Origin of the sequence: Ancylothrix sp. D3o, from assembly GCF_025370775.1 — a bacterium.
Taxonomy (GTDB): Bacteria; Cyanobacteriota; Cyanobacteriia; order Cyanobacteriales; family Oscillatoriaceae; genus Ancylothrix.
This window is the reverse complement of record NZ_JAMXEX010000006.1, coordinates 1-115,343: the sequence shown is the minus strand read 5'-3', so window position 1 is coordinate 115,343 and position 115,343 is coordinate 1. Positions and strand designations below refer to the sequence as shown.

At 43.3% G+C, this 115,343-nt stretch carries 108 protein-coding genes, 1 other RNA gene and 2 pseudogenes (1 of these 111 running past the window's edge); 53 read left to right on the top strand and 58 right to left on the bottom strand.

The features are described from left to right. Positions 1–1,255, top strand: partial view of a glycosyltransferase gene (locus NG798_RS13425; protein ID WP_261223574.1) — the 3' portion only. It extends 146 nt beyond the left edge of the window; 1,255 of the gene's 1,401 nt are visible here — the last part of the coding sequence; its start codon lies beyond the left edge, outside the window; its stop codon occupies positions 1,253–1,255. Here NG798_RS13425 and NG798_RS13420 read toward each other — a convergent pair. The 4 genes from NG798_RS13420 to trxB are packed head-to-tail and all read right to left on the bottom strand — an operon-like array spanning position 1,252 to position 4,252. Beyond that, positions 1,252–1,413 carry a hypothetical protein gene (locus NG798_RS13420; RefSeq protein WP_261223571.1) on the bottom strand — a complete coding sequence of 54 codons (162 nt, stop codon included), beginning with the start codon at positions 1,411–1,413 and terminating at the stop codon, positions 1,252–1,254. The genes NG798_RS13425 and NG798_RS13420 overlap by 4 nt on opposite strands. A gap of 56 nt (positions 1,414–1,469) precedes the next feature. Beyond that, entirely contained in the window at positions 1,470–1,718 is a 249-nt protein-coding gene (locus tag NG798_RS13415; protein ID WP_261223569.1) for a glycosyltransferase family 2 protein, read from the bottom strand. After that, the gene (locus NG798_RS13410) at positions 1,705–2,844 is read right to left on the bottom strand and encodes a glycosyltransferase family 2 protein (RefSeq protein ID WP_261223567.1); all 1,140 of its coding nucleotides are present in this window, start codon (positions 2,842–2,844) and stop codon (positions 1,705–1,707) included. Before NG798_RS13410 ends, NG798_RS13415 begins: the two co-directional genes overlap by 14 nt. A 43-nt stretch (positions 2,845–2,887) precedes the next feature. Then, complete coding sequence (trxB, locus tag NG798_RS13405; RefSeq protein WP_261223929.1) at positions 2,888–4,252, bottom strand: thioredoxin-disulfide reductase; 1,365 nt, start codon at positions 4,250–4,252, stop codon at positions 2,888–2,890. Between the two features lie 394 nt (positions 4,253–4,646). On the opposite strand from trxB, the gene NG798_RS13400 reads away from it, so the two are divergent. Further along, positions 4,647–5,303, top strand: coding sequence for a class I SAM-dependent methyltransferase (locus NG798_RS13400; protein WP_261223565.1), 657 nt, complete (start codon positions 4,647–4,649; stop codon positions 5,301–5,303). Positions 5,304–5,376: 73 nt separating this feature from the next. On the opposite strand, the gene NG798_RS13395 is transcribed toward NG798_RS13400, so the two are convergent. The 3 genes from NG798_RS13395 to NG798_RS13385 all read right to left on the bottom strand — a co-directional run bounded on the left by NG798_RS13395 (position 5,377) and on the right by NG798_RS13385 (position 9,663). Further along, on the bottom strand, positions 5,377–6,825 hold the full coding sequence (locus NG798_RS13395; protein WP_261223563.1) for a hypothetical protein: 1,449 nt from the start codon (positions 6,823–6,825) through the stop codon (positions 5,377–5,379). Between the two features lie 138 nt (positions 6,826–6,963). Beyond that, positions 6,964–7,743, bottom strand: a complete 780-nt coding sequence (panB, locus tag NG798_RS13390) for a 3-methyl-2-oxobutanoate hydroxymethyltransferase (protein ID WP_261223561.1) — start codon at positions 7,741–7,743, stop codon at positions 6,964–6,966. Positions 7,744–7,929: 186 nt separating this feature from the next. Next, a complete protein-coding gene (locus NG798_RS13385; RefSeq protein WP_261223558.1) occupies positions 7,930–9,663 on the bottom strand; it encodes a protein kinase in 1,734 nt (577 codons plus the stop codon). A gap of 306 nt (positions 9,664–9,969) precedes the next feature. On the opposite strand from NG798_RS13385, the gene NG798_RS13380 reads away from it, so the two are divergent. The 10 genes and pseudogenes from NG798_RS13380 to NG798_RS13335 all read left to right on the top strand — a co-directional run bounded on the left by NG798_RS13380 (position 9,970) and on the right by NG798_RS13335 (position 20,320). Then, on the top strand, positions 9,970–11,400 hold the full coding sequence (locus NG798_RS13380) for a form I ribulose bisphosphate carboxylase large subunit (protein ID WP_261223556.1): 1,431 nt from the start codon (positions 9,970–9,972) through the stop codon (positions 11,398–11,400). 239 nt (positions 11,401–11,639) lie between these two features. Continuing rightward, entirely contained in the window at positions 11,640–12,047 is a 408-nt protein-coding gene (locus NG798_RS13375; RefSeq protein ID WP_261223554.1) for a chaperonin family protein RbcX, read from the top strand. Between the two features lie 63 nt (positions 12,048–12,110). Next, complete coding sequence (locus tag NG798_RS13370) at positions 12,111–12,446, top strand: ribulose bisphosphate carboxylase small subunit (RefSeq protein WP_261223552.1); 336 nt, start codon at positions 12,111–12,113, stop codon at positions 12,444–12,446. Between the two features lie 641 nt (positions 12,447–13,087). Further along, the gene (locus tag NG798_RS28010) at positions 13,088–14,293 is read left to right on the top strand and encodes a restriction endonuclease (protein WP_317619597.1); all 1,206 of its coding nucleotides are present in this window, start codon (positions 13,088–13,090) and stop codon (positions 14,291–14,293) included. Beyond that, positions 14,294–15,910: a hypothetical protein gene (locus NG798_RS13355; RefSeq protein ID WP_261223550.1), complete on the top strand. Its 1,617-nt coding sequence runs from the start codon at positions 14,294–14,296 to the stop codon at positions 15,908–15,910. Beyond that, a complete protein-coding gene (locus NG798_RS13350) occupies positions 15,907–16,944 on the top strand; it encodes a hypothetical protein (protein ID WP_261223545.1) in 1,038 nt (345 codons plus the stop codon). The genes NG798_RS13355 and NG798_RS13350 overlap by 4 nt, the downstream gene beginning before the upstream one ends. 248 nt (positions 16,945–17,192) lie before the next feature. Then, positions 17,193–17,396: pseudogene (locus NG798_RS28170) on the top strand (helix-turn-helix domain-containing protein); the annotation flags it as partial. 94 nt (positions 17,397–17,490) lie between these two features. Next, positions 17,491–17,904, top strand: coding sequence for a hypothetical protein (locus NG798_RS13345; RefSeq protein WP_261223543.1), 414 nt, complete (start codon positions 17,491–17,493; stop codon positions 17,902–17,904). A gap of 265 nt (positions 17,905–18,169) precedes the next feature. Beyond that, positions 18,170–19,435 (top strand): ribulose bisphosphate carboxylase small subunit, encoded by a 1,266-nt coding sequence (locus NG798_RS13340; protein ID WP_261223542.1) that lies wholly within the window; start codon positions 18,170–18,172, stop codon positions 19,433–19,435. Positions 19,436–19,549: 114 nt separating this feature from the next. Then, positions 19,550–20,320: a hypothetical protein gene (locus tag NG798_RS13335; protein WP_261223539.1), complete on the top strand. Its 771-nt coding sequence runs from the start codon at positions 19,550–19,552 to the stop codon at positions 20,318–20,320. Positions 20,321–20,324: 4 nt separating this feature from the next. Here NG798_RS13335 and NG798_RS13330 read toward each other — a convergent pair whose 3' ends face one another. Next, the gene (locus tag NG798_RS13330) at positions 20,325–20,879 is read right to left on the bottom strand and encodes a 2'-5' RNA ligase family protein (protein ID WP_261223537.1); all 555 of its coding nucleotides are present in this window, start codon (positions 20,877–20,879) and stop codon (positions 20,325–20,327) included. A 126-nt stretch (positions 20,880–21,005) separates the two neighbouring features. Between NG798_RS13330 and NG798_RS13325 the strand changes: the two genes are divergently transcribed. The 8 genes from NG798_RS13325 to NG798_RS13290 all read left to right on the top strand — a co-directional run bounded on the left by NG798_RS13325 (position 21,006) and on the right by NG798_RS13290 (position 29,455). Further along, positions 21,006–21,272, top strand: coding sequence for a YciI family protein (locus tag NG798_RS13325; RefSeq protein WP_261223529.1), 267 nt, complete (start codon positions 21,006–21,008; stop codon positions 21,270–21,272). A 23-nt stretch (positions 21,273–21,295) separates the two neighbouring features. Next, an RNA gene (ffs, locus tag NG798_RS13320) (signal recognition particle sRNA small type) lies at positions 21,296–21,392 on the top strand. 103 nt (positions 21,393–21,495) lie between these two features. Further along, positions 21,496–21,867: a phasin family protein gene (locus NG798_RS13315; protein WP_261223527.1), complete on the top strand. Its 372-nt coding sequence runs from the start codon at positions 21,496–21,498 to the stop codon at positions 21,865–21,867. Positions 21,868–22,005: 138 nt separating this feature from the next. Next, complete coding sequence (locus NG798_RS13310; RefSeq protein WP_261223525.1) at positions 22,006–22,416, top strand: hypothetical protein; 411 nt, start codon at positions 22,006–22,008, stop codon at positions 22,414–22,416. Between the two features lie 116 nt (positions 22,417–22,532). Then, entirely contained in the window at positions 22,533–22,994 is a 462-nt protein-coding gene (locus tag NG798_RS13305; protein ID WP_261223523.1) for a hypothetical protein, read from the top strand. Positions 22,995–23,061: 67 nt separating this feature from the next. Then, positions 23,062–25,344 (top strand): Z1 domain-containing protein, encoded by a 2,283-nt coding sequence (locus NG798_RS13300; protein ID WP_261223521.1) that lies wholly within the window; start codon positions 23,062–23,064, stop codon positions 25,342–25,344. Next, on the top strand, positions 25,337–25,678 hold the full coding sequence (locus tag NG798_RS13295; RefSeq protein ID WP_261223519.1) for a type II toxin-antitoxin system PemK/MazF family toxin: 342 nt from the start codon (positions 25,337–25,339) through the stop codon (positions 25,676–25,678). The genes NG798_RS13300 and NG798_RS13295 overlap by 8 nt, the downstream gene beginning before the upstream one ends. A 117-nt stretch (positions 25,679–25,795) precedes the next feature. Continuing rightward, entirely contained in the window at positions 25,796–29,455 is a 3,660-nt protein-coding gene (locus NG798_RS13290; protein ID WP_261223511.1) for a hydantoinase B/oxoprolinase family protein, read from the top strand. A 98-nt stretch (positions 29,456–29,553) separates the two neighbouring features. Here NG798_RS13290 and NG798_RS13285 read toward each other — a convergent pair whose 3' ends face one another. The 7 genes from NG798_RS13285 to NG798_RS13255 form a co-directional block, all read right to left on the bottom strand. Continuing rightward, the gene (locus NG798_RS13285) at positions 29,554–30,543 is read right to left on the bottom strand and encodes a pentapeptide repeat-containing protein (protein WP_261223927.1); all 990 of its coding nucleotides are present in this window, start codon (positions 30,541–30,543) and stop codon (positions 29,554–29,556) included. 353 nt (positions 30,544–30,896) lie between these two features. After that, complete coding sequence (locus NG798_RS13280; protein WP_261223925.1) at positions 30,897–31,901, bottom strand: pentapeptide repeat-containing protein; 1,005 nt, start codon at positions 31,899–31,901, stop codon at positions 30,897–30,899. Between the two features lie 433 nt (positions 31,902–32,334). Then, a complete protein-coding gene (locus NG798_RS13275; RefSeq protein ID WP_261223502.1) occupies positions 32,335–33,600 on the bottom strand; it encodes a glycosyltransferase family 4 protein in 1,266 nt (421 codons plus the stop codon). Between the two features lie 130 nt (positions 33,601–33,730). Then, complete coding sequence (locus NG798_RS13270) at positions 33,731–34,672, bottom strand: polysaccharide pyruvyl transferase family protein (protein ID WP_261223500.1); 942 nt, start codon at positions 34,670–34,672, stop codon at positions 33,731–33,733. A gap of 61 nt (positions 34,673–34,733) precedes the next feature. Beyond that, positions 34,734–35,666: a glycosyltransferase family 2 protein gene (locus tag NG798_RS13265; protein WP_261223498.1), complete on the bottom strand. Its 933-nt coding sequence runs from the start codon at positions 35,664–35,666 to the stop codon at positions 34,734–34,736. A gap of 149 nt (positions 35,667–35,815) precedes the next feature. After that, positions 35,816–37,159 (bottom strand): flippase, encoded by a 1,344-nt coding sequence (locus NG798_RS13260; RefSeq protein ID WP_261223496.1) that lies wholly within the window; start codon positions 37,157–37,159, stop codon positions 35,816–35,818. Positions 37,160–37,329: 170 nt separating this feature from the next. Then, entirely contained in the window at positions 37,330–38,688 is a 1,359-nt protein-coding gene (locus NG798_RS13255) for an O-antigen ligase (RefSeq protein ID WP_261223495.1), read from the bottom strand. 215 nt (positions 38,689–38,903) lie between these two features. On the opposite strand from NG798_RS13255, the gene NG798_RS13250 reads away from it, so the two are divergent. From NG798_RS13250 to NG798_RS13230, 5 genes are all read left to right on the top strand, one after another. Further along, complete coding sequence (locus NG798_RS13250) at positions 38,904–40,517, top strand: SLBB domain-containing protein (protein WP_261223492.1); 1,614 nt, start codon at positions 38,904–38,906, stop codon at positions 40,515–40,517. A 45-nt stretch (positions 40,518–40,562) separates the two neighbouring features. Then, positions 40,563–42,872, top strand: coding sequence for a polysaccharide biosynthesis tyrosine autokinase (locus NG798_RS13245; RefSeq protein ID WP_261223490.1), 2,310 nt, complete (start codon positions 40,563–40,565; stop codon positions 42,870–42,872). 504 nt (positions 42,873–43,376) lie between these two features. Next, positions 43,377–44,030, top strand: a complete 654-nt coding sequence (locus tag NG798_RS13240; protein WP_261223481.1) for a PEP-CTERM sorting domain-containing protein — start codon at positions 43,377–43,379, stop codon at positions 44,028–44,030. A 120-nt stretch (positions 44,031–44,150) separates the two neighbouring features. Then, complete coding sequence (locus tag NG798_RS13235) at positions 44,151–45,719, top strand: glycosyltransferase family 39 protein (protein ID WP_261223479.1); 1,569 nt, start codon at positions 44,151–44,153, stop codon at positions 45,717–45,719. 429 nt (positions 45,720–46,148) lie between these two features. Then, positions 46,149–46,349: a hypothetical protein gene (locus tag NG798_RS13230; protein ID WP_261223477.1), complete on the top strand. Its 201-nt coding sequence runs from the start codon at positions 46,149–46,151 to the stop codon at positions 46,347–46,349. Positions 46,350–46,544: 195 nt separating this feature from the next. Here the strand turns inward: NG798_RS13230 and NG798_RS13225 are convergent, their stop codons facing one another. The 4 genes from NG798_RS13225 to NG798_RS13210 all read right to left on the bottom strand — a co-directional run bounded on the left by NG798_RS13225 (position 46,545) and on the right by NG798_RS13210 (position 51,270). Continuing rightward, entirely contained in the window at positions 46,545–48,641 is a 2,097-nt protein-coding gene (locus tag NG798_RS13225; RefSeq protein ID WP_261223475.1) for a cation:proton antiporter, read from the bottom strand. Between the two features lie 264 nt (positions 48,642–48,905). After that, positions 48,906–49,571 carry an HAS-barrel domain-containing protein gene (locus tag NG798_RS13220; protein WP_261223473.1) on the bottom strand — a complete coding sequence of 222 codons (666 nt, stop codon included), beginning with the start codon at positions 49,569–49,571 and terminating at the stop codon, positions 48,906–48,908. Between the two features lie 170 nt (positions 49,572–49,741). Beyond that, positions 49,742–49,939 carry an NAD(P)H dehydrogenase subunit NdhS gene (locus NG798_RS13215; protein WP_261223471.1) on the bottom strand — a complete coding sequence of 66 codons (198 nt, stop codon included), beginning with the start codon at positions 49,937–49,939 and terminating at the stop codon, positions 49,742–49,744. Between the two features lie 260 nt (positions 49,940–50,199). Next, on the bottom strand, positions 50,200–51,270 hold the full coding sequence (locus NG798_RS13210; protein WP_261223462.1) for an Mrp/NBP35 family ATP-binding protein: 1,071 nt from the start codon (positions 51,268–51,270) through the stop codon (positions 50,200–50,202). 268 nt (positions 51,271–51,538) lie between these two features. On the opposite strand from NG798_RS13210, the gene hemF reads away from it, so the two are divergent. Together hemF and NG798_RS13200 are read left to right on the top strand one after the other, a co-directional pair. Further along, complete coding sequence (gene hemF, locus NG798_RS13205) at positions 51,539–52,579, top strand: oxygen-dependent coproporphyrinogen oxidase (protein WP_261223460.1); 1,041 nt, start codon at positions 51,539–51,541, stop codon at positions 52,577–52,579. 217 nt (positions 52,580–52,796) lie between these two features. Continuing rightward, the gene (locus NG798_RS13200) at positions 52,797–53,159 is read left to right on the top strand and encodes an STAS domain-containing protein (RefSeq protein WP_261223458.1); all 363 of its coding nucleotides are present in this window, start codon (positions 52,797–52,799) and stop codon (positions 53,157–53,159) included. A gap of 76 nt (positions 53,160–53,235) precedes the next feature. On the opposite strand, the gene NG798_RS13195 is transcribed toward NG798_RS13200, so the two are convergent. After that, complete coding sequence (locus NG798_RS13195) at positions 53,236–53,859, bottom strand: chromophore lyase CpcT/CpeT (RefSeq protein ID WP_261223455.1); 624 nt, start codon at positions 53,857–53,859, stop codon at positions 53,236–53,238. Positions 53,860–54,161: 302 nt separating this feature from the next. Here NG798_RS13195 and psb29 point away from each other — a divergent pair, with 302 nt between their 5' ends. Further along, positions 54,162–54,863, top strand: a complete 702-nt coding sequence (gene psb29 / locus NG798_RS13190) for a photosystem II biogenesis protein Psp29 (protein ID WP_261223453.1) — start codon at positions 54,162–54,164, stop codon at positions 54,861–54,863. A gap of 170 nt (positions 54,864–55,033) precedes the next feature. Continuing rightward, complete coding sequence (locus tag NG798_RS13185; protein WP_261223444.1) at positions 55,034–55,411, top strand: VOC family protein; 378 nt, start codon at positions 55,034–55,036, stop codon at positions 55,409–55,411. Positions 55,412–55,426: 15 nt separating this feature from the next. Here the strand turns inward: NG798_RS13185 and NG798_RS13180 are convergent, their stop codons facing one another. Together NG798_RS13180 and NG798_RS13175 are read right to left on the bottom strand one after the other, a co-directional pair. Next, a complete protein-coding gene (locus tag NG798_RS13180) occupies positions 55,427–55,663 on the bottom strand; it encodes a hypothetical protein (protein ID WP_261223441.1) in 237 nt (78 codons plus the stop codon). 220 nt (positions 55,664–55,883) lie between these two features. Continuing rightward, positions 55,884–56,579: a phosphoribosyltransferase gene (locus NG798_RS13175; protein ID WP_261223439.1), complete on the bottom strand. Its 696-nt coding sequence runs from the start codon at positions 56,577–56,579 to the stop codon at positions 55,884–55,886. A 114-nt stretch (positions 56,580–56,693) separates the two neighbouring features. On the opposite strand from NG798_RS13175, the gene NG798_RS13170 reads away from it, so the two are divergent. Further along, a complete protein-coding gene (locus tag NG798_RS13170; RefSeq protein WP_261223438.1) occupies positions 56,694–57,389 on the top strand; it encodes a uracil-DNA glycosylase family protein in 696 nt (231 codons plus the stop codon). 51 nt (positions 57,390–57,440) lie between these two features. On the opposite strand, the gene NG798_RS13165 is transcribed toward NG798_RS13170, so the two are convergent. Continuing rightward, on the bottom strand, positions 57,441–58,232 hold the full coding sequence (locus NG798_RS13165) for a Crp/Fnr family transcriptional regulator (protein WP_261223436.1): 792 nt from the start codon (positions 58,230–58,232) through the stop codon (positions 57,441–57,443). Between the two features lie 346 nt (positions 58,233–58,578). Here NG798_RS13165 and NG798_RS13160 point away from each other — a divergent pair, with 346 nt between their 5' ends. The 6 genes from NG798_RS13160 (at position 58,579) to NG798_RS13135 (ending at position 64,866) form a co-directional block, all read left to right on the top strand. Then, positions 58,579–59,664 carry a sulfate ABC transporter substrate-binding protein gene (locus NG798_RS13160; RefSeq protein WP_261223434.1) on the top strand — a complete coding sequence of 362 codons (1,086 nt, stop codon included), beginning with the start codon at positions 58,579–58,581 and terminating at the stop codon, positions 59,662–59,664. A gap of 34 nt (positions 59,665–59,698) precedes the next feature. Continuing rightward, the gene (locus NG798_RS13155) at positions 59,699–60,025 is read left to right on the top strand and encodes an NIL domain-containing protein (RefSeq protein WP_261223432.1); all 327 of its coding nucleotides are present in this window, start codon (positions 59,699–59,701) and stop codon (positions 60,023–60,025) included. Positions 60,026–60,267: 242 nt separating this feature from the next. Beyond that, a complete protein-coding gene (cysT, locus tag NG798_RS13150; RefSeq protein WP_261223430.1) occupies positions 60,268–61,119 on the top strand; it encodes a sulfate ABC transporter permease subunit CysT in 852 nt (283 codons plus the stop codon). After that, a complete protein-coding gene (gene cysW, locus NG798_RS13145) occupies positions 61,109–61,969 on the top strand; it encodes a sulfate ABC transporter permease subunit CysW (RefSeq protein ID WP_261223429.1) in 861 nt (286 codons plus the stop codon). The genes cysT and cysW overlap by 11 nt, the downstream gene beginning before the upstream one ends. Before the next feature lie 56 nt (positions 61,970–62,025). After that, a complete protein-coding gene (locus NG798_RS13140; protein ID WP_261223427.1) occupies positions 62,026–63,057 on the top strand; it encodes a sulfate/molybdate ABC transporter ATP-binding protein in 1,032 nt (343 codons plus the stop codon). Between the two features lie 228 nt (positions 63,058–63,285). Continuing rightward, positions 63,286–64,866: an SDR family NAD(P)-dependent oxidoreductase gene (locus NG798_RS13135; RefSeq protein ID WP_261223425.1), complete on the top strand. Its 1,581-nt coding sequence runs from the start codon at positions 63,286–63,288 to the stop codon at positions 64,864–64,866. A gap of 55 nt (positions 64,867–64,921) precedes the next feature. Here the strand turns inward: NG798_RS13135 and NG798_RS13130 are convergent, their stop codons facing one another. Then, positions 64,922–65,317, bottom strand: a complete 396-nt coding sequence (locus tag NG798_RS13130; protein WP_261223414.1) for a type II toxin-antitoxin system VapC family toxin — start codon at positions 65,315–65,317, stop codon at positions 64,922–64,924. Next, complete coding sequence (locus tag NG798_RS13125; RefSeq protein WP_261223412.1) at positions 65,314–65,562, bottom strand: hypothetical protein; 249 nt, start codon at positions 65,560–65,562, stop codon at positions 65,314–65,316. Before NG798_RS13125 ends, NG798_RS13130 begins: the two co-directional genes overlap by 4 nt. A gap of 306 nt (positions 65,563–65,868) precedes the next feature. On the opposite strand from NG798_RS13125, the gene NG798_RS13120 reads away from it, so the two are divergent. Then, complete coding sequence (locus NG798_RS13120) at positions 65,869–68,235, top strand: hypothetical protein (RefSeq protein ID WP_261223409.1); 2,367 nt, start codon at positions 65,869–65,871, stop codon at positions 68,233–68,235. Between the two features lie 117 nt (positions 68,236–68,352). Here NG798_RS13120 and NG798_RS13115 read toward each other — a convergent pair whose 3' ends face one another. The 3 genes from NG798_RS13115 to tyrS all read right to left on the bottom strand — a co-directional run bounded on the left by NG798_RS13115 (position 68,353) and on the right by tyrS (position 71,045). After that, on the bottom strand, positions 68,353–68,925 hold the full coding sequence (locus tag NG798_RS13115; RefSeq protein ID WP_261223407.1) for a hypothetical protein: 573 nt from the start codon (positions 68,923–68,925) through the stop codon (positions 68,353–68,355). A gap of 6 nt (positions 68,926–68,931) precedes the next feature. Further along, positions 68,932–69,651 (bottom strand): orotidine-5'-phosphate decarboxylase, encoded by a 720-nt coding sequence (gene pyrF / locus NG798_RS13110; protein WP_261223405.1) that lies wholly within the window; start codon positions 69,649–69,651, stop codon positions 68,932–68,934. 149 nt (positions 69,652–69,800) lie between these two features. Next, positions 69,801–71,045, bottom strand: a complete 1,245-nt coding sequence (gene tyrS / locus NG798_RS13105) for a tyrosine--tRNA ligase (protein ID WP_375338963.1) — start codon at positions 71,043–71,045, stop codon at positions 69,801–69,803. Positions 71,046–71,394: 349 nt separating this feature from the next. Here tyrS and NG798_RS13100 point away from each other — a divergent pair, with 349 nt between their 5' ends. Further along, positions 71,395–73,305 (top strand): transglycosylase domain-containing protein, encoded by a 1,911-nt coding sequence (locus NG798_RS13100; protein WP_261223403.1) that lies wholly within the window; start codon positions 71,395–71,397, stop codon positions 73,303–73,305. A 119-nt stretch (positions 73,306–73,424) separates the two neighbouring features. Here the strand turns inward: NG798_RS13100 and NG798_RS13095 are convergent, their stop codons facing one another. From NG798_RS13095 to rimI, 18 genes and pseudogenes are all read right to left on the bottom strand, one after another. Further along, positions 73,425–73,748: a DUF1825 family protein gene (locus tag NG798_RS13095; protein WP_261223922.1), complete on the bottom strand. Its 324-nt coding sequence runs from the start codon at positions 73,746–73,748 to the stop codon at positions 73,425–73,427. A 116-nt stretch (positions 73,749–73,864) separates the two neighbouring features. Beyond that, a complete protein-coding gene (gene lepB, locus NG798_RS13090; protein WP_261223401.1) occupies positions 73,865–74,443 on the bottom strand; it encodes a signal peptidase I in 579 nt (192 codons plus the stop codon). A gap of 244 nt (positions 74,444–74,687) precedes the next feature. Further along, positions 74,688–77,165 carry an ATP-dependent Clp protease ATP-binding subunit gene (locus NG798_RS13085; RefSeq protein WP_261223399.1) on the bottom strand — a complete coding sequence of 826 codons (2,478 nt, stop codon included), beginning with the start codon at positions 77,163–77,165 and terminating at the stop codon, positions 74,688–74,690. Positions 77,166–77,326: 161 nt separating this feature from the next. Next, entirely contained in the window at positions 77,327–77,710 is a 384-nt protein-coding gene (locus tag NG798_RS13080) for a hypothetical protein (protein ID WP_261223397.1), read from the bottom strand. A 12-nt stretch (positions 77,711–77,722) separates the two neighbouring features. Beyond that, positions 77,723–78,031: a hypothetical protein gene (locus NG798_RS13075; protein ID WP_261223396.1), complete on the bottom strand. Its 309-nt coding sequence runs from the start codon at positions 78,029–78,031 to the stop codon at positions 77,723–77,725. 96 nt (positions 78,032–78,127) lie between these two features. Further along, on the bottom strand, positions 78,128–81,286 hold the full coding sequence (locus tag NG798_RS13070; RefSeq protein WP_261223394.1) for a type I restriction endonuclease subunit R: 3,159 nt from the start codon (positions 81,284–81,286) through the stop codon (positions 78,128–78,130). Next, positions 81,283–82,551, bottom strand: coding sequence for a restriction endonuclease subunit S (locus tag NG798_RS28005; RefSeq protein WP_261223392.1), 1,269 nt, complete (start codon positions 82,549–82,551; stop codon positions 81,283–81,285). Before NG798_RS28005 ends, NG798_RS13070 begins: the two co-directional genes overlap by 4 nt. A gap of 70 nt (positions 82,552–82,621) precedes the next feature. Beyond that, positions 82,622–82,966, bottom strand: a complete 345-nt coding sequence (locus NG798_RS13060; protein WP_261223377.1) for a DUF86 domain-containing protein — start codon at positions 82,964–82,966, stop codon at positions 82,622–82,624. Continuing rightward, entirely contained in the window at positions 82,953–83,270 is a 318-nt protein-coding gene (locus NG798_RS13055; protein WP_261223375.1) for a nucleotidyltransferase family protein, read from the bottom strand. The genes NG798_RS13060 and NG798_RS13055 overlap by 14 nt, the downstream gene beginning before the upstream one ends. A 3-nt stretch (positions 83,271–83,273) precedes the next feature. After that, entirely contained in the window at positions 83,274–83,411 is a 138-nt protein-coding gene (locus NG798_RS13050; protein WP_261223373.1) for a hypothetical protein, read from the bottom strand. A 43-nt stretch (positions 83,412–83,454) separates the two neighbouring features. Continuing rightward, positions 83,455–83,760 (bottom strand): type II toxin-antitoxin system RelE/ParE family toxin, encoded by a 306-nt coding sequence (locus tag NG798_RS13045; protein ID WP_261223371.1) that lies wholly within the window; start codon positions 83,758–83,760, stop codon positions 83,455–83,457. Further along, positions 83,757–84,023, bottom strand: coding sequence for a type II toxin-antitoxin system ParD family antitoxin (locus NG798_RS13040; protein WP_261223369.1), 267 nt, complete (start codon positions 84,021–84,023; stop codon positions 83,757–83,759). Before NG798_RS13040 ends, NG798_RS13045 begins: the two co-directional genes overlap by 4 nt. A gap of 45 nt (positions 84,024–84,068) precedes the next feature. Further along, entirely contained in the window at positions 84,069–84,191 is a 123-nt protein-coding gene (locus NG798_RS13035; protein WP_261223353.1) for a hypothetical protein, read from the bottom strand. Between the two features lie 33 nt (positions 84,192–84,224). Beyond that, positions 84,225–84,638, bottom strand: a complete 414-nt coding sequence (locus NG798_RS13030) for a putative toxin-antitoxin system toxin component, PIN family (RefSeq protein WP_261223351.1) — start codon at positions 84,636–84,638, stop codon at positions 84,225–84,227. Then, entirely contained in the window at positions 84,635–84,874 is a 240-nt protein-coding gene (locus tag NG798_RS13025) for a hypothetical protein (protein WP_261223348.1), read from the bottom strand. The genes NG798_RS13030 and NG798_RS13025 overlap by 4 nt, the downstream gene beginning before the upstream one ends. A 19-nt stretch (positions 84,875–84,893) precedes the next feature. Then, positions 84,894–84,959: pseudogene (locus NG798_RS28165) on the bottom strand (type II toxin-antitoxin system ParD family antitoxin); the annotation flags it as partial. A gap of 243 nt (positions 84,960–85,202) precedes the next feature. Then, the gene (locus NG798_RS13015) at positions 85,203–86,870 is read right to left on the bottom strand and encodes a class I SAM-dependent DNA methyltransferase (protein WP_261223344.1); all 1,668 of its coding nucleotides are present in this window, start codon (positions 86,868–86,870) and stop codon (positions 85,203–85,205) included. A gap of 80 nt (positions 86,871–86,950) precedes the next feature. After that, positions 86,951–87,523: a ribosomal protein S18-alanine N-acetyltransferase gene (gene rimI / locus NG798_RS13010; RefSeq protein ID WP_261223342.1), complete on the bottom strand. Its 573-nt coding sequence runs from the start codon at positions 87,521–87,523 to the stop codon at positions 86,951–86,953. 65 nt (positions 87,524–87,588) lie between these two features. On the opposite strand from rimI, the gene lysA reads away from it, so the two are divergent. From lysA to NG798_RS12995, 3 genes are all read left to right on the top strand, one after another. Beyond that, on the top strand, positions 87,589–88,995 hold the full coding sequence (lysA, locus tag NG798_RS13005) for a diaminopimelate decarboxylase (protein WP_261223332.1): 1,407 nt from the start codon (positions 87,589–87,591) through the stop codon (positions 88,993–88,995). A gap of 140 nt (positions 88,996–89,135) precedes the next feature. Then, positions 89,136–90,080, top strand: coding sequence for a diadenylate cyclase CdaA (gene cdaA / locus NG798_RS13000; protein WP_261223330.1), 945 nt, complete (start codon positions 89,136–89,138; stop codon positions 90,078–90,080). Continuing rightward, positions 90,077–90,826, top strand: coding sequence for an isoprenyl transferase (locus tag NG798_RS12995; protein WP_261223328.1), 750 nt, complete (start codon positions 90,077–90,079; stop codon positions 90,824–90,826). Before cdaA ends, NG798_RS12995 begins: the two co-directional genes overlap by 4 nt. A 115-nt stretch (positions 90,827–90,941) precedes the next feature. Here the strand turns inward: NG798_RS12995 and NG798_RS12990 are convergent, their stop codons facing one another. The 4 genes from NG798_RS12990 to NG798_RS12975 all read right to left on the bottom strand — a co-directional run bounded on the left by NG798_RS12990 (position 90,942) and on the right by NG798_RS12975 (position 94,145). Next, positions 90,942–91,214, bottom strand: a complete 273-nt coding sequence (locus NG798_RS12990) for a DUF3143 domain-containing protein (protein ID WP_261223320.1) — start codon at positions 91,212–91,214, stop codon at positions 90,942–90,944. A gap of 58 nt (positions 91,215–91,272) precedes the next feature. Next, positions 91,273–91,827: a J domain-containing protein gene (locus tag NG798_RS12985; RefSeq protein ID WP_261223318.1), complete on the bottom strand. Its 555-nt coding sequence runs from the start codon at positions 91,825–91,827 to the stop codon at positions 91,273–91,275. 83 nt (positions 91,828–91,910) lie between these two features. Beyond that, positions 91,911–93,269: an O-antigen ligase gene (locus tag NG798_RS12980; protein ID WP_261223316.1), complete on the bottom strand. Its 1,359-nt coding sequence runs from the start codon at positions 93,267–93,269 to the stop codon at positions 91,911–91,913. A gap of 33 nt (positions 93,270–93,302) precedes the next feature. Further along, the gene (locus tag NG798_RS12975) at positions 93,303–94,145 is read right to left on the bottom strand and encodes a YaaW family protein (protein WP_261223314.1); all 843 of its coding nucleotides are present in this window, start codon (positions 94,143–94,145) and stop codon (positions 93,303–93,305) included. A 307-nt stretch (positions 94,146–94,452) separates the two neighbouring features. Between NG798_RS12975 and NG798_RS12970 the strand changes: the two genes are divergently transcribed. Continuing rightward, on the top strand, positions 94,453–95,580 hold the full coding sequence (locus NG798_RS12970; protein WP_261223312.1) for an NAD(P)/FAD-dependent oxidoreductase: 1,128 nt from the start codon (positions 94,453–94,455) through the stop codon (positions 95,578–95,580). A 74-nt stretch (positions 95,581–95,654) separates the two neighbouring features. On the opposite strand, the gene NG798_RS12965 is transcribed toward NG798_RS12970, so the two are convergent. Together NG798_RS12965 and NG798_RS12960 are read right to left on the bottom strand one after the other, a co-directional pair. Further along, entirely contained in the window at positions 95,655–96,044 is a 390-nt protein-coding gene (locus NG798_RS12965) for a KGG domain-containing protein (protein ID WP_261223310.1), read from the bottom strand. Positions 96,045–96,659: 615 nt separating this feature from the next. Next, on the bottom strand, positions 96,660–97,922 hold the full coding sequence (locus NG798_RS12960) for a CCA tRNA nucleotidyltransferase (RefSeq protein ID WP_261223303.1): 1,263 nt from the start codon (positions 97,920–97,922) through the stop codon (positions 96,660–96,662). A gap of 191 nt (positions 97,923–98,113) precedes the next feature. On the opposite strand from NG798_RS12960, the gene NG798_RS12955 reads away from it, so the two are divergent. Both NG798_RS12955 and NG798_RS12950 read left to right on the top strand, forming a co-directional pair. Further along, positions 98,114–98,398, top strand: a complete 285-nt coding sequence (locus tag NG798_RS12955) for a Ycf34 family protein (protein WP_261223301.1) — start codon at positions 98,114–98,116, stop codon at positions 98,396–98,398. 101 nt (positions 98,399–98,499) lie between these two features. Then, entirely contained in the window at positions 98,500–98,994 is a 495-nt protein-coding gene (locus NG798_RS12950; RefSeq protein WP_261223298.1) for a DUF427 domain-containing protein, read from the top strand. 6 nt (positions 98,995–99,000) lie between these two features. On the opposite strand, the gene NG798_RS12945 is transcribed toward NG798_RS12950, so the two are convergent. Together NG798_RS12945 and NG798_RS12940 are read right to left on the bottom strand one after the other, a co-directional pair. Continuing rightward, on the bottom strand, positions 99,001–99,567 hold the full coding sequence (locus tag NG798_RS12945) for an NUDIX hydrolase (protein WP_261223296.1): 567 nt from the start codon (positions 99,565–99,567) through the stop codon (positions 99,001–99,003). Further along, positions 99,564–100,301, bottom strand: a complete 738-nt coding sequence (locus NG798_RS12940; RefSeq protein WP_261223287.1) for a Crp/Fnr family transcriptional regulator — start codon at positions 100,299–100,301, stop codon at positions 99,564–99,566. The genes NG798_RS12945 and NG798_RS12940 overlap by 4 nt, the downstream gene beginning before the upstream one ends. 242 nt (positions 100,302–100,543) lie before the next feature. On the opposite strand from NG798_RS12940, the gene NG798_RS12935 reads away from it, so the two are divergent. Next, on the top strand, positions 100,544–101,359 hold the full coding sequence (locus tag NG798_RS12935; RefSeq protein ID WP_261223285.1) for a DALR anticodon-binding domain-containing protein: 816 nt from the start codon (positions 100,544–100,546) through the stop codon (positions 101,357–101,359). 350 nt (positions 101,360–101,709) lie between these two features. Here NG798_RS12935 and NG798_RS12930 read toward each other — a convergent pair whose 3' ends face one another. Both NG798_RS12930 and NG798_RS12925 read right to left on the bottom strand, forming a co-directional pair. Further along, a complete protein-coding gene (locus NG798_RS12930) occupies positions 101,710–102,576 on the bottom strand; it encodes a Cof-type HAD-IIB family hydrolase (RefSeq protein ID WP_261223283.1) in 867 nt (288 codons plus the stop codon). Between the two features lie 166 nt (positions 102,577–102,742). Continuing rightward, on the bottom strand, positions 102,743–103,306 hold the full coding sequence (locus tag NG798_RS12925; RefSeq protein ID WP_261223281.1) for a PleD family two-component system response regulator: 564 nt from the start codon (positions 103,304–103,306) through the stop codon (positions 102,743–102,745). 113 nt (positions 103,307–103,419) lie between these two features. On the opposite strand from NG798_RS12925, the gene NG798_RS12920 reads away from it, so the two are divergent. Beyond that, positions 103,420–103,551: a hypothetical protein gene (locus tag NG798_RS12920; protein ID WP_261223279.1), complete on the top strand. Its 132-nt coding sequence runs from the start codon at positions 103,420–103,422 to the stop codon at positions 103,549–103,551. 184 nt (positions 103,552–103,735) lie between these two features. Continuing rightward, positions 103,736–104,641 (top strand): lipoyl synthase, encoded by a 906-nt coding sequence (gene lipA / locus NG798_RS12915; protein ID WP_261223277.1) that lies wholly within the window; start codon positions 103,736–103,738, stop codon positions 104,639–104,641. 113 nt (positions 104,642–104,754) lie between these two features. Here the strand turns inward: lipA and NG798_RS12910 are convergent, their stop codons facing one another. Then, positions 104,755–106,260, bottom strand: a complete 1,506-nt coding sequence (locus NG798_RS12910; RefSeq protein ID WP_375338965.1) for an alanine/glycine:cation symporter family protein — start codon at positions 106,258–106,260, stop codon at positions 104,755–104,757. Positions 106,261–106,464: 204 nt separating this feature from the next. On the opposite strand from NG798_RS12910, the gene NG798_RS12905 reads away from it, so the two are divergent. The 6 genes from NG798_RS12905 to NG798_RS12880 all read left to right on the top strand — a co-directional run bounded on the left by NG798_RS12905 (position 106,465) and on the right by NG798_RS12880 (position 114,226). Continuing rightward, entirely contained in the window at positions 106,465–107,538 is a 1,074-nt protein-coding gene (locus tag NG798_RS12905; protein WP_261223273.1) for an amino acid ABC transporter substrate-binding protein, read from the top strand. 166 nt (positions 107,539–107,704) lie between these two features. Then, a complete protein-coding gene (locus NG798_RS12900; RefSeq protein ID WP_261223271.1) occupies positions 107,705–108,658 on the top strand; it encodes an amino acid ABC transporter permease in 954 nt (317 codons plus the stop codon). Between the two features lie 47 nt (positions 108,659–108,705). Beyond that, complete coding sequence (locus tag NG798_RS12895; RefSeq protein ID WP_261223269.1) at positions 108,706–109,722, top strand: amino acid ABC transporter permease; 1,017 nt, start codon at positions 108,706–108,708, stop codon at positions 109,720–109,722. An 18-nt stretch (positions 109,723–109,740) separates the two neighbouring features. Then, on the top strand, positions 109,741–110,496 hold the full coding sequence (locus NG798_RS12890) for an amino acid ABC transporter ATP-binding protein (protein WP_317619596.1): 756 nt from the start codon (positions 109,741–109,743) through the stop codon (positions 110,494–110,496). A 507-nt stretch (positions 110,497–111,003) separates the two neighbouring features. Continuing rightward, positions 111,004–112,818 (top strand): iron uptake porin, encoded by a 1,815-nt coding sequence (locus NG798_RS12885; RefSeq protein WP_261223267.1) that lies wholly within the window; start codon positions 111,004–111,006, stop codon positions 112,816–112,818. Positions 112,819–113,185: 367 nt separating this feature from the next. Further along, positions 113,186–114,226 (top strand): C39 family peptidase, encoded by a 1,041-nt coding sequence (locus NG798_RS12880; protein ID WP_261223265.1) that lies wholly within the window; start codon positions 113,186–113,188, stop codon positions 114,224–114,226. A gap of 63 nt (positions 114,227–114,289) precedes the next feature. Here the strand turns inward: NG798_RS12880 and nadC are convergent, their stop codons facing one another. Further along, positions 114,290–115,144 carry a carboxylating nicotinate-nucleotide diphosphorylase gene (gene nadC / locus NG798_RS12875; protein WP_261223918.1) on the bottom strand — a complete coding sequence of 285 codons (855 nt, stop codon included), beginning with the start codon at positions 115,142–115,144 and terminating at the stop codon, positions 114,290–114,292. Positions 115,145–115,343 lie beyond the last annotated feature (199 nt).

The window sequence follows — 115,343 nt, the reverse complement described above, 5'->3', positions numbered from 1 at the left end:
CATTTCAATGGCGGAAAAATCGCGGGGTGTAATGTGTGTGCCGATTAATATTGTGGCTAATGATTTATTACAAAATCTTGATGTTTTAATTGTTTTAAATATGGCGGTAGCCGGGACGAAAATTAAACCTCTTATTGGTAAAAATACCCGTTTCATTTTGTGGACGCAACACGCATCAGATCAACCGGCAATTTCTGCTTTACAAAACAGAGAGGAAAGAGAAAGTTATGATGCGTTTGCCTTTGTCAGCGAGTGGCAACGCCAGCAATATATAGAACAGTTTAATATCAATTTCAATAAAACTGCTATTCTCCGCAATGCCATTTCTCCCAGTTTTTCTGCCCTTTTTTCTAATGACATTTCCATCGTTTCTCAAAAAACAAAACCGCCGGTTATTGCCTATACCAGTACGCCGTTTAGGGGGTTAGATATCCTTGTAGAAATTTTCCCCAAAATTCGCGAAGCTGTGCCCGGCACCACGCTAAAAGTGTTTTCTAGCATGAAAGTTTACCAGCTTTCAAATGCAGATGAGCAGTATAATGAGCTTTACAAAAAATGCCAAGAAACCGAAGGAATAGAGTATATAGGTTCCGTCCCTCAGCCAGAACTTTCCCGTCAATTAAAGTTAGTTACAGCTTTAGCTTATCCAAATCATTATCCTGAAACTTCCTGTATTGCAGTCATGGAAGCAATGGCAAGTGGATGTTATGTTATTACCAGCAATTTAGGCGCACTACCCGAAACAACTAGCGGTTTTGCCTCGTTACTTTCTTGGAAAAATCCCGAAAATTATCAAACTTCTTTTATTAACGAAACTGTCCGTATTTTAAAAGAATCTCCCAATTTGGAAACTCACTTGAAACAACAAGTGGATTATATTAATAACTGTTGCATTTGGCCGGTGCGAGCACAAGAATGGATAAAATGGTTAAACCAAATTTGTAATTTTCAACAGCAGGCTTATGACGCTTTTTTACAAGGAAATTTCGGCGAAGCCGCAAGACTTTATGAGCAAGCAATTGAGGCTGACTCTACGATTATATCAAACTATTGGTATCTGGGTTTAGCCTATTTTTTAAATGACGAAGAATTGGAAGCACAAACAACGTGGTTATTCAGCCTATCTAACAGCAATTCCGAACAAATTACCGAATTTATTTCATTTTTGCAGAGCGAAATTAATCGGCAAAAAAACCTGGAAAATTATACAATGGCTGAACGTTTAAAACAGTGTATTGCAGAACTTACGAATTAACCACCGGCTTGCAATAAATCTGCAAAAACTCTCAACACCGGCTCACTTTCTGGCGACGCTAACAACGCACCTAAACGTTGCATAACTTCCTGAGACTGACTGCATTTTAGTCCCTCTTTTATCTGAGTAATCGCACCGGCGACATCTCCAGACCGCAATAACTACCCTGCCAAATAAAAAGCAAAAATTGCGTGATGATCGCCCGATTTTTTTGTTAAGGATGCCGGTAAAAAATCACCCGATCTTTTCCAATTTTCCTAACAATTTCTTCCGGGTCATTTTTTGTGGAATTATCATCAATCACCTCAATTTGCATCTCATCCGGGCCCGGATCTTGAGCTAAAATACTTTGCAGCGCTTGTTCTAAAAATTTTGTATTATTATAAGCCGGAATCATTTCCGACCAAAAGGGTCTTTTTTCGCTTGTCATCGGCTCTATTTTTGGATAACTAAACTGTGTCATTTTCTTCTATAATTTGATTAAGTTTTTCTAAAGCATCCCTTGCCGGCCCAAAATTTTCATCAAAACTAAGCGCCAACTCAAAAGCCTTCCGCGCCTCTTCTAATTGCCCCAACTCCCTGAAAACACAAGCCATATCATAAGCCGGATAAATTGTCATATATCCCCCATCAAAAGGCTCGCCGGTATAGTAGCAATTTTCTCTACCTATTTTAATACAATTCTCAAAAAAAGCAATCGCCTCCTCAGTCAAACCTAAGCCCCGATGAGTCACTCCCGCCAAATAATTTAAAGGTGGAAAATTCGGACACCATTCTAAGCCTCTTTGTAACAAAAATTGCGGATCTTCAAAATTATTTTCTTGCAAAAAATGTACCGCCAAATTAACAAGCAACGAAGGCACAAACCTAAAATCTTCCGGCGGGTTTCCCTCCAGCAAATTTAAAAAAAGCCTGTCAAAAGCCTCTTGATAACACTCCATTGCTTTTAGCGGCTGTTGAGTGTCTGCATACATCCCCGCCAAACAATAAAGCAACATCAAACTCAGCCCTTCTTCCGCACGAATACGCTCTAAAATCGGAATATTGCGATTAAGACTTTTCTGAAATCTTACCTCCGCTGTTTCATACCCATAATGCAAAATTCGTAGAGATTCTAAAAAGCCAATTTTATCAGCCCTCAGAAGTTTATTCTCATACCTCAAATCTTCGTGAAAACGCTGTTCAAACCTCAACTCAGGAAGATTACGAAATAATCGCAAAGTATGCAAAGGAGTCATCCCATCAGGTTGAGAAGCTTCCCTTCTTTGCAACGTATATCCCAGCAAATTACAATCAATTAAACTTTCCCTAAAATAATCTTCAAAAACAACCAACTCCTCATCAGCATCCAACACCAAAACCCAATCAAAAGTCACCAAAGAAAGCGCATAATTTCGAGCAGCCGCAAAATCATCACACCACTCAAAATAACCAAGTTTGGCTCCAAATTCTCGCGCTATTTCTACCGTATCATCGGTAGAGCCGGTGTCCACCACAACTAACTCATCCACATAAGGTTTCACACTAGCTAAACACCGGCGTAAATTCGCCCCTTCATTCTTAACAATAGCACAAAACGAAATCTTCATAAGCCTATAATAAAAAAATGCTGGGCAAAGCCCAGCCTACAACTTACAAATGACTCTCAATCACTTGCCGATATTGACTCTTTTGCTTAACACCCTTAAACTCCGTCACTAACTCCTTATCTTTGAAAAATTGCACAGTCGGAGTACCAGTCACCCCAGCATTTTGAGCAATATCTTGATCTTGTTCAATGTCAATTTCCACATAGTGAATTTTGCCATCAAACTCCTCAGCAACCTTACCCAAAATTGGCTTCAAAGTATGACAAGGGCCACAAGTTGGTGACGCATATTTTACCATAATTAAACGGTCACTTTCATGGAACAATTTTCTCAGCGCATAGCCTCCAGCATGGCGGGTTGTTGTAATTTCAAAAGTCTCCGCAGTATCCGCTTTTTGCTCATTCACCGGCTCAGCAGGCTTGTGATCTTCCTCTGCTTGTTTAAATTCCTGAGCTAAATTATTAACCGATAACCAACGTTCTGCTAACATCGCCGCCATACATCCAGTACCCGCCGCAGAAATCGCTTGTCGAAACTCGTGATCTTGCACATCTCCCGCAGCAAAAACACCTTCCACAGACGTTTCCACAGAGCCATGTTTTGTTACCACATAGCCAATTTCATCTAACTCTAATTGACCCTTAAAAAGCTGCGTATTTGGAGTATGACCAATGGCATAAAATAACCCCTTCACCGGCAAATCTTTTTCCTCACCAGTCTGGGTATTTTTTAACTTAACTCCATCCATTCTGCCATTAGCAACATCTCCATAAATATCCACCGCCACCGTATTCCAATGCACAGTAATTTTCGGATTACTTAAAACCCGATCTTGCATTGCTTTAGAAGCTCGCATTTTATCAGTACGCACCAACATATTAACGTGGGAGCCATACTTTGTGAGATAAATTGCCTCTTCCGCCGCCGTATCACCGGCCCCAATCACCGCCAAGTCTACGCCCTTAAAAATCGGTGTCGCACCATCGCAAATCGCACAAGCAGAGATCCCGCGACTCCAGAATGTATGCTCACTTGGTAGCCCTAAGCGTTTGGCAGTAGCGCCAGTAGCAATCACAATACTGTGGGCTTTAACTTCCCGTTCCTCCGACTTTACGGTAAAGGGACGCTGTGTGAGGTCAACAGATATCACATCTTCTGTATATAATTCGGCTCCCCAGCGTTCGGCCTGAGCCTTCATGCGCTGCATTAACGCGGGGCCGGTGATACCTTCAGGAAAACCAGGGAAATTCTCAACCTCAGTCGTAGTCATCAACTGACCGCCTGGGATACCGCCCATTTGGTAGCCCTCAAACACCACCGGCTTGAGGTTGGCCCGACCGGCATAAATCGCTGCTGTATAGCCTGCCGGCCCGGAACCAATAATCACCAAGTTTTCTACGTTTGCCATAGTTTTACTTAAACTCATAACGACTTCGACTTACGTTTATTATAAGGCTTATTGTTGATTATGGGATGTGATTTTCGTCACAGGCGACTTTCTGGACAGGGAGGCAGGCGGGACAGCCGCCCCACCGGCCTAAAAAGCAAGAAACAATGAACAATTATCGGTAGCACAACCAACGCTCACTCTCAGAAACCTCAGAATTTGTTTGCAAATAATCCCCCGCTCAATGACAACCGGCCTCAAACAAATGTAACTTTAAAATACATTTAAAATCCCATAAAATCACACTTTGCTCATCAGAAGCCATCACCATTATATCGCCGCTTAAAAATTTAGATAACTTTATCATCAGGCAATAAAGTTATAAAATATTTACAGCCCTTATTACTAAAGCATTATGCAGCGAATATTAGAACCCGAAGTCATGGACACTTGGCAAGAAGCCATTGAATATGATGCAATGGATTTTACACAAGTCAATCGTGCCTTTGCCGAAAGCGTAATCCAACTTGCACCACCGGCACCAGCAACAATATTAGACGCCGGCACCGGCACCGCCCGCATACCCATCTTTATCGCCCAAATGCGCCCAAATTGGCAAATTACCTGCATAGACTTATCAGAAAATATGCTAAAAATAGGAGCAGAAAACATCGAGAAGGCCGGTTTAGAATCCCAAATTAACCTCCAATTAATCGATGCCAAAAAAATGCCCTATCCCGATGCCCATTTTGACCTAGTAATTTCTAACAGCATCGTCCACCACCTTAGCGATCCCTTACCATTTTTATGCGAAATCAAACGAGTATTAAAACCCGCCGGCGCTATTTTCCTCAGAGACTTATTAAGACCGGCATCTAGCCAAATTGTAGACTCTTTAGTAAAACAATATGCCGGCGACTGTAACGAACATCAAAAACAACTCTTTTGCGACTCACTCCACGCCGCATTTACCCTCGAAGAAGTGCAGCAAATGATAGAAAAAGCCGGTTTAGAAAACATCAAAGTTTATCAATCTTCAGACCGGCACTGGACAGCAGAACGAAAAATTTAAAACAATTTCGACTCAGCGAAGGTAAACAAACAATTTCTACAAAGCTGCTTTGTTTTAGAAACCGGCTTTGTAGCTATGATATCGTCGGTAAAGAATCGGTCTGGTTTTCATCAACTTGTCGCAAAACCTCAGCTTCCGCCAAACTATCCTCCGTGTCACTAACACCCGAATGAACCAAATAATTTAACTTCAACTCCTCCAACCAATCAGAAAGCAAATTTTCAATTTCAGAAAGCGTTTTCGTATCCCGCAACTGCCGGCGCAATTCCGCACTAAAATCTCGCGTTAATTGGTCTAAAATTTGCTTAGCCTGCGTATCAGAATAAGAACTAGCCACCACATCCACCGCCGCACCCGCCAGATAATTTGCAGTTTGTTCGATCACCTCCCTTGGCAAAACACCCAAAGCCGGTATTTTTTGCAAACCTTGATAAAGATTCGACTGTTTAAAAGCACTTTCAATACTGTGGTGCATCAGCGCCTCCAAATTTGGCTGCACCTTTGGCAAAACTTTACTGATAGTAACCTGCATTAGCCGGTCAGTAATCGCCTCCACCTCATCAACATTATTCACCGTCACCAAAGGTTTAGGCTCAAGTAAAAACCGCGCCGCATCACCATTGCGAATCGCATTTTGCAGCTTATTAATAATCCGAATAATCACCAAATCCGTCATTTGATCCGCCAAAGGCGCCGCCGGTTCGTGAGACGCTTGAACCAAAAATCGGTCAAACTTCAACAAACCAGCTTGATGCAAACGAACCCCCACAGAAATCACCCGCAAAGGCCGCAAAAAAGGCAAAACCAAAAACACATCATACCAGCGCCTTATCATCGCATCCAGCCAAGTTTTCACCGAAAGCCTGCGCGAAAGCCAATACGTCCCAATCAAAAACTCCAAGCCAAAAAAACCAATAAAAAAACTATCAATCATCCAAAAATTATCTATCGGATACCCATATTGATTGAGACTCCGAGAATAATTTGGTAAAATCAAAGGCCGAATTTGGGAATTAAAAAAAACCAGTTCCGATTGCAAACCGGCTTGTTTCAAACGTTCCACACTCCAAAACTGCTCAAAAGCTTGTTTTGCCGAAATATTGCCAACATGAGCAGAAATGCGCTGTTGAACCTGAGCAAAAGTTTCTGAACCCAAACCCCCAGAAAAAGGATTTTCATCCATTAAAATTTCGCTTTCCCTTCGCAGAGTTTGCAAAAGTTGTTGAGTTTGGGAATTTTCCAGGCCGGTTTGCGACACCTGCGCCCCCAGTTCATCCACAGTCCTCAGATATTTTTGAGTAACAGGGTGCGGTTTAATACCTTTAAGAGGATCATACACAGCCACCAACTGAGGAAACTGACGCACATAAAAATTACGCAGAGGAATATAGCTTGTATTGAACAAAACTAAAACTAAATTTATCAACGCAACCAATGCACTAAATTTTGCCCACCTAGAAACCGGATGCAAAATTTCAGAAGTTTGAGAATTAGAATGTAGATTTAAAGACAGCCGTTGCATAACTTTTATAGGCCGTAGACCAGATATTTCTCACTTGATCTTGCCTGTTTTTAGCCCAATTTGACCTAATCCTAAAGGATGAAAAATTTAACCCCTAGGCTTTGCCCATCGGCTTATAATGGTGGGCCAAACAACGGCTTAAGATTCAGGAAACTTCCCCTCTCTCACTTCCCTGCAATATTCCTGCAAAGCTTGCCCAATCGTCTCTTGCAAATTTGCATATAACTTAACAAAAGGAGGCTGCCGGTTAGAAAAACCCAACAAATCAGCAGTCACCAAAATTTGCCCATCACAAAAACTTCCCGCCCCAATACCAATAGTAGGAATAACAAGCTGCGCCGTAATTTCCTTCGCCAACTCTGCCGGAATATGCTCTAAAACAATAGCAAAAGCACCCGCCGCTTGCAAAGCCAAAGCCTCCCTTAAAATCCGTTCCCCAGCCTCCTTTGTTTTACCCTGTTGACGATAACCAACCTGATGAACAGATTGCGGCGTTAAACCCAAATGACCCAAAACAGGAATCCCCGCCAAAACCAAACGTTCCACAGTCTCCGCCATCACCGGATAACCCCCCTCCAACTTAACCCCATTTGCCCCCGTTTCCTTCAAAATTCGTCCCGCATTTTGCAAAGCTTGCTGCGGAGATTCCTGATAACTCATAAACGGCAAATCCACCACCAGTAAAGCCTTTTTCACAGCCCGCTTTACCGCCTGTGCATGATGAATTACTGCATCCATAGTTAAAGGCAGCGTCGTTTCCATACCCAACGCCACCATCGCCAAAGAATCCCCCACCAAAATCAAATCTACCCCCGCCTTATCCAACAACTCAGCAAACAAAAAATCCCAAGCAGTCAACGCCACAATAGGACGATTTTGCTGTTTCCACTGCATTAATTGTTGGATAGTAACCACCATATTTCACTGATTATCCTTATTAACTTAAGCAAATATTATTAGCATAAAATGCTCATATTGTCAAGTTATTTTCAAGCCTTGCAAGACAGAGAACCTGCCTCCGTCTTCCTCAGAGTTAGCTTTGCTACCTGCTTTATTTAAAACAAAAGCTTAGCCTCCCAGCCATAAATATTCCCAAGCAAAAAATTACCGAAATCCCAAAAATCTTAAGACAGGAATCAACACATAATAAACCCAACCCAAGCAAAAAGTACCACTACTTCCCAAAAAAGCAAAAAAGATCACGCACGCCGAAAATTCTTGCCACCCCAACTTACCCGCCACAGCATTTGAGTTAAACAAAAAACTTAACTCTAAAGGAAAAACAGCCAGGAAAACAGCTACAAAAACCGCCGTTCCCATAGCAGCCAAAGACCCCAGCAATAAATGATGCTTTGGCAAACCTAAACCCAAGGTCAGCAAAGCAATCCCAATCGCAGAAAATCCCATAAACTGATTTAAAATTTGTGCCGATGACGGTGGAATAGTCTGCGCGAACAACCATCCCACAATATAACCCAAAATACCAAGAAAACCGGCCCGCCAAAATTGTCTTTTTTGAGAAAAACTGCCCGACTCTGTTAAACCTAAAGCTGTGCCAAAACCGGCCAAAGCAAACAGAAAAAGCGCCGGTTCAATTACCATCCCACTTTCAATTAAACCCGATTGTGTTGATAGCCAAGCAGCAAACTTTCTCCCCACCGGCACCCCATAAACCAACCAACACCCCATTCCCGCCCCAATACCTCCTCCCAAACCGGCCATGATCATTCCCAACAACGTATCTAAAAGAGCCTGAAAGCTATAAGTTAAAATTCGCCAAAAGTTTTTAGTTAAACCGGCCAGCAATTTATAAAAAACTTCCGCAACCAAAACAAACGGCTTAAAAATTAACCTCAAAATAGATAAAACTACATCAAAACTGCGAAGTGCTTTAGCAACACGCTTGCGCCGGCGCGAAATTTTTGCCAAACGCCCCAACAATTCCCCAGCAGAAGCCGGTCGGTTTTCCGGGGCCGGTGAAATCATCTCATCCAAAAGATCCGCCAAAGCAGGATTAACCTGTGCATGAGGACGCCACCGACAAACCAGAGTATGGGGATCATCCAAATCCCCCGGATAGCGACCGGTCAGCAAATGAATAAACGTCCGAGCCAGAGCATAAAAATCAGCCGGTGGGCCAACCACACCCCCCGCTATTTGTTCAGGAGGACTATAACCCGGAGAAACCAAACGAGTTGAGATATTAACGCCTTGCTTTGTACCTTTATATAAATGAGTAGCAATTTGTTTGACCCCGCCAAAATCAATCGCCACCAACTGCTGAGTTTCCCGACGTAACATTAAATTGGCCGGTTTGAGGTCGCGGTGGATAATCCCGCGCCGGTGGAGTAGCTGTAAAATATCCACAGCCTGATAAAGCCAACCCACCGCCAAAGCTTCAGGACACCCCTGCGGATAACGCTCTAAAATTTCCTCAAGGGTTTGACCATTAATTTTTTCCATCACCAAACAAGGCAGAACCCTGCGGCTCGGATTAACAACCTGCACCCCAAAATAACTATCAGCCTCAACCCTTGGTATCCCCGCATGGCGCAAACTTGCCAAAACCTGCGCCTCTTGCTCAAACAACCTTAAAGCCTGATCAGAAGACTCAAGCAAAACCTTAAGTACCCGTTCCGTTTGAGACTGGAGATCAAAAACCGTATAAGTCACCGCAAACCCCCCACTTCCCAACTGTTGCAAAGGAACATAGCGATCCTTTAGCTGCAATGACGTACCGCAACTTTGGCAAAACCGATTACCCCAACGTTGAGAAGACGGACGGGGGCACTCAGGATTAATACAGTGAACAGAAGTCAGGGAAAAAGACTGAGGCACAATAACTCAAAAAACGGTGTGCAGTAAGCGCAAGTCTGTATTTTGGCTCATTGTAGCGGCTAAAGGGGACGTGGGTACGGGCGACTGCCGACTTGCAATTGTTTAAACGCACACCACTCTTAACCATGACAAGAGTATTTATGCTCAAGTTTTTAGGTAGTAACAAAATCTTAAGAATTCGCAAAAAAGATAAACAAAAATTATCACCCGATGAAAAAGATTTGAAGAATAACTTATTTGATCCCTGATATAGTGTAATGAGCTTGACCAAAACAAGCTGCTGAATCGACGATTTAGGAAGGGGTTATGACTTACGCTTCAACGCAGACGCAGACAAAAACTGGCTACAAAGCCGGTGTAAAAGACTACCGACTGACATATTACACACCAGATTACACACCCAAAGATACTGATATTCTGGCAGCTTTCCGCGTCACCCCTCAGCCTGGAGTTCCCCCCGAAGAAGCCGGCGCTGCTGTGGCCGCTGAATCTTCCACCGGCACCTGGACAACCGTGTGGACAGACTTGCTGACCGACTTGGATCGATACAAAGGTCGTTGCTACGACATCGAACCCGTCCCCAACGAAGATAACCAGTATATTTGCTACATCGCCTATCCTTTGGATCTGTTTGAAGAAGGCTCCGTTACCAATATGTTAACCTCCATCGTAGGTAACGTATTCGGTTTCAAAGCCCTGCGCGCCCTCCGGTTGGAAGATTTACGGATTCCCGTTGCTTACCTGAAAACATTCCAAGGCCCGCCGCATGGTATCCAAGTAGAACGCGATAAATTAAACAAATACGGTCGTCCCTTGCTGGGTTGCACCATCAAACCGAAACTCGGTTTGTCTGCTAAAAACTATGGACGCGCTGTGTATGAATGCTTGCGCGGTGGTTTGGACTTCACCAAAGACGACGAAAACATTAACTCTCAGCCTTTCCAACGCTGGCGCGACCGTTTCTTGTTCGTAGCAGATGCGATCAAGAAATCTCAAGCTGAAACCGGCGAAATCAAAGGTCACTACCTCAACGTAACCGCTCCTACCTGCGAAGAAATGATGAAACGCGCCGAGTTCGCCAAAGAACTCGAAATGCCGATCATCATGCACGACTACCTGACTGCCGGTTTCACCGCCAACACAACCTTGTCTCGCTGGTGCCGCGATAACGGTGTGTTGCTCCACATCCACCGCGCTATGCACGCCGTGATCGACCGTCAGAAAAATCACGGTATCCACTTCCGCGTATTAGCCAAAACCCTGCGGATGTCTGGTGGCGACCACATCCACACCGGTACCGTTGTGGGTAAACTCGAAGGCGAACGCGGCATTACTATGGGCTTCGTAGACTTGCTCCGTGAAAACTATGTCGAACAAGACAAGTCTCGCGGTATCTACTTCACCCAAGACTGGGCTTCTATGCCTGGTGTTATGGCCGTTGCTTCCGGTGGTATCCACGTTTGGCATATGCCGGCATTGGTGGAAATCTTCGGTGATGACTCCGTGCTGCAATTCGGTGGCGGTACCTTGGGCCACCCCTGGGGTAATGCTCCTGGTGCAACTGCAAACCGCGTTGCTTTGGAAGCTTGTATCCAAGCTCGTAACGAAGGCCGCAACTTGGCCCGTGAAGGCAACGACGTTATCCGCGAAGCTTGCAAGTGGTCTCCTGAATTGGCCGCAGCTTGCGAACTCTGGAAAGAAATCAAGTTTGAATTCGAGGCAATGGATACCGTCTGATGACTGCTCATTAGTCATGGGTCATTAGTCAAGAGTCATGGGACAAAAGACTAATGACTCTTCCAGAGGCCAGTCTTTGGCGAAATCCTACAGGTTGTAGTAAAAAAGTAATTCCCAATGCTGTTTAGCCAAGGGAAAGCGGCTAAGTTGTTGTACCTAAAGCAAGAGGCGTTTCGGCTGTCGCTTGCATAACATTTTGGTAAAAGAACATAACCGCAATATCAAAAATCACAACCAATATGGATATAAAACAAATCGCCAAAGATAGCGCTAAGGTGCTGATGAGTTACCTGACTTATCAAGCGATGCGGACTGTATTAGCTCAACTTGATGAAACGAATCCTCCCTTGGCTTATTGGCTGCAAAGGTTTTCCTCGCAAGCCAAAATTCAAGATGGTGAAGCCTACTTGAAAGAGTTATTTCAGGAAAAGCCAGATTTGGCAATTCGCTTATTGACTGTGAGAGAACATCTCGCACAGGAAGTGATGGACTCCTTACCGGAGATGGTTCGCACCGGCATTCAGGAAGGAAATATGCAGCACCGCCGGCATCATCTGGAACGCATGACGCAGTTAAATTTACCTGAGACGGCATCACACCCCGAACAGGAAGCAAGTCAACCTAATTTGGATAATTTATCCACTTAGGGGCTAATTAAGCATTAGCAATTACCAAAATCGTCGATAGTTCTGCAAGACACTGAGGAAGACATGAAGACCCTACCCAAAGAGCGCCGTTACGAAACTCTTTCCTATTTGCCCCCGCTTACTGATGCTCAAATTGCCAAACAAATCCAGTATGTTTTGGATAATGGCTATTTCCCCGCCGTTGAGTTCAACGAAAATTCTGAACCGACTGTTTACTACTGGACAATGTGGAAGTTGCCTTTGTTTAGCGCCCGCAGCACCAACGAAGTTTTGAACGAAGTTCAACAGTGCCGCAGTGAATACCCCAACTGCTATATCCGCGTTGTTGCTTTTGACAACGTGAAGCAGTGCCAAGTTTTGAGCTTTATCGTTCACAAACCCAATACTCGCGGTTATTAATTTAATCGCCGTTTGTAGCTCCTTGAAATATAGGGCTACAAATATAAGGCCCGCCGGTGCGGGCTTTTTTTTTAGATAAAATTTGATTTTTAATTGCAGGACTTACGCAGAGACGACCAATATAGGGACAACCACCCTTCGGCAGGCTCAGGGGAAACCAGCGCGATTGCGCGTACAAGTAGTGCTGATTGTCATAATTTGCGTAAGTCCTGCCGAATTTAGAGGCACATCCATTGCTGGTTGCAGAACTCAAAAGACGGGGGTTGACGAGTTAAGATTGTACTTTCAATTAATACTAAAAGTGGAATAATACGCCCTTCTAGGGATTCTTGAGTGTTGGCTCGTTGATTATTGCGGCTTGAGGCGAGTGGCTTTTATCGGTGTACCTAAACAACCTACTCTCAGCATTTGCCAACTCACTATATTATTGTATGATGTGGATGTGCTAAATTTAACTTGTAAGATGGCAGTAGTGAGCATTAGAGAATAACCCCAATTTAGAATGACACCCATTGACAAGGCTCACTCTTGTCAATAATTCTGAAGAAATTCAAATTTATTCAGGCTTACAGACAAATAACTTTCTTAACTTGCTCACTTATCGATCACCTTATCGATTTCCCAAAAAACGATTAAACCTTATGTCCAATAGACCCATTCAAAAGATTCTTTTCGGAAGCCCTGGAACCGGAAAAAGTTATAGGGTTAAAAGTAAAATAATTCCTGGGCAGTTAAATATAACTGACCAGTCAAATATTATTACAACTGTCTTTCACCCAGAATACACCTATGGTGATTTCATGGGTAAATTAATGCCACTTACCGATGATAATCAGAAAGTCTCATACAGATTCTATACAGGACATTTTTTGAAAGCCCTTGGAATATCTTATACAAACATCATAAGCGCTCATCGAGATTATGAGTCAGCAAAAAACAAGGTAAAAGATGAATACAGGCTGAAGCTAAGAACTGTTGATGAATTAGCATCAGGTGCTAAATTGAACCCAAGTCAAGAAAAGGAACTAGATAGATTATATGACTTGGTTGAAAAACCAACCCCCAACAATGTTGTATTAGTAATTGATGAATTAAATAGGGGGAATTCCGCAGCTATATTTGGTACGGTATTCCAATTACTTGATAGAGCTAAAAATGGGTGGTCAGAGTATCCGATTACCATTTCTGATATTGAAACTATTGGACTTTTAAAAGAAGCAGGTTTTTCAACCTTCTATACAACGGAGAGTGGATCTTCAGAAAAGAAATACAAATCTCAAGGAAAAGAGTGTAAGCAAGACGAATATAATAAGGCTCTGGAATTGGTTTTTGATGACTTAGAAGAAGATGAAAAAGTTAGTTTGCTAGATAACAAAATAAAACTTCCGCCAAATTTATCTATTTTGGCTACCATGAATACTTCTGACAACTCAATCTATTTTATGGATAGTGCCTTTAAACGTCGTTGGGATTGGGAGTTTGTAAATATTGAGGATGATGGACAAAGAAACGTAGTATCGAGCAGAAGAGTAAAACTTTACAACAATGATACTTGTGCATGGAATGATTTTGTTGATAAGTTAAATGAATTCATCCGCAGTCATTACAAGACAGTTAGAAAAATTGAGGACAAACAGATTGGTTACTTTTTTATTAATGAAGAAACTATAACAGAAGAACACATCAAAAATAAATTGATGTTCTTTATCTGGGATACTGTTTTTAGTAACAATCGTAAGCCTTTGACTGAACTTTTGGGAATGACTGAAAGAGATTTAGTTACATTTGGACAATTTACCCAAAAAGATATCGTTCAAAAATTTGTTAAAAAAATAATGGCTCTGTAAATGTTTGACCTCAGTAATATAGATATCATTAAAACCGATCAACAACGTGGCTACAGTAGCTATTCGTTCGTCGGTCTTCAGAGAAATCAGCAAACTGATCGCTTAGAGTTTTGGCTGCCGTTAGGATTTGATGATTTTGATCATACAGATTTTAACCTAGTCAAAGGTTTCTTCTTCAAGATGTACCGAACCTTCAAAACGTATCTGCAAAGAAAACAGAATTATATGGAGAGCAAAGACATAACCATTAATCGAGACGGAATTATTGAAAATGAAAACGGATTTAGTTTTATCAATGAAAATAATGAACAGGTAGTTTTTTATGGCAAACTCAATTCTTTAGATAAAATACTTGAGGGTTACGATGAATTGCGAATTTCGTCTTTAGAAAAAAGACAAAGGAGAAGCCCCGAAATTGACTACTCAAAGATTCATCGGTATATGCACCAAGCTATCTATCTTGATAAGGATGTGATTTATATTGACGAAATGAATATTGCTAAAAATATCTTAGTCAAAGAAAGTCCGCCAATTTTACAACTTTTTTGTTTTATTTACACCGAAATCAAAACAGAGTTGGAAGAACTAGAACATATTTCCGATAGGGCTGCCGAGCTTGCCGAGGAGTTTAAAGAAAACTATTTGCAACCTGACAGTAGTTTATTTGGCGAAGATACATTTGCCGAAACTTTAGATATTTTGAGGGAAACCCTAGAAGATATTGACACTAAAACAGCCTATAAAGATGATGATTATTGGCATTTTTTTGAAGCAGTAGAGGCGTTTTTATACGGACAGCGACAAGAAGATAATAAAGGTATTTACTGGGGTTTTAGCAGTTTCTATGATATATGGGAGGATATGTGCCAAACTTATGTACTCAATACACCTGAATATAAAGAAAGAGCAATCTTTGCGGATGTTGAAGGAAGGCTTAAACAATTAATCAATGAATATCCTATTAATCCATTTGAATTAAAATTGAATAATTTGCCAAGAGTACGTTCTTTGCGGCCTGATTTAGTATTGAAGGCGAAAGAAAAATACCAAATAGAAAATGTTTATAAAACTGAGCTAATAGATTTACCAGGTAGACAATCGGTTTTTAGAGTTAAGTTACTACCAAACCTTTATAGTTTTAAAATAAACCATCCAAAAATCTATGCTCAGTATCTAAAACTTTCACGACCTGAAGAACATAATTCAACTATAGGTTCTATCCGACCTAGATGTATGTCTAATGAAAATTTAGAATTATTTAAAAATCTTTTAATGCAAGCTTTTCAGGCTTCATCCTCCTCTGTCAAAATTGTTGACTACAAGTATATGAGGATTTTGGATTATGAAAGGTACTCACCAAACTATATTGATAAAAAAGGCGAAAATAAAGTAAAAGATGATATACAGAAACAGTTAATCTATGAATGGACAGTACAGCAGAATTGGAAGGAAAAAACTGAAAGTGAGTTTTGGATACCTTATTTCTCCAATGACCCGTTAGTGTTGGAAGAGTTACACACAGTAAGTAATCTTCACTTCAATCAAAGCAAAATTCAACTGGTAAAAATTAATTTCAAAACAATTCAAGATTTTTATATTAAGCAAGTAATAGTATGATAAAGCATGATTCGGCCCTTAGCGTTATCAGTCGTTTTAATCCTGTTGTTTCACTAGATCCACAAGTTCGGCAAATAGTGAATGAAGAGTTTATTTATCCAATTTTAAAGGATTTTTTTATAGATAAAGGAGGAATTGATTATTATGAAGAGTTAGATCCTGATAAAATTAAAACTGAAATTGAGTTTTCACAAAAGGATACCCAAGAAAGCTATGTAAAATCCTATGTTTACAAAGAAGTGATGAATGTAATAAGTAAAAATGATGATGGGACGATAAATTTCAAGCCCAGATATGTTGTTTCTTTTGACCAAGACTTAACAGACTTTAAAGAAGAAAGGGGTGTCAAATACGGAGAATTGAGGCTAGGAGATGCGCCTATCCTATATTTTATTTATCTGGATTTACAAGAAGTTATACAATTTATCAAAAACATTCCCCAACTAAATCAGACTGAGACAAAAACATTGAAAGTTTCAGAAACAGCGGAAGAAAGAAGGAATAAATTAATTGACGAATTAGTAGGAGCAAAGCATCGAGCATACATCACCGCACCGCAAAATCAAAAAGATAAGATAAAAACAGAATTAGATAGGCTTGTAAGTTTAAGCCAGCAAAAATTACAAGGTAACGCTGGAAAATTTCGTGTCAATCTTTCTTGGAATACAACTGATGACTTGGATTTACAAATTAGTACCGAAGGAGGTAGAATAGATTATCAAAATAAGACAGTTGAGTATCAAGGAATAATTGGAAAATTAGATATTGACGCAAATGCCAATGAAAACTCTGTAAGTAATCCACAAGAAAACGTAACTTGGGAACAAATACCCAAAGGAAAACACACCGTCTTAGTGAATTTTTATAAGGATCGAGAGAAAAAAGAAAAAGTAGCATTCACAGTTTTTATTGATAATGGAGATGATAGCAGAATTTACAATAGTTTCGTACAATTTACAGGCAATAATAAGACAAGGCGAGTTGTGCAATTTGAATTTGTAAATGGTGAGATGCACTTGACGGAGCTATTATAATTTTTGGTCAAGGAACAAGCCTAACTCTTTATAAGACATTGCCAAATTTATTAACAGATTCTGGTTTCCCTGGTAAATAAGACTTACGGAATTTAGTTTTAGCCATATAAATAGCTTCCTTAGTTGTCCATTGTTTATGTGTAAACAAATCCGCAACATTTTTCAACTGAACTAAACTTTTATAGTCATACTAAATCCGGCTGGCAAGAGTATGTTATAATCAAACAAAAATACGCTCCATAGCAGCCATGCCAAGAAAACTTGAGCTAGTCCCCCACCTGAATGAGGCAGAACTAAAAAATCGATACCGAAAAGCTAAAGATATGGTCGAAGCTAGACGTTGGCATCTACTATGGAAAGTGGCTTTAGGATGGACAGTTAAAGAGAGTGCTGCTTCGGTCGGTTTAAATTATGATTATGCCCGTAGGATCATCAAGAAATATAATGAAAGGGGGGTTGATTCGATTGCCTCTGGCGCAGCGGGAATCGCAGGCGGGACGCCTGCGCCACTAGCTTGTTTGAAACAACAAAACAGCAATTTTGTATATGTTAAATATTTTGAAGACAACAATTTGCAAAAAAGCCGGTGTCCTGGGTTTAAATGTAACTATATTACTGAGTTTACAAGCGTTGTTGCCGGTGGGGCCGGTTCAGGCAGCACAAACTTTTACTTGCACCGGCACTATGAGAAATGGCTGGGTTTATACGGCGCAATATGTGAATGGCCGGTTTACGCAAATAAGCTGGAAACGGGCCGGTCAACCGCCGCAAGTTTCTACGTTAAAATACGACAGAGAAAACAGCAAAGGTCAACCGATCTATCGGGGAAATTTCCAGGCGGCGACGGCAGTAACACTGGTGGATCTTTCCAAAGGCAATATTAAGCCTGGGGCACAAATTTCTGTGGGTGTTGAAGAGTGGGGATGGGCTAGAGGAAATTGTGGCATAAATCCAAAATAAACACCAGTTTCGCATCTCTAAAAACCCCTGCTTAAAACTCTAAAATTCGCTTTGATTAATGTTAATAATTGAGGCTGATAATCCCTACCAAAATTAGTTATCCTTAAACAAACTTGAAAAATATATAAATTAGCTAATAGACCTCATAATGACGGCTTCAACTATCAGAAAAACAACGATGTTTAAAAAAATATTCAAAACCAACCCTTTTGTCATAAAATTTTAACTATAAGGGTAAAACAAGCGCTCCTAAACTAGCACAACAATGGCATATTACATTTCCCCCCGTTTTCTCGATAAACTAGCAATCCACATTACCAAAAACTTCCTCGATCTGCCGGGGGTTAGAGTTCCTCTCATTTTGGGTATTCACGGACGCAAAGGAGAGGGTAAATCTTTTCAATGCGAATTAATTTACGAAAAAATGGGCATTGAAGTTGTCCACATGACTGCCGGTGAATTAGAAAGTCCTGATGCCGGCGATCCGGCGCGTCTGATTCGTTTGCGCTACCGTGAAGCTGCCGAACTGATCAAAGTTCGCGGCAAAATGGTGGTGTTGATGATTAATGATTTGGATGCCGGTGCCGGTAGATTTGATTCAACTACTCAATATACTGTTAATACTCAGTTGGTAAACGGTACATTGATGAATATTGCCGACAATCCTACCAACGTACAACTACCGGGTAGTTATGATTCTACACCTTTACATCGCGTGCCGATTATTGTCACCGGCAATGATTTTTCGACACTTTATGAACCCTTAATCCGTGATGGACGGATGGAAAAATTTTATTGGGAACCAAACCGCGAAGATAAAGTAGGAATTGTAGCGGGAATTTTTGAACCCGACGGAATTTCTCGCAGTCAAGTTGAGCAAATGGTCGAGACTTTCCCCACCCAAGCAATTGATTTTTTTGGGGCTGTGCGAGCGCGAATTTATGATGAACAAATCCGCGATTTTCTTTATAAAGTCGGCTTTGAAAAAGTTTCATCACGAGTAGTAAATAGTTCTGATGGGCCGCCGAATTTTCCGAAGCCAGATTTTAGCTTATCTCGTTTAATTGAATTTGGTAATTTGCTGGTGCAAGAGCAAAAACGCATTCAGGATATGGGCCTGGTAAGAGAGTATAATCAGGTGTTAAGAAACCCGAATCAAAACCAAAATGTTAACGCACCGGCACCCACACAAACTATCCCTGTACAGCAGCCAATTGCACAGCAGCCGGTTGTTAATTCCAATACTAGCGGGAATGGAAAAAACGGCGTGAGTGCAGAAGTGATGGAACAGGTGCAGCAGATTTTAAGCCGGGGTTATCGGTTGGGTATAGAATATGTAGATGAGCGCCGGTTTCGGACAAATTCTTGGACAAGTTGTGCTTCTCTTTCGCCAGAGGAACAAGAGTCAGCACTTACGGCAGTTCAACACTGTTTAAAAGACCACAGTAGCGATTATATCCGCTTGGTAGGAATTGAACCGAAGGCAAAACGGCGGGTTGTAGAAACGATTATTCACCGGCCCAATAGTTAGTTTTTTCGTCTGCTGAGTGCTGGGGCTACTGCTTTGTTATAATTGGTAGGGAGTAGCCCCTACTATAGGCGTTATTAGCCCAAAAAAAAAGCAAAGAAATAAGGGAGTTAAACAATGGCAATCACTGAAATAGAATACGCCTTATTTACGAACCTTAAAGAGGCAAAAATATTACCTGAAAAGCCTCATGTTTTAGAATTTGGCGAAAATAACTGGTATGGGGATGTGCCGGTGGCTCAACTTTTGCACGATATTGAAAATTCCAGCAGTAATGATCGGTCAGAATTGGCAGAAAAGTTAATAAAGATTGTAGATCAAAAAGAAAACAATCCTTGGATTAACTTTGATCTTGCTAAAATATTTTGGGAATTTTTTGTAGACTACGAATCTCTGACAGCAATTGATATGGGAGGGCCCAATGCTCATAAGTTTGATTTAAACTATCCGGTGATTATGGATAGGCAGTTTGATATTACAGCAAACTTTGGAACTTCTGAACACATTTTTAATCTGGCTCAGTTTTTTGCAACGGTTCACGATTTAACAGCACCAGGGGGGATAATGTTGCACGCTTTTCCTTTTACCGGCTGGATAGATCACGGTTTTTATAATTTTCAGCCTACGTTTATTTGGGATTTGGCAGCACAAATGAGATACGATATTATCTCGTTTATTTATGGCGAAATGCAACCGTTAAAGATATTGAATATTAGATCAAGAGAAGATGTTGTAAAAATGGCCAAAAATAAGGAATTTGGGAATAATGGGCTGCTGTACACGGCACTAAGAAAAACCCAAGACAATGAGTTTTTACCGATTATACAAGGATATTATGGCAATATTGTGTCTGAGGAAGTTAAGAAAGCTTGGGTGGAGTTGCGTTAACACATTAGCGAAGCAATGGAAACTCACTTTCAATATTCCACCGGCTCCCATCATGTTGTAATAAGGTAAGGTGGGAGGCTGTAAAAGTAAATTGCAGTTTTTTGTCTTTATATTCCGGCCATGCAGCTTGAAAATTTTGTTTGGTTAAGTCTTTAAAAGCAACGGTGAGATGGGGGGAAAAAGAGCGATTTTTGGATTTGATATCGATGATATTAAGGTGGGTTTCGAGATGGGTGGTTAAGTCTGATTGGAGGGATAAGAGGGCCGGTGTTTTAATTACATTAACGTAAATGACGCGGGGGGGAAATGCGCCAAACCCCGAGAGGAGAATGTTAACCGGCTCTCGCATTTCGGCAAATTCTCTCAGGGTTTGGTGGAGTACCGGCACGTTTTCGGGTATCCATTCAAAGGGGGGTTGTAGGGTAATGTGGGGAGGGGAGTTTAGAGCACGGCGAGAGTTGTAGTTTGCGGCGAAGTCTTGCTTAATATGGTTGACATAAGCAAAAATATCGGGGGGTGGAACAAGGGCAATAAAAAAAAGTTTTTTTGACTTATCCATTTTTCAGTTTCTTGCAGTGATTGGAAAATTAACCCGACTTTCTTTTTGAGATGATAGTACCTTTCAGCTTGACTCGTGTACCGTGAAGGAATGTAAAATTAAAAATCAAAAATCTAAAACCCGATCATGCCTTGGTTTGCAAAAATTGAACAGGGAATTGTAGAAAAAACAACGTTTGACCAATATGTGCCGGCGCACAAAGAATATGTGCGAGAGTTGATTGAAAAAGGTCACAAAGCGCGTACCGGCTATTGGGCGCGCAGGGGTGGGGGGATGTTGCTGTTTGAGGCGCCGTCGCGTCAGGAGGCGGAGGAGATCGTGGCGCGAGATCCTTTGGTGGTGAATGGTTGCGTGAAATACGATCTTTTTGAGTGGTGTGTGGTTGTGGAATAAAAAAAGTATGTTATATTGAAATTGACTCGGATTCATGCGATTTCAACGCCCAAATCTTGTCAGGCCCGGAAGGGAGCAGCAACACGGGATGCTTGTGATAGGCGTGTTCTCCGGGTCACTTTTTTTTTCGGCCAAAACCGGCAGATGGCGGTGGGCAATTTTTGGGGTTTGCTCCTATGCTGGAATTATCGCAGCACTATAGGTTTTAGGAGCAAAAGTTAGGATGCCTGGTTTAGGAGATATTGTACAAAAGGCGTTTTATTTGGGCGTTGGGTTGGCTTCTTTTGCCGGTGAGAAGGCCGGTACAACTCTCTCGCAAGTCCGCTCTCAAGCGCAAAAATTGGCGGAGGAGATGGTGGAACGCGGCGAGATGTCAACCGACGAAGCGCGAAAGTTTATTGATGATATGGTGAGTAAGGCTCAGCAGCAACAGGCTGAGGTGCAGGGACAGCAACAAAAGCCGGCTGAGCCTCGCAAAATTGAGATTTTGGATGATGATGAGGAGCCGGTGAAGGCGGAAGGTAAGGAGGCGGATACTTTGCGAAGTCAGGTAGAGGCTTTGCAGGAAGAGTTGCGCCGGTTGCAAAAAGATTGAGTGTGTAAAGATCCGTGATCTTGGATGTCCACCCGGCCTGTTAGGGATCAGAATAGAGAAGGATGCCGGCAATTGTCCTGTTTTGAGGAAGAAATGCCGGCATTTTTAGGTTGTTGTTGCTGAAGCAAAGAGACGGCAATGGAAGATTGGCAAAAAGGTTTTATTGAAGTATGGGAAGTTGCGACGAACGAAGTCGAGCAAATTTTTACGGAAATGGCAGAGGGAGCAATCGAGGTGATTGATTCGTTTCTTCAGTCTTCTGAGGAGATTTTTGAGCAGTTAGAAAATGCAATTCCTGCTGATTTGGAGCAGTTTTTTAATGAGTTAGTTGAGCCGGTGGTTGAGGTTTATTTGGAGTTTGAGAGAGCCGAAGATATTAATCAGGCTGATTTGTTTGTGCATTATGTGGAACCAACGGAGCAAAAAAATCCTGCCTGTCGGGGTTGTCAAAATTATCACGGTCAAGTTTATGGGGGAAATTTGATGGTTTGTGGGATGCACCCTTTTGGTTGGGAGGGCGAAAGTTGTCCTGATTGGCAATCTTATTAATATGAAAATGTCTCCACTTGGAGACATTTTTTTTGTGGCGTGGGGGCCGGTGTTTGTTATGATCAGCCTAGGTCAACTATTGATTTACAGATTTTAAACAGCCTCTCTTTTCCCTAATGATAAACGATCAGGAATTCTTACACGGTGCAGCGTTTTTACGGCTTATTAACTCAGGAGAAAGTATCACTATCTTGCACGCATCGGAGATTCATCCGTCAGTCTACCTAGTAGAAGGTTCTGGTAAAAAATCTGCTATTTTATTTAAAGTGTCGAAAAAACCGACATCTGCATGGTCTTTCACTTTAAGCAACACGGAAGAGTTGACCTTTGATAAGGTGCATTATGAGTATCCAGGGTTTTCTGTATTTCTAGCTTTTGTCTGTCACAAAGACGGTATTTGCTGCATCGCTCTTGAGCGCCTTCGCACTATCTTGGAAAAAGATGCTGTTATGAATGGTCAGCATATATCTGTGTCAAGACGGGCTCATGGAAGCTATCATATAAGTGGCCCTGGGCGGCAACGGTTAGAGCAAACTGTACCACAAAATGACTGGCCTCGTGTAGTTATATCAAAGTAAAAGAGTAGTTATGAGTAAGACTCCAATTAAAACCGATGGGTATTGCATTAATACGCTGATAGGTCGGTTGGAAAAAAAAATAGGGGATAAAGCCGCAGAACAATTAAAGCAAACTGCTGTGGAAATTGTACAAAACTGCGTTGATGTTTACTCCGAAAAATTCGGCGAGGGGGATGTGGGGGCGACAGGTAGCGGTTTTGTCAGTCTTCCTTATAAGGGAACAAAAGAACAAGAAATTCCCTACGGCACAACAGGGTTAATTTATGGCAGAGTTCAAAGTGGTAAAACTAATACTACCATTGCTACATTGGCAATTGCTCAAGAAAATAAATTTCGTTGTTTCATTGTGTTGACTTCAGATAATACTTGGTTGGGGAAACAAACGGCGGATCGTTTCAATAATCAATTAAAAGGAGGGCCGGTGGTTTTTAATTGGGAGGAATGGAAAAAACATCCTGAAGATTTTGTCAAAAATAAATTACTTCACTATATCAAAGACACAGGCGTTGTGTTGGTATCCACAAAAAATGTGCGTCACCTTGACAACTTGCTTAAAGTTCTCAAGTATGCTAAAGCCAATACCGTACCTTGTTTAATATTTGATGATGAAGCGGACAATGCTAGTTTAAACACCAATGAAGCAAAGCAAGCAAAAGATGACAAAGAAACAGTCCCCGATAGTAAAATTTTTGAAAAAATTGGAAAAATTCGTAAAGCAGTAGCTAACCATATTTATTTACAAATTACCGCTACTCCACAAAGCTTGTTACTTCAAAATCTTGACCATCCCTGTAAACCAGCTTTTTGTGCCGCTCTTCCTGAACCAGGGAATAGTTATATGGGAGGAGACTTATTTTTTACAGAGAGCACTGCTTATTGTCGCACGGTTAATGCTGAAGAATTGGAAGCGCTAAAAAAACAGAAAGGAAAAATTAACCCTGGGAGCAACTGGGATATTCCTGAAGGTTTGAGACTTGCTTTGTGCTGTTTCTTTTTGGGAGCAGTGTACAAAATGCAATCTGAGCCTGATGGCATCTATTCTTTTTTAGCTCATATTTGCTACAAGCAAGACAATCAAGAAAATTTAGAAAAAATTATTAGCGGGTTTGTTGTTGAACTTGATAAATCTCTAAGAGGACAATTGTCAGCCACCAAGGAAGAGCAGGCGCGAAAATGGCTAACTGAAGCTTATCAAGAGTTAAGTAAGACAGCACTTTATTTACCATCTTTGGATTACTTAATTGAGGAGTTAAAACATGAATTAAGGCGTGCAATTCCAAAGGTTATCAATGCCAATAATCCTGATAAAAAACCAAACTATACCCCAGGAATGAATATTCTCATAGGTGGTAACAGGCTGGGGCGGGGTGTAACAATTGAAGGTTTGATGGTGACATATTATGGACGTGATGCCAAGCAAAAAGTAATGGATACCGTGCATCAGCACGCAAGAATGTATGGATACCGCGAACAGTTGAAAGATGTTACTCGTTTGTTTTTGCCTCAACATATCTTAGAAGCTTTTCGTGCTATCCATGAGGCTGATGAGGCGATGAGAGAAGCAATTGGAGACGATCCGAACAATATTAAAATTCAGCCGGTGTGGGTTGGGCCAAAACTGAAAGCTACTCGTTCTTGTGTCTTGAATCCAGCAGAAATAGATGCTTTTATACCTGGCTCGCATATTTTTCCACGGGCTCCCCTTTATAAATCCTCGGATGTAAAAGCAGAGACAGAAGAGTTAAATAAACTACTGAACCCCTACACAGAAAATGATAAATACTACGAAGTGGATATTGATTTCTTGATTGAAATAATTTCCCATACACACAGCCACTATGTGAGCGGAAGGAAATGGGAAGACAAGCGGGTTCAAAAAGCACTTCAAGGAATGAAGGCTAACGGTATTGAAAAGGGAAGGCTTAATGTTCGGAGGGGTAAAACGGGTGAAGGACTAGGCTTAACACGCCAAGAGCCGAGTGATTGGGGAGGGTATGGTTTTGCTACCAGTACATGGATCACTAAAGCTAAAAATGAATATCAAAATGTTCCTACAGTTTTGATGATGTATGAAAAAGGAGAAAAATACAAAGGAGAAAAATACAAGCGCTGGGACAATCAACCGCTCTATCTTCCTATGCTGATTCTGCCTAAAAGTAAGTTTGTGTTTATGTTTAATTACGCAGATGAGTCTGAAGAAATAGAGGATGACTTGGAGTGGGATGATTCAGAAGAAATAGACGAACAAGAATGGCTACACGCCGCCGCAAATAATCCAGTATTTGCATTTTTGCACGATGCAGAAGAAGATATTTATACCCTAGCGGACGGAAAGCCATTCAATGATTAAAGGTAAAATTGTTCTCGTAGATTTCCCCTTTGATGATTTATCAGCTACAAAGTTACGTCCTGTTCTTTGTCTAACTAACCCTGTGGGAAAATATGAACACATTTTGTTTGCTATTATTACCAGCAAAATTCCATCAGATTTGATGGAAACTGACATTGTGCTTAATAGCAGCCATCCCGACTTTGCCAGCAGCGGTTTGCACAAAGAATCTACTCTTAGACTAGATCACTTAATAACCCTTCGTAAATCCATGATTAGGCGAGAATTAGGTGTATTATCCCCAGACACACAAACTTTAATTGCTGACAAATTATGCAATTTCCTAAAATCCTAATCACACCAACCGCATAGAAAGTATGCACGGATAAATTTAGATTAATTTGTTCGTGAATTAATTTTAAAACCGCACGCCTCACGCCCTAAAATAAAAAAATCAACCATAAAAAATCCTATGACAAACACTAACAACCGCTGGCAATTTTGGATAGATCGAGGTGGCACATTTACCGATATCGTCGCCAAACGTCCCGACGGCCAATTAATCATCCATAAACTATTATCAGAAAACCCCGAACGCTACACCGATGCACCCATCCAAGGCATTCGGGAAATGATGAATATCCCCACCAATGAACCCATCCCCGCCGATGCCATAGAAGTGATTAAAATGGGGACAACTGTTGCCACAAATGCCTTACTGGAACGCAAAGGCGAACGCACCGTTTTATTGATAACAAAAGGCTTCAAAGATGCCCTACGAATAGGATACCAAAATCGGCCTAATATCTTCGCCCGTCATATTATTTTGCCAGAAATGTTATATGAATTCGTCATCGAAATAGAGGAACGCTACAGCGCAAAAGGTGAAGAATTAATTGCCCTCAACGAATCACAAATTATCCCATCTCTGCAACAAGCATTTAACACCGGCATCCGTTCCTGTGCCATCGTTTTAATGCACGGATACCGCTACCCCGAACACGAAAACCGCATTGCAAAAATTGCCGCAGAAATCGGTTTTACACAAATTTCCGTCTCTCACCAAGTTAGCCCTTTAATCAAACTTGTAAGTCGTGGAGATACAACTGTAGTCGATGCTTATCTCTCACCTATTCTCCGCCGCTATGTAGACCAAGTTAGCAATCAATTGTCCGAAAACAAACCAAGGACAAATGACGAAGGACAAAGGACAAAACTAATGTTTATGCAATCCAACGGCGGACTCGTGGATGCAGAACAATTCCAAGGCAAAGATAGCATCCTATCCGGGCCCGCCGGCGGTATTGTTGGCGCTGTGCAGACAAGTAAAATGGCCGGTTTTGAAAAAATTATCACTTTTGATATGGGTGGCACATCCACCGATGTCGCACATTATAACGGTGAATATGAGAGAGAATTTGAAACTGAGGTGGCCGGTGTGCGGATGCGTACCCCGATGATGGCTATACATACGGTGGCTGCCGGTGGTGGTTCTGTTCTCACTTTTGACGGTTCACGGTATCGCGTTGGCCCAGAATCCGCCGGTGCCAATCCAGGGCCGGCCTCCTACGGTAGAGGTGGGCCGTTGACGGTGACTGATTGCAATGTCATGCTGGGGAAAATTCAACCGGCCTTTTTTCCTAAAGTGTTTGGAATTGAGGGAAATGCAGCCTTAGATTTAGAAATTGTCGGGCAAAAATTTAATCAGTTGGCATCAGAAATTGGCGATGGAAGAACACCGGCAGAAGTTGCTTCGGGGTTCCTTGCCATTGCTGTTGAAAAAATGGCAAATGCGATTAAAAAAATCTCTCTGCAACGCGGTTATGATGTGTCTGAATATACTTTGTGTTGTTTTGGGGGTGCGGGGGGTCAACACGCTTGTTTAATTGCCGATTCTTTGGGGATGAAACAAATTTTTATTCATCCTTATGCGGGGGTTTTGTCTGCTTATGGGATGGGTTTGGCTGATGTGCGGGTGATTAAAGAAAAGTCGGTTGAGGAAGTGTTAAATGAGGGGTTGGTGGGGAGGTTAAAGGGGATTTTTGCGGAGTTGGAAGGGGAGGGGAAAGAGGGTTTATTAACCGCAGATGAACGCAGATTAACGCAGATGGTTTTTTGTAAGGTTCGTTTAAGGTATGAGGGGACGGATTCGGCTTTAATTGTGGATTTTGGGGATGTGGGGGAAATGGTGGGGGATTTTGAGGAGGTACACCGGCAGCGTTATGGGTTTGTGATGGAAAAAAGTTTAATTGTTGAGGCAATTTCGGTGGAGGTTGTGGCGAAAAATGATGTGCCTGATGAGGGGATAATTTCGCGTCAAAATGATGGGTTGCCGGTGCCGGTTTCTAGTGTGCAAATGTATAGCGGTGGAATTTGGCAAGAAGTGCAGGTTTTTCAGAGAAATGAGTTGCAACCAGGAGATAAAATTAGCGGGCCGGCTATTATTATTGAAGCGACCGGCACTAATGTTATAGAAACCGGATGGCAAGCAGAATTAACTGCAAGAAATTATTTAATTTTAAACCACCGAAGCAGGATGAACGCCGATCAATCTATCCGCGTTAATCAGCGTTCATCTGCGGTTAATAAATCTGATGCTGTGATGTTGGAGATTTTTAACAATCTTTTTCGTTCTATTGCCGAACAAATGGGGATTACTCTTCAGAATACCAGTTCATCTGTGAATATCAAAGAACGTCTCGATTTTTCCTGTGCAATTTTTGATCAAAACGGCGAACTTGTTGCTAATGCGCCTCATATTCCCGTACACTTAGGCTCAATGAGTGAAAGTGTGAAAGCTTTAATTTATGCTGACGCAAATAGCATAAAAGCCGGCGATGTTTATGTTTCTAATAACCCCTACAACGGCGGAACTCATTTACCTGATATTACCGTTATAACGCCGGTGTTTTCTCAAGCAGAAAACAAGGAAAAAATCCTGTTTTATGTCGCTTCACGCGGACACCACGCAGATATCGGTGGTATCACTCCCGGATCTATGCCTCCCAACAGCACAACGGTAGAACAAGAAGGCATACTTTTAGATAATTTCTTGCTCGTTAGAAACGGCAATTTCCGCCAAAAAGAATTACTGGAAATCCTCAACTCTGGCAAATATCCAGCGCGAAATACAAGCCAAAATATAGCAGATTTACAAGCACAAATTGCCGCCAATGAAAGGGGAGTTCAAGAACTTCTTAAAATGGTAGAGCACTATGGCATAGAAACTATGCAAGCTTATATGGGTTTTGTGCAAGATAATGCTGAAGAATCAGTCCGCCGTATTATTGAAGTTTTAAACGATGGCGAATTTAGCTATCCAATGGATAACGGCGGGGAAATAAAAGTCAAAATTACGATTGATAAAAACACCCGCAGTGCTAAAGTTGATTTCACCGGCACCTCACCTCAACTTAATAGCAATTTCAACGCACCGGCTGCTGTTTGTAAAGCCGCAGTTTTATATGTTTTCCGCACTTTAGTTGATGATGATATTCCTTTAAATGCCGGTTGTCTTAAACCTCTGGAAATTATTATTCCCCAAGGTTGTATGCTTAACCCCGTTTATCCAGCGGCGGTAGTTGCCGGGAATGTCGAAACTTCGCAAAATATTACCGACGCTTTGTATTGTGCGTTGGGGGTAATGGCGGCGTCTCAAGGCACCATGAATAATTTCACCTTTGGTAATGAACGCTATCAATATTATGAGACAATTTGCGGCGGTTCCGGGGCCGGTTCTGGTTTTAATGGTACCGATGGGGTGCATACCCACATGACAAATTCACGCTTGACTGATCCAGAGGTCTTAGAATGGCGTTTTCCTGTCCTTTTAACTCATTTTGGTATTCGGGAAAATAGCGGTGGCAAGGGGCAATTTTGTGGCGGTAATGGGGTTGTGAGGCGTGTGCAATTTTTGGAAAAAATGACGGCGGGAATATTATCAGGACGCAGAATTATTCCGCCTTTTGGGTTAAATGGTGGGGATGCCGGTTCTCTTGGAAAAAATTATGTTGTGCGGGAAAATGCGGGTGTTGAAGAATTAGGAAGTACCGCCGTTGTTGAAATGAATGCCGGTGATGTTTTTGGAATTGAAACTCCGGGTGGTGGGGGGTTTGGTAGAGTAGAGGAATAATCATACATTTTGGGCTAATCTGCATATTAATTAACTGCACCAGCTATCTCAAACCCTAGCTCAAAAGCGGCCCCTCAACAACAAAAATCCTACCATTTTTACTCGTGAACACTTCCATCCGGCATCGTCGCCCCCGTTAAAATTGCCTCCTTCCAATCAGCCCCATTCAATTTAGCACCCCGCAAAGAAGCCCCTCTCAAATCAGCCCCTCGTACCTGCGCCACATTCAAATTAGCCCCCCATAAATAAGCACCACGCAAAGAAGCCAAACTTAAATCTGCATCCTCTAAATTTGCCTTATTCAAATTCGCCCCCGTTAAATCCGCCCCCGTTAAATCCGCCTCACACAAATCCGCCTTACTCAAATCTACCTCACACAAATCTGCCTTTGCCAAATTCGCCCCCATTAAATTTGCCGCGTGCAAAATTGAGCGAGTCAAAAGCGTAACTCTCAACTGAGAATAACTCAAATTAGTTGCAGATAAATTAGCCCCACTCAAATTAGCCCCACTCAACTTTGTCGCACTTAAATTCACCCCATCCAAATCTAAACCATTTAAATCAACCCCATTTAAAAACGCCCCCGTCAATTTTGCTCCATTCAACAAAGCCCCGCGCAAGCGAGCACCACTCAATCTTGCCCCACTTAAATTTGCCCAATTCAAATTAGCATCCACCAAACAAGCCGAACGCAAATTAATGCCCCGCAAATCTGCCCCACACAAATTAATACCCCGCAAATTCGACAAACTCAAATTCACCCCAGACAAAACAGCCCCGCTTAATTTTGCCCCATTCAAAAGCGACTTAACCACATAAGCACCTTTAAGATTAGCTTTAGTTAAATCCGCATCTGTCAACCTCACCTCATTGAGTTTGGCATAACTCAAATCCGCCCGATGTAAAAACGCACCAGTCAAATTTGCCCCCGTCAAAACCGCCCGACTTAAACAAGCCGCCGACAAATAAGCCCCCGCAAAATTGACTCCCGCTAAATGGGCTCTTTCCAAATTAGCCCCGATCAGATTTATCTCTTGAAAATCTCTTTCCCCGGCTGCATATCTTCTCAATAATTCCGAAACATCCATTTTAGTTTTTCTCCCCCGCAGCATCACAAAAGGTTTGATTTCGTTTAACATGGGAAATTACTCCGCCTTACAAAAGAGACTTAATTAACTTTCTTTCATTTTTATTAACTCAGCATTTCGTTATTAAAAATAAAATTAACAGTTCTCGCCTGCGTGGGGCGAAAAACTACAATATCTATACTAGATAAATTTTACAGTTTAAAGTTGAAAAACAACAATTTAGTTGAAAAACTTAACACTTACCAAAGCCAGCACCGCATCGGTACTCACACCTAAACCCATCCCATACTAACTAGCCTTACTTGACAATATTTATTTGTAGATTGGGTTAAAATACCCAACCTACCCCTAAATTAAGCGCAGAGTTTACCACCAGGCAAAACCGCCCCATCCAAAAGAGCATTCCGCAGATTTGCCCCCGCAATTGCCGCATCCCGCAAAGAAGCACCCCGCAAATCTGCCCCTTCCAAATTCACCCCATCCAAATCAGCCCCCCACAAATAGGCTCCTTGTAAATTTGCTCCTCGTAAATCAGCACCGGCAAGATTAGCCAAATTCAAATTAGCCCCTTTCAAATCAGCATTTCTTAAATCAGCTTCCCGCAAATCTGTTTTCATTAAATTGGCGCCGGTAAAACGAGCGTCGCGCAGATTTCCATTATGCAAATCCGCTTGTTGGAGAATTGCCTCATCAAACGTCACCAAACGCAATTGAGCGCCACTCAGATCCGCGCCCGTAAAATTGGAACCTTGCAATTTTGCCCCATTCATTTTAACTTCTTGCAGTTCCAAACCGCTGAAATTTACCCCTTCCAAACTTAAGCCGTTTAAAAAAGCTCGGTTCAACTTAACATTATTCATTTGCGCTCCTTTTAAGCAAGCACCACTCAATCTCGCGCCGCTTAAATTTGTCCAGTTAAGATTAGCACCGGCCAAATTTGCCGAACGTAAATTAATACCATCAAGATTCGCACCACACAAATTAACACCTGGTAAATTCGCCCGAAAAAGCGTCACCCAATTAAGTTTTGCCCCGCTGAGTTTTGCCCCAGCTAAATCCACATTTGCCAAATGAGCACCTTGTAAATCAGCTTTCGTTAAATCTGCCTCAACTAAACTGCTACCTTTCAGCTTCACAAAACTTAAATCAGCCCCATACAAAAACGCCCCCGATAACTGCGCCTCCAGTAAAAAAGAGCGGCTCAAATTGGCCCGTGCAAAAGAAGCATCCTTCAGGTTCGCTGCCGTCAAGTTAACGTGGTTAAGCGTCACTCCTATTAAATTGGCTGCCTTGAGATTTGCTCCTTTAAAATTTCTTTCGCCGGCGGAATAGCGTTTTAGTAATTCATACTCATTCATAGTTTTTACCTTTGCTGGTTTTGGTTTCATTTTCTATGGTTCCCTAGATGCCGGCGGGAATTCATCAATCGCCAAATAATTAAAAAAACTTAAATAATTCTCAAACAAACTCTTCAAAAATTAGTTACAAAACTTCACGAGTATTGGATTTAGTAGATTTGCAGCGATTTATTATATTATTCAATCGCGCAAATTAGCAAGATTTCATAAAAAGGCAACTTGCTAATGAGCGGCTAATTTAGTTTTTGGTGTTCCCAAATTTTCCCTTAAAAAAAGCACGCCTGAATAATCCGCCACCTTAAACAGCTAGGTTAAGTTGATATTTTCTTGAAAATATTTATAACTAAAACCTTGCCTTATGTAATATTAAGCGAAATTATATCGGCCTTAAAATGGAAATAAACATTCAATCTTTTTATCCTCAACATTATAATCAACTGAACTGAGCCGCTTTTTTATCTTTAGCTACTTCCTCAAACAAAGATAAATAACGATGTGCTTGCAGTTCTACAGTAAACTCTAGTTCTGCTTTTTCACGAGCGCGATAACAAAGTTTTTTGTGCCTCTCTGGATCTTCTAATACCCAGATAATAGCCTCAGCTAAACTATCAATTTCAAAAGGTTTTGCCAGATAACCGTTTTGTTGATGTTCTATTAAATCCGGCATTCCGCCAATTTTAAAAGCTACAGAAGGAGTGCCGCAAGCTAGAGATTCCATTACTGTATTTGGCAAATTATCTTGTGTGGAAGGAGCCACAAATACATCCGCCGCTGCATAGGCTAAAGCCAAAGTTGTATCATCATGTAATCGACCCAAATAGTGAATTTTTAAAGCGTTTTCGGGGGTGTCTCGTTCTGAAGCTCCAAACATCACTAAATCTACCTTATCATCCCATCCTAATTTTCCTAAATTTACTAAGGCTGGTTTCAATAAGTAAAAGCCTTTCCGCTGATCGCCGGTATCCATTGCCCCACACAAAATTAGTTTTTTATCTTGTGGTAAATTCAGGCATTCTCGCGCAAATTGCCGATTAAGAGGTTTATATTTTTGTATATCTAATCCGTTGGGGATCACTTCAATTCGGTAGTCTTTGAGTAGCGAACTCGAAGCCGCACATTGTGCCAGCCAGACGCTCGGTGTCACCACTGTTAAATTAAGATTTTTCCAAGCTCTTTGTTTGCGCTGCCACACCGAACGGGAAAAGTCATTTTCTTTATGGCTTTTTATTTGTGGGCAACTGCCACAGGAATCAATATAGCGCTCACATTCACCGTTGTAGTGGCAACCGCCGGTAAATGCCCACATATCATGTAAAGTCCAAACCACCGGCTGCTTTATTTTGCCCAGCTTTTCAATCGATAAATAACCATGACACGCCCAATGCAAATTAATTACATCGGCATTGCTATTTACCGCTTTAGAAAGCATTTTATGCGGCAACCACTGTAGTGAAAAATCACTCACAGGATGACGGTTATAAAGCTTTAAGGGCAGAGCATCTAAGCGTTCAGTTAATTTTAATTTTCCGCTTAATTTTGCTAAAAAAGTTTCCGGTTCCAAAACTGAGCGGTCTTTATTGGTCTTCAATTCTACGAGCATTTGGGAACTTGCACCAGCTTTTTTTAAGCCTTGATGCAGCCGATAGGCCGCTCGACCGGCCCCACCATCATCCGATTTACTAATTAACAATACTTTCATATTTTGACTAACCTAATAAAAATTTAACCGGAGTGAGATCAGCATGATGCCGATCTCAATTTCTACCAATTCTAAGATCACTTTTCAATTATATCCACATTCTTTTCTTTGTTTTTACACCCAAAAAACCTTAACGAAATTGGCTTTTCCATTTCTTAATTTGGTCAGTGGGGAGTTTTATTTGCGTTTCATATACGGAATTAATACGATCAGCAATTCCCGACACATCATCGCGCGAAATAACCGGCAAATTGGTATCCTTAGAAATCTCCGCTGCCCGATTATCCACCGATAAAATCAAGCTTCGTCTTTTGTATTGCAACGCCCGAACCCCCGCGTGCAATCGAGTCCCCACATAATCAACTCTGCGCGTTTCTAAAATTTCATCCAAAGCTTTTAAATTAGGTTTGAGGTAAATCACACTATCCCCGCCCAGATCCTTCATATACTGATAGTCTTTTGGCTGTTGTGTCCAGTAGTAAATTTCCTCATAATTTTTCTTAAGCAATTTGACCAAAGCTGCATCATATTCTGGATTTTGGTTATATTCCGTAAACGTCACCAGCACCGATGAGGATTTTTCTTTGGGGATCTCCGCACAATGCTCCTCGGTCAAATTCCACATCGTCGGACAAGCCGTATTGATGACATTAGTGATGCCAATCGCCTTTAACTGCTTTTCTGTATAGCTATCTCTGACTGAATGTAAATATTGCTTACTCAGCAGCCTATGGTATAAAGTTTTAGTATAGAAATTAGGCAAGTTTTGATATTGCCACCAACCCACACCCATCAAAATTATGTTTTTGACAAACATAGCATCCCACAAACTCACTCTCCACTGATTGTAAGAATTCATATTAGAAGAGAGCAAATTTGTCCCTCCCACGAAAATAAAATCACTCTTTTTCATAAATTGATAAGATTCTTTAGAAATCACATCGTGAGTGGGCATATGAATAAAAAGAGCATCAAATAAACTGTCCAAATGCTTTTGAACAGAATCCATAATAATTTGATCTCCTAAATTAGAGCTACAAATTGAAGTGTCTAGCAGGCTGATAGTTTGCATTTTTCCTCTGGGTTTTTATTTTATGAGCGGATTTTTTGAAAAAAATAAGATAGGGTTTTTTTTACCTTTTATTAAACTTATTCTTGATTTTTGCCAATAAATCTCTCCTGGGTGAAATTATCGTGTCAAAAAGCTTTTGGTCGTACGTTCTATCCACAGCCGTAAATTCATTGAACATAATTGGAAAATTAAAATCATAAGTTAGCATTTCAGAAACTCCAGATGATGTAGAACTTGTGTGAGTAGAATCTTCTCCAAAACCAATATTAGCAATTAAATTCTTGCAAGGAACCACCGATAAACCAGACTGCAACAAACGGGCAAAACTCCACTGGTAATCCCAAGTATCTATTTTTCCTAAAAAGGTTTCTTCAAACTGTTTTGCCCGAACTTTATACTGAGATTCATTAGCCAGAACATCCCTGATTCTATTCTTGACTTCTTCCGACTCCCAGAGTTGCATCTTAACATCATAATTTTTCCACGCTCTCCGCCAAGAAGCCCAGCCCCATATCCCTCCATAATAAGAAAAATGATAGCTTTGACTGCCAGACTTCCACTCTCCCACATAGTTTGTTCCGCTAATCATCATAATCCGCTCATCATTCCTGTACCTTTCTAGTAACTCTTCACAAAACCGAAAAAAACTGAGATTCGGCAAACAATCATCCTCTAAAATAATAGCTTCTTCCACCGTCTTAAATACCCAATCTAACCCACTAGAAACCCGATTTTTACATCCCAAATTGACATCAGAATAATTCTTGAGAACTTCGCAGTCCCAATCAACCCTATCTATAATAGCCTTAACAGCAGCGCACTTTTGAGCCTCACCCGCTCGGTCTGCCCTTGGGCCATCAGCCACTACCAAAAGTTTCATCGGTTTCGCTTGACGAATTACCTCAAATACCTTCTCAGTGGTGTATGGGCGTTTAAAAATAAAAAAAGCAACCGGCGTTTTCAATTTTCTATTTAAACCTTCTATCTCTGACATTTGTCCTCCTTATTTTTATCGTAATGGTGTTAGCTATTAAAAACCCATCGCCGACATTTTTAGCATTATTTTTTTGTTTTAGTTTTCCACTCCCTTGCTTGATTATCTGCCATCTAATTCTAGCTATAGATAAATAATTTTTGACTGTTTTAATCTTTTTTTAATTTCCTCTGGATAAAATCTATCAAACCTAATCCTAAAAGCGCTCTTGTTTGCTGTATAAATATAGGCCGAGTTTTTGGATAAAATAAATTCGCACCATACGAAGCAAACATCTGAGCAATAACCGTAGCAATCGCCGCCCCTAAACCCCCATACTTGGGAATCAACAAGAAATTAAAAATCATATTAATAACCGCCCCCACCGCTGCCGTACCTGCGGAATACTTCATCAGCCCCTCCGTAATTAACCAAGGCCCTCTTGCTAAGCCCAGAGACACAAACAAGCCAGCCCACACCAACACCGCCAGCGAGGGAGCCGCATCCGCATATTTTGGCCCATAAAGCAACCAAACAATTTGATTAGAAAAAAACGTCATTGGAATCGCAACTGCATAAGAAATCCAAGCCATAAAATTAAACAATTGTTGCAAGCGTTCATAATAAATCTTCTCATCGTTATCCTTAGCTTTTACCACTTTCGGAAAAACTGATTGCACCACCGATCCTGGGATAAAATACCAAAGTTCCGCCACTTTCACCGCCGCCGAATAAACCCCTACCTCCGCCGAATTTCGCATTTGACCCAACATCACCAGATCAATCCGCATATAAATCATAATTACAAAACCAGAAATAATCAGCGGCCAACTTTGTGACAATAATTCCTTTGCCCTCACCCAACTAAAACGCCACGCCCTCGACTTATACCCTTTCAAATTATAAGTTATGAGCAGCGCCACCGCAGCCACCGCCTTTTCCGCCGTCAAAGCCCAAGAAAACGCCACCAGCGATGCCCTCATTTGAATCAGCGTAATCTTGACAACATTAATTAAAATATAAGCCGTATTAGTAGACCAAACCGTAAATTTAGATTGCACCTGCGACTGAAACCAAAAATCAATCACATCAAAAGAAGTAAAAATCGTTCCCGTGGCAGCAATGGCGACCAACCAATGCGTTAGCTTATCCTGGGGATTTAACACCATTACCAAAGCAAAAGTCGCCGCAAAAGTTGCCAAACCCCCTAGTAGTTTTAACACAAAAGCCGTCCCCAAAATTTCCTCTCTATGGGACGAATCGCGGGCCAAATCCCGCACCACAATTGAGCTTAACCCCAAAGTCGCCACCGGACTCAAAAGTCCCACCAACGCCGTCGCATAATTAAGCAAGCCAAAATTTTGCGGACTCAAATAGCGAGCCACCCAAACCCCTACCAGCAAACCCAAGGCCATTTGCAAAATTTTTTCTCCAAACAACCAGGCTGTATTGCTCAACACTTGACGGAAACCTGGACTCAACTTTTGATAAATCGCCTTAAGCTTATCAAACATTAGAACGCTCACCCATTGTGGTAGAGAATAGACTTTTTCAGACTTAGATCACCGGCCTGCCTATGAAGATAGCGAAATCGTGGTCATTTTCTACCTCCAACAACGGGCAGACCCTTGTTAACAGTTCCTCTATTATAAACTTCTCCACTTAGCAAAAACTGCAAAGTTATTCAATAATTTTTAGATGTTGTGTCTAAACCTGTACGCACAGATACAACAATATACCAAAACCAAATACTTGTCGTTCCAAACCAACCCGTTTCCGTTAGATTTGTCATCAACGCATAGGTTAGGAAAAACAAAGGCAGGCCAGCATAAGGAAGTTTATCCCGCGTTAGATACACGACCCCTTTAAAAACATTAACAAAAAAAGAAATGATAAATAACGCCAAACCCCCCCATCCCAGATCACAAGCCAAATCTAAAAAACCATTATGAGAATGAGGAGGAATAAAACTGCTTTTTGGCTCAATGATCGGCCCCGCCGGATTATCCAAACCTCGCCAAGGCTGCCAAAATCCCGCCAACCCATAACCGGTCAGGGGACGTTTGTTGATAAAATCCACAATCTGCGGCCAAAATAAAGTTCGACCTGTGAGAGTCATATCCTTATTCAACTTGCCCACCACAATTGCCTCTAAATTATCCAGCACTACAATTCCAACACAAATACTCAACACCATAAAAAGAATCACAGACACAAAAGCCCACTGCACCGGCAACTTTTTTAGAAAACTCAACGAACCCCATAGCGCAATCAAAATCACCGTTAAAATTCGACTCGCGCCGCTGCATCCTTTTTGCAAGCCAATCAAAGCTAAAATACCAATCACAAAAGCCATCAAACGTTTCTTTGGATTATAAGCTCCAAAAACAAACCACAAAGCCGCCGTTTGTGCCATAAAAAACGAAAACTGATTTTTGTGCCCTAGAATCCCACTCCAACACCCTGCCATGTCCGCCCTAACAGAAGCATTGGGTTTAGCTAAACTCCAAATTAATACAAAAAAGTTGACCCACCGCCACACAGCAAATAATTCTTCCCAAGTGTACTGTTTTGCCAAATAAATCGCCACAAAAGTTACTTCTAAATACACAAGAGATGCTCTGAATGTGATCATAGGCGTATCCGACCAACCAGCAGATATACTCATCCATATTAAAAAAAGTGCTAAACTGGGATCGGTGGCCAAAAATTTCATAATAGCAGGAACCAAATTTTTACCCCCACTTACAAGTCGCGGAGATAAAAGAATCAAAAGGCTCCCATAAAAAGCCAAATGTAAAATAATAGTAATATCTTTTGTTTCGGCGTTATGAATCACAGAGGGATGAAATTTTGTAAAAGGCATCACCGTCACGCCGGTAGCGCCTGAAATCGTAAAAATAAAGATTCCTATAGCAATTTTCTCAAACGTACTAGCAACCTTTTCATTTTTGGCAACAGTATTGTAAATCATCAAACCATAGACAATCCCCAGACCGGCCAAAATCAACAAAATTAAAGGATTTCCTAAAAGCTCTTTCATGGCTTAATCACCAATTTTTACCTTAAAAAATTTATTGCCAACTTATTCTAAGAATTTCTATCGGCAGCCAACACCACACCCCCAAGCACAGCAACAACCTAGAGTTAAAGTCAGCCCCACTTTCTTGATCTACCCTTTAACTTAACCCTGACTTAAATTTTGCAGAATTTCCCTTCTCCAGCTAAATTGAAAGAATCAAGCAATCTTAGAAGATTATGCCCCGTGCGGTATCAAAACCTATCGCTCAAATCCTAACAAGCCTTAGCCTATTGGCAGTAAGCGCCCTAGCTGTCGCCTCTCCTAGCTTGGCACAATTGCCAAACATACCACCCCCAACAACCGCCCCCCCCCCACCACCAGCACCGACCAACACCCCGTCGCCATTTCCGACACCACCACAAGCACCGGCCAATACCCCGTCGCCATTTCTGACACCACCACAAGCACCGGCCAACACCCCATCGCCATTTCTGACACCACCACAAGCACCGGCCAACGCAGCACCCCCTACTCAAGGCGTCTACACCTTGGGAGGCGGAGACAATATCCGCATCGACATCTACGACCTACCCCAACTTAGCGGACAATACCAAATCCCGGCCGGCGGCACCATTCAAATGCCCCTCATCGGCGGCATATCCGTCCAAGGCTTAACCCTCCAAGAAGCAGCGGACAACATCTCAGCAGCCTACTCCCGCATCCTCAGACGGCCCATAATTACCGTCAGCTTATCCGCCGCCCGTCCAATGAACATCTGGATCTCCGGCGAAGTCAACCGGCCCGGCTCCTACGCTATACCCCTGACCTCCGGTTCAGGAAACGTCCCCTCAGTTCAATTTCCTACCCTAGTCCAAGCCCTCGAACGAGCCCAAGGAGTCACCCAAAGCGCCGATATTCGCCGCATCCAACTGCGACGCCGGCCCGGAAACGCACCCGAACAACTGCTCACCTTCAACCTTTGGGAATACCTGCAAACCGGCTTCCTCACCAGCGACATCACCCTGCGAGATGGAGATGCCATCTTTGTCCCCCCCTCCACAAACATCAACCTCACCGAAGCTATCCAACTCTCAGCCGCCAGTTTTGGTACCCCCGCTGAGCAACCACGCAACATCACCATCATCGGCGAAATCAACCGCCCCGGCAGTTACGTTTTGCTCGGAGGAAACACCACCATTGATAACAATGTCGGACTACCCACCGTCACCAGAGCTATCCAACTCGCCGGCGGTATTCGCCCACAAGCAGACCTGCGCCAAGTTCAAATCCGTAGGCTGACCAAAACAGCCGGCCAACAAATATTTAATATAAATCTCTGGCAATTACTGCAAACCGGGGATGCCACTCAAGACACCATCGTTCAAAATGGAGATACGATTATCGTTCCCACTGCAACCGATTTAAGCCCCGCAGAAGCCAGCTTAATTGGCAAAACAACCCTAGCTCCGGCTGCCATACAAGTTACAGTTGTTGGAGAAGTCAACCGGCCCGGCCCCGTACAAGTTCCCGCCAACACCGGCCTAAATCAAGCTATCCTAGCAGCAGGGGGCATCATCCAAAGCCGCGCCAAAACCGATCAAATTGATCTAATTCGTCTCAACCTTGACGGCACCGTCACTAGGCGCACTCTTAGCCTAGACTTAGGCCAATCCCTCAATGAACTAACCAATCCCATCCTTTCCAACAACGATGTCATCTTTGTTAAAAGCTCCCGCACTGCCAGCTTAGTAGACGCTTTAAATTTGGGTTTAAGCCCTGCTGCCGGCACCCTGGGAGCGGTGTCAATTCCGGCTCGGATTATCGAATTATTAAGATTACTAGGATTTTAAATTCAAAATTGTTGACTCTTCATTAAAGCAAACACCCCCCGGAAAATGGATACAGAATATCACTTTCAATCCCCAAACTCCAAACGCAACAGCCCCCCGCCTACATCCCTAACGGCCAACAGCAAAGCCGTCACCCCCGGCGAAGGCGAAGAACAGGCTCTTGATTTAGCTTGGGTGTTTTCCGCCGTCCGCCGCCGCCTGATCGTCATGTTGGGCGTGGCAGTCGCCATCAGCGCCGCCGCCGGCAGTGCGGTGGTTTGGAACAACAAGCAAATTCCTAAAGAATATCAAGGCAGTTTTCGTGTCTTAGTTGAGCCAGTCACAGCCGAAGGCCGGATCGCTCGACTGTTTTTACAAGCGCAAAGCGTTAATGAAGGTGTCGGCGATATCAGCAGAATTGGCGCTGCCGTTGAAGACTCTAGTTTACTCGATTATCAAACTCAAATTCGCCTGCTCAAAAGTCCCGAAATTCTTGCCCCAGTCATTGATCAATTAAAAGCAAAAGTAAAAGATCCCGATAGTATTAGCTATAGCTCGCTGGTAAATAGGCTCTCAATCAGCCGGGTTATGTATGAAAGAGATGGCAAACAAGCCGGCACAAAACTGTTAAATTTTACTTACCAAGACGAAGAGCCCCAAAAAATTAAATTGGTTCTCAACACTTTGGCAGACTACGTTCTCGATTACAGCCGCAAAGAACGCCTCAGCCAAATTCAAAAGGCAATTAGTTTTATAGACTCTCAGCTTCCCGAATTGCGCCAGCGGGTAGACAAACTGCAAGCTCAATTGCAAAAACTGCGGCAAGAATCCAACCTCAGCCTGCCAGAAATTACCAGCAGAAGTCAAGCGGATCAATCCAACGTTTTAGCCATCCGTTTGTTGGATGTGCAAACCCAACTCGCCGAAACCCGTGCCTACTACAACAACCTCCAACAGCAACTAGATAGAGGCGATACAACCTGGCTGGTACAGGTTAACCCTAAAGCCTACGAAAGTATCATCGGACAGTTAAATGCCATAAACAATCAACTCTCTATTAACTCGGCAATTTTTTATGATGACAGCGCCCCGATCCAGTCTTTGCGTGAACAACAGAAAAGTCTCAACCAATCGCTGCAACAACAAGCACAAGCTGCCCTTGAAAATATTGCCGGTCAGATTCGCCAACTAGAAGCCCGTGAACGCCAACTGTCTGAAAGTCAAGACGTTTTAAATCAACAAATCGAGCAATTTCCCTCGGTTTTGCGTCAATATACCGACCTACAACGAGAACTAGAAGTCGCCACCGACAGCCTGAAGCTGTTTTTAGAAAAACGCGAAACCATGCAACTCGGTGCTGCTCAACAACAGGTCAACTGGACGCTTGTTGCTAAACCCGATTTGATTAAGGATGAAGAAGGCCGCCTCATCTCCGTTACGATTTCACAAACCAGCCGTCAGTTAGCCATTGTGGTTGTGTTGAGCTTGTTGTTGGGGATCGGCGTCGGCTTTCTGGTGGAAGTCCTTAACACTGTTTTCCACACGCCCGAAGAAGCGCGATTTGCTACCAAATTGCCTCTGTTGGGAGTCATTCCCTATGCCAAAACTCTCGACAAAGTTAATGTTCCACCGACCTCTGAACCCCTGACAACCGCGCCGTCGTCCACCGGCGGCTTAAATCTGGTTTTGGGCAATGTCAACACCTCTTCTCGCACCGACACCACCAAACCGGTCAAAGAAGCCTTCCGCTATCTCTACACCAACATCCGCTTACTCAACCCCCAAAACCCGATCCGCTCTTTTGCTATTGGTTCAGCCTCCATCGGTGACGGCAAAAGCACAGTCGCTGTCCACCTCGCCCAAACCGCCGCCGCCATCGGTCAGCGCGTTTTACTCGTCGATGCTGATCTGCGCTGTCCTAAAATTCATACTAAACTTGGCCTCCCCAATGTACGCGGTCTCAGTGATGCCATTGCCACCGATATGGGTCTCAATGATGTCATTCAACGCGCTCACAGTGTTTGGTCAGAAGAAATCCCTGGTCAGGATAATTTATTTGTTCTGACTGCCGGCTCACTTCCACCAGACCCAATCAAATTACTGTCTTCCAACAAAATGCTTTATTTGATGGAGCAATTTCAGGCATTTTTTGATTTGGTAATTTATGATACCCCGCCTTTGGTCGGTCTGGCCGATGCCAACATCATTGGCGCCCATACCGATGGCATGGTTTTAGTCGTCAGCATGGAAAAAACCGACCGCTCCGTCTTAATTAAAGCAATGGAAGGCTTAAAAATTTCTGGCGCTTCGGTGCTGGGTTTGGTCGCCAATGGTGCCAAAGGCTCTACCCCTTCCCCCTACGCAAAAGTCCGCTAAATTTAACCACCCCCCTCCTTAAGCGGTTCTTTTATCGTTCCCAAACTCACCGGCCCACTCCTTTGCAGTGCCGGTGATTTGACCTGTTTGCGTAATTCTACTGAGAAGCTTTAGCTGTTCTTTTTCACCAAAATAGTAATTTTACTGTATCGGTGCTGATGCCCTCTGCTTTATGATCAGCAATAGGGCTATTCTGTACAATGCAGGTCAGCAGCTTGGAAAATACCCAAAAAAGCTTTCCAAGTTCTCTGGCTAAAACCTAAACAAAAAACTTATCACCTAAAAGTTTTGAAGAAGTTAAAAAATGTAGATAATTTCACAACTTCACAAAAACTTTACCCATTGTAAAGACTTAAGCAAATTTCTCTAAACTTACCACCGGCAAGGTGCAAAACAACCCAGAACTAAGTAGAATGGGCTTACCGTAAAGGCTTAAAATAACCTCTCGTTTGTCAACTACTCAGGTCAGGAGCATCTCAAAAGTGAGATTTTCAGGAGCATAATATGAAATTCCTCAAAGATTTTGCCCTCATTAGCGCTGTAAGCGTCTTGAGCTTTGGCGTTTCTCCCCCCGCACAAGCTTCTAACCTTTTTGCTAACAGCGGCATCCGTTTTGATAAAGATACGACTGTAAATTTTGAGTTTTTGAAGTCACAGGGCATCTATAAGTCAGATTTTGGTGTCCAGCAGGCCGGTGGCAGTTTTATTTCTCTGCTCAAAGAAACTCAAAACGCGGATATTCAGCACACTAACGTCAACGATTGGCAGGGCACTTGTGGCATTTCCGTGTTACAATGCTTCGCATCGTTTACCTTCCAAGCCCAAACCGACTACAAGTTAGTTCTCCAAAGTTACGAAAAAATTCAAATCGATACTACCAAATGGGGCTATCGCAGCACCCCAGACAAGATCGTGGATTCCTCTTCTCCCGTATCGACTGTCTTTACCCCCAACTCAGAAACTTCTTACACCCTGGCTTGGGATGATGGCTTTGTCGGCGACAGAGATACCAACGACTTCTTTGTAAAAGCGTCCTGGCAAGAAGCCCCCTCTGTCTCTGTCCCCGAACCCCGTACCTTGTTAGGCTTAGGTTTACTAGCTGGTTTTTTAACCCTCCAAGGCAGCAAAAGAATAGGTTTTAAATCTCAAGAAGATTAAAGCAGCACCCCTACTATCATGGAAGCTAAAAAGCGGATAATTTAGTCCTCTCCAACGCTGAAGTTTTAGCTAGGTTGTGCTATTTTAGCAGAGAGAAAACTGTTTAACCCGACCTGTGAAATGACAAATAAATTCAGGTACTCTATCCTCTGCTTAATAGCAATCGGTGCATCTTTTCTTTTTTTTAATATCGATAAAAAATATTACTGGTACGACGAAACTTTTACTTCTTTACGCATTTCTGGCTACAGGGAATCAGAAATTGTCAAACAAGTGGCCACCGGCCAAATTCTTACCCCTCAAGATTTACAACGCTTCCAACAGCCTACTCCCGAAAAAACCTTGTTCGATACAGTTCAGGGTTTAGCCGCCGAAGAACCTCAGCTAACGCCTCTGTATTTTATCTTAGCTCGCTTTTGGGGCCAGACTTTTGGCTATTCCATTGCCAGCATTCGCAGTCTGTCAGCCATTTTTAGTTTACTTATTTTTCCCAGTATTTACTGGCTGTGCCTAGAGTTATTTAGCTCTTCAGTCACCGGCTGGCTTGCTGCTGGATTAATAGCCGTTTCTCCCTTTCATGTTCTTTACGCTCAAGAAGCCCGTCCTTACAGTTTGTGGACAGTCACAATTTTAGTTTCAACAGCCGCTTTTTTACGCAGCATAAAGCTTCAAAAAAAGAGGTGGTGGGGCGTTTATATCCTCAGTCTTATTATAGGTTTATACAGCCATCTCTTAACGGCGCTCGTGGCAATCACCCACGCAATTTATATGCTGGTCATTGAAAAATGCCGGTGGACTAAAAACCTTAAAATGTTTGGTTTGAGTTTGGTGATTGCCGGCATAAGTTTTTTACCTTGGATAATAAGTATATTAATTAGTAGAAAAACCGTAGTTCAAAGACTTCAGTGGATAGATAGACCAATTACAGTGCAATCTTTAGGGATTAACTGGGTTAAAAACATCGCGGCTGGTTATTTTGATATCAATACAAATTCCTCTTCTCCCAAAATTTATTTAATTCCAAGCGCCCTGATAATTTTAGCTATTTTGGCTTTAGTGGGTTATGCCTTTTATTTTTTAATAAGACACACCCCTATCCGAGTCTGGTTATTGGTTGTGGCATTAGTTGGGGTAACAGGAATGGCTATAATTCTGCCCGATTTAACTTTCGGTGGAATTCGCTCCACAAAAGCCAGGTATCTCATCCCCTGCTATTTAGGTATCCGCTTGGCGGTTTCTTATTTCCTTGCCTATAAAATATTTGATAGAAGTTCCGCAGCTTCTCAAATCCAAGGTAAACTCATTACGCTAACCCTTATATTTTTAGGGCTGATTTCCTGTGGAGTTAGTGCCGGTGCTGATACATGGTGGATTAAAGAATGGGGCCAAAGTAACCCAGAAATTGCCAGGAAAATTAATCAAAGTCAACGTCCGCTGGTTGTTAGTAACCTGTCAAACTCTAGCTATGGAAATTTAGTTTCTTTAAGCTATTTAGTTGATCCCAAAGTGCGATTTCAATTAGTTATTAATCCCAATATTCCTCAAATACCACCAGAATTTAGCGACATCTTTATCTATACAGCCACTGTTAGACCTGAGTCGGAAGTCGAAAGAACAATGAATTTTCCCGTCCAGCCGCTGTACATAGATCGCAACCAAGAAGTATGGCTGTGGAAACCCAAAAAATAATTAAATTTCCAAGCTTAACTTATCTATAACCAACTAACCGATAGCTACTATACCCCAGCAGCTAAAAAATTCAGAAATTCTCAAAATTTTGTAGCAGGCGACAATCCTTTAAAATAACCGATAACAACTGATTACCCGCCCCAACCAAAAATATCACAATAACTTAATCTTTGAGATGGTAAAGACTCATAAAGGTTGCTACAAAAGGCAATGTATTTAAATCTTAACCCTTTGAGACTGTCATCACAGCCATATTGAGATTAAAATCACAAGCTGTGGGGATGTGTGTCACAGTTAATAAAGAAATTTTTTTACAAAATAGACAAATATCATTAATCCGTCAAAGATAGCTTCGCTCGTCATCACAAAAACATGAAACCCCTTTGTATAACCAGTAGTGTAGTGAAAACCATAACCTTCCCCGGAAAAATGCAATTTCCCAACTATTTGTACCAAATCACCCTTGAAGAACTTTACGGACAAGTAATGTTTTCTAATGTCGTTACTAGCACAGATAGGCAGCTTATTAAAGCAGCCCTTCTTAAAGAAGCTCTCAGCGAAAACGAACACGACATCATCAATCGGCTCATTTATAATGTACGGCGGGGGTGGGTGAGAGTTGTTGATTGAAAACCCCCCCAAATTAAAACATTCCTCACTTATATTCTGCACCAGTTTAAATTGTTACCCTCCCTAACCTTTTTTCTATTGACAAGCCTTGAAATTATTAGGCATCAAGTGAAATAGGGGTGTCTGAGTTAACGACACCCTTAAGATTTTGCTTTATAAGATCCCAAAAATAAATTCAAAATAACCACCAGATTCTCAAACAGTTTTACTGCTTGATGAATCCTTTAAAGTCGGTAAGAGAGGTCGATTAGGCTCACCCAACATTACCACCGAACACCGTAATTTTTCCAGCAACTCAGTTGTAACATCACTGATAACCAACCCTGCTGCACTGCGCCGAGGCAGAGAACGCAAAACCACTAAATCTGCCGACTCCGCCGCCTTCAAAATCACCTTAGAGACATCACCCTCAGCAATACATTTAATTTCAACTTGCACCTTATTAGAATCAATCCACTTAGAAACTAAAACCGAAAGTTGCGACTCAATCCAAGCAATCCGCGTCGCAGTTGTCCGTCGCTCACACACATTTAAAACCGTCACCTTTGCGCCATTTTCAAGAGCCAAAATTTGAGCAAATTTTAAAGGTCTAACTGCTTCATAGCTCAAATTATCCACCGGCACCAAAATATGTTGAAATTCCAGAGGCGATTTCAACAGCCGCGTCACCGCAACCGGACAATGAGCCGCCCACAAAACGCTATCAATGACATTTCCAAACAAACGAGCCCGTAAACCAGTGCGTTTCCCCCATCCCATGACAATTAAATTTGCATCTTTCTCACGGCTTGCGTGCGTAATTCCTCGGTCAATATCATAATCAATTCGCAAAACCGGCTCCACCTCCACCCCCAATTGCAAGCCTTGTTGCTGCGCCGTTTCTAACAACAACTCACCCCTGCCTAAAGCGGATTCCATTTGCGGTGTATCCATGTGAGCCTGAGCCGTTGCAATTGCCAAAGGCACAATTTTTCCCCCTTCATGGCGCGCCAACAAAGCCGCCATTTTAATTAAAAATTCTTGGGTTTGGGGATTATAAACCGGCACCACAACCCGGAAATTTTTCTTGAAAATTTCTCCAGTTGCCGGGGCGGTTTCCCCTTCAAATTCCCCATGACTTTCATGCGTTAAAGCCGGTGCAACCAAACTCGTAATCACCGGCCCTAAAGTTGCCGTAACCAACATTAAAACAATTACACTATTTAACACACCTTCCGTCAGCAAACCGGCCCGATATCCCACCAAAGTTGCCGCCAAAGTTGCCCCCACCTGCGGCAAAGAAAGCGACCACATTGTTAGCATTTGCGGGCGATTATAACGAAACATCAAAGCCGAAAACCAAGCCGCCAAAAACTTACTACCAATTAAGGCCGAAACAATCGTCAAAGGCATCCAAATTGAAGCGACACTTTTTAAAAAAGCCGGCACATCAATCAGCAAACCCAAATCGACAAAGAAAATCGGAATAAACAGCACACTGCCAACAAAAACAACCTTTTCCTCAACCGGCCCCTTTCCCACCACATCATTCACCGCCAAACCGGCCAAAAACGCCCCAATAATCTTTTCTACCCCAATTAACTGAGCACCTAAAGACGACAAAAACACCACCAACAAAACAAATAAAAACTGATTTCCTTCCTCATCCCCCGTTCGTTTAAAAAACTCCCGTCCCGCCCAATCAAAACCAAACAAAACCAAAGCCGTATAAACCACCAGCGACAACAAAAGCGTCATTAACTGAACTATAGTAAAATTCCCCGCCTCCACTGCCACACAAACCGCCAACACTAACAAAGCACCAATATCTGTAAAAATTGTTGCCCCAATAGTAACCACCACTGACTCATCTCCCACCACTCCCAATCGACTAATAATTGGATAAGCCAGCAGCGTATGGGAAGCCAAAAGTGAACCAATTAAAATCGAAGCATTCCAGTCAAAACCAAACAGCCTACCTACCAAAATTCCCGCTATCAACGGAATAATAAAAGTCAAACTCCCAAACACTAGGGATCGATTTTTCTTTCTCTTAAACTGCTGAATATCTACTTCTAACCCTGCCACAAACATCAAGTAAAGCAACCCAATATCTGATAGCAACTCCATTGTGGGCATTTTATTTGTCAACACATTTAGCCCAAAAGGGCCTAAAATAATCCCCGCCGCCAGCAAACCCACCAACTCAGGAATCCGCAACTTTCTAAAAACAATTGGAACCGTTAAAATCACCACCAACAAAATCGCAAAAGGCAGAATCGGTTCCTTAATTACTTCTGAATAGTGTTCCATAAAACTCAGTTAAAAATAAAAATCATCAATAGCCATCAGCAGCCATGTAATTTCCTATACTATTCCCGATGGCAACTGATTTTCGCTTGAATTCATTTAATTTTTAACCAAACAGCGACTCTCCGGCTATCCACCGCAAGATAGATTTACCGCCAAAGTTTAGTAAGCTAAAAAAGCAGTTTCTTAAAAAACAGGCTTTCTAGTATGTAATATTTACCCCTTCTCTCTGAAATAGAGCAAATGGCCGATTTATTTGCAATACAATCAAGGATGCACTTGGCCTAAAATCACCCGTAAGCGATCATAATCATCCTTTAGCAAAACACTCAACATCCGGCCCACCTTAATCAACCATTCTCGATCACTTTTTCGGAACTGATAAATATCACGAATAGCCGCCGCCGTCAGCGCTTCCACCGGCGCCCCCTTCACTTCCAACAACGTCCGCAAAAAATCCAACCCCTCACTAAAATGCACAACTTCTGCCGGTTCACAGCGATAAACACTAGCGTGAATTTGTGGCGGACGTGGCGGAATATACTGGTAAACCAGACTCGGTTTTTTGCTGCCATTTCTGCCGATCACCGGCGGCGAAAACCCCACAATAGCCCCTCGAAACTCTGTTTTTAACATCGCAAAAATCTGTGGTTGTTCTTCCCTCAAACCCTGCAACGACAAACCCAAAGCCCTCGCCCGATGCACCGAATCAATAGGCGCCGTTGTCGCATGATAAACCACCGCATAAATTAAATTTCCTGACTCCTCATCCGTCGCCTTCACCCAACTGCCAAAAGCCGGCATCGGCGGAAAATTCAAATCCTCCGGTTCCAAACATTGCGCCAAAAATTCCATCGTCGAAGTCTCAATCACCTCCGCAAAATGATCCGGGTGACGATTCTCAGCATTAAACTGTGGGAGAGGAAGCCGCATATTTTTCTTAACCTCTAATCAATAAATGTCATTTGTCATTTGTCCGTTGTCATTTATCGTTATGTATCATTTCATTGGTCATTGATTTTAAGTTCTCAAACATGAAAAACAATACATTTTCCCAAAAAACAAATGACGCTTGACAAAGGACAAATGACAACGTACAAATTTTATTTTCCTTTACCTCGACCGGCGGTAGCATCCACCACTTCTATTTCTGAAAGGCGGAAAGTAATTAACTTATCCCAATTACCTCCTTCAAACAAAACTGCTGCCTTACCATCAGTCACTCGTTGCACTTGTCCTTGAAAATTGTAATAAATATCATCAGGATTTTTTACCCGAACTGCTGAACCTGGGAGAATCATCTTTTTTACTCCTAAATTTTCTTTTCCTAGCTTATATCATTTTAGATTTGAGATTTTATCTGTCTTTTAAACCGGCACTCTCTCCAACTTCTCAGGTACGGTGTACAGCAAACATACTCAACTTTTCCAGCCTTGCCCAAGGGGGGCAACCACTCTTAAGCGGGCAAGATGCCCGCCCCACTTATCTTAAGCCCCAGTTGCGCGGGCCGGAAAGCCAGCGATTGCCCCTCCAAAAAACAGGCATTTTAGCCGCGTAAATCTTAAGCCAAAGCCGCCATCGAAACCTTACCCGCAATGCGCTGAGCAATATCCCGTAACGCCTTTGCCGAAGCCGAGTCTGGTTGACCAACCACCACCGGCACGCCAACATCTCCGCCTTCGCGCAAATGAATTTCTATCGGCACACAACCAAGCATCGGTACACCCAACTCCTTAGCTGTTTTTTCGCCGCCACCCGACCCAAAAATATCATAATGCCGGTCAGGCATATCTGGGGGAATAAAATAACTCATATTTTCCACAATTCCCAACACCGGCACCTTTAATTGTTGGAACATTTTTAAACCTTTGCGCGAGTCGAGAAGCGCCACCGTTTGCGGAGTTGTAACAATCACAGCCCCAGCCATCGGCACCGCCTGACACAAAGTTAATTGAGCATCTCCCGTACCCGGCGGCATATCCACAATTAAATAATCTAAATCACCCCAAGTTACTTGATAAAGAAATTGCCGAATAATGCCATTTAACATCGGGCCCCGCCAAATCACCGGCTGGTCTTTATCAATTAAAAAACCCATCGAAACCATTTTTACGCCATAATTAAAAGCCGGTTCGAGGATTTCACCTTGCGGGCCGTTTTTGACAGTTATTTTTGCATTATCCAGACCCAACATAGTCGGCACATTGGGGCCGTAAATATCCGCATCAATCATCCCAACTTTTGCACCGGCAGCAGCCAAAGAAACCGCCACATTAACAGCTACCGTACTTTTACCAACGCCACCTTTACCACTAGAAATTGCCAGAATATTTTTTACCCCAGCAATACCCTGCCGGTCGGGTAAACTTTTTTGTTGAGGCGTTTCGGCAGTTACATCTACCACCACCTCTTCCACACCTGGTAATTGTTTAACCGCCCTTTGACAGTCTTCAACAATAAACTGCCGTAGCGGACAAGCCGGTGTTGTTAGTACCAGAGTAAAACTGACCTGACTGCCTGCAATTTTGACATTGCGGATCATATTTAATTCCACCAAACTTTTGCGAAGTTCGGGGTCTTGCACCGGGCGCAGCACTTCTAATACTGCACTAGAATCTAGCACCTGAGACATTGGGCGTTTTTCTCCACTCTAAGCGTATCGGGGCTACTATTTTTGCCTTTGTTCTTAATGGATCTTAACCTTAGTTTTGCTCAGTTAAGCGTTTCCCTTTGGGCATCTTGTAGTAGTGTTGGTAAATGAGAGCCAGAGTAAGTGCAATTTTGTCAATAAAACAGCTACAAAGTTGCTAAACTTCCTTCTCATTATCCGTTGCAGCAAAGCGTTTTTTGCTTGCTTTGGCACCTATCCATTCAGCAATACAAAAAAAATATTTCACTTTATGACTGTTTCTGTAACTTCTGAGGCGATTACATCCGCATCTTTGCCAGGAAAAGACTCCCGCGAACGAGTCAGCCAGTTTATGAAACAACTGCAAGACGAAATTTGCAAAGGTTTGGAGGAGTTGGACGGCCAAAGCACGTTTATTGAGGACTCTTGGGAACGCCCAGAAGGGGGCGGCGGTCGCTCTCGTGTTATTCGTGAAGGAGGAGTATTTGAGCAAGGTGGTGTTAATTTTTCAGAAGTGTGGGGCACTCAGCTACCACCGTCCATTTTGACTCAACGCCCCGAAGCAGCCGGTCACGGATTTTATGCCACCGGCACCTCTATGGTTCTACACCCCCGCAGTCCCTACATTCCTACCGTACACCTCAACTATCGTTATTTTGAAGCAGGGCCGGTCTGGTGGTTCGGCGGTGGGGCAGATTTAACCCCCTATTATGGCTTTGCCGAAGATGCAGCCCATTTTCACACAACCTTCAAAAAAGCTTGCGATAACCATCACAACGAATACTATCCAGTGTTTAAAAAGTGGTGTGATGAATACTTCTATTTAAAGCACCGCAATGAAACTCGCGGCGTAGGCGGCATCTTTTTTGACTATCAAGACGGTTTTGGTGAGCTTTATCGCGGCCCCGATCAAAACGGCCCCGCAGCCCATCACAGCCGCGAAATCGGCAGCCCTACCCCCCGCAATTGGGAAGACTTATTTGCATTTATCCAAGACTGCGGAAGGTCATTTTTACCCGCCTACCAGCCTATTGTTGAGCGCCGGCGGCAAATGGAATATGGCGAAAATGAGCGCAATTTCCAGCTATATCGTCGGGGCCGGTATGTCGAGTTTAATTTGGTTTATGACCGGGGAACGATTTTCGGCTTACAAACTAATGGCCGTACAGAATCGATTTTGATGTCTTTACCGCCTTTGGTGCGTTGGGAGTATGGCTATCAACCCGAAGCCAATAGCCGCGAAGCCGAACTTTACAACACTTTCCTTAAGCCTCAAGACTGGGCAAACTGGACACCCACTCAGCACAGCTAGGCAATTTCTGACACTTTTGGCCAGAGCGGTAAGACAAGCGAAAAAAGTCATCATAGTTTTTTTGGGGATTCGTATCGCGGGCGAATCCTCATTCGTAAATTTGGCTGTTGGATCTCGCTACATTAAGATATAAAAAGTTGTCGGTTTCGTTTACAGTTATAAGCGCGATCTGTTGCCAGATCGGCTTCAAAGTCTATCCGAAGCGAGGGGAGGGTTCGTGATTCATATAGAGCAAAAAACCCACACAACCCAAGACGGCACAACGGTTATTGTCTTGGCACCCACTGGACGCCTGGACATTACAACAGCTTGGCAATTTCGCTTAAAGTTGCAAGAGTGTATTTCCAAGCTTAGTCGCCATATCGTTGTGAATCTGGGTCAAGTGAATTTTATCGATAGTTCTGGCCTCACTTCACTGGTGGCCGGTATGCGAGATGCAGATAAGGTAAAAGGCAGTTTCCGCATTTGCAATGTCCATCCAGAAGCCAAACTGGTGTTTGAAGTCACCATGATGGATTCTGTGTTTGAGATTTTTGAAACTGAGGAGGAGGCTTTAGAGGGTGTTCCTCGTGCCAGTTAATTTGCCGGCCTTCCTGCTTTCGTTTTCGCATTGACCTCAAGGATCAAAGCGGTGATTCATGTTTTTTTAGGCTCCCTCAAGACTTTTCTATGGGTAGCTCTCGTGAAAAATCCTGGCACTTGGTAAATCGAAAGGGGCCGAGGAGTGCGCCCCAAAGCGCTTTGCCTGTGGCTGGGTCTATTCCTTTGTCATACACAAGTAATTGAGCCGGTGTCGCCTCAAAGCCGAGGGACACTTGGCGGATTTCTTCTTGATATGTAAAGCAGCAACGTGCACCTGGTCTTAAGGTGGCCTGATATTGATACTCACCGGCCTCTAAGGGTTGTTGAGTAACTTTGAGGGTACACCCAGGCAAAAATTCCATGTCATCGGGTGTCAACCGGCTCAGCAATTCGGGGTTAGCGCCAGCCCCCCGAAACGCTGCCGGATCTTTAAGTTGATGGTATTGCACTTGGACGCCGCCATCGGCAGATGGGCCAATCTCTAAGATTCTCTGCCGGTAAGGTTTATCGAGGGATACAATATTTGCCTGTTCTGCAAATAAGATGAGGCTGTTTTGAGAAAATAATTGCACCGGCAGCGGTCTTTTCCATAACCGTAGATGAACATACCAGGCCGGTTCCTCTATTGCTTGGGCTTTGTTGTCAAATTCGCCGGCTAAGTAGCCAGCCAAAGTCATTATTTCAGTAGATACAGACATCGGATTTTAGAGCCAAGGATTTTAAAGTTTAAATTTTGCCATGTTATTGCAAGTCTACCGCAAAATATAATTCAGATGCGTTAGAAAGTCTTTAAGAATAAATGATTGGAGAGATAAATAAATGTGCTTTTTATTAAAATTGCCTTAAATGCCTTGCCAAATTTGGCTTCGTAGCGACCGAACTCAAAAACAAAAATCCAGAGAAAAGTAGCCCAGATCCAATCACCTGATCCCCAAGAGCCTTGGCAAAGGTATCATTCGAGATAGAAAATAAAGATACCTTACCCTTGTAGTGTTTTAGCGTGAACAACGTCCGCACCGTTTCAGATACCAAGCGAGCTTTCTATACCATCCACACCCGCCCCATCAACTCGATCTACCGGCGGGTGGTCGAAGAATTAATGGTGGAAATGCACTTGCTTTCCGTTAACGTAGACTTTAACTACGATCCAATCTTTGCCCTGGGAGTGGTTACCAGTTTTGACCGCTTTATGCAAGGGTATGTCCCCGAACAAGATAAGCAGTCAATCTTTAATGCCATCTGTAAAGCCCTTGAGCAAGATCCCCACAAATATCGCCAAGATGCAGAGCGTTTAGAAGCCTTTGCTAAAAACGCCTCCATAGAAGAAATCATCGGCTGGTTGAGCCAAACCAACGTTCCACCAAGTGCCGGTGATCTGCAACCGCAACTCGAAGCCATTGCCCACAATTCTCGCTTTAAGTACAGCCGGTTATTTGCCATTGGTTTGTTTACTCTTCTGGAAGTGGGCAGCCCCGACTTAATTAAAGACGAAAAGCAGCGCCTAGAGGTATTGCAAAAAATTTGCCCTGCCCTCCACCTGCCCGAAGACAAAGTGCAAAAAGACCTTGATCTTTACCGTAGTAATTTAGAAAAAATGGCGCAGGCGCGAATTGTCTTAGAAGACACGCTCAAAGCAGATCGCAAAAAACGCGAAGAGCGAGCGCAAGCCGTTGGTACAACTCCACCGAGTTCTAAAGAATAGCAAGGCTACTGGTTAAAGAGTATCTGCATGAAAAAAACCCCCTTTGGGGGTTATACAAGTTTATTAATTAAGCTTTAATAGATTTCTTTGATCTAGGTCTTCGGTTTCAAAGGGTGGCGATTGTTTCTTGAAAAGGTTGGATAACTTTTTAAAATTAATCTGAGATTTTTATGGTTTTTCAATGTCAAGCAGCCCTCGTTACCCTGGCCGGTGCTAACAGTCAAAGCCTTGTGGAATTTTACCGGCAGCTTTTAAATTTAGATCCCCAGCCGCATATTCCCAATGTGTACAGCGAGTTTCAGCTTCCGGGGCTGCGATTAGGAATTTTTTGCCCTAAAAAAAGCAACGAACAAGAGTTTAGCAATCAAGCAAAAAACGGCATGAGTTTGTGTTTACAAGTAAGCGATTTAGAAGCCGCCATAAAACACTTACACAAGCTGGGATATCCGCCCCCAGGAGAGATTTTAACCGCTTCTCATGGCAGAGAAATTTATGCTTATGATCCGGCAGGAAACCGTTTAATTATCTACCAGCCTTATTCAAAATAGCAGCAGTTAAATTGATTAATAACTTCCTGTCGAAACCATTAAATGCCCAATACTAAAAAACGCAAACAATACCGCCAATAAAAAAGCAAAAGCTGCGCTGGTTTGTCTGGCTGTGGTAGAGGGAGCAAGCGACTCTCCTACCAAGATCGAAGCCGCAACACCAACAATATAACTGGCACACAGTACCAGGTACGGCCATTGAGCCTGATGAAAAAACCAGATGCCAGCCAAAACAAAAGCTAATAGCAACATTAGCAGTTCGATGAATTTAGAGGGATTTTGCTGGTTAACTACGGTCAGGGTTTGCCACCAAATTTGCCTGAGTCTCATGGGGAAAATGCAAAGCTTTTGAGTTAATGATATTTTATGAAGTTTAACATTTTTGGTCGTGGGAATGGCAGCGATTTGATTGATTAGGAAAAAAAATGAAGACAGATAAATAGGAATAAGTAATTTGTGCTACAAAAAAATCTTAAGTAGGGGGTTGGGAAAGACCGGCTAACCAAAGGTTGTGATCATCCAGACAAGCCAGCGCTTCTATCATTTCAACTTGGGGAAATTGTTCATAAAACCGGCTAACACTAAAAAAACGATCCGGCGTTGCTAAAAGTAAAACGCAGTCTGCCCACTCGCATAAACTATCATGTATTTCTGCCGGTGCGACGGGCGCCGCCACCCATAAAAGCGCCGGTTTTTGGGCTCGCAATGCCTTCGCGGCGACGGCTACAGTCATGCCGGTGGCGATGCCATCATCAACTAAAATCACTAAAGCACCTTCGGGGTTAACTTCAGGTAAGACTGGTGCAAATTGACTCATTTGAGCCTGCGCCTTTTGTTGTGCTTGCTGTAAAGCTGAGTCGCGTATTTGTGAGTTGAGCTTGCTAACAACGCGATTAGGCGACCAAACAACATCACCAGCAGCCGTGCAAGCACCAATAGCTAATTCGGGGTTTTCTTGACGGGAAATTTTTTTTGCCAAAATCACACTCAGGGGGCAACTCAGCCGGCGAGCCACCGGCACCGCCACCGGCAAGCCACCTCTAGGTAAAGCATAAACAATGGGTGGAGCAATGGAAGCCGTATCAAGCTGGTTAAAAGCATCAAACACCAACTCCGCTAACTGATTTCCGGCATCCGTCCGGTCGCAAAACAACGGCTTTTCTAGCATAAAACCCACAGCCCCCTGGCGTCTCCTGATTCTATGATGGCTGATTTTTTTGGAAATGCCTTGAGAAAAAAATATAAAAAGTAAAATTAAAAATACTATTGGTTTTTTATAGATATGTCCGACGAAAAACAGCTTAGCCTTTTTGACTTGCCGGTTAATGATGACTCTGAGGAAGTGTTGACCTCAGCGCAAACAAACTTTATCCCCAAGGATGCCAAAATTCCTATACCTGCGGGTACTTATCTCAGCATGACTCAATTGGCTAAACACTGCAATGAGTGTTACCGTTGCGAACTTGGGGCAAGTCGGACTCATGCTGTGGTAGGAAGGGGAAATCTTCAAGCTAATTTGATGATTATTGGCGAGGCGCCGGGGCAGCATGAAGATGAAACCGGCTTGCCTTTTGTGGGCAGATCCGGTCAGCTTTTAGAAAAAATTCTCGCTTCGGTTGGGTTTAATAGTGAGCAGGATATTTATATTTGTAATATCAATAAGTGCCGGCCACCAGAAAACCGTGTCCCCACGCCCCAAGAAATTGCCGCTTGTAAGCCTTATTTATTAGAGCAAATTCGTCTTGTTGACCCGAAAGTTATTTTGCTGACCGGCGCCACTTCTGTGAAAGCGCTAACCGGCAACAAAAGTGCGATCAGCAAAATTCGCGGTACTTGGATCGAATGGGAGGGCCGGTTATGTATGCCAATTTTTCACCCATCCTACTTGTTACGAAACCCTTCTCAAGAGAAAGGCAGTCCCAAGTGGTTGATGTGGCAAGATATTCAAGCGGTTCGGGCCAAATTAGATGAATTGTAGGCCACCGGCCTCTAGTTCTTTCCCTAATCATGCCGGTGGGCCAAGCCGACTCTACCTTAAGGGCCACCACGAGACTTTATCGCGGGTGGCGCTATACACTTCTTTTAAACCTTCAGGATCAATCACTCGCACCACATCATCGGAGGTATCGCTTTTGTTAGGGCTTTCAATTAAGCCTACTTGCTGCATACCTTTCAAGACTTGTTCAACGGTGCGATTATTAAGCTGGCTGGCTCTGGCGATGACTTCCACCGGCAAATCAAATAGATAAACTCCTTCTTTATCCGGTTGATTGCCTAGCGTTCGTTCTTGATAAACCAGCGCTCTCAACAAGGCAGCCACCGCTTGCGGCGGGTAAGCGCTGCAATTGAGCAAGTGATAAAGAAACTTTTCGCGCAACTCAAATAAGAGTGCGTAGCGTTGTTGAAAAATCTGGCTGTCATTATAAATAGCCTCCACAGCCGGCAAAGGAATTTTAATGGCGTTGGTTGTTTTGTAGGCTTCCACCAAACTCGGAAACGCCGTAAACACCTTTCCGTAGCTGAAAGCTAAATTTCTCATTCCAAAACACCCCCCCGGATAACTAATGGCGATGACGCGATCTAAAGGACTGCTGCGGATAATCACCGGCCCACCATTGAGCAGCAGATAAAGCGAGTCGAGGGAAGCGCCGGGGCGAAAAGCGGTGAAAACTGGCCGGCTGGAGTAAAGCTTTTCTAATTTGAGGCTGTCTGGCGGTAAATATTGGCCCAACCATTCTTTATCTAGTTCCCTGAATAAGTAATTGCTCTCAATGAGTTGTCCGAGTAAGTCTGTCTCGGCTTCTTTGGCTTTTTTTGGCATACCTAACTTTTACTCTCCTGTCTGCTTAACAGTTTTTAACTTGCGCTAGTTTGCTTGGAACCAACCGCCGAAGGAAATTTTTTATTTTAAAGGGCTGGTTTTCTAGTTTTCAAAACTGATTGATATATCGAATTTTAGCTTTTTTAAATCATGCAGATTAAATTAAATAAAACAAGGACTGATAGCTGAAAACTAGACTACATCTGATTTTCGCATGAAATCGGCCTGAGAGAAAAATTGGTTACAAATGCTACTTGCATTTAAAAACATTTAGGATACAATCGTAATAACAAACGGATTCGACTTAAAAACATCCATAAACCTCGACCTTGGCAAGGAGCCATCTATGAAGCTTGAACTCTCAAAATTTCGCCGCCGCCCCCTTCTGAAAATGACCGCGTTAATGGTCACAGGGATGGCCCTAAGTGGGCTGATTGCTGGCTGCTCAAGTGGGAGTAACCAAACAGCACAAGGAACACAAGGAACAGCAAACAAACCAGTCAAATTGACACTTGTTTCCTACGCCGTCACGGAAAAGGCTTACCAGCAAATCATTCCTAAATTTGTTGAACAGTGGAAAGCCAAAACCGGCCAAACGGTGGAGTTTGATCAAAGCTATGGTGGTTCGGGTTCGCAAACTCGTGCTGTGATTGATGGTTTAGAAGCGGATGTGGTCGCTTTGGCGTTGGCTTTAGATACGCAAAAAATTGAAAAAGCCGGTTTGATTCAACCTGGTTGGGAACAAGAATTACCTAATGATGCGATTGTGCATAAATCTGTCGCCGCCCTTGTTACGCGCGATGAAAATTTGAAAATTAACAAATGGTCTGATTTGGCAAATGACAACATTAAATTAATTACAGCTAACCCGAAAACATCAGGGGGTGCGCGGTGGAACTTTTTAGCTTTGTGGGGTTCGGTGACACAAGCGGGAGGAACAGAAGAACAAGCCCAAAGTTTTGTGGAAAGAGTGTTTAAAAATGTGCCGGTGTTGCCAAAAGATGCAAGGGAAGCAACGGACGTTTTTTATAAGCAAGGGCAAGGCAATGTTTTGATTAATTACGAAAACGAAGTTTTGCTGGCGAAGGCAGAAGGAAAAACAGCTAATTACAGCATCCCGACTGACTATAACATCTCAATTGATAGCCCGGTTGCGGTGGTGGATGCGAATGTGGATAAAAATGGGACTCGTGAAGTAGCAGAAGCGTTTGCTAAGTTTTTGTTTACTCCAGAAGCACAGCGAGAATTTGCGAAAGTTGGTTTCAGGCCGGTTGATGAAAGCGTGGCTACAGAATTTGCCGAAAAATACCCAAAAATAGATAAGCTTTTTACCGTCAAAGAGTTAGGGGATTGGAAAGAAGTGCAAAAGAAATTCTTTGATGATCAGGCGATTTTTGACAAAATGCAAGCGAAGAACGCCGGCTCAAGATAACGTTACAGACTTGTTAAGCTAAGGAGAAGTAAATATGATTGACAATCTCAGAGTATCGGCCCCCAGTTTAGAAAAAGAAAACACTGAACAACCCGAAGATAGCCGCCTAACTCAAACTCGTATTCGAGTGCAAATTCCCCGGCAATACCATCAAGAACCAGTCATCTCGTATTTAGCTTCTCACTATGGCTTGCAAGTCAACATTTTGGCGGCATTGCTAACAGCAAATTCAAAAGAATCTGGATGGTTTGAGCTTGAGTTAAGAGGTAGTTCGCAAGAAATAGATAATGCTCTCATCTATCTTTCTGATTTGAATGTGCAATTGTGGCCGCGTCAGGGAGAAGAACAAGACGGCTGGTAATTGTTGCCCCTAAATACTTAAAAATCTTAGGTGTAATGTAAACCTTTCATTTTTTCAAGGTGCTGGTTATGACAAACGGAAAGTCGTTTAAAGGAGAAGGATCGGCCCTAGTAATAGTGGCTTTAATGTTGGGGCTATTTGTGATAGGAATTCCGATAGTTTTATTTGATATCAAAAGACCCCGGAAACGAATGCTAAAAAAATTAATTCCATCCACTTTTAAATTTTAGATAAAGAGGCTTATGCTCAATTCGTTGGATCGGCCTAAACTTTGGCCAACAGTAATCGAAAAGCTGCAAACAATTTCCTGGCCTTGGACAGTAACAATAATTTACTTAATTTTCATGTTGTTGCTGCCAGTTACCGCACTTATTACGAAATCTATTACAGTTGGGCCGGCAGAATTTTGGCGGATTGCAACTTCTCCTGAAGCACTTTCTGCTTATGATGTGACGTTTTTTACTTCTTTAATTGCAGCCGCTATTAATGGGGTGATGGGGACTTTAGTTGCTTGGGTATTAGTTCGTTATGAATTTCCTGGCAAAAAGCTGATAGATGCTGCTGTTGATTTACCTTTTGCTTTGCCGACTTCGGTGGCCGGTTTGGTGTTAGCTACGCTTTATAGTGATAAAGGGTGGATTGGGCAATTTTTTACACCGTTTGGGATTAAAATTGCTTTTACCCGGTTGGGGGTTTTGGTGGCAATGCTGTTTATTTCGCTGCCGTTTGTGGTGCGGACTTTGCAGCCGGTTTTGCAAGAAATGGAAAAAGAAATAGAGGAGGCTTCTTGGTCTTTGGGTGCATCCGATTGGCAAACTTTCTGGCGTGTTAGTTTGCCTCCGTTAGTTCCTCCGATTCTCACCGGCATTGCTTTGGGTTTTTCGAGGGCAGTTGGGGAATATGGATCGGTGGTGATTATTTCTTCGAGTATTCCTTACAGGGATTTAATTGCGCCGGTGTTGATTTTTCAGCGATTAGAACAATATGATTATGCCGGTGCAACGGTGATCGGAACAGTTTTGTTATTGGTGTCATTGGCGATGCTTTTAGTTATCAATGGATTGCAACAGTGGGGACGTCGTTATGCAGGGTAGTCTTAAATCTTTCCCCAGAAATACTAGAGGCGAAAGTCAGAAAATATCAGCCAAAAGTATTTTGATTGGCGTGGCAATTGTCTATTTAATGCTTGTCTTGTTTATTCCTGCTGTAGCGGTTTTTTATGAAGCATTCCACAACGGTTTTCAGCAGTTTGTAGAGGCTACGAGTAAGCGAGAATTTCAGCACGCATTGCAAATGACGCTCACCATTGCTGCGATTGCGGTTCCATTAAATACAATTTTTGGATTATGTGCGGCTTGGGTGATTGCGCGTAATCAATTTCGCGGTCGTGCATTTTTAATGAGTATTGTGGATTTGCCCTTTGCAATTTCGCCAGTGGTGGCCGGTTTGATGATTGTTTTGCTTTATGGGCGCAATGGTTGGTTCGGGCCTATTCTCAATTCAATCAACATAAAAATTATTTACGCTTTGCCGGGGATGTTGATTGCTACAATGTTTGTAACTTTGCCCTTTGTCGCACGAGAAGTGATCCCAGTTTTAGAAGAAATTGGGCCGGAACAAGAAGAAGCGGCGAGGACTTTGGGAGCCAAAGATTGGGAGATTTTTTGGCGGGTTACTATCCCTAATATCCGCTGGGGTTTACTCTACGGAGTCTTGCTAACCAACGCAAGAGCGATGGGAGAATTTGGGGCAATTTCGGTGGTTTCAGGGGGAATTGCTGGCCGAACTCTCACTCTTCCTTCTTTCGTAGAACACGCCTACAAAAATTATCAAACTGAGGCTGCTTTTGGCGCTGCTGCTATTCTGGCTTTGCTGGCAGTAGTAACTTTAGTTCTGAAGGAAATTTTAGAACGACGCACGCACCACAAGCATTCGACGCACTAATTGGTTTACTTGTTAATTGTTTGTCAAAGATTAAGGATTTTTTTGGGAGGATTGTTGTGAGTATTTTAGTTAAAGATGTCTGCAAAGATTTTGGAGATTTTAAGGCTTTAGATAAAGTCAGTTTGAATGTTAAAGAAAATACTTTAGTGGCTTTGTTGGGGCCGTCAGGTTCAGGAAAATCAACGCTGTTAAGGGTGATTGCCGGCCTAGAACAACCCGACACTGGTGCAATTATTATTAATGGACAAGATAGCACGTTTTTAGATGTTCGCCGTCGCAATATTGGTTTTGTTTTTCAACACTATGCTTTGTTTAAGCATTTAACGGTTCGTCAAAACATCGCCTTTGGTTTAGAAATCCGTAAACGTTCCAAGCCGGAAATTAAACGAGAAGTCGAAGAATTGTTAGATTTAATTCAACTGGGTGGATTAGGAAATCGCTATCCATCGCAACTTTCTGGCGGCCAAAGACAACGGGTGGCTTTAGCGCGAGCTTTGGCCGTTAAACCGCAGGTGTTGTTATTAGATGAACCCTTCGGCGCTTTGGATGCAAAAGTGAGAAAAGAGTTGCGTGCGTGGTTACGCCGGCTGCATGATGAAGTTCATGTGACGAGTGTTTTTGTGACGCATGATCAAGAGGAAGCAATGGAGGTAGCAGATGAGATTGTGGTGATGAATCAAGGACGTATTGAACAGGTAGGAACACCGGCAGAAATTTATGATAATCCGGCGACACCTTTTGTGATGAAATTTATCGGGCCGGTGAATGTTTTACCGAGTAGCACACGGTTATTCCGAGATAATAAAATTGAATCGATGCAGAGTGAAGTTTTTGTACGTCCTCACGATATTGTTGTGCAGAGTTATTCTGATAATGCAACTGTGCCGGCAACAATTAAGCGCATTACTCATTTAGGCTGGGAAATTCAATTAGAATTAATGTTGATGGATGAGCAAATTATTGTTGCACATTTGAACCGAGAACAGTTTGCAGAGTTGGCACCGCAGGCCGGTCAGGAAGTGTTTATTAAGCCAAAAGATGCGCGGTCTTTTCCAGGTTTAGCCGGTAAGGTTTATCAGGCTTCTTAAGTTCTTCTAAATTGGGTTGGGTTTGTCTACCCAACCTACTTTTTTTATTCCTGTAAAAATATATTGGCAGATAAAACCGGCCCCCCAATCCCTTCACTAAATCGGAAAATCCCCCCCAATTCCCCATAAATGCTATCTCGCTGCGGCGAAGAAAGTTTATTTATGGGGTTCTGGGGGCTTTTTTTGTAATATAATAAACCGTGCAAAATTATAAAAATCAATAAATTTATGCAGGTGTGCCTTGTTACCGGCGGGAATTCAGGTGTGGGTTTAATGACATCTGCGGGTTTAGCTAAATTAGGAAATCATGTTTTTATTGCTTCTCGTTCCGAAATAAAAGCCGCAAAAGCTATATCTTATCTTCGCCAAACAACCGGCAACCCCAACATAGAATTTTTACCTTTAAACCTTGCTTCTTTAGAGTCCGTTCGTCACTGTGTAAAGCTGTTTTTAGACAGAAATTTACCCTTACACATTTTAGTTAATAATGCCGGGATATTCGACGGGAGAGGAGTCACAAAAGAAGGATTTGAGTTAATTTGGGGTACAAACTATTTAGGGCATTTTTTGCTGACTTACTTGTTATTAGATAAATTACAAGAATCAGCGCCTAGTCGAATTGTTATGGTTTCCTCAGATTTAGCTTTAAAACCGGCCCGCATAAGCTGGGATTTATTTGTTAAACCAACTCCTTTAAATTTTATCGAGTTATATAATCAATCTAAGCTTTGTTTATTGCTTTTAACTCGCCATCTTTCTCAAAACTTAACCAATGTAACAGTTAATGCAGTTCATCCGGGGTTTGTGCAATCTAATATTACGATTGGCCATCGTTTAAGCAAATATTTAGGGTTAGGAATTAGTCCCCAAAAGGGTGCATATAGTAGTTTGTTATGTGCAACTTCTCCTGAATTCGAGTTAATAACGGGTAAATTTTTAGATAAAAAAGGCAAGGAAATAAACTTGCCATTATTAGCACAAAACAATGATTTATGTCAAGAGTTATGGGAAAAAAGTTTACGCTGGACCGGGGCCGGTGGAAGTGTAGAGAAAGAGAGAATTAGCTATGATGGGATTGATGAGATTTGGGGCCCTTATCCGCTTAAGTTAAATCAGGATGAGATGGCGTTTATTTGTGAGCATATTTTTAAGAAAGTGTTATTCAAGCCGCCGGTTAAAATGTTATTAATTCAGGCATTCAAAGCGCTTTTAAGGTTGCAATTTGGCTCAATCATGTTGTTGCTTATTCAATGTTGGAAAGGGCAATTTTATATGGAGAGACATTTAGATTCGCCGGTGGTTTTGGAGTTATGTAAGGATGAGAATTTATTGGAGATATTGAGAGATTATTTAGGGGAAAATTTTAAGTTGTGGCGTTCGGAGTTATGGGTAAATTATCCGTCTCATCAGTTAATCCCTTTTTGGCATCAAGATATTTATCCAAATTTATTGGCCGGTGAGGGAGAAACAATTAATATTTATATAGCTTTAACAGAGGTAAGTGAGAGAAATGGCTTTGAGTTTCTACCTGAATCTGAGGTGAAAAAATGTCAAGTTCAAGTGACTGATCCTTTCAGTGGGAATCATTTTTTTAGGGTTCCCAAAAAAGTGAGAGAAAAAGCGATTCCGGTTGTTTTGCAGGCTGGGGAATTTGTTGTTTTTACGGATAAGCTTGTACATCGTTCTATTTACAATAGCAGTGGAAAAGTGCGTCTTTCTTTGACATTAAGAGTCGCGCAAGGGAGTGTAGAAGTTTTACCTGGTTACACTCCGAATTATCATAAGCCGGTGTTTTTATCTGGGAGTTAGGGTTAGAAATGCTCCTTGTATGATTTAAGCGATTACCCTAAACGATTATCGCCAGCTACCAAATCGTTTTAACGTCAGGATAGCTCAAAATCTTTTCATCGCAAGTAACCAAAGCAATATCATAACGGCGCGCAATCGCTACCAAAATGCGATCAGCAGGATCTTTATGAAACTCCCCAGGAAGCTGCGTACTGCTAATCATATCCAACGGATTTACTGGCTCTATTACTATACCTGAATGAGTCCTTGCTGCCGCGTACCACTCTGAGATCGGCAAAGGTAAAGTCAGCTTCCCTAAACTCGATTTCACAGCGATTTCCCAAACAGAAATAGCAGAAACTAATAAACCATTTTGGCTTTCCTCAGCCGCGATTGCAGAATTTGCCGTGACAGACAAATGACTGGGATCGTGTAGCAGCCAAAGCCAAATATGTGTATCCAATAAAATCATCTACCTAACGCATCCCATAAATCCGACATTGGCGCATCAAAATCATCCGCAATCACCACCGGCATTCCCCGTAAAGGATAATGCTTTTGCACCGGCAACTCAGCACTCGAATGAGCAGCCAACTCCATCAAAGCAGAACGATCCAACTGCGACAAGCGCATCTGACGCAAAACACTTACAAGCACCTCAAGTACATCATCAGATGCTTGCTCAATCTCTTGAAATAGTTCTTCTCGGACTGTCATAATCGCACCTTTTTCTTGCTAGACATTTTATTACATTATAACTCGCATCTTAGTTGAGAAAGCCGGTCTCTTTTAAGTATCCTGCTGGGAATGCAAAAGTTATCGCAAGAAGCCGGTTTCTTTTAACTTTGGGTTTATATTTTTTATATAAATTTTCTAATCTGGTAATTATAGTTGTTTTTTTTTGTAAAATTTTAAGTATTTATACTGTTGATTGCAGAAACGTAGAGCCTTTATACTATTTAGTCATCTGCCTCAAACGCTCACGACCATTCTTTTAATCCCCGAAAAATTCACCCCTCACTCATGGCTAAACAAAGTATTTCCGCTCTAAACCGCCGTCATTTTCTGAGTTTTGTTGCTTTAGGGACTTTCAGCTTGCTAACAAAAGACCTACTTTATCCAGCAAGCGCACAAGCGGATAGCGGGCAATTAGCAAACAAAACCGGCACATTAGAGACTTATCATATTTATGTTCCTTACACAACAGCCAAAAAGGGAGGAAACGAAACGTTTCTCTTGCGCTCAGGAGATAGTTGCACCGTCCAAATTCCACCTAAAAGTCAAGATAACCAAGAAATTACTATCGGAAAGCAAGGCGAAAAAGCTCAAGACATTCGGCTAGTCATCCATACACTATACGCTCGAAACATCCGACTGGGTGAAAAAATTTATCAAGAAATTGATTCTACACAATTTATTAAAAACACTACCAAGAATAAATGCAAACAAGCCTACGAGCAAGTAGAAGAAACCGAGGATATTGATGATTTGATTGCCTTAGATTTACTAGATTATGTTATATCTTCTTCAAAACTAGAACCCGACATTAAACAGCGATACCAACTCGCCAGCACTAACTCTCGTTTACTCGCAATTGAACAAACCATTGAAACAGCATTAGGGAAATCTAAACTCCCCGAAAAAGAGAAGAAATTGATCCGAGGAACTTTTGCTTATGTCCGAGCCGGTGAGCCGGTTCCTGATTTTAAGGCACTCACCGATATTGATTCAATTGTAGCTAATTCTGCCCTAGCGTCAGAAATCAAAAAGAATTACTCTTTAGCCAGTGCTACATCACGCGGCTTAACCGTTGACTTTATTCTGGTTAAAGAAATTACAGAAAACAAAAAACTGACAGAGGAACAAAGACAAAACTATCTGTCAACTTATCAACAAGTACGGGATGGCAAAGAAGTAGAGGATGAAGCAAATTTAAAGTCGCTCGATTCTTTCATTGAAAATGCAAAAATTCCCCAAAATGCTAAGACTGTTTACTCCTTTGCAAGAAAGGAAAAAAATTTAGAAAATAAAGGGAATTTAGCTGAAACAGTAAATGCAGTTACACAATATTATCAAGATATTGAAGATAAAGTTAAGGATGGAGCAAAAAAAGGCTCATCACTTGTACCTAATGCTACTAGAATCCTCACCACTATGGGAGCAGAAACAGCAACAGGCGTCAGCATTAGCACTTTATCGGGAGCGGCTGCAACTAACGCCACTTTAGCTTTTTTAGGCGGTGGTTCTGTAGCCTCTGGTGGCTTAGGAATGCTGGGAGGTTTAGCTGTCGCAACTGGAGGAGCCGCATTGATAGGAGCCGCAGGAATTGTCTCTTTCGCGTTAGTTTCTCAAATGGATAACGAAGACAAAAAAAATCTCGGTATTGCTATCGGTAGTGGAACTATTTTGGGTAGTTTATCTGTGTTAGGTGCTTGGACGGCTGCGAGTGCTTTTGGAGTAGCAGGTACATTATCCGGTGCTGCTGCTTTAAGCACAACTATTGCGGCTCTCGGTGGACTAGGCGTAATCACCGGCGGTGCGGCGTTTGTTGCATCGGGTACAGCATTTGCAATTTGGTCATTTCTTCAAGCTGGAAAAACCCGCGAGCAGTCCTCCCTACACCAGTTAGAAGCTCGAACTTATACCTATACTGAAGAGACAATTAAAGGTGATTTCGCAGCTTTTATTTCCCAGAATTTGAAGAAGGAAGAATACACAGAAAATAATATTTCTCTGGCTCCTTCTATTCCACTAGATAAACTCTCAAATGCTCTGTCTGGATGGCTAAATCTTTCGCCTGAAGAAAAAGTAGTGGCTTTAATAGACACCAGCATTGCCTTCTTGAAAAAGGGAATCGTTTTTAGTGAAAACCGGCTCCACTGGACATATAACGTCATGGATTACCAAGATTTAGCAAGATTTTTCAAGACAGAAACAAAAATAACCTCGCTGCTATCTGACGCCACCCAGAAACAGAACTTATCTAAGTTGAAAAAGGTACTAGATATTTTAGCTGATCCGAAATATGCTAGTAATTTATCTAAAATGCAAGAGTTAGTAGCTGTAATTGGCACTGACAAAAACTTATCGGAACTGGTCTCTAATGAGAAATATAAAGGCAAGTTGGCTAAATTAAAATCAGCCGTAGATATTTTATCGATCGAGACGAATATAAAGAATCCGTCCCAGATGAAAAATCTAGTTGATATCTTAAGCCGTGAAGCCGACTTAAGAGTATTTTTCCCTGCTCAATTAATTACGCAGTTATTGGACGATCAATACAACCAAGACTTATCAAACGTGAAAGAGGTAATGGATGAGTTTCTCCATGATTCTGACAAAGAAAAATTAAGTCAATTGCTGAGAAAAGTCGCTCAAAATATAGCCTAGTTTAGCTGTAAAAAAGCACTTTTAAGAGTTAATAAACCTAACTCTACATCAGCAAAAAAAACCACATCACCGGCCTCAAATCTATCAAAAGATTAAAAGAGGCCGGCCTAAATTCCATCACCCCCGAACAGAACCGGCCCGACAATCCCGTAACCACGCCCGAACAGCCCCAGCAATAGCCCCATTACTCGTATCCTGCGGCGGAGAAACCGCACCCCGCGTCGGATAACCCCCAAACCGAGAAAACATCATCACCAAACGCCAACCCCCCGCAGTCTCAGTCAAAAACAACCAATGATAACCCTGTAACTGCACCACCTCACCCCCCACATAAACCCTCTCCAAAGTCGTAACAAAAACCTGCCTCACCCCATCCCCAGAAACCGCACCCTCCGAACGACCAACCCCCAAAGGCAAAGGCTCAAACTCAGGCCGGCCAGCAATCACCACATAACTAGGCCGCGACCTATCCCCCGCAACCTTAGAACGCCGAAACTCCCTATTAGCATACCCCGGCAAATCCCGCACCAAAAGCCCAACCAACCCCTCAAAATCCCCCCCACAAACCCGCCTAACCTCCCCCCTTTCCTGTGCCATAACCGCACCCACCGGCACACCCAACCAAAACCCCAAAACCCCCAAAAAACATAACCCCCCCCTCAAAAACCATCTGCGTTCATCTGCGTTCATCTGCGGTTAAAATCCTGCAACCTCATCACAAACCCGCTTAAAAGCATCCCCCGGCACCGCAGCCCCAGTAATAGGCCGGCCAACCACCAAAAAATCAGCCCCAGCCCGAATCGCCTCCCCAGGAGTCATCGCCCTGCTCTGGTCGCCCGCCTCAGCCCAAACCGGCCTCACCCCCGGACAAACCACCAAAAACCCATCCCCACAAACTTGCTTAATACCCGCAACCTCCTGCGGAGAACAAACCGACCCCGCCAAACCACACTCAGACGCCAAAAGAGCCATCTGCAAAGCAAACTCAGGCAACTCCACCGGCACCTTCAAATCAAAAGCCAAATCCCGCGAACTCAGACTCGTCAAAAGCGTAATAGCAATCAACCTAGGCGGCTGCATCCCCGCCAACGTAGCCCCCTCAACAACCGCCATTTGAGCAGCCTCCAGAGCCTTCCTACCCGCCGTAGCGTGAATCGTTAGCAAGTCTACCCCATACCGGCCCGCAGCCCGACAAGCACCCGCCACCGTATTCGGGATATCGTGAAACTTCAAATCCAAAAAAACCTGCTTTTGCCGGTCTTTTAACTGAGATAAAATACTAGGGCCACAACTAACAAATAACTCCAACCCAACCTTCCAAAAAGACACATCAGGCAAAGCATCAACCAAAGCCAAAGCATCAGCCTCAGAAGGCACATCAAGAGGAACAATAATACGGTCAGCAGGAGATAGCATATTTTTTAGGTGTCTTTTTCATTATTATTTAATCGAATCCTATAAAAGCAGGCAGTATCCCTGCTCCACAGATGAATCTACCCCCCAGTGGCGCGGGCATCTTGCCCGCGATATCTTTGGCGATTGCGATTAAGGGCCATCCACATCAATCAAACTAAACGCACAAACTTTTTCTTACCAACTTGTAACACTTTTCCTTGCAAATCACCCGCACTCTCAAAAGTTAAATTAACATCCTCCACTTTCTCACCATCCAGACGAACCGCACCGCCTTGAATTTGCCGGCGAGCATCACTACTGCTAGGACATAAACCACTGACATTTAAAACATAAAATAATTTTGCTGGAAACTCCACCGGCCCTAAAGAAAATTCTGGCACCGCATCCGCTTGTTTCGCATCCCCTTGAATGAGAGTCAGCGCCGCTTGCTGGGCTTGTTCTGCCGCTTCCTTCCCGTGATATTGACTCACCACATCCAACGCCAAAAGTTTCTGCCGGTCACGAGGATTTTCTGGCATAGCATCAAGAAGCAAATTTGTCAATAGTTCAAAATACTGCTCCACCAACTTATCCGGCGTTTTTTCCAGCTTGGAATACATACTCAGCGGGTTTTCTTGCAAACCCACATAATTATTTAAAGACTTAGACATTTTTTGTTCACCATCAGTCCCTATTAAAATCGGCATCAGCAAGCCAAACTGAGGTTTTAAGCCAAAATGACGCTGCAAATCTCGTCCCACCGCAATGTTAAACTTTTGGTCAGTTCCCCCAAGTTCCACATCCGCCTGTACCGCCACCGAATCGTAACCCTGCATCAACGGATAAAGAAATTCATGTAAAAAAATCGGATTTTCTTTTTGGTAACGTTCCGAAAAGCCTTCCTTGGCAAGCATTTGGCTTACCGTCATCGTCCCCAATAACTCTAAAATTTTAGATAAATCTAAATTTGATAACCATTCCGAGTTATAGCGAATTTCCAACCGGCCCGGAGTATCAAAATCTAAAATAGGCTTAACTTGCTCAATATAAGTCGCCGCATTTTGTGCAACTTGTTCGACCGTCAATTGGCGGCGGACTTCAGATTTTCCTGTCGGATCACCAATGCGAGCGGTAAAATCACCTATGATTAGCACGGCAGTATGACCGGCATCTTGAAACGCTCGCAACTTCCGCACCGGGATACTGTGACCTAAATGGATCTCACTACCCGTCGGGTCAATTCCAAGTTTCACCCGCAGAGGCCGGTCAGATTTCAGTAACCTTTGGATGAGATTTTCGTCAGAATCGCTAGAGTCGGGCCGGTCGGGGAAAATTTCACTGACACCCCGACGCAGCCAAGAAAAATCTACCGATTGCTCGGACATTGTTGTTAAAACCATAGTTTGAGAAACCATAATTTGATTACACAGACTGCTATAAAACCCTGGGGGAGCGCTCCCTAAACGGTAAAAAATTTCACAGCCAGATTACTATATGCAAAAATTGGAGAAATATCTATATGATCTCAAAAAACTCTCCTATTGCTCTGAGACTGCTATCAAGTAGACTTTTGTTCTGTCCTGATGGCTAAGAGCGGGGGTGGTGAAAATACTAAAAGTCAGCGGATTAGCCGTTTTTTGGGTGGCGGTGATGCCACACTCAAACTAAAATTTTTAAGGAATCCACCCGCAGACCCTTGTTTCGTATCGTAATAGTTGGCGAAGCCATTAAGCCTTTTTTTTCGTTGAGGATGTGATAAAAGCCGTGTCAACAAACACAATTAGACAAGAACGAGTTAAAAACACAGCCCCGATCTTTGGGTTTGTCCAAGGAGTCAGCAAGGTAACAGCCGGCACACTTTTAGGCATTACCATGTTGGCAAGTTCGGTGGTGGCCGGTGGGCTGGTGGGCTTGGCGATCAGTTTCCGCAACTTACCGGATGTGCGTGTATTGCGTAACTATGTGCCCACAGAAACTACCCACATATATGACATCAACGGCGCACTCCTCACGAGTATCCACGATGAGGCAAATCGAGAAGTCGTCCCCCTTAATAAAATTTCTCCTGACCTCAAGCGAGCCATTTTAGCTATTGAAGACAGCCATTTTTACAGCCATCACGGTATTAACCCCGGCGGCGTTTTGCGGGCTATGGTGGCGAATATGGAAAGTGGCCGAACCGTTGAGGGTGGTTCTACGCTGACGATGCAGTTAGTCAAAAACTTGTTTTTGTCTCCCGCCCAAAAAGTTAGCCGAAAAGCTGCTGAGGCGGTTATGGCCATTCGTTTAGAGCAAATTTTTGGCAAAGAGCAAATTTTAGAGTTATATCTCAACCAAGTTTACTGGGGACATAACTTGTATGGAGTGGAAACGGCGTCTCGGAGTTATTTTAATAAGTCAGCTTCGCAGTTAAATTTAGCAGAATCGGCAATGATGGCCGGTTTGGTGCAAGCGCCAGAAGAGTTTAGTCCGTTTGTTGATTATAAAACTGCTAAACAGCGGCAGGCGATTGTCCTTAACCGGATGAAAGAGCTTAAGTGGATTACGCCAGAAGAGGCTGATGCTGCCAAAAAACAACCTCTGAAAATCGGTAAAATTACGTCGTTTCCGGGTAGTAAGATTCCTTATGTCACCAATGCAGTCGTACAGGAATTGAGCAAACGTTTCGGACGGGATGCGGTGCTCAAAGGTGGGATGCGTATTCAAACTACCATTGATACAAAAATGCAGCGCTTGGCTGAAAGAACCGTTAAGGAAGCCTACGAACGCCTGAAATATCAAATTGGTAATGACCAAATGGCTTTAGTGGCCGTTGACCCTCGTACCCATTATGTTAAGGCTATGGTGGGTGGGGTTGATTTTGAGAAAAGTCAATATAACCGGGCTGTACAAGCGCAGCGGCAACCGGGGTCTGCTTTTAAACCGTTTGTTTATTATGCGGCGTTTGCTTCAGGGAAATATGGCCCGGATTCAATTGTGATGGATACGCCGGTGACTTATCCTGATGGAGATTTCGGTTATTCTCCAAGAAACTATGGTGGTGGGTTTTCTGGGGCTGTGTCAATTCGGCAAGCTTTGGCTGTGTCTTTAAATATTCCTGCTGTTAAGTTGGGGCAGGAAATTGGTTTAAATAAGGTGATTGAAATTTGCCGCACTTTGGGGATTAAGAGTCCAATGCAGCCGGTGATTTCTTTGCCGTTGGGTGCGGTTGATTTAACGCCGATGGAAATGGCGGGTGCTTTTGCGACGTTTGCTAATAATGGCTGGCATTCGGAACCTACGTTTATTGTGCAGGTAACAGACAGTACGGGGCAGGTTTTGCTAGATAATACGCCGAAACCGCGTTTGGTGCTTGATCCTTGGGCTTCGGCTTCTCTGAATAGTGCTTTACAGGGGGTTATTAACCAAGGGACGGCTACTTCGGCGGCGATTGGCAGGCCGGCTGCCGGTAAAACAGGTACGACTTCTGCGGAACGCGATATCTGGTTTGTGGGTTATGTACCCCAGTTATCTGTGGCGTTGTGGATAGGCAATGATGATTATACGCCGCTGGCGGCGGGGGCAACGGGTGGGGGTTTTGTGGCGCCGGTTTGGCGTGATTTTATGGTTCAGGCATTGCAAGGCACGCCGGTGGAGTATTTCCGTCCCGCTTCTGATTTTGAGCCTCCCCAATAAGGAGGATTTTGGATGGCTAAAAAACCGGGTTTTTGTGGCTGAGAAACCGGGTTTCTAAGAGCTTTTTGATTTCATTCAAAAGTTTATAATCAGATACCCGGTTTCTAAATTTTTGTTCGTCACGCTTGCTTCTCTAACTCTGCCTTCATTCTTTCGAGGGTAAAATTCATTTGCTCAAACATTTGTTGAGGAGTCATGCCAAACTGACCTAGCTGAGTCTTCAATTGCTCCACTGTCATTTGTGCCATAAAATCTTCTGAAAGTTCAAAGCGTTTCATAAAAATGCGATAGCGATCCATCATCGCCTCCATTTGGTCAATGAAAAGCTTTTTGCCTTCGCGGTCAAACTTACCATAACTACCGCCTAACTTAATTAGGGCTTGATAGTCCTCAAATAACTGTTTAGCTTCTTGCTGAACGATTTCCGAATCAAAAAATCCCATTGCCCCGATTACCTTATACTCAACAACTAAGTAAAAAGTCGCCAATCGCCTGTCTTACCTAAACCTATTTTAATGCAGTACCAACTTTTGGCTAAAATTTTCCAGTGTGGAAACCCCTAAAAGCGCACCGGCCCAAAACGCTCAAGCGGCCAAAACCGAAACACCGCCCGCCCCACAATATTTTCCTCTGGCAAAAATCCCCAGATATGCGAGTCATTGCTATAGTTACGGTTATCTCCCATCACAAACAAAGATCCAGACGGAACAGTGGCCGGTGACATCTCATAATTAGGCGGTTGGGCGATGTAATCTTCCGTTAAAGCTTTTCCATCCCGGTAAACTTTCCCCTGCTTAACTTCTATTGTTTGACCGGCCCGCCCTATAATCCGTTTAATAAATACTTGTTCCTTCCTATACCCTTCTTGTTGCAAAGCCATCGGCGGAGCAAACACAACAATTTCGCCTGGTGCCGGTGGGCGGAAATGATAAGATACTTTTTCAACTACTAACCTATCCCCCACTAACAAAGTTGGCACCATCGACTCAGAAGGAATAAAACGCGGTTCTGCCACAAAAGTACGAATTAAAAACGCCAATAAAAGCGCCACTACTAAAATTTGAATATTCTCTTTTTGCTTTTGCCAAACTCTTACGAAAAAAGGGGCCGGTGCTAAATTTTTATCATCTACAGTCATTGTCTTGTCCTAATTTTGTCCTTTGTCTATTGTTGCATGATTTATATTAACCGCATCCTATAGCAGATAAACGCAGATATATTTAGCGACATAATCCCAAATTTCCAATCCATAAACCATCCTATTTATCCGCGTACATCTGCCTAGCGCTACGCGCGGCTACGCCTAACATCTGCGGTTCAAAATAAAAAAACCGGCAGAGAATCAAACATCTCCACCGGCCTTTCTTCTAACTACAAATCAACTAACTTTCGGCAGCTTGAGGTAATAACTCGCGTTGTTTATCTCCGGGCAAAACTTTAACTTGCCCTTCTTCATTAACATCAACAATCGCAGTATCGCCTTCTTTGACTTTACCAGAAAGTATTTCCTCGGCTAAAACATCCTCTAGCAAACGCATAATGGCGCGGCGCAGGGGACGAGCACCGTAGCTGGGGTTATAGCCTTCTTCAATTAAACGTTCTTTGAATCGGTCGGTTACTTGCAGAGAAATTTCTTTTTCTGTCAAGCGTTTAAAGACATCTCGCAGCATAATTTCTGCGATTTGTTTGACCTCTTCTTTGTTCAATTGACGGAAGACGATTATTTCATCAAGACGGTTGAGGAACTCTGGTTTGAAGACTCGTTTGAGTTCTTCGTTTACCAAGGAACGGATGCGGTTGTATTGCGCTTCTGCTTGGTTATCTGCAAACTCAAATCCGAAGCTGCTACCGCCTTTTTCAATGACGTTTGAACCGGTGTTCGAGGTCATAATCAGTAGGGTGTTTTTGAAGTCTACTGTGCGACCTTTGGCATCAGTTAACCGGCCATCTTCAAGGATTTGCAAAAGCATATTGAAGACATCCGGGTGTGCTTTTTCGATTTCATCAAAGAGCACAACGGTGTAGGGCCGGCGGCGGACTGCTTCGGTTAATTGACCGCCTTCGTTATAACCGACATAACCAGGAGGTGAACCAATCAGCTTGGACACCGTGTGGCGTTCCATGTATTCGGACATATCTAACCGAATCATGGCTTCTTCGGAACCGAAGAAATAAGCGGCTAAGGCTTTTGTTAATTCGGTTTTGCCGACGCCGGTGGGCCCAGAGAAGATAAAGCTTGCTATTGGCCGGTTGGGGTTTTTCAGGCCGACTCTGGCGCGACGGATGGCGCGAGAAACGGCTTTGACGGCTTCTTCCTGACCAATCAGGCGATCATGCAGGGTGTCTTCCATGTGCAGCAGTTTTTCGGACTCGGACTCGGTGAGTTTATTCACCGGCACGCCTGTCCAGCTTGCTACAATATGGGCGATGTCTTCTTCGGTGACAACGGGGGAGACTTCATCTCCTGTGCGGGTTTCGGTTTTTTTGGTTTGGGCGATGGTACGGATCTCTGCTTTGATTTCCATTTCCCGGTCGCGCAATTCACCGGCCCGGTCGAAGTCTTGAGCCCGAACGGCATCATCTTTTTCTTTGAGGACTTGGCGCAGTTCTTTGTCGAGTTCCTTGGCTGCGGGGGGCAGTTGGGAAGTCAGCAAGCGAACGCGAGAACCGGCTTCATCGATAAGGTCAATGGCTTTATCGGGGAGGAAGCGGTCGCTGATGTAGCGGTCGGAAAGTTTCGCGGCTGCTTCGAGGGCGGCGTCGGAAATTTTCAGTTTGTGGTGTTGTTCGTAGCGTTCCCGCAGGCCAAACAAGATTTCGATGGTTTCGGGAACCGAGGGTTCGCCGACCATGACCGGCTGGAAACGGCGTTCGAGTGCTGCGTCACGTTCGATGTGTTTGCGGTATTCATCGAGGGTGGTGGCGCCGATGCACTGGAGTTCTCCGCGTGCGAGGGCCGGTTTGAGGATGTTGGCGGCGTCGATGGCACCTTCGGCGGCACCGGCCCCAATGAGGGTATGTACTTCGTCTATTACTAGGATGACATTGCCGGCGCTGCGGATTTCATCCATGATTTTTTTCAGGCGTTCTTCAAATTCACCGCGATATTTTGTACCGGCTACGAGTAAGCCAATATCGAGGGTAACAACGCGCTTATCTTCGAGAATATCTGGGACATCGTTGTTAGCGATGCGCTGGGCTAAACCTTCGGCGATGGCGGTTTTACCGACTCCGGGTTCCCCGATCAAGACGGGGTTGTTTTTGGTACGCCGGCCTAGAATTTGAATTACTCGTTCAATTTCTTTGCTGCGTCCTACTACGGGGTCTAGTTTGCCTTCGGCGGCCATTTGGGTTAGGTTGGAGCCAAACTCATCCAGGGTGGGAGTTTTGGTGCGTCCTGCCGGTGCGCCAATGGTGGCTTCTGCGGTTTCGCCCAACATTCTAATAACTTGGGTGCGGACTTTTGAGAGGTCTACACCGAGATTTTCTAACACTCTTGCTGCTACGCCTTCTCCTTCGCGGATAAGACCTAAGAGCAGGTGTTCTGTTCCGATATAATTGTGTCCGAGTTGGCGAGCTTCCTCGAGGGAGAGTTCCAGAACTCGTTTTGCTCTTGGGGTGAAAGGAATTTCAACCGCAACGAAACCCGAACCCCGACCTATGATTTTTTCTACTTCAATCCGGGCGTCTTTGAGGTTGACGCCCATTGATTTTAGTACCTTTGCGGCGACTCCTGTTCCTTCTCCGATTAAACCGAGGAGGATTTGTTCTGTGCCGACAAAATTGTGTCCCAGGCGTCTTGCTTCTTCCTGGGCCAGCATGATCACTTTTATGGCTTTTTCTGTAAAGCGTTCAAACATGGCGTTTCCTATCACCTGCTGCGTGCCCGTAGGCTGATTTTAGCACAGGGATTTTGTGTGGCTGTCATGCTGGAGACAGATAGGGGATCGGGTTTTACGCTGTTTGGGGATCGGGTTGGGAGACTTGGGGTTGTCAGAGAAGCGCCGATTAAAATGGGTGTCTACACAACGAACGAAACTCCCTCCGGGGGTTTGGGGTTCAACGTTTTTATATTTATTTGCCAATTTTCATCTATTAATTCCATATTTTCATCATGGATAAGGGTTAGTTCGCCTAGATTTTGGCTATTATGTTTTAGGCTAAATTTGAATTTAATCCAGCGTTTCGGGCCGGTGACACCGATGGAATTACTGATTAACTCCCCAGATAAGGAACGGGGTAGGGTTATTTCTTCATAATATTCGTCTTGCTCATCCCAGTAACCACAAATTTTATAATTGCATAATTCCAGATGCTCTGTTAGTAGATAATTGGCATCTAAATTTTTCAATACTTCTGTTAATCCCTGCCAAATTGGGTGATTTTTAAGTTGTAGCTGTCTCATGGGTTTTGCTGATTAATGTTCGCTGGTAAAACCGGGAAAGTGTAAGACTCCATCTGTTAGTTTGGCATGAAATCGACGGTCGCCTCCTTTTCCTAGCACTTTTGATTTTAGGTCGTAGCTTTCTACTTCAGAAGGAACAAGACCAATACTACCGCGTGGCGATACAATTCCTTTTTCAATGGCTTTTAAATGTTTGTTATTTTGGTCATATTTGGCTGCCAGTTGGATTTGGGCTTGACTAAAAGATACTTGCAGTCCATTAGTTGTTTGATATATTATATCAGGCTGAATATCTTCCCAGGTAGGGGGTAGAGGTTCCATTTACTTTATTTTGTTGAGATGGCAAGCTAATTTTATGAGCATTTTTCGATAAAATTTCCCTTTTTCTAAAAAAGCGTCAATCACCGGCACTCTAGTTTAAGCCACTATATTATAAATACTCTGCCCCGCGCCTGAATAAGACTCATAAATGTGCTGATAGACTTCTTCACATTTACGCTGGTACTCTTCGGCGGAATAGCTTTCTGGTAGCCGGTCTAAAATATCCTCTATTGTTACTTTAACTGCTGCCTTTGATTGTTGCCGACGACGCCAATCTAGCACTAATTTTTCTCGTTTGAGGGTGTCTAATAATTCTTTGGCTACCTTCTTAACTTCCTGCTTTTTTTTCTCACTTAAAACAATATCTGCTTGAGTAAGCAAATCAAAAGTTGCCAATTCTTCCTCTTCTAAATTCTCTGATAGCGCCCGTTTATCTTCAAGGTTAATTTCTTTGGCAAACTCTACCAAATCTGCAAAAAATCCCTCGACGTTACAAGAATCGGCATTATATTGATTTATCATTTGCTCGAATTTATCCAGATAATCCAACCGGCCTTTATTAAGGCGTACCATTTGCGTTAACTTCTTGTTAATTACACCTTTTAGCTTCTCAATTTCTGTACGTTTGTAGCCTGTTTTAAACTTGGCTTTGAGGGCTTCAAAATCCATCTTACTGATATCAATAATTTGGTTAGATTCAGGAATAACATACTCTAAAGCCCCAATCGACTGATCCAAAATTTCCTCAATTGCTGCTTTTGCTTCGGAAATATCCACCGCTGGATTGAGTTTTTTGATTCGCCTGGTAATTTCGGCAAAATTCAATAAAATTTGATTAAACTCACCGGCAGCCGGATCAGGAAGAATGCCTTTATTGAGTTTGCTAACAGTTTGAGTTAATTCTAAATAACGTTGCTTTGATTCCTCAGATACCAAAATAGCCTCAACCGCCTTATCCCATAAGTGGGTACGGGTAAAGGCTTGATTGGCGGTTTGGATGTCGTCAAAATTGATGCCACGTTCGCTACAAAATTGTAGGGTTTCGGTGATTTTCTCTCTTAATTGTTCGACTAAGGCAGCTTTTGATTGCACCGGCGTGTCGCCTTCAGTAATACCACCACCGGATGCTGAACCATAAATTGCTAGGGCTTTTTGTAAGTCTCGGAATACGCCAATATAATCTATAATTAAGCCGTTTATTTTGTTTTTAAACACGCGATTTGCCCTAGCGATTGTTTGCATCAGGGTGTGGTTTCGCATCGGTTTATCTAGGTAAATAGTGGAACAACTAGGGGCATCAAATCCTGTCATCCACATCGCGCAGACAAAGACAATTCGCAGCGGGTGATTAGCATCTTTAAATTTTACATCTATTCCCGGTTTTTCTTTGGCGAGGCGTTGCCGGTGAGGTTTGATATCTAAATTTTTTTTCTTAAATGCTTCTACTTCATTTTGAGAAGAAGAAATCACTACCGCCATGTCGGTTTCTTCCATATATTTAATTTTTGGGCTTAGTTTTTCTGTTTGATTTGCGGTGGTTAATTGCTGTTTTAATTCGCTGAGATGTTGTTGCCAGTAATGCTGTACTTTGTCATACATTTTAACAGCGGTGAAGCGGTCGATAGAAACAACCATTGCTTTTCCCTGATAACCTCTTCCTAAAAAGTGGCTGACAATATCTTTGGCAATTTCTTCTAAGCGTTCCTCTCGCGCTATGAGGTGATATTCGCGGGAAAATTCCCTTTCTAATTTATTTTGTTGGGCTTCATCTAAATCAGCGGATTCGATAATTTCTGCAATTTCTTCGTTTAGGAAACTGTTGGTAAGTTCTAGTTGCGGGATGCGGTTTTCGTAGAAAAGGGGAACGGTTGCGCCGTCTTCGATGGATTGGCGGAAGTTGTAGATGCTGATATAATCGCCAAATTCTCGTCTGGTGGCTTCTTCTCCTGCTAATAAAGGTGTGCCGGTGAAGCCAATAAAACCGGCATTTGGTAATGCAATTCTCATGTTAGCGGCAAAGATATCATATTGTGAACGGTGGGCCTCATCTGCTATCACAATTACATCATTTCTATCGGAAAGTTCAGGGTATTTTTCGCCTTTTAAATTACGGAATTTTTGAATTAATGTGAATACATAACGGTGGTCTTCTGTCAAGAGTTGTTTGAGGTGTTCGCCACTGTTTGCCCTGACATTTTTTTCGGGTTCGGTGACGGCGCCGGTTTTGGCAAAGTTTTTATAAATTTGGGTGTCTAAATCGTCGCGGTCGGTGATAATCAGAAATGTCCAGTTACCGGGGATTGTGCGGTGGACTTTTTGCGAAAAGAACTGCATTGAAAAGCTTTTGCCGCTGCCTTGGGTGTGCCAGAATACCCCTAGTTTTCCTTGGTTTTGTTGGAGGTTTTCGACAGCTTCTATGGCGCTATTTACGCCGAAATATTGATGATTTTTGGCAATTAGTTTGATTAAGCCGCCTTGTTCTTCGCTAAATAAAATAAAGTTTTCGATGATATCTAAAAGTTTGGTTTTTTCGCAAGTACCTAGAATGATTGTTTCCAGGGAAATAATGCCGGTTTCTCCTTGGTTGTTAATTTGTTTCCACTCTGAGAAATATTCCCAAGTGGAGGTGATACTGCCTATTTTGCTGATGCTACCGTTGGAGAGGATAACGAGGCTGTTGTACCAGAAAAGTTGAGGGATTTCTTGTATGTAGTCGCAGAAGTTATTTTGATAGGCGATTTCGACTCGTTCTCTGGAGGCTTTGAGTTCAATAAAAACTAGGGGAATGCCGTTTACAAAGGCAATTAAATCAGGGCGGCGGGGGTTCATTTCGCCGCTGATCTTAAATTGGGAGGCGAGGAAAAAGTCATTGTTGCTGGGGTTTTTCCAGTCGATGACGGTGACTTTTTCAGTGATTTCTTCGCCGGCATCGTTGCGATAGGTGACTGTTATTCTGTCTTTGAGGAGATCATAAATTTCGCGGTTGGCATTAGCGAGGCTGAGGGCGCTTCTGTCGCTGATCAGTTGTTCGATGGCGAGGTTTATTGCTGATTTGGGGAGGTGGGGGTTGAGTTTTTCTAGGGCCGGTTGTAGTCTGGAAATTAGGATTACATCTTTTCTGGTTTCTCGGCCTAATTTGCTGGGGCCGTTAACCCATTCGTTGTAGCAGTTGGCTGTGGTGTAGCCGAGTTTTTCAAATAGGCTGATGGTTTGCAGTTCTAATGCTGTTTCTGAGTCGGGGTGGGGTGAAGTCATGCGGCTATTTCTCCGGTTTTGATGTCGAGGTTTTCTACGTCGATTTCGCCTGATATCAGTCTGGGTAAGAGTAAGTCGCGGGTTTTGCGGAGGTTGGCGTTTTTTTCTAAAAGCTTATTAAGCATTCTCCTAATTACAGAAATCTGTTCCTCAAATTTTTGACGTATATCATCAATAGGAATAACTAGGTTAATATCCGTAAGCACACCTGCACTTGCACTCTTTCTCGTTGTTCCTGTACAGGCTCCTGTTACATAATTCTGGTAACATTCTGATAAGAGAAAATAGAAAAGTAAATAAGGCGATAGTTTAGACGATGTGATTTTGAGTCGAATCAGATAAGAAGCAAAAACAGCATCTATTTGGTTTTCTACAATCCCTACTTTTCCTGGATCAGCCATACGAATTACCAACACGTCGCCAGCTTTTAACCGATACTTAGCATAGTCAGTATCATTGATAGGACAATAAGGTACTGAATCCCACTGAATATAGGATGTTTTGTTAATATCCATCCCTCGGACATACTTAGGCCCAACTTTATTTTTACTAGCGGATTCAGTATATCCATACTGTGTCTCTACTAATGCTGCGAGCTTTTTCACCTCCCAACCTTCAGGCACCGGCCCCAATTCTGAATCTACCATTCGCACCTGTTCGTGTCCAGGGAAGCGGAATTTGACGAACCACTCGCGGTAGAGTGATCGCGCCATCTCTTCTAATATCTCAATCCGCCGCGTGTTATTCTCAATTAGGTCATCATAAGCTGAGAGAATCGCAGCAATTTTACGCTGGGTTGGGAGAGGGGGAATTAAAAAATCAAAACTTTGTATTTTTTCAATGCTAAGATTATCCTGTGTCGTACCCCTAGAAATATTCTGCATATGCAGTTTGATTGTATCGATATAGTATTTAATAAAATGCACATCTGCTTTGTCAGGGTCAGCAACAAAACCCACAATACTGTCAGGGAAACAAGCTGTAATTTTTAAAATAGCAGTATCGGCAATATTAGCAGCTATCGTAATAAGAAGCGTTCCAGGTTCCCATAGCTTACTTTGAGCCAAGCCTTTATTATTGTAAGTTTGGCTATATTTAGAAATATATAAATCAGCCGATTTAACTTCGCCTGTCTGGATAAAAGGATATTTACCACCATATAAAGATGGGTCATTCCTAGGGCGGTGTTTAGATTTTCCTCTCCCCACGAATCCTAGCTCATCAAGCTTTTTATAACTCCAGCCAGGCTTGAGATTTTTATTCACAGTTTTTTCCCTCCAACAACATCATCACATTCTCAGCAATCTGTTCTTCCAACCCTCGCATCATACCTAATTAACTTTCCTTCTGAATTACCCTTTCCAATTGCTCAACCAGTGGCGCTAAATTATTAGTCACCGTATCCCAAACAATATCTAAATCGATTGAAAAATAAGCATGAGTTAACCGATTTCGCATCCCAACCATAACCGCCCAAGGAATCCCAGGATGTCTCGCCCTACATTCGGCGGAAATTCTCCCCGCCGCTTCACCAATAATTTCTAAATCTTTAACAACTGCCAACACCAACATCCTATCGCTAGATAAATTTTCTCTAGTCTTTCCAGACATAAAACCAAGAGCCTCCCTTGCTGCATCCTGCATATGGTGCAATCGAGTTAAATCATCAATTGCTGTCATACTGCACCACCGCCTCTGCCATTACTCTATCTCGAAAATAAACACTTAACTCATTAGGAGTCCTTAAATCAATCTTTCTCCCCTCTAGTAGCTCGGAAAGTTCCATTTCCATACTCACTATCTTAAAATAACCCGGAGTTTTACCCGCCTCAAACTCCACTAAAAAATCAATATCGCTCTCCGCTGTAAAATCATCCCTTAACACCGAACCAAATAATGACAATTTGCGGATATAGTGACGCCGGCAAAATTGGGCTATTTCTTCCTTGGGAATTGCGATTTGTAATTGTTTAGTTTTACTCATTCCTTATTCACCCTCCAATAACATCATCACATTCTCAGCAATTGTTTCTTCTAATTCCCTCGCCTCCGCATTTAAAATCTCCAATTCCTCATTCAACTCCTCCAACCGTTCAGCAAAATCAAAATCCTCCGCCTCTGACATTTGCTTTAAAAACGCTAAGTGAATTCATCATATCACCTCTGTTTTATTCCTCATCCGAGTCAGAAAACAGCGATTCTAAGTCCCGATATCCACTTACTACCCGCACAATTTCTACTCCATCCCCAATCACCCGATAAAGAATAATGTAACCCTCAAGAGGAACACCCCGTAACGACGGCTCAATGTCAGCATAGGAACGCCCGATATTGGGAAATTTTACCAAATTTTTGCATTTCTGCTCAAACCCACTCACAAACCGTTCGCCAGCCTTTAGACTCCGACTCAAGAAATAATCAGAAATCTCATCTAAATCCTGACTCGCTTCTGGAGAAATAATATAAAAACTCATCCTTGATTCTCACCGGCTTTTTTCAGTTTTTCCCGCAATCTGGAAATCACAACTTCCCCATCAATACCTTCTCCCCTATCAAGCTGTGCAATACCAACTGCTACTTTTTCCCTGGTTTCTTCCACCCATTTTTCATACTGCTTATCTCGTTCTTCAAGTAGCCGTAACGCCTCAACAATTACTTCATAAGCCGTTGCATACTTACCACTTTTGAGCTTTTCTTGAATCAACTGTTCTTCTTCGGATTTAAACGTGATATCCATCCTCTTAAACACTCCTAAATTTATTAATTTAATTGTACAAACGCATCAAAGATTCAATAATTGCGCCACATTCTCAGCAATCCTTTCTTCTAATTCCCTCGCCTCAACATTCAAAATTTCCAACTCCTCCAACCGTTCCGCAAAATTAAAATCCCTTCCCTCTAGCATTTTCTCTAAAAGCCGGCTCTTTTTTAGTTAGTTTTATTCTCTTAAATTGTCCACCAACTTCTTAAAAAGAGACACAGAAATAATAGTTGTACTTGTCAAATTTTCAGCTTCCGTAAAATCGTGATCGCCTGTAATTAAAAAATCAACTTCTCCAGCAATAGCACAAGCGATAAATTTGGCATCTTTGCGATCTCTGGGAAAATCAATTTCAACATTTACTTCTATCATAATTGTAGCACTATCGAGAATGTTAAACCATCTCTGTTGTTGCGATTCCGTTAACCTTAACCGACTACGACTTAAAACCTCCTTATATTCTTTGAGAATTTCTGCTGAGACCACCCATTCACAATCAGGACTTTCTACAACAAACAAAATAACTGCTTCTGGGTTTCTCCCAATCACCGCAGCAGAAACTAAAACATTAGTATCAATAACTATTCTCATAGTCCCTTTCGATAAGCCTCAATTTCTGCGGCTATCTCCTCTTCAGTCATGGGATTATTTGCGTGTAAAGCTTGCGTCTCCTTCAATAACTCTCGTAAATTCTCTGTTAAAGCTGCTTTTTGGTCATTTTCAACCAAAATAATTACCTCAACTCGTTGTCCAACCTTAAAAGGTAAATCAGATAAAACTACCTTTGAGGGATCTTCAATCGTCACATATTTTTTATAAGCAAACATAGATATTTTCTCCTGTATTTTGCGACTCAGAATAAGAGCTAATTTTCTCCTGCAAGCGGGCAAAAACTACCTCACCATCAGTCACTTGTCCTCTCGCGATTTGCTCAGTACCACTAGCAATTTTTAGCCTTAGTTCTTCTAAACGCTTCTGTTCGGAGGCGCGATTTTGCGCCTCTAGCAATTGCAATGCTTCACTAATTAACTGCTCAATACTGTTATATTTCCCCCCTTCTAGTTGCGATTTAACATATCTTTCTTGTTCGGTTGTTAAGGTTATATTCATTGTCTAAGGGTCTCCAAAAATATTTAAATTAATTGTAATCATACCTCAAAGATTCAAAATTTGCGCCACATTCTCAGCAATTGTTTCCTCCAACCCCCGCGCCTCAGCATTCAAAATTTCCAACTCCTCATTCAACTCTTCCAAAGATTCAGCAAAATCAAAATCCTCCGCCTCCTGACGTTCCGCCACCCCCACATAACGCCCAGGATTGAGACTCCAACCCTGCGCCTCAATCTCAGCCAATGTAGCTATTTTACACAACCCCGCCACATCCCTATAAACCTTATCTGGGAAAGCCTGAGTCAGCATTTCCGAACCACCAACCGTCAATTCTGCGTTTTCCCCTCGGTACAACCGCACAATATTTGCAATAAATTCTACCTGTGCATCGCTAAATTCCCGATGTGCTCTATCCACCTGCCGGTAAATATGCCGCGCATCAATAAACAATACCTTATCCTCGCCATCTCGTAGAGACGTTCCGCTGGAATGTCTTTTCCTTTTCCCCCTATCCAAAAACCACAAAGTACAAGGCAAAGTCACCGTATAAAAGAAATTAGAACCGATAGCAATCATTACATCCACCGCCCCCGTTTCTATCAACTGGCGGCGAATTTCCAACTCCGAACCCCGCGCATCCGACGCCGAGTTTGCCATCACAAACCCCGCCCGTCCGTTTTCATTCAAAACCGTATAAAATAGCTGAATCCAGAGATAATTTGCATTATCAGTAGTCGGCGCGCCAAAAGGATAATGAGGATCGCCCTTAATCTTATCTCTATCCACCCCATTAACATTAAACGGCGGATTCGCCATCACAAAATCAAACTTACCGATGCTGTCGTGGATATCTTGATAATAAGTATTACCTTCGCGGATATTTCGTAAACCAGAAACTCCGTGCACTGCCAAATTCATCTGACAGAGTTTTACAGTTCCATCTACCTTTTCCTGCCCGTAAACACTAATTAATTGATTCGGGTCAAATCCTAACTTATTTCTAACCCGAATAGCACTCTGTACCAGCATTCCACCGGCCCCACAAGCCGGATCTAAAATTCGCCCGTTATTCGGCTCTATCACCTCCACAATCAGCTTTACCAGCGAAATTGGAGTAAAAAACTCCCCGCCTTTTTGCCCTTCTTTCTGAGCAAAATTTCCCAGAAAATACTGATAAATTTCTCCAAAAGCATCTTCTGTAATTTTATCCCTAGGAATTCGGTTTAAGATTTTCAGCAATTCCCGCAAAATCGGTTTTTCTAGCCGGTTGTAATCTCGCGGTAAAGCACCGGCCAATTCCTCATTTTCGTCGGAAATAACTTTCATTGCCGCATTAATTGCCCCGCCAATATCCTCAGCTTCAGGAAGATTCAGCAAAGAATCAAAACGGGCAGATTCGGGTAAAAATAAAGCCCCTTTCGCCTGATAATCTTCTTTACCAACACTGCGCCGACGGCTACTTTTTCCCGCCAATTCTTGCTCTACCAAAGTAAATTTATAATCAGCATAAAGCAGAAAAATCAAGCCCAACACCGGCACAGAATATTCAGAAGGTTTTAGTTTAGAGTTGGCCCGCAGTTCGTCGGCTGCTTCCCAAAGGCGTTTTTCAATTTCGGTGTAGTTGGCCGGCATAAGTAAGTAATTATATTTATTCCAAAGTTTTCGCTTTATTGCTGGAATAATTATAGCTTTTTCTTCACCTAAAGTAAACAAGTTTTTTAGAAATAGGCTTTCTTTGTTTATCTCTCTTATAAAACCGAATTTCGGAGAAAAAGCCGAGTTTTCCCTAATATTTAAAACTCCAAAAACCAGCCATTTTTACCCAACCTTTCATTAACTTCTTCTTGCCATCCCCGCAAAATTTCTGGAAACTCCCGATGATGCAACCCACCCCGCCATAAAATCAACCCATCCTCACCCGTATCCTGATAATATCCCTTGCGACACCCCGCTTTTTTAAACCCATATTTCTCATACAAAGAAATCGCCGCTACATTAGAAACCCTAACCTCCAGCGTCGCCCTCTCCAACTTCCGCCCCAACGCAGATGTCATCAAACCCACCAGCATCGCTTGCCCTAACCCACAATTGCGATACTCTGGGTCAATAGCCAAAATCGTAATATGTGCTTCTTCCAAAATTGCCCACAGACAACCAATGCCGATCAGACGGGGGGGCGGGCAAGGGCGCACACCTTCAACAGACGATAAAAATAAACCTAGTAAGTCGCTACAGTCACTATCTAACTCTCGCTTGTAGCCTTCGGATGTCCATAAACCGCCAAAACACAGGCGATCCAACTCCAAAATAGCCGGCAAATTTTCTGCGGTGAGGGGTTTTAGTTCTATCAAGGAAATAGCAGCCAATTGTACACTAAAGAATAAGATGCTTTTTGAGCATCACTTTACCGAATAAAAATTATCTCTTAACCATGTCATCCACAACCATTGCCAACCCTCAAAATTCTGGGTGTCAGTATTTACCTGCAACGAATGACGGGGCAGAACGCTCTCCTAATCAATATCTCTTACCCCTCACGGCTAAGGTGAACCACAAAGAACACCTCGAAATCGGAGGTTGTGATGTGGCGGATCTGGTGGCGCGTTTTGGTTCTCCACTTTATATCTTAGATGAAGACTCGGTACGCGCTGCTGCTCGTCAATATCGAGAAGCCTTTAGGCGTTATTGGGCCGGCGACTCTCTCGTGTTGTATGCTTCAAAAGCATGGAGTTGTTTAGCCGTTTGTGCCATTGCCGGCTCTGAAGGTTTAGGCATTGATGTAGTGTCTGGTGGCGAACTCTATACCGCACTACAAGCCGGTGTGCCTGGTGATAAGCTTTATTTTCACGGGAATAATAAATCTTTGGAAGAGTTGCGCTTTGCTGTCGATAACGGCTGCACCATCATGGTTGATAATTGGCTGGAAATGTCTACTGTTGCGGCTATTTCTAAGGCAAAACCTCAGCCGGTTCGCATCATGTTACGCTTCACGCCGGGGATCGAGTGTCACACTCACGAATATATCCGCACCGGCCACCTCGACAGCAAGTTTGGTTTTGATCCTGATCAAGTTGAGCAGGTTTTTGATTATCTCCGTCAGCAGTCTAACGTTGATTGTGTCGGTTTACACGCCCACATCGGCTCACAAATTTTTGAACTCGAACCTCACCGCGATTTGGCCGGTGTTTTGGTAGGTTGGTATAAACTGGCGTTATCTTATGGGTTGCCGGTGGAACAGTTAAACGTCGGTGGTGGTTTGGGTATTCGCTACACCGAGTCTGATGATCCACCAAGTATTGATGCTTGGGTAAAAGTCATCTGTGAGGCGATGACAGAAGCTTGTAAGGCTCAGGATGTCCCTTTGCCCCGATTGTTGAGTGAGCCTGGCCGGTCTTTGATTGGCTCTGCTTGCGTGACGGCTTACACCATAGGCTCTCAAAAAGTTATCCCAGAAATTCGCACTTATTTAGCCGTTGATGGTGGAATGTCTGATAATCCCCGTCCTATCACTTATCAGTCAGTGTACCGGGCTGTGGTGGCAAATCGGATGAAAGATCCGCTTACCGAAACGGTGACGGTGGCTGGCAAACACTGCGAGTCTGGCGATATTTTGATTAAGAGTGCAAAATTGCCGAATTCTCAGCCTGGGGATATTTTAGTGGTAATGGCGACCGGTGCTTATAACTACAGCATGGCATCAAATTACAATCGTTTACCCCGACCGGCTGGGGTGGTGGTGAAGAATGGCGAAGCAAACATTATTTTGCAACGCGAAAATTATGTAGATTTGTTGCGCCATGATCGTTTGCCTGGCCGCTTGCTGCACCCGCACGTTTAATCTGTCGTTAGTCCTTTGTCATTAGTCCTTTGTATAAATGCCATTTTTTTTGCAATGACAAATGACTAATGACATGACAATAAATGACTATGGACAAATGACATGACACCAAATGACAATGGACTAGGGACAAATGACAAATGAAATTGAGTCCCAATTACGACCTTAACTGGACTCAAATCGCAGTGCGTCAGTTTATAGATATTTGGACGCAGTGGCTAAAAAGCCCTATTGATATTGGGCTAGTTTTGGCTTTGACTTATATGGTGCTGGTGATTATTGGCGAGAGGCGGACGCTGTGGATGGTTCGGGGATTGATTTTTTTGATGTTGGCTACGGCGATATCTAGTTCTTTGGAGTTGCGGCTTTTAAGTTTTGTCCTCGAAAAGTTGGTGGTTGGTTCGGCGGTGGCGATGGCTGTGATTTTGCAGTCAGAGTTTCGCCGGTTTTTGGAACAGTTGGGACGCGGGGAGTTAGGGGCGCTTTTTCAACCGGCCCGCACTGCTGTACCCAAGGCGGATACAGTGGTTGATGAGATTGTCGATGCGATCAAGGAGTTGTCCCAAAACCGCACCGGCGCTTTATTGATTTTGGAAACCGGTTTGCCGATTGATGAGCGCGATTTTTCGGTGCCCGGTGTACGATTAAATGCGGAAGTTTCTAAGGAATTGTTGCAAACTATTTTTCAAACTTCAACTTTATTACATGATGGAGCGGTTTTGATTCGCGGCTCGCGGATTTTGGCGGCGGGGGTAATTCTGCCTTTGTCTGATCGCACTGCGTCGCGCCAGTTGGGAACTCGCCACCGTGCGGCGATGGGAATTACGGAAAAAGTCGAAAATTGTATTTGTGTGGTTGTATCTGAAGAAACCGGCTCAATTTCCCTTGCGGAAAGAGGTGGTTTAAACCGGCCTCTGACGAGCAGTAAACTTAAGGAACTGCTGGAGGCTCGCTTTTCTCAATCTGTTGACCGCGAGGCTGTGGCCCCTAATTTACGCTTGTTGGGACGTTTAGGTTCCCGGCTTCTGGCACTTGTTTCGCGTTTACTGCGTCTTCCATCGTCGGCTTCTGGTGATAAAAAATGACTACAAAGCCCAGTATTTTAAAAGATTTACCTGCTGACCTTGACCGGGAACGGCTACCTAAGCACGTTGCCGTTATTATGGATGGTAATGGCCGGTGGGCCAAGCGTCAAGGGTTGCCCCGGATTGTGGGCCACCGGCGCGGGGTGGATGCGCTTAAAGATTTGTTGCGCTGTTGTCGGGATTGGGGTATTGAAGCGCTGACGGCTTATGCTTTTTCTACGGAAAATTGGGGCCGGCCTTTGGAAGAGGTCGATTTTTTGATGACTTTGTTTGAGCGGGTCTTGCGTCAAGAGTTACGGGAAATGATGGAGGAGGATGTCAAAATTAAGTTTGTCGGCAATTTGGACTCGCTGCCAAAAACGTTAAGGGCTGAGATTGACCGCTCGGTGGAGGCTACGCAAAATAATAGCGGCATTCAGTTTAGCGTTGCAACAAATTATGGAGGTCGGCAAGAAATTTTACAGGCGTGCCGGTCAATTGCTGCGATGGTACAGGATGGGAAGTTACAGCCAGATCAAATTGATGAGGGGTTGTTTGAAAAGCATTTATATACGGCGGGCATTTGTGACCCAGATTTACTGATTCGCACGTCTGGAGAAATGCGGATTAGTAATTTTTTGTTGTGGCAGGTCGCTTATGCGGAAATTTATATTACAGAGACAATGTGGCCAGATTTTGACCGGCAGGCTTTCCACGTTGCCTTAAGAGATTACCAGCAGCGTCAACGCCGGTTTGGTAAGGTTTAATTGGCGATGGGTGGGGGCCGGCAATTGCATCTCTTACAGATGCGCCACATCGCAGGCGGGACTCCTGCGCCACTGGGGGGCCGGTACTGTCACTCGGCCCGTCTGCCCGAACTCCCTACGGCCCAGAAAAAACGGCTTGTTCTACGTCTCTACGGCTGAGGGAATATTTGAAGGCTCGCACGATGTCTGAACCATCAGCACCGGCCTTGATGTAGCGGACGGTTAACTGGTCGATGTCGAGTATGATTTCAGCTTGCCACAAAGGACGTTCAACTCGCCAGCAATGCAGTTCTGTGCGGTCTTGTTGGCAGCCTAGGTTACTCAGCCATTTTTCGATTTCGGGTAAGGGGTGGTTGTATAACGGCGTTTCTGCGGGTGGGGTGGTCATGGAGTTTGGCATGGTTTACAAAAATTAGTTAAAGTTTTGCTTTTTATGGTTGACTTTTTTAAAGAAATGTGCTATGCAATTGACTTTTCTGCGGATTTTGAAAAATGATTTGGGCCGGTGGGTTGAGGCTGGCTGAGGCTGGGAGAGTGTCCCCTCGTGTGAGCCCAACAATGATGGCTAGGAATAAGCAGCCGATAAAGGTTAGGCACAATAGAAATAAGGCGAAGATTTCACCGGCAGACAGGGGCCGGTCGGTGGGGTCTAGGTAAGCAGAGTTTGATTGGTAGTGTTTGTTTTGTGGTTGGTGTAGCTGCGAAGGCGCAGAAACGGCTATGCGAGAATAGCGGATTTTTTCATCGTAAACCATCCGCCGCTCTGGGTTGCTTAGGGTGGCGTAGGCTTCGTTGATTTTTTGGAAATTTTCTTTGGCGGTTTCGGCTGGTAGCTCGGTTGTGTCTGGATGGTAGCGTTTGCTGAGTTCCCAATAGGCTCGCCGGATCTCGATGGAGGAGGCGGACGGATGCAACCCTAGCAGGCTGTAGTAGCTGTTTTGCTGGCTGTGTTCGAGCAGTTTTTGGTATTGGGTTTTTGCGGTGCCTCTATTTTGTGTCACTGAAGCTTACCGTGCTTAGTGTGGTTTGTTGTGTGACTATTTTAACGAGCTTCGCTTTGCTTTGCACTAGAGAAGCTTCATAGTCAGGCTAAAGTGCTATCATCCCCACTACCACCTTTAGACTCCACCACCCCAAAAATACCCGCCAACAAAAACCACCCCAAAAGATTAACCCGCAAATCAAATAACGTCACATCAACCAAATGAAAAATTGTAGTAGCAAAAAACGCCACTAAATAAGTAAAAAATATCAATTTATCAGCCGCCAACTTAAAAGAATAGCGACCCATAAATAACACAACTCCCTGAGCCAAAATCCAACCTATTAAACCACAAAATAATAACATTCCTGGCAAGCCGGTTTCATAACTCAACATCAAAAATAAATTGTGGGGATGTTGCGGCCATTCCAAAGCTTGGCCTTGATATGCAGCCGCAAATTCTTGATAATAATGCCCCGGAAAATTATTTAAACCCCAACCAGTAAAAGGCCGCGATAGGGCACCCTTCCAGGCAAAATTCCACTGCGTAACTCTTAAAGTTGGTGCCGGTCTTACAAACAACTCATCCGTTAACCTTGCCCAAACATATTTAGGCACAATTAACCGCAAACCTTGGCGAAAAGGATCAGGGCCAAAAGCCGAGACAAAAACAGCCCCGACTCCCCCAAAAACCGCCGCCACCAACCATCGCCAACCGGCATAAAAAGCAAACACACACACCGCAATTCCTGCCAAACCCCAAGCATTACGAGAATTTGTTAAAATTAATCCAATTGCATTTAACAAAACCGCACTTGTTAGAAAGGCAACTTTCCCAACTTTCTGCTTACCATGCTCATCCTTGAAATTAAAATTTCGGTTAAATATACCTTTTAAAGCTGGAGAATTTTCTAACCACAGGCCCAGGGAAAAAACAAATGTAATCACCAAATAATTAGCCAAAACATTCGCATAGTCAAACACAGAAGACATCCGACCTACAGGATTACCTCCAGCCGCCAAAACCCAATTAATTACAGCCCATAAAAAAATTATCGGCCCTTTCAAACCTAAAAATAGCTGCCCCAAACCAATCAAAACAACCGGCACAGAACCGATCACCAAAATCCAAGCAATACGCCGCAATTGTTTTGTTGTTCTGATCAACAAACTCAAGCCTGCAAATACAAGAAAAAATGGAAAAAAATTAAAAAAACCCAGAAAAGATAGCGTCTGGTTATCTGCAAAGAAACAAATAAAAATTAACCAACCGGCCAGAATAGCAAACCCTCGATAAACAGGAATCCGACAAATCTCTTTAAAATTTTGTCGCCAACTTTTCAACACAGCCAAAACAACAAAAACCGCACCCAAAAGCGGACTAAAAGGCCATAGAGATAGACCGATTTGGGCGCAGTTCCAAGGAGATTTTAGACTTGACAAATTAAACGTTTTATTCATTCCTTCAAATCTAAAACCTAGAATTTAAAATCATCAAGCCCATTCCCAACACTCCCCACGAGTGAGACGAATTTGAGCCAAAGCAAAAACCGTCGGAATAATCCGAGCATAATTAGTAGCAATAGCCCGCCAACCCAAATCAGCTAAAAACCAAGTCCAAAGCACCGGCCCCACAAAAGATAACATCGTCCGAACAGCCCCATAACGAGCAGCAGCAACCGTCATCCCTTGTTTAGCAGCCTGCAAAGCCACATAATTTTCCATTCCCGCCGCCGCCACAGAACCGCCTAAAGCCAGCGTTTCTTTAGCGATTTGATATTGAGCAAATTGAATCGCAAATTGACGAGCAAATTGCTGCAACAAAAATGGCTGCACCACCGAAGAAACAGCCAAAGCACTACCGCCCTTAACAAACAAACCAAAAGGATTTTTCTGCACAGAAAGCGGTAAAGGCTCAGAAAAATTTGATTTCACCAAAGCTTTTTGCACTCTTAAAGTCAAGGCTTGTTGTTCAGCAACCGGCAACTTTTGCCAAGCTTGCCCGATCAAAAACAAAAACACCTCAGCTTCTAAATCAGTTGTTGATAGCTTAGTTGAGAAAGGAATTTTCAAATAACGGCAAACTTTAATCAAAACTTGCCTGTAACTTACTTGCGAAGTGCTACCCCGTAAAACCGTGATGCCATCCGCAGCCAAATAGCGAAATCTTTGCTCAATCGCATCTAACCAGGAACAGCGATCTCTACTTTTGATATCAATCGGTTCGGGCGTTTGCACATAATCTAAAGGATTGAACCGGCGACAAAACAGAATATCAGTTAACTGCTGTAATTCTTCATCGCTTGCTAATTCCAACGCTGAGCGTAGCTCGTCCAAAGTCAGCTTCCTCCTGCGACATTAGGCACGGACAGGCGGTGTTTTGTTCACCGCAACCCGTTCTCACCTATTCTACTATTGTGTTTCGATTCTGAGGTTTTATTGCTTAGGAAGTAAAATTTTGCGGATAAACCGGCACGCCCCACCCAGCCCTACAATCGAAGGCTGCAACGAAACAATGTTACAAACTTGGAATCTCAACTCTCCTATAAAGCGATCAATCTTCTCGCCCTGAGATTGTAGAGAACGGTGCTAAGCGGTTAAGTTTATTTAAGGTTAAAACGTCAAGAAACTAATTTAACAATCCATGACAGAAATTTTAGATGTAGCAGTCATCGGCGCCGGCATCAGCGGTTTAGTTTCCGCTTCATTGTTGCGGCATTGCGGCTATTCTGTAGCAGTTATTGAAAAATCTCGTGGTGTGGGCGGACGACTTGCCACCAGGCGCATCGGGGACACTATAGCAGATCACGGTGCCCGCTACCTCGAACCCAAAGGCGATTTGTTGCAAGGTTTAATTCACGAACTATCCGAACACCGTATCATCGAACCCTGGACAAACACAACTTATCTCTGCGATCCCACCACCGCTTCACTTTCCCCAACCACGTCTAACGACTGGACAATCTATTATGCTGCACCCACCGGCATGAATGCCATCGGCAAATTTTTGGCCAGTGGCTTAGAGATTTTCAAAAGCCAGCGTTTGGTTGCCATGACACCAACCGCTGAGGAAACTTGGCAGCTAAGCCTAGAAATTGCCGGCACCCCAGAACCTACCAGCCAAACCCTACAAGCAAAAGCCGTCGTGCTCGCCATTCCCGCACCCCAAGCCGTTCCCTTAATTGAGCCAAATAAATCTTTTTTTAGTCTTGACTTTTTTGAGAGTTTATGCTACGCAGAATATGACCCCTGTTTAAGTGTCATGGCCGGCTACCCGCCAACCCGCAACATAGATTTAAACCAACGAGCAACCGCATGGCGCAGTGTGAGTTTTCCAGAAAATTATGATTTAGCTTGGGCCGGTTGGGATAGTAGCAAACGCCAGCTATCGGAAAAGCCTCTTTTTGTCTTTCATAGCAGCGCTGAATATGCCGAAAAATATCTTGATGAAGCAGACTTACAGCCGGCTGCTACACATTTATTAAACTTAGCAGGTAAATCTTTAATAAGTTGGTTAAATGCTCCCGAATGGGTGCAAATTCAGCGCTGGCGCTATGCTTTTGTCCGCCGGCCCATTCCCCAAAATTGCCTAATTTCAGCAAAGCCGGTGCCGGTGGTTTGTTGCGGTGACTGGTGTGCCGGTGGGCAAATCGAAGTTGCTTTAAAATCAGGGATCGCCGCCGCAGGAGAGATAAATACTCACCTACAGCAGCGATCACTACCCGGTAAAGAGTGCTGGAATCTTATTGCACGCGCCTACCGAGCAAACTAAAAACAACGAAATCTTTTTTAGTGAAACACAACAGATTTCGCTCTGCACCCAAGTCTGGGTGCAGATTACCCAGTTTACTCGCCTTCTGTTGTGCTTTTTTGTTCTTCGGTAGTAGCGGTTTTGCTATTATTTGTATTTTTATGGCTTTGTTGGCCGCCTTTTTTACCGATTTCTGACATATGTTCCCGGTCTTTGCTAACAGCTTCTCCTCCTTTTCTGCCAATAGCTGACATATGTTCGCGGTTTCGACTGACCGCTTCACCACCTTTTTTGCCGATTCTTGCCATGTGTTCGCGGTTTTTGCTCACCGCTTCTCCGCCTTTACGACCGGCTTCTCTGGCTTCTTCGGGGGTAAATTCATGTGCGGTGCCTTTTTGATGCGCGGCGTGTCCGCCTTTGCTCGCTATTTGACGCTGCTTTTCTGCATCCATAGAGGCAAATCCGCGTTTGCTTTTCTCTGCCATTCTTTTACTCCTTTGTTGGTGAAAGCTTTTTTATTTAGTAGCTGATCCTAGACCCATACTAAGAACCCATTGCATCCATTTCATCTTTCTACAGACTCATCTCGACCAAGTTATTTTTTCAGCCTAAAGACATATCAGAATTAAAGCGTTATCAGCGTTCCGCAATCAGAAAATTAATTTTTCATTGAAAGTCTTTGCCGACAGCGCATTAATTTTGCCATAAAAGGCAGGTCTGTTTGGATACTTGTTTTTCCCTTAAAAAATCAGGAGCAGTCAAGTTTACCTACTTGAATTGTTCAAGTTTTTATGTTGGATGTGGGGGACTTTAGTTTAATCAGGAAGCTATGGTCGCTTACTTGTTTTAATTTTACATGAAACCGTCAAAAAATAACAACCCTCAACTCAGCACAAGCTCCTTCCTCTAAAAAACGCTCTCAAACCTCGATCCCGTCCCTCGCCTAAGCCAATTGTAAAAAAAACTATAAAAATTCAAAAAAACTAATCCCCCTCGCCAAAAATTACCTTCCTCTCTGGATAAGGATCTCTCCCACCGGCACAAAATTTCACATCTCGCCCCTCTTCCTAAAACCGAAAAACTTTCTATTATAAACTTTATTATTCTTTACAATGGCTTTTTAACAAATCACTCGCAAATTCCAGCGCCTCTTGCCGATTAGAAATGCGTCCCTCTGCCACAGAAATGCTAATTTCTGTCAGCAGTACACCCACTTGCGGACTAGGGCTTAAACAAAGCTCCTTCATTAAATCATTTCCACTCACCGGCAATTTTGGATGAGCAACGCGATCATCAGGGTTGATAAACCGGCCAAACCAACTTGCTACCCTCAAAACCGGCACTCCCAAAGCCACAGCCACCACCGCCAACACCGGAAACGCCGAACCCAAATTTTTAAACAAAAAATACTCTTCCCGTATAGACAAACATTCCTCCTTTAATACCACCGGCAAATTTCTGATCACCGCAAGAGCCGCCTGCATTTCAACACGGCTGTACTTTAAATTTAAAAGTTGTTCTTCTGCCTTAACCTCCTCAAAACCCAGCAAACAAACCAGCTTAGCAATTGCTATTATAGGCGTTTTCACCCCTTCACGAATATTTTTAGCCAATTCTGCCTCAATTTTCGGCTCTATCTCCTTTAATAAAATAGCCGCTTCATCAATTTTTGGCAGCAAAGAAACATCCTTTTCTGTCGCCGCCAACCAAACCCCCAGCAAACCATCTGTAAATAAAGCTTGTAGCTGCTGAGTTCCCTCAACTGTTGGCAGTAAATACGCCAATTCTGCTCGCACTCGTTCGGCTGCCACATTCCCCAGTAACAAAGCTCGTTCGCGGATAGCTGTTCTTGTGGCCGGTTCAATGGTAAAACCCAATTGCGAAGCTTGCCGGTAGGCGCGCAATAACCGCAACGGATCATCCTCTAAATTGCCCGCAGAAATCATTCTAAGCACACCCGCCTGCAAATCAGCATAACCCCCCAAGAAATCAATAATTTCGCCAGAAAAAGGATTGTAAGCAATCGCATTAATTGTAAAATCGCGCCGGTGTAAATCAGTTTCCAAACTTTCCCCCTCCTGCTGAGCAAAGTCAACTGTTGCCTCAGCAAACACTACCCGTGCGATCTGTCGAGAAGCATCCAACACCACAAAACCAGCTTTATAGTGATTAGCAACTTTTGAAGCCGTTTCAATTGCCGCATTAGCTGTGACAAAATCAAGATCCAGGTATTCCCGTTTCCTTCCCAACAACGCATCACGCACAGCACCGCCAACTAAACAAGTAGCCGGTGGCAACAATTCTAAGCTAAAAGGCCAATTTTCAGGAGAAAGAGCAGAAATCGGTGCTGGGGGAAATATCATCACAAAAAAATCCAACGACTAATCAGCGCCAAAAATATCAGAATTCGCGTTAAATTATTGTAATCACACCTCTTCGTTAAAGCAAAGCACCAACCTTATCTGGGCTAAAAATTTTCCGCTATCTCCCCTTTAACCCGAACCGTCAGATTTACTAAAGCAAAAATCATTGAAAAGTTACGAGGTTTTGCATCATGTGTATTTGTGTGAATTGCCATTATGTAGACCGCTGCATTACATACCACATGGTAGAAGAACAGCACGAACAGCCTCACTTGAGCGCCACGCCTGATTTTGAGCCGGTGGAACCCACAATTAATGTTAACCACTCCTTCCCCGAAGTCGTCGTTACAGACGATGGTCGTATTGTTCAGATCGGCGACTTTGGCAAAGAATGGGATGTAGTCGGCTGTTTAAGCTTTAAACAAGAAACCGGCAAGTGGTCGCGCTTGCGTCCAGGGGAATTAATTCCCACTTAAACAACTTTATTAGACGCAGTTTGCTGAGGCGTGATAGCTTTTTTATTGCGTCTCTTTTTTACTATAATTTAAAAAGAAAGTTTGAGGGTAAAAATATTAACATGGTAGGACAACGTATTGAACCGGCACCAGGACAAGAATCAGTGTGGGATTATCCCCGGCCACCACGACTTGAAGATACATCAAAACATATTCAAATTATCTTTAATGGAGAAATCATTACCGACACCCGAAGCGCTAAAAGAGTATTAGAAACAAGCCATCCGCCGGTTTATTACATTCCCCCAGAAGATATTAAAATGCAATATTTAACCAAAGCCAGCGGCGCAAGTTTTTGCGAATGGAAAGGATACGCCGGCTACTATACACTCACAGTAGGAGATAAAACCCTAGAAAAAGTAGGCTGGTATTATGAAAATCCCACCCCTACATTTGCCACTATTAAAGATTACGTTGCCTTTTACGCCGGCCCGATGGATGCTTGTTATGTAGATGGCGAAAAAGTAGAACCTCAACCCGGTGGTTTCTATGGCGGCTGGATAACAAAAGATATTGTGGGCCCCTTTAAAGGAAGCTTCGGCACTTGGGGATGGTAAAAGCAATTAAAGTTTTTGATTTTCAAGAAACTGCAACGCTAAAAAAACCGCCGCCACCGAACCGGCCACATTAATTTTTCCCGAACTAATCTTATTTAAAACATCAGAAACCGGCACTAAAACCACCTCAATTTCCTCAGTAACATCTAAAACAGGAGTTTTTTTAAACTCAGAATCCAAACCAACAAATAAATGTATTTTATTCGTATCCTTCACCGGATTACAATAAAACGTACCCAGAGGAAAAAGCGAATCACAGACATAACCAGTTTCCTCAGTAAACTCACGCATTGCCCCAACTTCCGCACTTTCAACCTCCGAATTAAAAGCACCGGCCGGCAACTCTAAAAGAATCTCACCAACGCCGTGCCGGTATTGCCTAACAAACACAACCTCCCGATCTTTTGTTAGCGCAAAAACATAAGCAATTTCAGGGCGAACATTCACAAAAAAATCATCAACCACAACCCCATTAGACAACTCCACAGAATCTTTGCGAACTTGACACCATTGATGATTTACAACCAACTCAGACTCTAAAACCTGCCACTTTTTCAAAGAACTTTCACTCATTTTGACTCCCGACGCGCAGCAAAAGCCGGCAAACAAATTGAATTATCTCCTTTTGAATTATCTCCCTGACTGCGAATTAAATTCATCGAGCGTAATTGTCCCATCAATCGAGTCACAGTTACACGAGTCGAACCAATAGCACTAGCAATTTGAGAATGAGTTAGCGACCAAGGCAAACAATAACCCCGTTGAACTTCACCTTTTTGTATCCACTCGCAAGGTTCGCCATATTCTTCAACTAACAAAGTTAATAAACCTAAAAGCCGGTCAATGGTTCGATGTTGACCCAAAGTAGCCAGCCACAACAACTGTCGCTGATGTTGATAGCGAAAAGCATCCAAAACCTCACGGCGAAAATGAGGCCAATTCTCTAAATCATGCCAATACATCCAAATTACCGAAGTTTCATCAACATGAGCATAAGCCTGAAGCGAAAACGGAGACTGAGCAACAATTTCAAACGGCTGACCGGCCCCCACAAACCCCAAAAAAGCCTCATCAGAAACCAATGGCACCAGAGGCGACTGAGACTTATTCACAGCTACCGCTTTGATCTGGGAAGTTCCCACCAAACGCACAGCACCTTTTTGTACCAAATAAAGTAACTCAGGTCGAGCAGGAATGCGCTCATCTTTGTTAAAAATGCGACAACGATAGTGAACTTGGGCCCAGTCTACAATCAACTGCCAAGTTAAAAACGGGCGCGGCGCCTCAGAATGTAAAGATGAATACATAAAAATGCCTATCAAAATCGCTAAAGAATATAACTAGCTTGGCCTTTCTTAAGTTCCACCTGCTTGATCTATAGGCCGGTGAAAGGAAAGTAGCAAACAATACTTCCCAGTAGAAAAAACTTTTCCGCATACTTAGACGCTGTGTGCCAAAACGATATGATTACACCCCAAGCGCTAAAATCCCAATTGCGGGAAACAACTTTTCAACTTTATTGCAAAATTTCCAATCTAAAATCCTATCAATGGGCAATTTTAATGTTAACTGCGGTGAAATTCCAGCACTCAAACCTCAACTACTCGCCCAACTGCAAACCGTCATCCCCAAAAATTCTTTAGGTTGCGAACCTACCAGCATTCCTCTAACCAGGGCAAAAAACACCACAGAAATAATTTACCTATCCCCCATAGCCTTAAAACTCGCCCGCAGCCAAACCGAAAACACCCTCCCCAGCCAACTCGCCGCTGATTTATCCAGTCTTATCAATGCCGGCTGCCTAGATTTTACCCTTGAGGTTCTCCCTTCTGGCTGGTTACAATTTCATCTTGCCCCGGTTAGCTTGGCAACTTGGTTACAAAATCTGATTTCCACATCCCTGCATTCCCCTGTTTCCCCCTCTCCCTCAGCGAGTACCTCATCCCTATTTAGCATTCAGTACACACACGCTCGCTGTTGTTCGCTGCTGCAAACCGCCCACCGCGAAGGTTTAATCATTCTGAATCAAAAAAACCACCAAATTATTACACCGGCACATCTTCCCTGGCTCAATTCCTGTCAATGCTGGCGCTTTACCCAAAACCAAGAACTCGGCTTAATTTCTCGGTTAGTAGATACCCTTGACTCCCTCGCCACCGGCACCTGCCAAAATCCCCTCAAACTAGCCACCGGCCTCAGCGAAGCCTTCGATTGCTTCCACAGTGCTTGTCGCATTTGGGGCGATGTGCGAACTCAAACTCCAGAACTCGCTCAAGCTAGACTTGGCTTAATTCGCGCCACCCAAACCACACTTCAATTTCTTTTAAAAGACTTTTTAGCTACAGATGCGCCGGTAGAACTATAGAATGCTTGCTCGCTTATCCTGCTGTGGTCTGATTTTTTTGCCTAAGAATCTCTAAATTTTTTTTCCCCTGGCTTCTGAATCTTCTTTGAGAGGCTAAAACGCTTAGCCTGTCTGTATTCCTTAAAAAATGTTACCGCGAATTATAGCAAATTTTTGGCCCTTTTTCACCCAAGTTCACAACGAATTTAAGCAAAATAGGCAAAAAGTTAGAAAATTGTCATAAAACTTTAACAAAAGGGGGTGACAAACTTGATGAGTGCCGGTTATAGTGACTGGTGTGTGAGGAGCGAACCAGTAAGGACACCGAGACGAAACACGGCCAGTCGTCGGTGTCCTTTCTGATTTTCGGGCTAAAGTACAAATTTCTGAATGGCTGCCGCCACTCCATCTAACTCGACCGGCGGAGCAACCCAACCGGCAATAGCTTGAACCTCAGCGGGTGCATTGCCCATCGCCACACCAATGCCGGCAACTTCCAGCATTTCCACATCATTAAAATTATCCCCAACGGTCATCACACGAGACAGGGGGATGTCCAGCACTTTTTCAGCCAAATAGCGCACCGCTGCACCTTTATTAACGGCGGGGTGGGTAACTTCAAAAAAGGTTGCTACAGATTTTGTCAAATACAGTTCCGCAGGGGTATAACGTGAACGTAAACTGCCCAACAAATTATCGGTGACAGCCGCATCTTCACACAGAGCTAAAATTTTGGTGGGTTCGCTGGTTAGAAACTCGCGTAAATCTCCCACCGGCAAAGGTTCTACTCCTGTTCGTTCTCCATAAGCTAGAGTGGCGTGGGTTAATTCACGCACATAAAGCCGGTCATCCAGATAACAATGGATTGAAAGGGCCGGTCGCCATTCGGATTTTTCCAAAAAATCTAAAATCTCTAGTGCGATCTGCCGGTTAATTCGTAAATCAAATAAAACTTGTTGCGTTAGCGGCTCTTTAATCAGCGCGCCTTGGTAGGCTATCAAGGGTAAATCTGATGCAATTTCTTGGTGAAAGCGCAAGGCTGAACAAAACATTCTGCCGGTAGCGATAGCCACTTTTACACCCTGAGCCTGAGCCGCCGCAATGGCTTGTTTGACCGGCTCAGAGATTTGATTTGAGTGGCCCGCTATCGTGCCGTCAATATCCAAAACAATTAACTCAATCTCATCCTGTTGGATGTCGCTGGTCATTTTCAAATCTGCTGCCGGTTGTGTTTGCATAAATTCTTCCTGGGAGTGGTGACTTTTGATTAGTGTGCACCTCCAAGCCCCTTGTAGGGTAAACTCTACCCACCGGCCAGCCTCATCTTAAACATAAATGCCGGCAACTGTCATTTTAAAAACAGCCACCGGCAACAGAAATCGCCAGCATATCCTAAACAAAGAGCTATTTCATTTTTTGTTTAATAAAAGCCAAAATCTGACTAACTTGTTTTTTCAGTGCATCAATTTCAGCTTGCATAGTAGCGACTTGCTTTTTCAAAGCTTGAACTTCCGCTGAATCTGAAGATCCCGTAGCCGGTGAAGCCGCCGCCGGTGGTGCCGCCGCTGCCGGTGCCGCTGCTGCCGGTGCCTTCGGAGCAATTTTCATTGCCAGCTTAATTGCTTCAATCAGCGACTTTTTCTCAAAAGGCTTTTCAATAAAAGCAAAATGCTTAAAAGGTTCAGTAATTTTTTCTGTAACTTCCTCTTTGCGTCCAGACATCAACACCAAAGGAATAGAACGTAATTCAGCATTGCTTTGAATTTGTTGGAAAACTTCCCAGCCGCTGACTTTTGGCAGCAGGAAGTCTAACATAATCAAATTAGGGCGAGCCTGACGGATCAGCTTTAGCCCTTCCTCACCGTCTTTTGCTTCCAACACTTCAAAATTACCAGGGGGTAACATTTCCCGTACCCGCACCCGAATCACCTTACTGTCATCAATGACCAAAATTTTGTGACTTGCCACGACTTACTCCTCTTGTGGTTCGTTCGCTTAATTTGATTTAACAATTAAATTTTGGCAATTGCCGCGCCGATGAATTCCTCAGCAGCGACACAATCCCAACGGAAACACGCTTTTTGGATTACATAACAAAGGACAATCACCGTATTTCCGACTATCGCACCTTTACGAATTTTGACGGTCGCATAGACATCGCCTGCTGGGGCGAAACCGCCACCTATAAAGAATTACCAATAATCCTAGCTTAAACCGGCCTACACACCAATAACAAAAGTGCAACCAAAACTTTTCTGTTTCCCAAGACCGATATCCGCTCTGAATGTCTTAAGATTTGTATCACCCTCTTGACTTTTTTCCGCCATTCTTCCCCACTCCCTGATTCCCAGTTCCCGATTCCTAACTCCCAATTGCCAATTACCAATCTAAAATCCCATGACTGCACCAACGAATATCCGAGCCGAAATTGCTGCAATGCCAGAATGGTTACGCCGGCCCATTGGCAAAGCCAGTGAACTGTCCACCGTCCAAAAAATCATCAAACAACGACAAATTCATACTATTTGCGAGGAGGGCCGGTGTCCGAATCGTGGCGAGTGTTATGCAAATAAAACCGCTACGTTTTTACTGATGGGGCCAACTTGTACTCGTTCTTGTGCCTTTTGTCAAGTAGATAAAGGTCATGCTCCCATGCCCCTAGACCCAGACGAGCCTGCAAAAATTGCAGAATCGGTGCAATTATTGGGATTGCGCTATGTGGTGTTAACTTCTGTTGCCAGAGATGATTTAGCTGATGGCGGTGCCGGTTGGTTTGTCGCCACCATGAACGCGATCCGGCAGAATAATCCTGAAACCCAAATTGAAGTTTTGACACCTGATTTTTGGGGAGGACAAACCGAACAGCAAACACCGGCCCAACTGCAAGCCTCACGGATAGAATGCGTAGTTAAAGCAAAACCCGCTTGTTATAATCACAACGTTGAAACAGTGAAGCGATTACAGGGGCCGGTGAGACGCGGTGCAAAATATCAGCGTTCCCTGGAAGTCTTGCGGCTAGTTAAAGAAATCGACAACAACATTCCCACCAAATCAGGCTTAATGCTGGGACACGGAGAAACCGAAAAAGAGATTGTAGAAGCAATGCAAGATTTGCGGGCGGTGGGATGTGACCGGCTGACTTTGGGGCAATATATGCGTCCATCATTGGAACATACAGCAGTGGTGAAATATTGGACACCTGAAGAATTCGACAGGCTAGGGGAAATGGCGAGGGAGATGGGATTTGCTCATGTTCGGTCTGGCCCCTTGGTTCGCAGTTCCTATCATGCCGGTGAAGAATAGACTCTAAGCGCTGTGCCAGAGCGCCCGCCCCCAAACGGCCCCTACTAATGCGGGCAACCACAGCCACCGATTGCCCCTACTTTGGCCATCAACAGCCGACAATTCCCCTACCACTACTTATAAACCGGCATCTCCCCAGAATTGAGGCGATCCATATAATTTTTCAGATCCGCCGCCACCTTATTAGAAAGCAAAAATCCCCCCAGCATATTTGGAAAAGCCATCGTTAAAATCATCATGTCGCTAAAATCGAGAACCGAACGGAGATTTACCACCGAACCAATAAAAACACAGATTACAAACAAAACCTTGTAAGCAATCATCGTTTTTTCCCCAAAAAGATAAACCCAAGCCCGCTCGCCGTAGTAACTCCAAGAAATCATCGTTGAAAAGGCAAACAAAAACACAGAAAGCGCCAAAATCGCCGGAAACCAACTAATCACCGTCGAAAAAGCAGCCGAAGTCATGTAAACCCCCTCAAGATTGGCCGTTGCCGGGTTGTTATAGACGCCGGTGAGAATCACAACAATTGCAGTCATATTGCAAATCACCACCGTATCGATAAACGGTTCCAGCAAAGCCACAATACCCTCGCGGACAGGTTCATGGGTGCGAGCAGCCGAGTGAGCAATAGAAGCCGAACCAATACCGGCCTCATTAGAGAAAGAAGCCCGCCGTACACCTTGAACCAAAACCCCAATAAAACCCCCCTCAACAGCAGTCGGGGTAAAAGCCTCCCTAAAAATAGTGACAATAGCGTTGGGAACCGCCGGCAGATTTAACAGCAAAATCCAAAGCGAAGCAATCACATAAATTAGGCACATCGAAGGCACCAGAAACTCAGCCACCGCACCAATGCGGCGAATGCCTCCAATAATCACCAAACCCACCAAAAAAGCCGCCACCAAACCATAAAGCCAACTACGACCGGCAAAAATCGGTAAAACTTCCGCCACCGCTGCATAGGATTGATTGGCTTGGAACATATTACCGCCACCAAACGAGCCACCGATACAGAAAACCGCAAACAAAATAGCCAGAACCTTGCCCAGAGGCCGGTAGCCAATCTCAGCCAAACCGCGAGACAAAAAATACATCGGCCCCCCAGAAACCTGACCATTTGCATTAACAATGCGGTATTTGAGACCCAGAGTACATTCAACAAACTTGCTTGACATCCCCAGCAAACCGGCCACCGTCATCCAAAACATCGCACCAGGGCCACCCAACTTAATAGCAATCGCCACCCCAGCAATATTACCAAGACCAATTGTTGCTGAAAGAGCCGCCGACAAAGCCTGAAAATGAGTTACCTCACCTTGTTCTGCTGGGTCATCATAATGACCACGAACCACATAAATTGCGTGTTTAAAAGCCCGAAAATTGATAAAACCCATGCGGACAGTAAAAAAGATAGCACCGCCCATGAGCCAAAGAACAATAAAAGGGATACCACCAACACTGAAAAACAAAATCCCACTCATCGCCTTGACAATTTCCGCAAAAATCGGGTCAATTATGCGGGTAATCAAATCATCAGGGGCCGGTGTTTCAGCCGCCAGCGCCGCACCCGGAAAAGCGAAAAATATCAGAAAGAATAATAAGCCGGTTGGTTTCATCATTATTTTGGTGCCATTAAAAGTATGATTCTCTGAATGTAACCACATTGCACCCAAAGTCTATAGATTATGTGTGCGTGTCCTTACAGAGAGCGGTGAATGGTGTCATGCCACTAATCAACCTGTAAGATAAACACAACCAAACCAATTTATCAATCTAATCCTGTGTTTCCCATAAGCCAGAACAAATAACTCAAAACAACTATGCCGAAATGGAGTTTATGGATATTAACCGGCCTGCTGGTAGTCACACCTCTAACTGCCTGCGTCAACCGGCGCAACGTTGAACAATCAAACAGCCAATCGGGCAGTAGCACTAGAAATACCAGCCGACTCGATACTATATTGCAACGGGGAAAACTGATCTGTGGCGTAGGAGCAGACTTACCAGGATTTAGCTTTGTCAACAAAGAAGGCAGATATGGCGGATTCGATGTAGATGTATGTCGCGCCGTAGCCGCCGCCTTATTCAACAACCCCGACGCCGTAGAATTTAGAACCCTCACCCCCAAGGAACGATTCAGCGCCATGCAGGCCGGTGAAGTAGATATACTCAGCCGAAACACCACATGGACACTCGGAAGAGATACAGAAGTCGGCATGGAATTCGGGCCCACCGTTTTTTATGACGGACAAGGCATCATGGTTACGAAAGAAAGCGGCATAAAAACACTCAAAGACTTAGAAGGAAAATCGATTTGTGTGCAAACCGGCACCACCACCGAAAAAAACCTAGCCGATCAAATGGCAAAAGCCGGAGTTAAATACACCCCCCTAGTTTTTGAAGAAACAGACGCCACCTTCGCCGCCTACGCACAAGGTAGATGTCAGGGAGTCACAACAGACCGTTCCCAACTTGCCGGCCGGCGTAGTATCCTTCCCAAACCAGAAGATCATGTAATTTTAGATGTCGTAATGTCGAAAGAACCCTTAGCCCCCTGCGTTCTCAACGGCGACTCGCGGTGGTTTGATGCCATGAAATGGATAGTCTACGCCCTTTTCAACGCCGAAGAACTAGACATCACCTCCCAAAACGTCACCCAACTAGCAACCACCAGCACAGATCCCGTTGTGCGAAGATTTTTAGGAGCAGAAGGCAACCTCGGCCCAGGAATGGGACTCCCCCAAGACTTTGCCGTGCGGATCATTAAACACATCGGCAACTACGGCGAACTCTACGAACGAAACCTCGGCCCCAAAACCCCCTTAAATTTACCCAGAGGCATTAACACCCCTTGGACAAAAGGCGGCCTAATGTACTCCCCACCATTCCTCTAAACCCCAAACAACCAATCAACAACCCATCCCATTCATCCGCGTTCATCTGTGGGGCAGGCATCTTGCCTGCCATACATCTGCGGTAAAAAAACTCCCTCAAGCGCCAAAAATGTGACCAACTGGTCGCAAAATTCTCCTAAAAAAGCCAAATGAAAAAAAACCGGTAATGAACCAAAAAAAAACCAAAACCAAAACACAAAAATCTGCCATCCCCCTATGGCGAGATATAAGATTTTGGCACATTGCCGGCCAAGCACTAATGATCCTAGCCGTCCTCATTACATTAGCCGTTCTTTGGGATAACCTCACCTACAACCTAGAACGGCTAAACTTAGACTTTGGCTTTGATTTCCTCGGACAACAAGCAGCCTTTGATATCGGAGAAAGACCTTTATCCTACGAACGCACCGATGCTTATGCTCGCGCCATGTTCATAGGAATACTCAACTCGCTTCGCGTCATTTTGATTGGAATAATTTTAGCAACCCTTATCGGCGTAACCATTGGAATTTCCCGCCTCTCCGATAATTGGTTACTGCGACGCCTCGCCATTTTTTATGTAGAAGCAATCCGAAATACTCCCCTATTACTGCAACTATTTTTCTGGTACTTTGCCATTTTTCTAAGTTTCCCTCCACCAGAAACCGCCATTAACTTATTGGGGATATTGTCGTTCAGCAACAAAGGTTTAGATATTGCCACTCTCCATTTATCCTCAGAATTTTCTGCATTACTTTTTGGACTAACAACTTACACCGCAGCTTTCATCGCCGAAATTGTACGGGCCGGCCTCCAAGCAGTTCCCAAAGGACAATGGGAAGCCGCCAAAGCCCTTGGATTAAAACCAGATTTAGCAATGCGCCTTGTGATTTTTCCCCAAGCTTTAAGAGTGATTATTCCTCCCCTCACCAGCGAATATCTAAACCTGGCTAAAAATTCCAGCCTCGCCATCGCTGTCGCCTATCCAGATGTTTACTCTGTCTACTCCACTACTCTCAATCAAACAGGCCGTTCTGTAGAGGTTATCCTATTACTTATGTTAACTTATTTAAGCTTTAATCTAATCATTTCTCTGTTGATGAATTGGTTTAACAAAACAGTTCAAATCAAAGAAAGATAACCCTAATTTCCTTAAAAAAGCTTACCTAACGTGCAAAATAAATAATTATGCAAAAAACTGCCGAAACCCCCAATTTATTAACCTGGGCGAAAAAAAATCTCTTTAATAGCTGGCTCAATTCTCTACTAACCGTTTTTTCCTTAGCAATTATTTACCAAACTTTAACGGTTTTTTTAGGGTGGTTAACTAGCAAAGCTCAATGGACGGTTATTTCCGAAAACCTTCGTTTATTTTTAATCGGGCGATTTCCCGCCGGCCAAGAATGGCGACTTTTTGTAGTAGTTATTCTTCTGGGTGGATTAACAGCGCTAAACTTAATTGAAATTTCGCACCTCAAAAAATGGATGCCGGTGGCTTGGTTAAGCGCTTTTCCTGTTAGCCTTTGGTTGATAGGAGGGGGTTTGGGTTTAGTGCCGGTGGGAACAGAATTATGGAACGGTTTATTATTGACTTTATTAATGGCAGCTATTAGCATTATTTTGTCTTTTCCCATAGGAGTATTACTGGCTTTGGGGAGACAAAGTAAATTGCCGGTTGTCAGAAGTCTCTGTATTTTTTATATAGAAGTCATCAGGGGATTACCGTTAATTGGGATTTTATTTATGGCGCAGGTTATGCTACCTTTATTATTCCCGCCAGAAATTCGGTTAGATCGCATTGTGCGAGCCATTGCTGGGTTAACATTATTTAGTTCTGCTTATCTGGCAGAAAATGTACGAGGGGGTTTACAATCTATTCCGCGTGGTCAAGCCGAAGCTGCAAGAGCATTGGGTTTGAATCCATTTTATGTCATTGGGTTGATTGTTTTACCTCAAGCTTTAAGGGCTGTCATTCCGGCAATTGTCGGTCAATTTATTAGTTTATTTAAAGATACGACATTATTATCAATTGTAGGATTACAAGAATTAATGGGGATGAGTCGTTCAGTTTTGGCCCAGCCAGAATTTTTAGGAAGATATGCAGAAGTTTATTTATTTGCCGGTATTCTTTATTGGTTTTTTTGTTACAGCATGGCTTTAATTAGTCAACGCTTAGAACATCAACTTAGTCTCGGTAAACACTAAATAAAGTAAGAGGAAAAAATGATCAACAATAATGAACTAGACAACGAATTAATGATCGTAGCTGAGGACGTTCATAAATGGTATGGACATTTCCACGTTTTACGAGGAGTTTGTCTGACTGTAAAACGGGGAGAAGTGGTCGTAATTATGGGGCCATCGGGTTCAGGAAAATCTACTTTTATCCGCACATTTAATGCCTTGGAAGAATATCAAAAAGGCAGAATTATTGTAGATGGAATAGAATTATCCAACGACTTACGGAATATTGATGCTATCCGACAAGAAGTTGGGATGGTGTTTCAGCAATTTAATTTATTTCCTCACTTAACGGTTTTGGAAAATGTGACATTGGCACCGATTTGGGTGCGCCGGTGGACAAAAGTTAAAGCCGAAGAAGTGGCAATGCAATTGTTAGAAAGAGTAGGAATTTTGGAACAGGCCAAAAAATATCCGGGCCAACTTTCGGGAGGACAACAACAACGGGTAGCCATTGCGAGGGCGTTGGCAATGCAGCCTAAAATTATGTTGTTTGATGAGCCAACCTCGGCATTAGACCCGGAGATGGTGCGAGAAGTGTTGGACGTAATGCGAAATTTGGCTGATTCAGGGATGACAATGGTAGTGGTAACTCACGAAGTCGGGTTTGCAAGGGAAGTGGCGGATCGAGTAGTGTTGATGGATGGTGGGGTGCCGGTGGAAGAAGGCCCACCCACTGAATTTTTCCAAAATCCCAAAGAAGAACGTACTCGCAAGTTTTTGTCCCAGATTCTTTGAATCGGCCCGTTAATGTGAGAAAAATCTTTTATTTTTTGTGAGAAAACCCTCAAGCGTCCTGTTTAAGACATTCTCAGTCTATAGTGCTTGAATCCATGCTTTTCTTCAACAAAGCAAACAATTTTCTATACTTAATATAAAAAAATAAAATGCGGATGTGAGGAGAAAGTTGTGCAAATACCTTTGGCTATAGGACTAGGGAGGCTGAGGCCAGCAAAAGACACTAGGGGCCATCATCCGACCGAGGTTCTTAACCTGTCAATTATCAAATCTTTAAGAGAGTATAAGCATTTAAAATGAAAATTTCTGACAGTGGAAATTAGGAAAAACTCTCTTAACAGAGAAGTAGACAACAAAACAAGCTTTTTTATAAAATAAATAGTTAATTTTAAATAAACGCCAAGCTGCAAAAATTGATACAATCTGATAAATTCTGTGGGTAACGTCAAAAGCGACAACCAAAAACCGCACAGCAGTTTTAGAATCTTAGCGAGGTGTGAGGAAAAAATGATGATGCTAAAGATTTTCAAGGCTGCCCTACAATACAGTCCCGCTGTACTGGGCGCTACATTAGTATTGGCTAACAGTGCCCTAGCAGCAGAAATGACTGCCGGCACGTCACCAATAGAGAACTCAAAAGCTGACCAAACGGCCAGCTTGCCACAAAACAACGAAGGGACTCAGCAGTTAAATAGCTCTATTGCTGAGATTATGACGCTGAGCGATCTGAGCGCTCCCGCAGCCATGACGGCTCAAATGCCGACAAGTGCTGGAACAAATAACAATCTGACAAGCCAACTGCCGGTCGGGGAAGCAGAAGAAACCTTAACGCCGGTGGAAGCTTCGATTGATTCCTTAGAAGCCGGTGAAGTCCCCGCAGGCGAAAGCGAGGCGATGGATCAATTGAGATCCGTCAACGAACTGTCAGACGTGCGGCCCACAGACTGGGCCTACGAAGCACTGCGGAACTTAGTTGAAAGATATGGTTGTATTGTTGGCTATCCCGACCGGACGTTCCGAGGCAACCGTGCTTTAACTCGTTACGAATTTGCAGCCGGTGTCAACGCTTGCTTAGAAGCCATTACCGCACAAATTCAACCTGGAAACAACTTCGTTACCCGTGAAGACTTAGCCACCCTGGAACGCTTATTAAACGAATTTCAGGCTGAATTAGCTACTTTGCGCGGTCGTGTGGATTCGTTGGAAGCTCGCACCCGCGAACTTGAAGAAAACCAATTTTCCACAACCACAAAACTACGCGGAGAAGTTATTTTTGCCGGCAGCGATATCATCGGCGAAGGCGGAACGAATGTAGCGCCGCACTTTCATTACCGGGCACGGTTGAATTTAAACACAAGCTTCACCGGCAAAGATTTGTTGTTCACTCGTCTGCAAGCGGGTAACGCAGTAACTTTGAATTATGCTCCCAACAGCAACATGGATCGTTTGGCGTTTGAAGCAAACACTAATAACGATCTACGAATCCATAAGCTCTATTATCGTTTCCCGATAGGAAACGCCACAATCTTTGTTGATGCGAATGAGGGTGAATATTTTAGCAACACCTTTACCTTTAACCCCTTATTTGCCAGCGATAGCCAAGGTTCGATCTCGCGCTTTGGCCGGTTTAACCCAATTTATCGGCAAGGGTCCGGTGGTCCGGGGATAACTATCAACTATGATTTCAGTAAAGCATTTGGGATTACAGCCGGTTATTTAGCCCCCAACGGCAGCAACCCAGATTTTGAACCGCCTAATAGTGGTGGCTTTTTCAGAGGTTCTTATGCGGCTTTAGGTCAACTAACCTTCCGCCCCAGTGATGCCTTTGCTTTAGGTGTGACCTATGCTCATTCTTATAACCGTGATGGGCGCAACGTTTCTGCTGGCACCGGCAGTAACTTCGCTAACAACCCCTTTAACGGCGCCCCAACTTCTGGGAATCATTTTGGTGTCCAAGCCAGCCTCAAGGCAAGCTCTCGCTTTAGTCTGTCTGGGTGGGCCGGTTACAGTAAAGTGATGAATGAGAACACTGATAACGAAGCCACACTCTGGAACTGGGCAGTAACGCTGGGTCTGGCTGACTTAGGCAAAAAAGGTAACTTGCTTGGTTTCGTGGTTGGGATGCCGCCAAAAGTCACCGACAATGATGTGAGCACTCGTGAAGACAGCGACACCTCTATGCACTTTGAAGCCTTTTATCGCTATCAAGTGACTGACAATATTTCTATCACTCCAGGGGTGTTTGTGATTACCAATCCCGATCATAACGATAGTAACGAAACAGACGTTGTAGGAACTATCAGAACCACCTTCACTTTCTAAGCTTCTTGCAAGCAATGCTTTGTATAAAGCAACTTTTGACAGAAGTATTTAGTTATAAGAAGGCGGAGTGAACATTTTTTGCTCACTCCGCTTTTATTATTTGTGAGTAGACTGATGGGAGAATCTCACCCTAAATATGTTTCTGGGTGTAAGAAATCGTCCCGATCTCAAGCGATTGATAATGAATGTCAAAGACAGGACTGTACCCGCTTTCCAGATGCTTGCGAATGCTTCAGCATAATCGTGAGAGTTCACTAAGTATTGGGGACAGCCAATTGTTGTACTTCCTGTGGGAAGATATAATGGCTGCAATCTGTAGCTTAGCAACTATGATAAGCGCCTTTGATTGGCAAGGTAGGTAGGATAAATGAAATTACAAGACTTTTTGGGCAAAAATATTAGGTATGATGTCAATGCAATCGCTGCCGATGCCGAACTGTCACGTCAGATTCAAGTGCGGCTAATTGATTTAGGTTTCCTTGAACCACCGGCAGACGGTAGATTTGGCCCGATTTCATCAGCAGCTTTGAATCGGTTTCAATCTTTAATGCAATGTCAAGAACCTGGATATTTAGGCGCAGAAACTTCTACGAAATTGATCGAAGCAAAGCGGACAGATATTCCGGCTGCTTCTCCAGTTTTGGAAATTGTTAAAGCTACGCTTTTAAAGGCTAGACCCCTTGCCAACTCTCAATTGAGTGATGCAGAAAAGCACTCGATAGAACAAGGTAAAAAATTTGATCTTGTTTCTTATGAGGTAGTTCGTAATCATGTCCGAGTTACCTTTAGAAAAGATTCTTTCAAAAATTCTAAAATATGGTATCTTTTTGGTGAGCATATAAAAATAACACAGCAATCTGCTAGCAAAGTTCAACAGCTTTATCCGAAACCAAAACCAAAAACAGTTAAGCTAAATGTGCCTTACAAATCGCAGCTTGATAATTGGTATAACCCAACCGGGTCTTGTAATGTCACCTCTTTGGCGATGTGTTTGGAGTTTTTGGGGGCAGCACGCAAGTCAAAGCAGGGGCAATTTGAAGATGAGCTTTATCAATATGCTGAAAGAAATGGTTTAAGCAGACACGATCCTTATGATTTGGCTCGGATTGTGAAAGCTTATGGTTGCAAGGATGATTTTACCGATAATGCAACTATTGAAGAAGTGCAAGACTGGCTGGCTGATGGTAAACCAGCAGTGATACACGGATATTTTACGTCTTTTGGTCACATTATTGTTTTAGTGGGTTATGTCGATGATGGTTTTATAGTCCATGATCCTTATGGGGAGTGGTTTCCGGATGGGTATCGGACAGATTTGAAGGGGGCTTATTTGAATTACTCTTATCGGATGATCCGCCGGACTTGTATTCCAGATGGCAGCTTTTGGGTGCATTTTATTTCTAAGTAAATCGGACAAGAGTTATAAAAACCCGAAGTTAGAGGCTTGCTAATAACTTCGGGTTTTGTTTTTTTATTGGGGGTTAGGGCTGGGGGGTGTAAGCTTCATGCTTAAATCTAACCATGATGACCGGGTTATGGGGGCGCTAGTGGAAATGTAGTCTACGCCGGTTTCGGCTACAGGACGAAGCGTATCTAGGGTGATGTTGCCAGAAGCTTCTATTTTAATGTGGGGCTGGTCGGTGCGAATCAGTTGGACAGCTTCCCGCATCAGGTCAAGGGGCATATTGTCGAGCATGATGATATTTGGTTGATGCTGGAGGGCTTCTCTGACTTGGGTAATGGTTTCTGTTTCTACTTCTATTGTGAGAGGGTAGGGAATTTGAGCGCGGATGCGTCTGATGGCTTCGCCAATGCTGCCGGCGGCTGCTATGTGGTTGTCTTTGATCATTACGGCATCATCTAGGCCCATACGGTGGTTTCTGGCTCCTCCGACTTGGGTTGCATATTTTTCTAATAGTCTCAGACCAGGGGTGGTTTTGCGGGTATCGACAAGTTGAACTGGCAAGCCGACTAGTTGTTGGACATATTTATGAGTGAGGGTGGCAATGCCACTCAGACGCATGGTTAGGTTGAGGGCGACACGTTCGCCCATGAGTAGGGCATCAAGGGGGCCGGTGATCTGTGCCACGACTTGCTTAGGCTCACACCATTGACTTTCCTCTACAGTTGGCAGGAATTCAACTTTGCTATTTAACAGATGGAAGACTCTGGCTGCAACTGATAGGCCGGCGATGACTCCGGCTTCTTTGACTACCCACTCCGCCTTTGCTGGGGGGGTGTGGGCAAGTAATAAACTTTGGGTTGTGCGGTCGCCACGACCAATGTCTTCTAGTAACCACGCTTGTAAAAGGGGGTCTAAAACCATGTTTGGGGGCAAAACTGCGGTAGCGTTCACTGGCCAAATCCTCCTCTAGCCTTTTTCATACCAGAGCTACCCTACCTCAAAGGCTTACCTCTTAAGCATTTGAGTGCAATTTAAAAATTTCTCAAAAAATTTTTACCAAAAGGGTTGACAACCTTAAGGAGAATTGTTAGAGTAATAAAGCGGTGAGGAAAGCGAGAGC

Bases quoted from the DNA above. Each gene is read 5' to 3' on its own strand.
- NG798_RS13415 (WP_261223569.1), bottom strand. From the start codon at position 1,718: ATGACACAGTTTAGTTATCCAAAAATAGAGCCGATGACAAGCGAAAAA.
- NG798_RS13410 (WP_261223567.1), bottom strand. From the start codon at position 2,844: ATGAAGATTTCGTTTTGTGCTATTGTTAAGAATGAAGGGGCGAATTTA.
- trxB (WP_261223929.1), bottom strand. From the start codon at position 4,252: ATGGCAAACGTAGAAAACTTGGTGATTATTGGTTCCGGGCCGGCAGGC.
- NG798_RS13400 (WP_261223565.1), top strand. From the start codon at position 4,647: ATGCAGCGAATATTAGAACCCGAAGTCATGGACACTTGGCAAGAAGCC.
- NG798_RS13395 (WP_261223563.1), bottom strand. From the start codon at position 6,825: ATGCAACGGCTGTCTTTAAATCTACATTCTAATTCTCAAACTTCTGAA.
- panB (WP_261223561.1), bottom strand. From the start codon at position 7,743: ATGGTGGTTACTATCCAACAATTAATGCAGTGGAAACAGCAAAATCGT.
- NG798_RS13380 (WP_261223556.1), top strand. From the start codon at position 9,970: ATGACTTACGCTTCAACGCAGACGCAGACAAAAACTGGCTACAAAGCC.
- NG798_RS13375 (WP_261223554.1), top strand. From the start codon at position 11,640: ATGGATATAAAACAAATCGCCAAAGATAGCGCTAAGGTGCTGATGAGT.
- NG798_RS13370 (WP_261223552.1), top strand. From the start codon at position 12,111: ATGAAGACCCTACCCAAAGAGCGCCGTTACGAAACTCTTTCCTATTTG.
- NG798_RS28010 (WP_317619597.1), top strand. From the start codon at position 13,088: ATGTCCAATAGACCCATTCAAAAGATTCTTTTCGGAAGCCCTGGAACC.
- NG798_RS13355 (WP_261223550.1), top strand. From the start codon at position 14,294: ATGTTTGACCTCAGTAATATAGATATCATTAAAACCGATCAACAACGT.
- NG798_RS13350 (WP_261223545.1), top strand. From the start codon at position 15,907: ATGATAAAGCATGATTCGGCCCTTAGCGTTATCAGTCGTTTTAATCCT.
- NG798_RS13345 (WP_261223543.1), top strand. From the start codon at position 17,491: ATGTTAAATATTTTGAAGACAACAATTTGCAAAAAAGCCGGTGTCCTG.
- NG798_RS13340 (WP_261223542.1), top strand. From the start codon at position 18,170: ATGGCATATTACATTTCCCCCCGTTTTCTCGATAAACTAGCAATCCAC.
- NG798_RS13335 (WP_261223539.1), top strand. From the start codon at position 19,550: ATGGCAATCACTGAAATAGAATACGCCTTATTTACGAACCTTAAAGAG.
- NG798_RS13330 (WP_261223537.1), bottom strand. From the start codon at position 20,879: ATGGATAAGTCAAAAAAACTTTTTTTTATTGCCCTTGTTCCACCCCCC.
- NG798_RS13325 (WP_261223529.1), top strand. From the start codon at position 21,006: ATGCCTTGGTTTGCAAAAATTGAACAGGGAATTGTAGAAAAAACAACG.
- NG798_RS13315 (WP_261223527.1), top strand. From the start codon at position 21,496: ATGCCTGGTTTAGGAGATATTGTACAAAAGGCGTTTTATTTGGGCGTT.
- NG798_RS13310 (WP_261223525.1), top strand. From the start codon at position 22,006: ATGGAAGATTGGCAAAAAGGTTTTATTGAAGTATGGGAAGTTGCGACG.
- NG798_RS13305 (WP_261223523.1), top strand. From the start codon at position 22,533: ATGATAAACGATCAGGAATTCTTACACGGTGCAGCGTTTTTACGGCTT.
- NG798_RS13295 (WP_261223519.1), top strand. From the start codon at position 25,337: ATGATTAAAGGTAAAATTGTTCTCGTAGATTTCCCCTTTGATGATTTA.
- NG798_RS13290 (WP_261223511.1), top strand. From the start codon at position 25,796: ATGACAAACACTAACAACCGCTGGCAATTTTGGATAGATCGAGGTGGC.
- NG798_RS13285 (WP_261223927.1), bottom strand. From the start codon at position 30,543: ATGGATGTTTCGGAATTATTGAGAAGATATGCAGCCGGGGAAAGAGAT.
- NG798_RS13280 (WP_261223925.1), bottom strand. From the start codon at position 31,901: ATGAATGAGTATGAATTACTAAAACGCTATTCCGCCGGCGAAAGAAAT.
- NG798_RS13275 (WP_261223502.1), bottom strand. From the start codon at position 33,600: ATGAAAGTATTGTTAATTAGTAAATCGGATGATGGTGGGGCCGGTCGA.
- NG798_RS13270 (WP_261223500.1), bottom strand. From the start codon at position 34,672: ATGCAAACTATCAGCCTGCTAGACACTTCAATTTGTAGCTCTAATTTA.
- NG798_RS13265 (WP_261223498.1), bottom strand. From the start codon at position 35,666: ATGTCAGAGATAGAAGGTTTAAATAGAAAATTGAAAACGCCGGTTGCT.
- NG798_RS13260 (WP_261223496.1), bottom strand. From the start codon at position 37,159: ATGTTTGATAAGCTTAAGGCGATTTATCAAAAGTTGAGTCCAGGTTTC.
- NG798_RS13255 (WP_261223495.1), bottom strand. From the start codon at position 38,688: ATGAAAGAGCTTTTAGGAAATCCTTTAATTTTGTTGATTTTGGCCGGT.
- NG798_RS13250 (WP_261223492.1), top strand. From the start codon at position 38,904: ATGCCCCGTGCGGTATCAAAACCTATCGCTCAAATCCTAACAAGCCTT.
- NG798_RS13245 (WP_261223490.1), top strand. From the start codon at position 40,563: ATGGATACAGAATATCACTTTCAATCCCCAAACTCCAAACGCAACAGC.
- NG798_RS13240 (WP_261223481.1), top strand. From the start codon at position 43,377: ATGAAATTCCTCAAAGATTTTGCCCTCATTAGCGCTGTAAGCGTCTTG.
- NG798_RS13235 (WP_261223479.1), top strand. From the start codon at position 44,151: ATGACAAATAAATTCAGGTACTCTATCCTCTGCTTAATAGCAATCGGT.
- NG798_RS13230 (WP_261223477.1), top strand. From the start codon at position 46,149: ATGCAATTTCCCAACTATTTGTACCAAATCACCCTTGAAGAACTTTAC.
- NG798_RS13225 (WP_261223475.1), bottom strand. From the start codon at position 48,641: ATGGAACACTATTCAGAAGTAATTAAGGAACCGATTCTGCCTTTTGCG.
- NG798_RS13220 (WP_261223473.1), bottom strand. From the start codon at position 49,571: ATGCGGCTTCCTCTCCCACAGTTTAATGCTGAGAATCGTCACCCGGAT.
- NG798_RS13215 (WP_261223471.1), bottom strand. From the start codon at position 49,939: ATGATTCTCCCAGGTTCAGCAGTTCGGGTAAAAAATCCTGATGATATT.
- NG798_RS13210 (WP_261223462.1), bottom strand. From the start codon at position 51,270: ATGTCTCAGGTGCTAGATTCTAGTGCAGTATTAGAAGTGCTGCGCCCG.
- hemF (WP_261223460.1), top strand. From the start codon at position 51,539: ATGACTGTTTCTGTAACTTCTGAGGCGATTACATCCGCATCTTTGCCA.
- NG798_RS13195 (WP_261223455.1), bottom strand. From the start codon at position 53,859: ATGTCTGTATCTACTGAAATAATGACTTTGGCTGGCTACTTAGCCGGC.
- NG798_RS13185 (WP_261223444.1), top strand. From the start codon at position 55,034: ATGGTTTTTCAATGTCAAGCAGCCCTCGTTACCCTGGCCGGTGCTAAC.
- NG798_RS13180 (WP_261223441.1), bottom strand. From the start codon at position 55,663: ATGTTGCTATTAGCTTTTGTTTTGGCTGGCATCTGGTTTTTTCATCAG.
- NG798_RS13175 (WP_261223439.1), bottom strand. From the start codon at position 56,579: ATGCTAGAAAAGCCGTTGTTTTGCGACCGGACGGATGCCGGAAATCAG.
- NG798_RS13170 (WP_261223438.1), top strand. From the start codon at position 56,694: ATGTCCGACGAAAAACAGCTTAGCCTTTTTGACTTGCCGGTTAATGAT.
- NG798_RS13165 (WP_261223436.1), bottom strand. From the start codon at position 58,232: ATGCCAAAAAAAGCCAAAGAAGCCGAGACAGACTTACTCGGACAACTC.
- NG798_RS13160 (WP_261223434.1), top strand. From the start codon at position 58,579: ATGAAGCTTGAACTCTCAAAATTTCGCCGCCGCCCCCTTCTGAAAATG.
- NG798_RS13155 (WP_261223432.1), top strand. From the start codon at position 59,699: ATGATTGACAATCTCAGAGTATCGGCCCCCAGTTTAGAAAAAGAAAAC.
- cysT (WP_261223430.1), top strand. From the start codon at position 60,268: ATGCTCAATTCGTTGGATCGGCCTAAACTTTGGCCAACAGTAATCGAA.
- cysW (WP_261223429.1), top strand. From the start codon at position 61,109: ATGCAGGGTAGTCTTAAATCTTTCCCCAGAAATACTAGAGGCGAAAGT.
- NG798_RS13135 (WP_261223425.1), top strand. From the start codon at position 63,286: ATGCAGGTGTGCCTTGTTACCGGCGGGAATTCAGGTGTGGGTTTAATG.
- NG798_RS13130 (WP_261223414.1), bottom strand. From the start codon at position 65,317: ATGATTTTATTGGATACACATATTTGGCTTTGGCTGCTACACGATCCC.
- NG798_RS13125 (WP_261223412.1), bottom strand. From the start codon at position 65,562: ATGACAGTCCGAGAAGAACTATTTCAAGAGATTGAGCAAGCATCTGAT.
- NG798_RS13120 (WP_261223409.1), top strand. From the start codon at position 65,869: ATGGCTAAACAAAGTATTTCCGCTCTAAACCGCCGTCATTTTCTGAGT.
- NG798_RS13115 (WP_261223407.1), bottom strand. From the start codon at position 68,925: ATGAACGCAGATGAACGCAGATGGTTTTTGAGGGGGGGGTTATGTTTT.
- pyrF (WP_261223405.1), bottom strand. From the start codon at position 69,651: ATGCTATCTCCTGCTGACCGTATTATTGTTCCTCTTGATGTGCCTTCT.
- tyrS (WP_375338963.1), bottom strand. From the start codon at position 71,045: ATGGTTTCTCAAACTATGGTTTTAACAACAATGTCCGAGCAATCGGTA.
- NG798_RS13095 (WP_261223922.1), bottom strand. From the start codon at position 73,748: ATGGGATTTTTTGATTCGGAAATCGTTCAGCAAGAAGCTAAACAGTTA.
- lepB (WP_261223401.1), bottom strand. From the start codon at position 74,443: ATGACTGTAGATGATAAAAATTTAGCACCGGCCCCTTTTTTCGTAAGA.
- NG798_RS13085 (WP_261223399.1), bottom strand. From the start codon at position 77,165: ATGTTTGAACGCTTTACAGAAAAAGCCATAAAAGTGATCATGCTGGCC.
- NG798_RS13080 (WP_261223397.1), bottom strand. From the start codon at position 77,710: ATGAGACAGCTACAACTTAAAAATCACCCAATTTGGCAGGGATTAACA.
- NG798_RS13075 (WP_261223396.1), bottom strand. From the start codon at position 78,031: ATGGAACCTCTACCCCCTACCTGGGAAGATATTCAGCCTGATATAATA.
- NG798_RS13070 (WP_261223394.1), bottom strand. From the start codon at position 81,286: ATGACTTCACCCCACCCCGACTCAGAAACAGCATTAGAACTGCAAACC.
- NG798_RS13060 (WP_261223377.1), bottom strand. From the start codon at position 82,966: ATGACAGCAATTGATGATTTAACTCGATTGCACCATATGCAGGATGCA.
- NG798_RS13055 (WP_261223375.1), bottom strand. From the start codon at position 83,270: ATGAGTAAAACTAAACAATTACAAATCGCAATTCCCAAGGAAGAAATA.
- NG798_RS13050 (WP_261223373.1), bottom strand. From the start codon at position 83,411: ATGTCAGAGGCGGAGGATTTTGATTTTGCTGAACGGTTGGAGGAGTTG.
- NG798_RS13045 (WP_261223371.1), bottom strand. From the start codon at position 83,760: ATGAGTTTTTATATTATTTCTCCAGAAGCGAGTCAGGATTTAGATGAG.
- NG798_RS13040 (WP_261223369.1), bottom strand. From the start codon at position 84,023: ATGGATATCACGTTTAAATCCGAAGAAGAACAGTTGATTCAAGAAAAG.
- NG798_RS13035 (WP_261223353.1), bottom strand. From the start codon at position 84,191: ATGCTAGAGGGAAGGGATTTTAATTTTGCGGAACGGTTGGAGGAGTTG.
- NG798_RS13030 (WP_261223351.1), bottom strand. From the start codon at position 84,638: ATGAGAATAGTTATTGATACTAATGTTTTAGTTTCTGCTGCGGTGATT.
- NG798_RS13025 (WP_261223348.1), bottom strand. From the start codon at position 84,874: ATGTTTGCTTATAAAAAATATGTGACGATTGAAGATCCCTCAAAGGTA.
- lysA (WP_261223332.1), top strand. From the start codon at position 87,589: ATGTCATCCACAACCATTGCCAACCCTCAAAATTCTGGGTGTCAGTAT.
- cdaA (WP_261223330.1), top strand. From the start codon at position 89,136: ATGAAATTGAGTCCCAATTACGACCTTAACTGGACTCAAATCGCAGTG.
- NG798_RS12995 (WP_261223328.1), top strand. From the start codon at position 90,077: ATGACTACAAAGCCCAGTATTTTAAAAGATTTACCTGCTGACCTTGAC.
- NG798_RS12990 (WP_261223320.1), bottom strand. From the start codon at position 91,214: ATGACCACCCCACCCGCAGAAACGCCGTTATACAACCACCCCTTACCC.
- NG798_RS12980 (WP_261223316.1), bottom strand. From the start codon at position 93,269: ATGAATAAAACGTTTAATTTGTCAAGTCTAAAATCTCCTTGGAACTGC.
- NG798_RS12970 (WP_261223312.1), top strand. From the start codon at position 94,453: ATGACAGAAATTTTAGATGTAGCAGTCATCGGCGCCGGCATCAGCGGT.
- NG798_RS12965 (WP_261223310.1), bottom strand. From the start codon at position 96,044: ATGGCAGAGAAAAGCAAACGCGGATTTGCCTCTATGGATGCAGAAAAG.
- NG798_RS12960 (WP_261223303.1), bottom strand. From the start codon at position 97,922: ATGATATTTCCCCCAGCACCGATTTCTGCTCTTTCTCCTGAAAATTGG.
- NG798_RS12955 (WP_261223301.1), top strand. From the start codon at position 98,114: ATGTGTATTTGTGTGAATTGCCATTATGTAGACCGCTGCATTACATAC.
- NG798_RS12950 (WP_261223298.1), top strand. From the start codon at position 98,500: ATGGTAGGACAACGTATTGAACCGGCACCAGGACAAGAATCAGTGTGG.
- NG798_RS12945 (WP_261223296.1), bottom strand. From the start codon at position 99,567: ATGAGTGAAAGTTCTTTGAAAAAGTGGCAGGTTTTAGAGTCTGAGTTG.
- NG798_RS12940 (WP_261223287.1), bottom strand. From the start codon at position 100,301: ATGTATTCATCTTTACATTCTGAGGCGCCGCGCCCGTTTTTAACTTGG.
- NG798_RS12935 (WP_261223285.1), top strand. From the start codon at position 100,544: ATGGGCAATTTTAATGTTAACTGCGGTGAAATTCCAGCACTCAAACCT.
- NG798_RS12930 (WP_261223283.1), bottom strand. From the start codon at position 102,576: ATGCAAACACAACCGGCAGCAGATTTGAAAATGACCAGCGACATCCAA.
- lipA (WP_261223277.1), top strand. From the start codon at position 103,736: ATGACTGCACCAACGAATATCCGAGCCGAAATTGCTGCAATGCCAGAA.
- NG798_RS12910 (WP_375338965.1), bottom strand. From the start codon at position 106,260: ATGAAACCAACCGGCTTATTATTCTTTCTGATATTTTTCGCTTTTCCG.
- NG798_RS12905 (WP_261223273.1), top strand. From the start codon at position 106,465: ATGCCGAAATGGAGTTTATGGATATTAACCGGCCTGCTGGTAGTCACA.
- NG798_RS12900 (WP_261223271.1), top strand. From the start codon at position 107,705: ATGAACCAAAAAAAAACCAAAACCAAAACACAAAAATCTGCCATCCCC.
- NG798_RS12895 (WP_261223269.1), top strand. From the start codon at position 108,706: ATGCAAAAAACTGCCGAAACCCCCAATTTATTAACCTGGGCGAAAAAA.
- NG798_RS12890 (WP_317619596.1), top strand. From the start codon at position 109,741: ATGATCAACAATAATGAACTAGACAACGAATTAATGATCGTAGCTGAG.
- NG798_RS12885 (WP_261223267.1), top strand. From the start codon at position 111,004: ATGATGATGCTAAAGATTTTCAAGGCTGCCCTACAATACAGTCCCGCT.
- NG798_RS12880 (WP_261223265.1), top strand. From the start codon at position 113,186: ATGAAATTACAAGACTTTTTGGGCAAAAATATTAGGTATGATGTCAAT.
- nadC (WP_261223918.1), bottom strand. From the start codon at position 115,144: ATGGTTTTAGACCCCCTTTTACAAGCGTGGTTACTAGAAGACATTGGT.